Source organism: Cystobacter fuscus DSM 2262 (assembly GCF_000335475.2).
GTDB classification, from domain to species: Bacteria; Myxococcota; Myxococcia; order Myxococcales; family Myxococcaceae; genus Cystobacter; species Cystobacter fuscus.
Map to the genome: position 1 here is coordinate 172,186 of NZ_ANAH02000008.1, position 113,661 is coordinate 285,846.

A 113,661-nucleotide genomic window follows, 5' to 3' on the forward strand; every position below is an offset into this window, starting at 1 on the left:
AACTACGTCATCGAGGTCACCCCGTCCTTCCCCGGAGGGGCCTACGTGCTCACCCAGGGGACACCCGGTCAGCTGGCGGCGGACGACAAGCCCCTGTTGCCCCCCCTGCGCGTCACGGGCACCACGCCGCCCGGGTGGAACGCCACCGACTTCATGCGCCTGTTCTCCTCGCGCCAGGTCCGGCTCCAGGTCATCTTCGCGCCGCAGACGCTCTGGGGACTGGAGCGCAAGCAGGGCAGCGGCAAGCAGTACGGCGTGTCCGCCCGCGTCGAGGCGCTGCTCTTGACGAACGCGCGCACCGGCGAGCCGCTCGGCCTGTGGTTCGCCGACGAGGCGAAGGCGAAGAAGAAGTAGCCGCGGCGGCGCGCTCAGGGCTCCAGCGCGACGTACTGTTGCCGCTCGCCGCGCTGGATGCGCAGCAGCACGGCGGCGCCCGTGCCCCGCTCCAGCGCGCCCTTCACCGCCCCCACGTCCTTCACCTTGCGGCGGTTGACCTCCGTCACCACGTCCCCGGGCTGCAGGCCCGCGCGGGCCGCCGCGGAGCGCGGCACCACCCCCGACACCAGCACCCCCGCGTAGGGCTCCAGGCCCAGGGGCGCCGCCACCTCGGGGGACACGTCGCGCAGCACCAGGCCGAAGTCGCCCAGGTTGCCGGGGCCCGACAGCGCCGACAGCACCTCCTGCGCCGGGCGGGCCGTCAGCTTCACCACCACGTCCTGCGACTCGCCCTCGCGCAAGAGCGTGAGCTTCACCTGGGTCTGCGGCGCCAGCATGGTCACCTTGCGCAGGAGCTGTTGGTAGGAGTCCACGGGCTTGCCGTTCACCCCCACCAGTTGATCCCCCGCTCGGATGCCCGCCTGCGCCGCCGGGCTGTTGCGGTACACCTGCTTGACGATCGCGGCGCGGGTGCCCACCTGGGACTGCTCGTCGATCACCACCCCCAGCCAGCCGCGCTGCAGCTGGCCGTTGCGGCTCAGGTTGGGCAGCAGATCCTTCACCATGTTGATGGGCACCGCGAAGCCAATGCCCTGCCCCTCGCTGATGATGGCCGTGTTCACGCCCACCACCTCGCCGCGCATGTTGAAGAGCGGCCCGCCCGAGTTGCCCGGGTTGATGAGGGCGTCCGTCTGGATGAAGTCATCGAAGGGGCCCACGCCGATCACCCGCTCCTTGGCGGAGATCATCCCGTGCGACACCGAGTGATCCAACCCGAACGGGTTGCCGATGGCCACCACCCAGTCGCCCACCTCCAGCCGGTCCGAGTCCCCCAGGTACACCGCCGGCAGCCCCCGCACGTCCTGACCCAGCAGCCGCAGGAGCGCCACGTCCGTGGACGCATCCCGTCCCACCACCTCGGAGAGGAACTCCCGCCCGTCGGACAGGCGCACCACGATCTCACTGGCCTCCACGTCCCCGCGCGCCACCACGTGGTTGTTCGTCACCACCAGGCCCTCCGGGGTGAGGAGGAAGCCCGAGCCGGTCGCCGAGCGCGCCGCGCCCATGACGGGGTTGTCCGCCCCCGAGGCGCTGATGTTCACCACGCCCGCCTCCACGGCCCGGATGAGCGGTGCCAGGGAGCTGGGAGGCACGAAGCCCGGCAGCATCGGCTCGCGCGAGGTCCACTCGCGCCACAGGCCCGTCGCGCCCTGCGGTCCCCGGGCCGTGTCTTGCGACCAGGCGGCGTGCTCGCGCGCCCGGGCCTCGAGCCAGGGCTCCAGCGCTCCCTGCTGCGCACCGGCCACCGACGCGGCGAGCATCAGCACCAGCAGGACGGTCCACGAGGCATGCGACGAGAAGGGGCGGAGGTTCACGGCTCGGATCATGTCGGGAGGAGCGAACAACCACCCGCCCCGCGTCTTCCCGGTGCATCCGGACTCGCGCGGCGGGGGGACTCACGACCCACCCTAGCCGCCCGCCCTCTCGGGAGGAACTCCTTCGAGGAACAACTCCCGGCGAACGGCTCAGGCCTTCGCGGGAGCGACGTACTTGGCCACCTTCACCCGCGCCGGGCGGATGATGCGGTCCTTCATCCGGTAGCCCGCCCGGGCCTCCGCCACCACCCGCTGATCCTCCTCGGGATTGGGGGTGATCTCCATGTCCGTGGCCTCGGCGGTGTTGGGATCGTACGGCTGACCCACCAACTGCAGCCGCTCGACGCCCGCCTGCTGCAATTTGCCGAGCAGTCCGTCGCGGATCATCTTCACGCCCTTGGCCAGGCCGGAAGAGGCATCGGCGCCGCCCAGGGAGAGGCTGAGATCCAACTCGTCCACCGCCTCGAGGAGCATCGTGGCCACCTTGCCCCGCTCCACGTCGAGCATGCGCTCGCGCTCACGCGACAGGCGCTGCTTGAACTCCTCGCGATCCTTCTCCAGCTCCTGGTAGGCGCGCGCCAGTTGGTCCACGCGGCGCCGGGTCGAGGCCAGCTCCGCCTGGAGGCGCTCCACCTCGGCCGAGGCCTCGGAGGGCGCCTGCGGCGGGGAGTCCGTCTGCGCGGACGCGTCGGGAGCCGCCTCGGGCGAGGTCACGACGGGCTCCTGCGCCTGCGTCTCCTGGGAGCGGTCGTCTGTCCGGGAATTGCCATTCATGGGGCGAACGTAACCAGCCCCCGTCCCGAGTCAACGCCCGTTCAAGGGCTTCTAGTGTTCGGCGGGCATCGCGGGATGTTCGGCCATGAACCCGTGGTCCACCTGGCCCGTCACCTCGTCGATGATCTCCACCTGGGCGGCCCGGAGCGAGTAGTAGAGCAGCCAGCGCTCGGCCGCCGTGAGGGTCCCCGCGGGCAGGGCCTCTTCAATCTCCTGGACCGTGAGCCGCCCATCCCGAAGGCCCCGGGCGAAGAGTGCCTTACGCGCCGTATAGCTCTTGCCGATTCTGTTTTCCACGGACGCTCCCTCCTTCCCATGCAACATAATTTCGCCCCTTCAACACCGCAGGCCACGCGGCGTGAAGGGGCGAAGGCCCGCTCAGGGGGCGGGCGAGTGAGCGCCCACCGTGTCCGTCCGCGCTACACGTCGGGGAGCGTGCCCCGGGCGTGCTGGGTGCCCGAGGGCGCCGGCTCGTCGGTGCCCACGGGGTGGGCGGAGACCACCTGGTGGGCCTCGGGATGCAAGAGGCCCCGCTCGGCGACGGCCTTGGGCCCGAGGATGGTGCGCAGCTCGTCCTCGTCCACCACCTCGGTGGCCAGCAGCCGGGCCGCCAGCGCCTCCACCTTGTCGCGGTGGTGGGTGAGCACCTGACGCGCCCGGTCGAGCGCCTCGGTGACCATCTTGCGGATCTCCTCGTCCACCATGCGCGCCGTCTGCTCGGAGTAGGTGCGCGTCTCCGGCAGGCCCGCGCCGCGCAGGAAGCCCGGGCCCTGATCCGGGCCCAGTGCCACCGGGCCCAGCGAACTCATGCCGTAGTCACGCACCATGAGCTTGGCGACGTCGGTGGCCTGCTTCAGGTCGTTGGAGGCACCCGTGGACACCTCGCCGATGAAGATCTCCTCGGCGGCGCGGCCGCCCATCATCGCGGCCATCTTGTCGCGCAGCTCGTCGAAGGACATGAGGTAGCGGTCCTCCAGCGGCATCGACATGGTGTAGCCCAGCGCGGCGATGCCCCGGGGGATGATGGAGACCTTCGTCACCCGCTCGGCGTGCGGCAGCATCCAGCCCACCACCGTGTGGCCCGCCTCGTGGTGCGCGACGATGTCCTTCTCGCGCTCGTTCATCCGGCGGTTCTTCTTCTGCAGACCCGCCACCACGCGCTCGATGGCCTCCTCGAAGTCCGCGCGCGTCACCGCGTCGCGGTTCTTGCGCGCGGCGAGCAGCGCCGCCTCGTTCACCACGTTGGCCAGGTCCGCTCCCGCGAAGCCCGGGGTGCGCGAGGCGATGGACTTGAGGTCCACGTCCGGCCCCAGCTTCACGCCCTTGGAGTGGATCTCCAGCACCCGCTCGCGGCCACGCTTGTCCGGACGGTCCACCAGCACCTGCCGATCGAAGCGGCCCGGACGCATGAGCGCGCTGTCCAGGATCTCCGGACGGTTGGTCGCCGCCAGGATGATGAGGCCCGCGCGGCTGTCGAAGCCGTCCATCTCGGCGAGCAGCTGGTTGAGCGTCTGCTCGCGCTCGTCATGGCCACCCGCCACGCCCGAGTTGCGGCTCTTGCCGATGGCGTCCAGCTCGTCGATGAAGATGATGCACGGCGCCTTGGACGTGGCCTGGGCGAACAGGTCGCGCACCCGGGCGGCGCCCACGCCGACGAACATCTCCACGAACTCGGAGCCGGACAGGCTGAAGAAGGGCACCCCGGCCTCGCCCGCTACCGCGCGCGCCAGCAGCGTCTTGCCCGTGCCCGGAGGGCCCACCAGGAGCACGCCCTTGGGAATGCGCCCGCCCAGGCGGCGGAACTTCTCCGGCGTCTTGAGGAACTCGACGATCTCCCGCAGCTCGTCGACGGCCTCGTCCACGCCCGCCACGTCCTTGAAGCCCACGCCCGTGTCGGCCTCGGCCTGCACCTTGGCGCGCGTCTTCCCGAAGCTCATGACGCTCTGCGGCCCCTGGCCCATGCCCCCGGCCATGCGGCGCATCATGAAGCTCCAGAAGAAGAAGGCCAGGCCCAGCGGCACCAGCCACACCCACAGCACGTCGGAGAAATTCGACTGGGGCACCGCCTCGTACTGCACGCCCTTCTCCTCCAGGAGCGGCACGAGATCGTTGTCCCCCTGGACCCGGTAGGCCAGCCACGGCAAGGCGCCCGGCTCGCCGCGCAGCGGTCCTCCCACGCCGCCCCCCTGTCCCGAGGCGTCCGTCGCGGGCGCGGCCCCGTCCTTGAGGTAGCCCTTCACCCACTCGGGCGACAGCTGCACGCGCGAGAACTTGCCTTCCGAGAGCGACTCGCGGAACCGGCTGTACGTCACCCGCTGCACGCCCGCGTCCTGGAAGACATTGCGGAAGAGCATGAAGCCCAGAACGAGCAGAAGGATGTAACCCAGCGGGGATCCGAACCGGAACCCCTTGGGAGTAGGAGTCGGTGACTTGTCCTGCTTCTTGCCGCGTGGGGTTCCACCCGGCGGTATCGTGTTCTCGGGCTTCATCAGTGGCGCACTCCCCGTCCCCCTGCCACGCACCCCTGTGGTACGCGGTACGACTTCCGTGTGGGGCAAAGATGGCCACAGCCGCCCGGCGGTCAACCCGGCATCCCGAGTACACCCCGCCAAGAAGTCTCCCGAGGTGTCACTTCCTGTCCCTTCCGCAGGGAACACTGCCGAGTGGTGGACAGTGTTCACCCCAGGACGTCCCCTCGGGACGCTCCGCTCAGCGGCAGTCCATCCGGTACAGGCGTTGTCCGGCGAACTCGGAGCCAATCAGGTAGGAGCGGTCCGCGCCTGCGTCCCCGGGCAGCCAGGTGATGGCCTCGGACTGCGCCTGGCTCGCGCCGGGCACCTCGACGACCGGGCCCTGGAGCAGCTCCTCCATGCGCGAGGCCCCGGGGCGGCGCACCTCCCACACCCGGGTATAAGTGCGCAGCAGCAGGCGCTGCCCCGAGGGGTGGAGCGCCGCGGCGGTGGTTCGCCTGTCGACGTTGCCCGGCGAGCGCAGCGTCCCCAGGTGCGAGGCCCTGGCCACCGAGCCCGGAGCGAGCCCCTGCAGCGCGAAGACCTCGCCCAGCGAGTCACCCTCCTTGGTGATGAGCACCGGCCGGCCCGTGCCCGGCTCGATGACGAGGGCCTCGCAGTCGTGCGCCCGGTCCGGCCAGGTGAAGGGCAGCTCCTCCACGGCCAGCGTCGCATCGGCCACCTGCTCCGGCTCGGGGAAGCGCAAGAGGCGCACCTGATCTCGGCGCTCGAAGTTGTCCCCCGTGTCGGCCAGGTACACGCACGTGCGCGCGTCTCCCGGCGCACACGGCCCCAGGGCGATGTCCTCGAGGTCCATGTCCTCGGGATCGGCGCCGGTGAGCGTCAGCGTGGCGAGCGGCTTGCCCGTCTCGTCGATGGCGAAGACCTGGAACGCGTTGCCCGAGTCGTTGTGCGCCCACAACACGCCCGGATGCCGGACGCTCGCGGCGAGCCCGGACATCTCGGCGAGCACGAGCGGCACGCGGCCCACGGCCCGGGGCTCGCCATAGAGGCGGCACCCCGGCATGTCCTCGGCGGGGGCATAGCGCGAGGAGGGCGCGGAGCCGGACGCCTCCAGGTTGGAGGGCTTGGGTGCCCTGCAGGCCGCCAGCAGCCCCCCGAGCAGCACCAGGGCGAGGGCCCGGCGCACGTCAGGCTTCCAGACCCAGCAGCTTGGCCAGCGTCTTCGCGTCCGCGTCGGGGAACTGGTACTTCGACATGTCCTCGAGCTTCACCCAGCAGTGGTCATGCACGCGCAGGTGTTTGATGTCCGACTCGGGGCTGGCGAGCCGACAGCGGTACACCCGGAAGTCGATGTCATAGGAGGGGTACTCGTGGTGGGTGTGCAGGGCCTGCTCCAGCACCTCCACCTCCACGCCCATCTCCTCGCGGATCTCCCGGGCGAGCGCCTGCTCGTCGGACTCCGCCTCCTCGACGCGGCCCCCGGGGAACTCCCACAACAGCGGCAGCGTCGCCTTGGGGGGACGCTGGGTGATGAGGTAGCGCCCCTCGGCGTTCTGCAGCATCGCGCCGACGACGCGGATGTGACGGCGAGCCATCTCCCGACTCCTTCTGACACACCAGTAGATAAGAGGAAGGCGGCGGACTAGCACGGCCCGTACCCCGGGGCCAAGGGCTCAGGGACCTTTGGGCCCCCCGCCCCCCGGGCGCTCCTTCCCTCCCCCCCTCCCCCGGCGGGCCTCGTCCCCCGTGTTCTCCAGGTCTCCCGGCACCGGCCCCTCCAGGGCCGCCACCTCGGCCACCAGCTCGGGGCGCCCATAGCGCCATCCCTTGGACCACACATGATCCCTCAGGACCCGGGCCAGTTCCGCCCCCGTGGCGAAGCGTTCCTCACGCCGGGGAGCCAGCAGCCGGCGGAGCACGGCCCGGGGCAGCTCGGGCAGCCCCTGGATGGCCGCCTCCACCTGCTCGGAGCGCAGCTCGCGCATGCGCTTGAGCAGGTCCGCGGTGCGCGGCGCGCTCAGCTCCTCCAGCCCCCCCCAGCCCGACTCGCCCCGCGCGCGCAACTGGCGGCCGAGCAGCTCCGCCTCGTGGCGTTGCTCGGCGTCCAGCAGGTGCCGGCCGGTGAGCAGCTGGAGGAAGACGAGCCCCAGGGAGAAGAGATCCGAGCGCCCGTCGAGCTGATCCAGGTTGGCCCGCTCCGGCGAGCTGTAGGACACGTTGCCCAGGTCACTGTCGCCCTCGGTGGAGATGCGCCCCTCCAACCGGGACCAGGCCGCCCCGAAGTCCACCAGCTTCACCTCGCCCTCCCGGCCCAGGAGGATGCCCTGGGGCGTCACGTCCCGGTGGACGATGCCCAGGTGCCGCCCCTTGTCGTCCACCAGGGTGTGCGCGTAGTGCAGCCCCTCGGCGACCTCGGCCGTCACGTAGCAGGCGAACGCCTCGGAGAAGTCGCGGCCCGCGCGCTCGGCCCGGCGCATCACGTCCCCCAGGCGCTGGCCCTCGGTGTACTCCACGAAGAGCAGGGGCTCGGCCGCGCTGCCCCCGAGCATCTGCACCGCGAGGATGTTGGGGTGGCGCATCTGCCCCGCCAGGCGCGCCTCCTCCACCAGCCGCTGGTAGTCCTCCTGGCGCACCACGCGGTTGAGCCGCTTGACCACCGTGTAGCCCCCCAGCCCCCCCGCGTAGCGCTGACGCGTGAGCAACAGTTCCCCATGGTGGCCCTGCCCCAGCGAACGCACGAGCTCGAAGCTCGCCATTCCGGTTTCGATCACCACGGGGGGGGACGGCTTGGGGGAGGGATCCGGATTCTGCCGACTCGACATGACGACGCGCTCCTTTGGGGGTATCCGCCAGATGACTCCAAAGGTAAACATGCGGACCCCGAAGGACCAAGAACGATGATGCTTCCGGGGGAGCCGCCCCCCACCTACCGACCTCGAAAGTCGGGCCTGACTCGCGGAATGACTCTTGAAGTCACTCTTTTTCCAGCTATCTTGGAAGTCACTCCGGGCCCGGATGTACCGGGCCGGAAGACTTCCACTCGTCTCTTCAGGACCGCACGGCATGGCACTCCCACGAGGACTGGCATCGACCATCGGGACCGCGGCCCGGGCGGCTCGAGTCCGCGCCAATCTCACCCAGGAAGACGTCGCCGAGCGGGTGGGACTCGCCACCGAGGTCTACGGACGGCTGGAGCGCGGCGGGATGCTGCCGAGCGTGCCCACCTTGAAGAAACTGTGTGAAATCCTCCGCATCCCCTCGGACGTGCTGCTGGGGCTGACGCCCGCGCAGGAGAACTTCTGGACGAAGGAGACACCCGCCCGGCCCACCGAGGAGCCCGTGGAGATCCGCCGCCTGGTGCGCACGGTGAAGAAGCTGGAGCCCGCCGAGTTCCGCCTGCTCAGCCTGATCGCCACCGGCTTGTTGCGCCTGCGGATCGTGCGCCAGGGCCGCCCCGCCCCCCCCGGTCCCCCCCGCCCCTCTTAGAGGAGGAGGAGGCCCCGCCATCGGAGTTCGCGCCCGGACAGCGGCCGGACGGCCAGGGGCCATGCCCGCCCGCCGTCCCCGGTTTCACTGGGCAACACCCGGTCCGGGACGATAGGTAGGCTCGGCCCCCAGGAACCCCCATGACCGCCGCCCTCCTCTCCCTCACCCTGTTGCTCGCCTCGGGACAGTACGCGCCCCAGCAGGCTGGAAGTGAACCCCTCGCGCCGCCCCTGGAGGCCCGCGTCCAGGTGCTCGGCAAGGAGCTGCGCTGCGCGGTGTGCCAGGGCCTGTCCGTCGCCGACAGCCCCTCCTCCATGGCGCGCGCCCAGCTCGACAAGATTCGCGAGCTGGTCACCGAGGGCAAGACGGACCAGGAGGTGCGCGACTACTTCGTCGCCCGCTATGGCGAGTGGGTGCTCCTGCAGCCCAAGGCCGAGGGCGTCAACCTGCTCGTGTGGCTGGGCCCCCTCGTGCTGCTGCTCGGCGGCGGCTTCGTCATCTTCCGGCAGGTGCGGCACCCGCCCGCCCCGGCCCCCTCCCCGGCCGCGCCCACCCCCTCCAGCCCCGCCCCCTCCGACGACTCCGTGGACCCGTACCTCGCGGCCGTGCGCCGGGAGATGGATCAATGAACCCCCCCACCAACTGGACTCCTGGCCTCGCCGTGCTCGCGGTGGGTGTCATCGCCGCGGTGCTCTTCCTGCTCACCCAGCGCCGCAAGGGCGCGCCCTCCGCCTCGCGCGATGACGTGCTCGAGGACCTGGAGCGGCGCTACCAGTCGCGCATCGAGCAGCTCAAGGAGCTCGCGGCGGACAAGCACACCCTGGCGCCCGAGCGCTACGAGGCGGAGCGCTCCCGGCTGGAGCAGGAGGCCGTGGCCGCCCTGCGCGCCCGGGACGAGCACCTCAAGGCCCGCGACAAGGCGCCCGCCCCCTCCACGCCCGCCCCTGCCCCCACCGGATTGCTGTCGCCGCAGTTCAAGGGCGCGCTGTGGGGCGGTGGCATCGTGCTGTTCTTCGGAGTGCTGGGCTACACGCTCGTGTCCGAGCAGCACCCGCGGGGCGAGAACGAGGCGGCCACGGGCCGCGTGCCTCCGGGGGCCATGGGCTCGGCGGACGCGCAGCAGCAGGGCGCGCCCCAGATGGACTCGGAGCTGCAGCAGGCCTGGGAGAAGTTGCAGAAGAATCCCGCGGACCTGGAGTCCGCCTCCATCGTGAGCCACGAGCTCATCCGCAACCAGATGTACGAGGAGGCCGAGCGCGTCACCCTGCGCGCCCTGGCGGTGGATCCCTTCAACGTGGAGCTGCGCGTGCACCAGGGCGTGCTCCTGGCCGTGCGCGGTGACGAGTCCGGCGCGCGGCGCGAGTTGCTGCGGCTGGCGGACACCTACCCGGACGCGCAGGAGGGACTGCTGTTCCTGGGCGCGCTCGCCATGAAGCAGGGCGACAAGGCCGCGGCCCTGGAGTCCTTCGAGCGCTTCGCGGTCGAGGTGCCCAGCAGCATGCACCCGCCGCCCCTGCTCGCCGCCATCCAGCAGCTGCGTGCCGAGCTGGGCCGCTAAGGCCCGGCCACATCGGTCCGAGTCCCGATAGTCGGGACAAGGCCGTCAGCGGCCACTGACCCGAAAAAATGGGGGCCCGTCTCTCTCTCCTCGGTATTCCCATCCGAGGAGTGTGGACATGGCCGTATCACCCCGGACGAGCGCGTCCCGGTCAGGGTTTCAGTGTCTCGTCGCCATCGCGTTGCTGTGCCTGTTCCCCGCGCTGTCCCAGGCGGCGGATCGCGGTGCCTGGGCGCCGAACGTCAGCTACGCGGTGAGCGACATCGTGACGTATGGCGGCAAGGGCTATGACTGCCGCCAGAACCATACGTCGCTGCTTGGCTGGGAGCCGCCCAATGTCCCGGCGCTGTGGTTGGAGCGCACGGGCACCCCGCCGCCGACGGATACGCAGGCCCCCACGGCGCCCTCGGGACTGACCTCGCCGGGCAAGACGTCCAACAGCGTGTCGCTCACGTGGACGGGCTCCACGGACAACGTGGGCGTCACCGGCTACGAGGTGTCCTTCAGCGGCGGCGGCGTGTCCGGGGCCGCCACCAGCACCACGACGAGCGCGACGGTGTCCGGGCTCTCGGCCAACACCACGTACACCTTCACCGTGAAGGCCCGCGACGCCGCCGGCAACCGCTCCGCCGCCAGCTCCGCATACAGCACGACGACGTCTCCGGTGACGGATCCCCCCCCGCCGCCCACGGGTGACGTTCCCAGCAAGATCCTCGTCGGCTACTGGCACAACTTCGACAACGGCTCGGGCTTCATCCGGCTGCGCAACGTCTCCACCAAGTGGGACGTCATCAACGTCTCCTTCGCCGAGCCGACCAATGGCTCCACCGGCGGCACCATCGGCTTCACGCCCTACGGCACCTCCGAGGCGGACTTCAAGGCGGACGTCGCCTACCTCAAGAGCCTGGGCAAGAAGGTCATCATCTCCATCGGCGGCGCCAACGGCCAGGTGCGGCTGGAGACGACCGCGGCGCGCGATGCCTTCGTCAACTCCATGCGATCCATCATCGAGAAGTACGGCTTCGATGGCATGGACATCGACTTCGAGGGGCACTCGCTGTCCATCAACCCCGGGGACGCGGACTTCAAGAATCCGAAGACGCCCGTGGTGGTCAACCTCATCTCCGCCATCCGCTCTCTGCGCAACCACTTCGGCACGAAGTTCCTGCTCACCATGGCGCCCGAGACGTTCTTCGTGCAGCTCGGCTATGCGTTCTACGGCGGCACCTGCTCCGGCTGTGACACCCGTGCCGGGGCCTACCTGCCCGTGATCTACGCCGTGCGCGACATCCTGAGCTGGCTCCAGGTCCAGGACTACAACTCCGGCCCCATCACCGGGCTCGACGACCAGTACCACAACATGGGCAACGCGGACTTCCACGTGGCCATGACGGACATGCTGCTCACGGGCTTCCCCGTGGGACGCAACGCGAACAACGTCTTCCCCGCGCTCCGCCCGGATCAGGTGGTCATCGGCCTGCCCGCCAATGGCGACGCGGGTGGCGGCTACACGACGCCCGCCGAGGTCCAGCGCGCCGTGAACGCCCTCGTCAAGGGCACATCCATCGGCACGTACACCGTGCGCAGCTCGCCCGCCAACAACAAGAGCTTCCGCGGCCTCATGTCCTGGTCGGTGAACTGGGATGCCTTCGCCAACTACGAGTTCACCAACAGCCACCGTCCCTACCTGGACTCGCTGAAGTAGGCATTGAAGCCAGGGCGGGCCCAGCCCCGGGCCCGTCCTGCTTCAAAGACAGCCCAGCTCCATCCCGCGAAGAACCGCCTGGGTGCGATCCCTCACCCCCAGCTTGGAGAGGATGTTGGACGTCTGGTTCTTCACCGTGCCCTCGGCGGTGCCCAGCGCCTCGGAGATCTCCCGGTTGCTCAGGCCCCGGGCGATGAGGCGCAGCACCTCCAACTCCCGGCGGGTGAGCTCCTCCGGCTGCTCCGCGGAGGGAAAGTCCCGCGGCAGCTCCGCGACTCCACGCGACACCTGCCCGGGCAACCCAGGCGGGGGCAACGTCTCCCCACCCGCCACCCGGTGGAGCGCCTCGGCGAGCTGATCGCGCGTCACGTCCTTGAGCAGGAAGCCCTGGACCCCCACCCGCAGCGCCTCCCGCAGCACCGCGTCCTCATCGAACGTGGTGAGCAACACCACGCGCCGGTGCGGATCCGTGCGCCGCAGCGCGCGCAACGCCTCCAGTCCACTCATCCGCGGCATCCGCACGTCCATCAACACGACGTCTGGATCCAGCTCGGCCACGAGCCGCAGGGCCTCGTTCCCATCGGCCGCCTCCCCCACGATCCGCAGGTCCGGGGTGAGCTCCAACAGGCTGCGAATGCCCTCGCGCACCAGCGTATGGTCATCCGCCAGGACGATGCGGATCATCCGTGGGCACCTCGCGTGGGCAGCCACGCCACCAACTCCACGCCCCGCCGGGCCGCCAGACGCCACTCCAGGCTTCCGCCGAGCTGGGTGAAGCGCTCGCGCATGCCCGTGAGTCCCGCGCCGGGCTCGAGCGCCATCGCGCCCACGCCGTCATCCCTCGCGTGAAGCCGAAGCGCGCCCTCCCGGGTGGAGACGACGTCGATCCACAGGTGGTGCGCGGAGGCGTGGCGCAGCGTGTTGGTGATGACCTCCTGGACACAGCGCAGCAGGCAATGGGCCGCGGCGGGCTCGGTGACGGAGAGTCCCTCCGGCACCTGGAGATGCACCTCGAGCCCGGGCACCTCGCGCGTCAGATCGGCCAGCGCGGGTCCGAGCTGGAGCGGTCCCTCGCGCAAGGAGGACACCACCTCGCGCACCTCACGCAGGAGCGTCCGGGAGACATTCTGGGCCCGGCGCACGTGCTCGAGTCCCGGACCCTCCACGCAATGCGAGGCCACCTCGATGTTGAGCGAGAGGGCCGTGAGGTGGTGGCCGAGCGAGTCGTGCAGCTCCCGCGCGATGCGCAGCCGCTCCTGTTCACGCTCCCGCTCGGCGAGCTGTTGCTGGGCGGCCTCGAGCCGCGCATGCAGCCGGGCCAGTTCCCGGCGCCCGTTCAGCTCTCGCTGCTGGATGTGGGACGCGGTGGCGGTGAACACCAGCAAGCCCGCGTAGCCGACCGCCGATGCCAGCGCGTCCAGGGGCGGGTACAGCACGAGGTAGACGGCCAGGCTCGTGAGGGCCAGCCCCGAGCACCACAGGACGGTGGACCGCGAGGACAGGAACATGGGCACCTGTCCGGAGATGATGGACAGCAGCGCCCCCTCGAAGCCCGAGGCGCCGGTGGCGATCACCGCCAGCGCCGCGGCTGTCTGGGCGCCCAGAAGAAAGAGCGCATGACGGCCATCCCCTCGCACGTTGAGCCAGAAAGCCGCGCCAAAGGAGGTGAAGGCAACGAACCACACGAGCACGGAGGCGCTGGTCAGGTGCTGGAGCGTGAGGTTCATCACCACGAGTCCCTGCGCTCCCACCATGCTCCAGGCGAGGAGCGCGGCGACGAACAAGAGTGGGTGGAAGACCGTGGGCGACCGCATGGGGGGCGCCCAGTCTACGAGCCCCGCCGCCCCAGGTCATCGCGAGAAGCATCGTCCAGGCGGGGCCGTTTTTTCCAAGGCCGCCCTCGGTCAGCAGGTGACGAAGAGGGGCCGTTGCACCGTGTTGAAGATGGCACTGGCTTGTTTGACGAGGGGCAGGTCGGCGAGCGCCGATGAACCGAGCAACGCGATCATTCCAACGGCAATCGTTCCAAGCATGCGCATGCGTGCGGCCTCCTCTGGGGGAACACCGCGAACCCTACACAGCGCGAAACGTGGGGCGCATGTGCCGGAAGTCACGTGGGACAACGGCACCGGCCTCGGCTCGCTAGAAAGATGCGTTCAGGATGTCAGGAGACCACCTGGGCTCATGGACAAAGGCCAGGGTTGCTTCCAGGCGGACGTCGTGGGTATCAGGCGCACCATGTCCTCCACCCCCTGGCTCCTCCGTCTCGCCAGCCACCTCACGAGGGCCGCGGGTCGTCGCGGTAGGCAGGACTTCGCCGAGCAGGCGCGCCACACCGCGCGCGTGAACGCGGACACGCTGCGCGCCATCCTCCAGCACAACCAGGACACGGACTTCGGCCGGCGCCATGGCTTCGCCTCGCTGCACACCGTGGAGGACTTCCAGCGCGCCCTGCCCGTCAGTACCTACGAGCCCTTCCGGCCCTACATGGAGCGCATCGCCCGCGGCGAGCAGAACGTGCTCACCGCCGACCGGGTGGAGTACCTGGGCATCACCTCGGGAACCACCGGCCAGAACAAACTGCTGCCCGTGACCCGGCCCCATCTGCGCCACTTGCAGCGCGCGACCACGATCGGCCTCGACGTGGTGGCCGAGCAGTTACCCGCCATCCACCGTCCCACTCGCGGAATGATCCTCATGAACGCCGAGCTCCACGAGCGCTCCGAGGGCGGGCTGCTGATGGGCGCGCTCGCCGCCATCGCCACCCAGTCCCTGGGCCGCGCCGCTTCCTTCGCGCTCACCTCGCCGCCGGATGCCTTCTCCATGCGCTCGCACGCCGATGCGCTCTACCTCCACCTGCTCTTCGGCCTGCGCGAGCGCAAGCTCGGCTACATCATGGCCCCCTTCGCCACGGGGCTGCTGGACATGGTGCACCTGCTGGAGCAGCGCTGGCAGGATCTGATGGAAGACCTCGCCCTCGGCGTGGTGCGCCCGGCACTCGACCTGGAGCCGAAGCAGCGCCGCCGCCTCCAGTCCCGCATGCGCCCCGCCCCCGAGCGCGTCCGCGAGCTGACCCAGGCGTTCGAGCAGGGCCCCCACGGCCTCTTGCGCCGGCTGTGGCCCGGGCTCGCCTTCGCCTCCTCCATCACCGGGGCCAGCTTCTCCCTCTACACCCAGCAGCTCGCCCCCTACCTCGAGGGCGTGCCCCTGTATGCCGCCAACTACGTCAGCACCGAGTCGACCCTGGGCCTGGCACTCGAGCTCGGGCGCGCCGTCTACTGCCTCCTGGTGGGCGCGGCCTTCTTCGAGTTCATCCCCGAGCAGGAGCTGGACGCGGAGTCCCCCACCACCCTGTTGCCCGAGCAGCTCGTGGAGGGCGAGGCCTACGAGCTGGTGCTCACGACCCAGGCGGGCCTGTACCGCTACCGGCTGGGGGACGTGGTGCGCATCGTGGGGCGCTACCATGAAGCGCCGCTGATGGAGTTCCTCTACCGGCGGGGCGCGCTGCTCAACCTCATGGGCGAGAAGACCTCGGAGCACGCCGCGCGCCTCGCCCTGGAGCAGGCGCTGGCCACCGAGGGCCTCTTGCCCGCCGACTACAGCGTGGTGGAGGAGACGGAGACATTCCCCAGGCGCTATGCCTTCTTCGTCGAACTCCAGGAAGGCGCGCGGCCCCATAAGGATCCGGAGCGCTTGAACCGGGCGCTGGAAGAGGCGCTGTGCCGGACCAATCCCGCCTACGAACTGAACCGCCGCACCGAGCGACTGGGCCCCACCCTGCTGCACCGGGTGGCGCCCGGCACCTTCCAGGCCCTGCGCGACGTGCTCGTGCAACGCGGGGCCTCACCCACCCAGGTCAAGGTGCCCCGGGTGGTGCGGGACGCGGAGCTCCAGGGCCTGCTGCGCCAGCGCCGCGTCACGGGCTGAGCCCCCTCGACTCCCTGAAGCAGTTGTTCAGGCTGCCAGGAGGCCACCTGGGCTCGTGGACAAAGGCCAGGGTTGCCTCGGCTCGCGCGTCATGGGATCAGGCGCACCATGTCTTTCCTACCCTGGATTCCCCGTCTTCTCGGCCACGTCATGCAAGCTGCTGGCCGTCGCGACAAACAGCGGTTCATCGAGCAGACGCGCCACGTCGCGCGCGTGAACGTGGACACGCTGCGCGCCATCCTCCAGCACAACCGGGACACGGACTTCGGCCGGCGCCATGGCTTCGCCTCGCTGCGCACCGTGGAGGACTTCCAGCGCGCCCTGCCCGTCAGTACCTACGAGCCCTTCCGGCCCTACATGGAGCGCATCGCCCGCGGCGAGCAGAACGTGCTCACCGCCGACCGGGTGGAGTACCTGGGTATCACCTCGGGCACCACCGGCCAGCGCAAGCTGCTGCCCGTGAGCCGGCCCCATCTGGAGAACATGCGGCGCACCATGATGATTGGCCGCGCCGTGGTGACCGAGAAGGTTCCGGCCGCCCGGCGTCCCTCTCGCGGAATGATTCTCATGAACGCCGTGCTCCGCGAGCGCTCCGAGGGCGGGCTGTTGACGGGGGCGCTCACCGCCATCTCCACCCATTCGATGGGCCGCGCCGCTTCCTTCGCGTTCACCTCGCCACCGGAAGCCTTCCGCCTGCGCAAGCACGCCGATGCGCTCTACCTGCACCTGCTCTTCGGCCTGCGCGAGCGGGAACTCGGCACCCTCATGGCCCCCTTCGCCTCGGGGCTGCTGGACATGGTGCACCTGCTGGAGCGGCGCGGAGCGGATCTGGTGGACGACATCGCTCGCGGGGTGCTGCGCCCGGAACTCGATCTGGAGCCGGAGCAGCGCCGCCTCCTCCAGTCCCGCCTGCTCCCCGACCCCGAGCGCGCCCGCGAGGTCTCCCAGGCGCTCGAACAGGGCCCCCACGGCCTCTTGCGCCGGCTGTGGCCCAGGCTCGCCTATGTCTCCTCCATCACCGGGGCCAGCTTCTCCCTCTACACCCGACAGCTCACTCCCTACCTCGAGGGCGTGCCCTTGTCCGCCGCCAGCTACGTCAGCACCGAGGGAATCCTGGGCGTGCCACTCGAACTCGAGCAGGCCGTCTATTGCCTCATGGTGGGCATGGCCTTCTTCGAGTTCATCCCCGAGCGGGAACTGGACGCGGAGTCCCCCACCACCCTGTTGCCCGAACAGCTCGTGGAGGGCGAGGCCTACGAGGTGGTGCTCACGACCCAGGCGGGCCTGTACCGCTACCGGCTGGGGGACGTGGTGCGCATCGTGGGCCGCTACCATGAAGCGCCGCTGATGGAGTTCCTCTACCGGCGGGGCGCGCTGCTCAACCTCATGGGAGAGAAGACCTCGGAGCACGCCGCGCGCCTCGCCCTGGAGCAGGCGCTGGCCACCGAGGGGCTCTTGCCCGCCGACTACAGCGTGGTGGAGGAGACGGAGACGCTCCCCGGACGCTATGCCCTCTTCGTCGAGCTCCAGGAAGGCGCGCGGCCCCAGGGCGCTCCGGAGCAGTTGAGCCGGGCGCTGGAAGAGGCGCTGTGCCGGACCAATCCCTTCTACGAGGTGATCCGCCGCTCCGAGCGGCTGGGCGCCGCCCAGTTGCACCGGGTGGAGCCCGGCACCTTCCAGGCCCTGCGCGACGTGCTCGTGCAACGCGGGGCCTCACCCACCCAGGTCAAGGTGCCCCGGGTGGTGCGGGACGCGGAGCTGCAGGGCCTGCTGCGCCAGCGCCGCGTCACGGGTTGAACGCCCGGGTTGCCCGCCCCCCTCAGAAGGTGACGAGGTGGGGCGGCTTCTGCGTCGAGCCAAAGAAGTCAGGATAGATGGCAACGAAGCGGTTGCCCTGCACGATCGGGTACGGCCAGGGCATGGGCGGGGGATATTCCGTGACCGAATTCTCGCTAAAGGTGCCACTCACTTCGAGGTAGCCAGGGTGAAGGGTGAGCTCGTTCAAATAGGTGGCGCCCGGGCCCCCGGCTCCACCATCCTCCGGCACATAGCTCGCCTGCAGACCCGCCACCCTCACGGAGCCCAAGGTGCTCGGGTCCAGACGGTGGATGCCGATGCGAGCCCAGTCACCCATGAACCGGACATACTCTCCATGGAAGTAGGCGACCGCGAGCCCCTCGGCATTGGCCGCGATCGCGATCCGTGGCTCGATCTTCGAGGTCGTCAACTCGACGGTCCTGGGCGTCAGTGAGCAGGTGCCAGGCGAAACCACCTCGCTCTGGACGGAGATTCTGTAGAGGGGTCGGGGGTACGGATAATCCGGATCCACGTCCTCCCGGACCTTGATCGAATAAGCACAACCCTGCCAGGACACCCGGGCCTCTTTGACGACGGGCAGCTCGGCCCGGGCCGGTGAAGCGAGCAGTGCGACAATCCCAACGGCAATCGTTCCAACCATGCGCATGAGTGCGGCCTCCACTGGGGTAGGGCCGCGGACTCTACTCCTCCCGGCCGACTCAAGTAATTCAGTGGTGAGGTAACGCGTGGACGACCGGAGTTTCTTATGAAGTTATGGAGCGACCTACCCCGTCACGAGGTACCACATGTTGCTTCAGCCCCCTGGTGAAGACACCCCCACCGCAGCCAGGAGCCTCGCGTTCCGGTTCTGGCCCATCCCCCACGCCTTGCTGATGGTGGGACTGTTGGCCGTCCTCTCCGGCTGTGGCACGCAAGGCCCAGGTGAGGACCCTGGCACCTCTCCCGACGCGGGCACCTCTCCCGACGCGGGCACCTCTCCCGATACGGGCACCCCGGATGCGGGAGGCGTCCGCTTTCTGTCCTTCATCGAGAAGCCTGCGAATACCCATCAGGTGGAGGCTGGAGGCGAGCTCACCTTCCAGGTCTCCGCGCGGGATCTGCAGGACAGCCCTCTTCGCTTCACCTGGACCGCGTCGCTCGGCACCTTGGCCGTCACGTCGGGACCCTCCGTGAGCCGAGCCACCTGGAAGGCACCGCCGTGCCTCCCCTCGGGAATCCCGGTTGCCTTTTCTGTCCGCGTGGCGAGTCCCTCGGGGGTGGCGATTTCGACCGAGTTCTCAGCCGTGGGCCCTCCGGTCTGCCCGGGTTGGACCTATACCGGTTTCCTTGTCTCGGTCCGCGAGGAGCACACGGCCACGCTGCTGCCCTCGGGCAAGGTGCTGGTCACGGGCGGCCGCTATAAATTTTCGAATCTCGCCTCGGCGGAGCTGTACGATCCGGAGACGAACACTTGGTCGTCCACCGGCAGCCTTGCCACGGCACGGTCCGGCCACACGGCCACGCTGCTGAACTCGGGCAAGGTCCTGGTGACGGGCGGATACACGTCCGCCACGTCGGAGCTGTACGACCCGGCGACGGGCACCTGGTCCCCCACCGGCAGCCTCGCCAAGGAACGCGGCGGACACACGGCCACGCTGCTGCGCTCGGGCAAGGTCCTGGTGACGGGCGGCCACGACAATGTCGCGCCGGAGGTATACGACCCCGAGACGGGCACCTGGTCCCCCACCGGAAGCACCGGGGTGCACCGCGATGACCACACGGCCACGCTGCTGCCTTCGGGCAAGGTGCTGGTGACGGGCGGCGCCACGTCGTCCAGCACGCCGCTTGCCACGGCGGAGCTGTACGACCCGGCGACGGGCACCTGGTCCCCCACCAGCAGTCTCACCACGGGCCGCATGAACCACACGGCCACGCTGCTGCCTTCGGGCAAGGTGCTGGTGACGGGCGGCATCTTCGACATTGTGATCCTCGCCACGGCGGAGCTGTACGACCCGGCGACGGGCACCTGGTCCCCCACCGGCAGCCTCTTCGAGGGCCGCACCTACCATGTGGCCACTCTGCTGAACTCGGGCAAGGTGCTGGTGACGAGCGGCTTCAATATCGATAACGGCCACCTCAATTCGTCGGAACTGTACGACCCGGCGACGGGCACCTGGTCCCCCACCGGCAACCTGCAGTGGAGCTTCCACGAGGACATGACGATCACTCTGCTGAAATCGGGCAAGGTGCTGGTGGTGAGCTCGGACAGAGGAGAGGTGTACTCGCCATAACGCGCGGGAGCAGGCAGAGGGGGCGCTGGCCCAAGTCCCGCGCCGCCCTTGGAGAGTTGGGACGAAGGCGCGGCGCCTCCCTGGGTAGACGCCGCGGTGTACCTGGGCCACGAACAAACCTGTTCCACTCCCTCACTTCCTGAAGCCCGTTAGTAGGTGACGATCTGGGGCGGCTGCAGCGTCGCGCCAAAGAAGTCAGAATAGATGGCGGCGAAGCGATTGCCCTGCGCGAGCGGGGGCGGCCAGCTGGTCGCGGGCACATTCGACGAGATCGCATTCGTCGACCCTTCCAAGAAACCATGCACTTCGAGGGAGCCCGGGTAGAGGGTGAGCCAGCTCAGGGAGAAGGGGGTCGGGGCCCACGGTCCAGTCCCCGACAGCCAAATCCCCTCCAACTCCGCCACTTTCACGGAGCCCAAGGTGCTCGGGTTCAAATGGTGGATGCGGAGGAGATTCCGGCCCCACGAGAACCGGGCGTACTCTTCATAGGAGTAGGCAATCGCGAGCCCCTCGGCACTGGCCGCGATCGCGATCCGCGGCTCGCGCACCGAGCCCACCAGATTGACGGTCCTGGGCGTCAGCGAACAGGTGTCTGGCGAAACCACCGCGCTCTGGATCGAGACGGTGTAGGGAGTATCGGCGTACGGATCATCCCCCAGGAGTACCTTGATCGTATAATCACAGCCCTGCCAGGACACCTGCTCCGAGTTGATGACAGAATCGGCCTGGGCCGGTGAAGCGAGCAGTGCGACAATCCCAACGGCAATCGTTCCAACCATGCGCATGAGTGCGGCCTCCACTGGGGTAGAGCCGCGAACCATATACGACTCGGGGTGAGAATCGCACGCGCTGGAAGTCACGTGGGCGTCACCCCCACGTGACTTCCTTCAGAAGCCCTACCCGGATCGAGAAGAAGCCGGCCGGGAGGAGATGACGGGGAGCCTCAGGGGGCGATGTAGATCCACCCACCGAGCAGGGTGTTGTTGTCCGTGAACAGCTCGGGGCCACCCACCGGATTCACCACGGCCCCCACGTAGTAGAGCCCTGGCGTGTCCGGGTTCGCCTGCGGCGGATGGGCGTTCCCGGTGACAGACAGCGTCTGGCACCAGCCGGGCTGGAGGACTTGCGTGCTGACCTCTCCCACGAGGACATCCTCGGACGGGCCCTGGGGCGAGGGAAGATCGAGCGTGGCGTCCGTGGACAGAAGCACACGCACGCGGGTGCTCCCGGCCCGGGTGCCCTGGTTGCACACCGTCAGCTGGACACCCAGGCTCTGGCCACTTCGGGCGAACACGGGACTCTCCATCTCGGAGATGACGAAGTCCGCCTCGGGGCCCACGCCCAACCGGTCGCCCGAATGGATGTTGTTGTCCTCGATGAGTTCCGGGGTGGCGTTGTTCGGATCCACCACGGCCCCCAGATAGAAGCCAAAGTCGCCCGGCCATCTCGGGGGCTCGCCAGAGGCCTGGCCGGAAATGGTCACCGTGACGCACTGGCCAGGGAGCACCGAGGGCACCGGCTGGTCCCCCACGATGACGTCCTCGGAAGAACCAGACGAAGACGGGACACGGATGGACTCATCCTTGGACAGGAGCAGGGTCACGCGGGTGCTCTCCGCCCGGGTTCCCTGGTTGCACACCGCCACCTCGGCGGTGAGCGGCTGTCCGGGATACACGCTGGCCGGGCCCTTCACCGAGCCGATGACGAAGTCCGCGCCAGCGCCCACGCCCAGCAGGTAGCCCGAGTGCGTGTTGTTGTCCTCGATGAACTCCGGGGTGGCGTTGTCCGGATCCACCACGGCCCCCAGGTGGAAGGCCCGGACGTCCGGCCGACTCATGGGCGGGACCTGGGCAGAGCCGGAGAGGGAAACGGTGGCGCATTGGCCGGGAGCGAGTTGAGACACCGGCGCCTGGCTCACGAGGGAGTCCTCTGGAGGAGCGGACGGAGACGGGGGGCGAATGGACGCGTCCTCGGACAGCAGCAAGGCCACGCGGGTGCTCTCGGCCACGGTGCCCTGGTTGCACACCGTCACCTGGGCGGTGAGCGGCTGTCCGGGCTGCACACTGGCCGGGCCCTTCACCGAGGTGATGACGAAGTCCGCGCCAGTGCCCACGCCCAGCAGGTAACCCGAGTGCGTGTTGTTGCCCTCGATGAGTTCCTGGGTGGTGTTGTCCGGATCCACCATGGCCCCCAGGTGGAAGGCCCGTGTGTCCGGCCCGCTCACCGGCGGAGGAGAAATGCTGCCGGAGAGGGACACCGTGGCGCACCGGCCTGGGAACAAGGAGGGCACCTGCACGACTCCCACGAGGGCATCCCCGGAAGGCGCGGACGGAGACGGCGCGCGAATGGACGCGTCCTCGGACAGGAGCAGGGCCACGCGGGTGCCGCCGGCCTGGGTGCCCTGGTTGCACACCGCCACCTGGGCGGTGAGGGCCTGCCCGGGTCCCACGCTGGCCGGACCCTTCACCGAGGTGATGAAGAAGTCCGCGCCACTGCCCACGCCCAGCAGGTAGCCCGGGTGCGTGTTGTTGTCCTCGATGAGCTCCAGGGTGGCGCTGTTCCGGTACACCCCGGCGCCCAGGTGGAAGGCCCGCACGTCGGGCGAGCTCGTGGCCGGGGGCTGGGCCTGGCCAAGGACGAACACCGTGGAGCACTGGCCGGGAACGAGCAGAGGCACCGGCGCATCACCCACGAGGGAGTCCTCGGAAGGCGCGGACGGAGACGGGATTCGAATGGACGCGTCCTCGGACAGGAGCAGGGACACGCGGCTGAAGTCGGCCCGGGTGCCCTGGTTGCACACCGTCACCTCGGAGGTGAACGACTGCCCAGGCTGCACGCTGGCCGGACCCTTCACCGAGGTGATGAGGAAGTCCGCGCCACTGCCCACGCCCAGCAGGTAGCCCGGGTGCGTGTTGTTGTCCTCGAAGAACTCCGGGATGGCGTTGTTCGGATCCACCACGGCGCCCAGGTGGAAGGCCCGGATGTCCGGCCGACTCGGGGGCGGAGGCAAGGCCAGACCAGAAACGGGGACCGTCGTGCACTGGCCGGAGAAGAGCGGAGGCACCGATGCCTCACCCACCAGGATGTCCTCCGGAGGAGGACCAGCGGGAGACGGAAGACGGATGTTCGCGTCCTCCGACAAGAACAAGCTCACCCGGGTGCCGCCGGCCTGGGTGCTCAGGTTGCACACCGTCACCTGGGCGGAGAGGGATTGCCCGGGCTCCACACTGGCCGGACCCTTCACCGAGGTGATGACGAAGTCCGGTTGAAACCCGATTCCCAGCGGAGCACTGATGCGCGTGTCATTGCTCGGGTCCGCATCCTCGGGGGTCGAGATGCGAGCACCCACGTACCAGATGCCCTCGGAGGGAACCTGGGCGTACACAGTCGCCTTCTGCCGCCTGCACTCTCCGGGCGCCAGGAACGGGTCGAACTGCCCCACCCGCCTGTCCGTCTCCTCGGAGATGACGGTGTCCGAGGACAGGAACAACCCACCCCGCGCGGAGCCCGCCATGCCCCCCTGGTTGCAGATCGTGGCCGTGACCTCGAAGGAGAGTCCTGGATGGACACTGTGAGGAGCGCTCAACTCCGTCACCACGAAATCAGGTCCGGTGAGCAGTTGTTTCGCGGTCTCGTGTCCACCGCCAGGGAATGGCTCCTGCGCGTCGCATCCCCAAATAGCCATCAACGCGAGGGCACCGAGCCCCGCTTTCATCCTGCGTTCATCCATGGGTCTTCACTCGTTCGGGAGGGGTTGAAGTGCGGCGGCGAACCCTGTCGCGCCACGAAGCTCCCGGACGTGGATGACCACTGAGTATTTTATGGGAATTTTATTGGAAGCGAGACGCATGAGGCAACGCCTCAGCGCACTTCGCTCCCGCGGGCTCAGGTTACACGTTCACCTTCACGGGCACATGTGCCGGAAGTCATATGAGGAAGGGAAGGCCACGAACCCAACGCGCCTTCCCTTGCCCCTGAATCCGCTCCGGGCGCCCTACCCGCGCACCGCGGACAGCCGGCGCCGCAGCCGGCGCACGCGCTCGACGGCGTCCTGGGGCAACAGGCGCTTGGCCACTTCACGCACCTGCCGCATCCCCTGCTCACGCCGCACGAACCACTCGCCATCACCGCCGGGCGAGAGCACCCGCAGGGACACGGTGCGCCGCTGTTTCGTCGTCCAGTCGGACTTGTATGTCTCGGTGCCGCGCAGGAAGTCGTAATCGGTGAGCCCGGCCTCGAGGGCGTCGCGGAACGTCTCCCCCACGAGCACCAGCCCCACGCTGCGGTTGCGCCACGTCCCACTGATCCCTCAGCTCCCACAGGGCGGAGGCGAAGGTGCGCGCCACCTCCTCCTCCCGGCCGCGCCGCGCCACCACGTCCAGGTGGTCGCTGCCCACACGTGCGACTCGCCCAGCTCCTCCACGGCGGCCCGCCTTGGCTGAATAGTCTACAAGAAGACGGAGCCCCTGGCCGAGAAACTCCAGGACACGCAGAGGGTGCTGGAATGCTGGCCCGTGGCGACATACTGCCACGAAACGGCTTGAGCCCGCGATGAATGACGAGACGCGCCAATCCTCCACGTGGGGCGACTTGAGCGAATGAAGGCTGCGACTCACCCGGACGTGGACGTACCGCGACCATGGGAAGGGAATTGCGCGGCAGGTGGAGAAGCTCCTGGGGCCGCAGTGGCGGCCCTCGGAGTTGGGAGGAAATCGTCATGATGCCAGCCGCCAAGCACTTCGATCCGCTGCTGGGGATCGACATCCACCTCATCCAGCCGCCTGGCGGCGTGCCTCCGGTCCCCATCCCCCACCCGCATATCGGGATGGTGTTCGACCCAATGGACTACGTGCCCATCCTGGGGGCGACGGTGCTGGTCGGGGGCGTGCCCCGAGCGCAGGCGGGCACCTCGGGCATTGCGCTCCCGCCCCACATCCCCATGGGGGGTGTGTTCATCAAGCCCCCGGCCAACGAGTCCGAGGTCTTCATGGGCAGCTCCACCGTGTCGGTGGACGGGGACGCGTTCAGCCACCTGGCCCTGCCGGCGCTGAGCTGCCAGGACATCGGGATGCCGCCCATTCCGCGGCTCAAGAAGAAGAAGAGCGTCAACAGCCTGGTGCTCCCGACGACGATGGTGCTGTCCATTCCGGTGCCAGTGGTGGTGGGGGGACCGCCAACCGTCTCGCTCATGGCCCTGGGCATGCGCGCGGGCATGGCGCTGATGGGTGCGCTGGTGTCGAAGCTGAAGAAGATGCGCGCGGCGCGCAAGTCGCAGAACGGCGTGCACTGCAACGGCGGACACCCGGTGGATGTGATTACCGGGGCCAATTTCGACGAGTTCGTGGATGCGCGCTCGGCGCCCCCGGGGCTCTTCTGCTGGCGCCGCCGCTACACCACGGCGCACGCGGACCGCCAGGGAGTGCTGGGCTGGGGCTTCCGGCACGAGTACCAGCACACGCTGCACCTGTTGCGCCAGGCGTGGCGGTACGAAGACGCCCGGGGCCGCGTCATCGACTTCGAACCGCTGAAGGAGGGCGAGCGCGAGACGAAGCGGCACGGCGTGGTACTGCGCCGTCTGGACAGGGATCGCTACGAGCTTTCCGAAGGTCGGGGGCCACGCCTGGTACTCCAGGCCGCCGACGGGGAGAACATCGCCCGGCTGCGCTTCGTGCGTTCGGCGGAGGCCGAGTTGGAACTGCGCCATGAGGGCGAACGGCTGAGTAAGGTGACGGAGCGCACGCTGCGGGGGTGCTGCCTCTACCGCTTCGTCCACGACCTCGCGGGCCGACTCACGGAAGTGCTGCGCGTGCGATCCAGCGGTACGAGGCGAGTGGCCCGATACGAGTACGACCGCCATGGGCACCTCGTGGTATCCGAGGATGCAGAGGGCGGTCGGCACGAGTACCAGTATGACGAGGCACACCGCTGGACTCGGATGCGTACCCCCACGGGTTACAGTTTCTGGTGGCGCTACGACGCACAAGGCCGCTGCGCGGAAACCTCGGGCGAGGACGGATTGTGGTGGGCGCGATTTGAATACGCCCCCGAGAAGCAGGAGTCTCGCGTCACCGAGCGACGGGGCGGCATCAGCATCTTCCAATACGATAAGAACCTCACCTTGCGGAAGCGGATCGATCCGTACGGCGGGATATTGGTGCGCGAAGCCGATGCCGAAGGGCGCGTTCTACGAGAGGTGGATCCTGGCGGACGCGTGACGCAGATGGTGTACGACGCGCACGGCGCGCTCGTGGGCCGCGTTGATCCATACCAGCGGATGCTGCCTCCTCCGGAGGAGATGCCACGCCCCAGGCCACCAGACATGTTCGTCCATCCCCGGACGCCGCTGGGCCACATGATGGGCAGAGGCATGGATGAACTGCCGCGAGCAGCGCTGGGTGCATCTCGGACGCTGCTCTCTCGGTTGCCAGCCGCGCTCGCCGAATGGATCACGCTCCTCGTCCGGCTGCGTCCCGAGGACCTGCGGGAAGAGCCCCAACCGGTGCGTACTCATGACAGCCAGGGGCGTCTGGTGCGGGAAGTGGATGCCGCTGGGCGCTAACGCGAGTGGCATTACGATCCCGCGGGCAACGAAGTATGGTATCGGGACGCGGACGGCCAAGTGAGGGAGCGCCGAATCAGTCGTTGGAACCTGGTGACCGAAGAAGTGGATGGATTGGGCCACACCACGCATTACGAGTACTCGTCCACGGAGCAGGTGACGCGTACCGTCGATCCAGGGGGAAGCGTCAGTGAGTATGAATACGACGAGAAAGATCGTCTCATCCGCATCTGGCGCCATGGAGCCCTCAAGGAGGAGTACGTCTGGTACGCGGGTGATCGCCTAGTGGAGAAGCGGGACGGCCATGGCCAAATCCTGATGCGCATCGAACACGGGCCGCGGGGACACACGTCGACGCGGCACTTGGCATCGGGCGGTCGGCACCTGCTTGCCTGGGACGAGCGCGGTCGTCCCATTCGCGCCAGCACGGAGTCCCATGAGGTACGACTCCTGCGCGATGCCCAGGGCCGGATGCTGTGCGACTTGCGTGATGGCCGAGGCTCGGAGCACATCCGAAGCCCCTCGGCACGCCACACCCTGGTGCTGGGGCGCTTTACCTGGAAACAGCAAGGGAACAAGGAGGAAGGAGATCTGCTGCTGGTGGATCCGACAGGAGGCCATCACCGGCTGAGCAGGGAACCAACGGGACTGGTTCTGCGTGAGCATGCGAATGGAGCACGCGAACTACGCCAGTATGACGATGTCGGCAGGCTGCGCTCGAGCCTCATCTGGAAACCAACACATGATGGCGCGTACCATTCCCGCTGGGTGCGCTACGACTACACAGCAGAAGGAGATCTCGACGGGTTCTGGGACAGCATCCGAGGACAGACACGTTACGCCACGGACCCGGCTCATCGGTTGGTGCAGGAGGAAGGTCCACGAGGCCGCGTCCTGTACCGGTTGGATGCGGCCGGCAACCTCCAGGAACAGCCAGGCTTGAGCAACGTGGTACTCGCCGAAGGCAACCGCTTGGCCTCGGCCAATGGCGAGACCCTCACCTACGATCACCGCAACCATCTCCGGGAGCGCCGCTCCTACGAGGGCCCGTCCACCCGCTATACGTATGACAGCGCGGACATGCTGGTGTGCGTGGAAGATGGGCGGGCCGAGCCCTGGACGGCGGAGTACGACGCCATCGGCCGCCGCCTCCGCTGTGGGCGAGGCGCGAGGCAGACGCACTTCTACTGGGATGGCGAGCGCTTGGCCGCTGAGGTGTCCCCGGAGGGGCGACTGCGGCTCTATGGATATGCGGCGCATGACGCGCTGGTTCCACTCCTCTTCGTGGACTACGACAGCACGGAGGCTTCTCCCGAGAGCGGCCGCGTTTATACCCTTTACACCAATCAGGGAGGTGTTCCCGACTGCGTGGAGGATGCGAGCGGGCGAGTGGTCTGGTGGGCGGAGCGAATCAACCCGTATGGGCATGTGGAGGTCGCACCATCATCCGGGTTGGAGCTGAACCTGCGCTGGCCAGGACATTACCTGGACACGGAGACAGGTCTTTTCTACAACCGCTTTCGCTACTACGATCCGGTTCTGGGACGTTACCTGCAAAGCGACCCGCTCGGACTGGACGGAGGCATCAACCTGTATGCCTACGCCCCCAATCCTCTCGTCCAGTTCGATGTCCTCGGGCTCTCGCATCAGAGGAGTCCCAGCAGCAGCAAGACCCAACAGGATCCGGTCGAACATGTGCGAGCCAAGTATGGCGATGAGGGGGTTGGCACGTATAACTCCCTGCTCGGAGACAGGATGGCGCCGCACCTCGCCAGGCAGACCCTCGAATACGCGGACGAAATGGGCATCCTCCGAGAGGTCCGTGAACTCGTTGACAGCGGCAAGCTCGAAAACCTGCGTGGGCTGAACGGATTCCTCAAGGAAATCAGGCAGGAACTCAAGCAAGGCCAACAGGGCAAACTTCGCCAATTCCATGAGGCCCACCAACGCGCCATGAAGGGCAACGAGGTGGCTATCGAGGGCCGCCGCAAAATACCGGCCGACCCAAGGAGCGGCCAAGCAGACATCGTCGACCACACTCAGGAAGAGGCTCTCCAGATGAAGGTGGTTACAGGAGCAAAAGAAGGTACCGTGATTGGCAACCTACAGTCAGCCGTGGATCAACTGGGTGGTTCTCGTGGCGAGTTTCCGCCTGACGGATACAAACGCATCGCCGATATCCGCATTGAAGCTCCCAACAATCCCCTCAACAACGCAACAGAGCAGCAACTCCGCGATACCCTGCGTGGCAAGATAGCCAATCTCGACAATCTCGACTCTGGCGAAGTGCACATCTCCAATACGACCAGGGCAGAACCCTACGTGTTCACCCCCGATCAACTGAAGCCGGATTGACTCATGCGTAATTTGTGGATCCAGACTGAAAGGGCTTTTGCTACCTGGGTTGCCGATCTGAGCGCGCTGCGTACCCGGCCTGAATCCTTGTTGGAATTCGTGCGGCACCTGCTTGCTGCTGGCATCCAGCACCAGGTACTGGAGTACATCGACGCACCCATCATTCAGTATCAGCGCAAGAGCACGGGTGACCTGTGCTCTCTGCTGACCACGCTCTACCAAGAGCGCCGTATCGTCGAACTCTTCGGCTTCACTGGCGCAGCCATGGCACCTGGCCACCCACAGTCGTCCACATCACGTGCCACCCTGGCTTGGTACGATGCCAATGAGCGGCTGGTGGAGGGCCCCTGCGTGGATCTCGGCGCACTGCTCGCGGAACTCAAGCCGTCACCGGACTGCATTCCACCTGGGTTCATGACGCACTATCCGCCACTCCGTGTAACAGGCTCGCGACTCGAGTATGGTGACACTTCGCCCGAGCCTCAGCGCTTCTCTCCAACTCAATCTCTCGAAGTACGCCTCGCCATCCATTCGGACATCTGGTTTCCATGGATCTACGGCTCGGCCCATCCAGCATGCGACTACGAGCGAATGTTCGACAACCGGGAGTTGGCTGGCCGCCATACACCCCGGCTCAATGCATTCCTCCGCACCGTGGCGGCCAAGACAAAGGCAATTGGAGGATCATGGTCGGTCGACCCGGATGACACCGGAGCAGACGCCATCCGCTGGCTCAACGCGGACGGCATTCTCCTTGATGTCGAACCGCTCCTGAGGATGCCGCTAGATGCGCTCGACATCGAGTGGAGCTGACAAACCTTTCTCCCTCCTCCGGGCGCCCTACCCGCGCACCGCGGACAGCCGACGCCGCAGCCGGCGCACGCGCTCGACGGCGTCCTGGGGCAACAGGCGCTTGGCCACTTCACGCACCTGCCGCATCCCCTGCTCACGCCGCACGAACCACTCACCATCACCGTTGGGTGAGAGCACCCGCAGGGACACGGTGCGCCGCTGTTTCGTCGTCCAGTCGGACTTGTATGTCTCGGTGCCGCGCAGGAAGTCGTAATCGGTGAGCCCGGCCTCGAGGGCGTCGCGGAACGTCTCCCCCACGAGCACCAGCCCCACGCTGCGGTTGCGCCACGCCGGGTCATACCCCGACTGGAAGTAGATGAACGAGCTGCCGTGGACAATGCCATACACCGAGGCCACCGCCTGTCCGCCCACCTTCATCGTGTACAGGCGCAGGCGCCCGCGCTCGGCGAGCAGTTGCGTGGCATCCCGGTGGAAGGACTCGACGCCCCGGCCGCGAATACCCTGGGAACCGCCGTCCGACTCCCAGCGCATGGCGTGCAACCGGAAGAAGTCCGTCAGCGGCGCGGCGAGCGCGCCCGGCGCCTCCGTCTTCTCGATGCGGTAGCCCTCCTGCTTCTCCAGCCACTTCTTGCGCCGCAGGTAGTTGTCCCGCCGGCTCGTGCGCTTGAGGAAGTCGTCGAAGGACTCCCCCCGCCCCAGGGTCTCGTAAGGGCAGACATAGCGCTCGGTCAGCGTCGTCCCCACGCCGTGCTTCTCGAAGGTCTCGCGCAGCACGCGCACCGTCACCGAGTCCTCGCGCAGGTCCGTCAAGTCCAGCACGTCCCACTGATCCCTCAGCTCCCACAGGGCGGAGGCGAAGGTGCGCGCCACCTCCTCCTCCCGGCCGCGCCGCGCCACCACGTCCAGGTAGTCGCTGCCCACGTGCGACTCGCCCAGGAAGGCCAGCCGCCGGATGGGACGCCCCAGCACCCAGTGGTAGTCGAAGCCCAGCGGCAACAGCCCCACCAGCGCCCCACTCCGGTCCCTCGCCTGCAACACGAAGGGCTGGCGATCCGTGCCGATCCGCCGGCACCACGGGTACAGCCACTCCCACGCGTTGAAGGGCCCCGCCTGGCTGTCGTCCAGGAGCGCGTTCCACTCGGCGCGCATCCCGGCGAGTCCGGACGCGGTCCTCACGGTGGAGACCTCCAGCCACCGCGCAGGGCTGGGAGTGGGCATCAATTCCGCTTCGCGAATCACGGTGTCGACCTCATGTCTCGAGCCTGGGGCCTCAGCCCACGTTCTTTCGCTCGGGGCGCTCCGGCACCAGCGCGTCCCGCACCACGTTGGCCACCTCCGCCATGACCTCGGGCGTGAGATCCTGGTGGCAGGGCACCTCGACGATGGAGCGCCGCAGCTTCGCCACCTCGGGGAAGGCGGACGCGTCACACGCGGGGTGGAAGTGCTTCCAGAAGTCGATGGCCTCGATGCCCCGCGCGCGCAGCCGCTCGAGCACCTGCTCCTTGTTGTCCACCACCACCGGGTAGAACAGGGGGCAGACGCCCGGGGCGAGCTGGTTGAAGAGCGGCGCGGACACGTCGCGCAGCCGGCCGAGCAGGAAGAAGTAGTTGCGCCGCCGCCGCTCCACCACGGCCTCCAGGTCCTGCGCCTGGGCGATGCGGTGGGCGAAGGGGCTCATGCCCAGGTCCACGTGCCGCCGGTCGAAGTGCTGGGTGCCGGTGGCCACGCGCTCGATGTCCGCGGCCTTCACCGCGCCCTTGCCGAGCCCGCGCACCATGCCGCGCACGCTGCGTCCGAACGCCCCGCCGCGCAGCTCCAGGTTCTGCAGGAGCGAGGACACGGTGTGGCTGAAGGTGGACGAGCTGGGAGGCAGGGGCGGCTCGGGCAGGCTGTACTGCCGGGCGCCATTGACGGTGAGCGCCCCGCCGTGCGGCATGGGCAGCGTCTTGTAGAGGCAGAAGATGCCGATGTCGCCCGTGGTGCCCAGCGGCACCGAGCCGTCCGCGCTCAGGAGCGACAGGGCGCAGTCCTCGATGAGCGGCAGGCCGTGCTTGTCGGCGATGCGGCGCATCTCCTCGACGGGGCCGGGAAAGCCCGCGTAGTGGATGAGGTAGAGCGCCTTCGTCTTCGGACCGATGCGCTTCTCCACGTCCTCCAGGTCCACGTCCCAGCGGCTGCCCACCCGGTAGAAGCGCGGCGTGGCGCCGGCGTCCACCACGGCCTCCACCTCCACGCCGTGGTGGTAGGCGGGCATGAGCACCTCGCCCGCGTCCAGCCCCAGCATCTTCACCGTCGTCCAGATGGCGTTGCGGGCGAAGTAGAAGTAGCGCACGTTGCGCGCGCCAAAGGGCATGAAGTGGCTCGGGGCCCTGCGCCCCGTCAACATGCTCGGCCACAGCGTGGGCAGGGCGGGAACGAACAGCTTGTCGGTCTTCACCGCTTCCATCGCGCCATCACCTCCCGGGCCGCGGGGGCCCAGCGGAACTTGGCCGCGCACAACGCGCGGCCGAAAGCCGAGTCATTGAAAACGTAGAGCCAGGTGTGCCGGCGTACGTGCTCCGTCCAGTCGCGCTTCCACGACATGTCCGGCCCGAGGAAGTCGAACTCGCGCAGGCCGCGGCCGATGCACTCGCGCAGCACCTCCTCCATGAGGAGCTGCCCCGGGCTGCAATCCCCCAGCGTCTCGTCGTAGCCGGGCTTGAGCAGGAAGTAGCGCCCCCCGTACTCCAGCGAGTACTGGAAGGCGACCGCGCGCCCGTCCAACCGCAGGTAGTACAGCGCCAGCCGGCCGTCATACGCCGCGGTGCGCGCCAGCTCCGAGTAGAAGCCCCGCGTGCGCCCGTCCTGCGCCATGGCCGTGCCGCGCTGGCCCTTCCAGCCGCTCGCCTCCAGCGCGAAGCCCTCCTCCAGCTTCGCCTCCAGACCGAGCCCGCCTTCCACGCGCTCCACCGTGACGCGGCCCTTCTCCTCCAGCTTGCGGCGCCGGCGGCGGCAGTTGGCCTTGAACTTGGACGACAAGCTCGCCTGGTATGCCTCCCACGAGGCCGGCAGCGGGATGTAGGGCGACTGCAGGGACTCCCACGTCCCCACGGGCATCCCCGCCCCCTTGGCCGCCTCGTACAGGTGCCAGCCCGCGCCGCCCTCGGGCACGTCGGTGAGCCGCAGCACGTCCCAGCCCTTGTCCGCCCGCAGGTGCGCGAAGAAAGCGGCGGCGGCCTCGGCGGGCTCGCGCGCCACCAGGTCGAACCGGCACGAGTGCGGGTTGGCCGTGGCGGAGAGCTGCCGCGCCGGCACCCCGTACAAGGAGGCGCGCTCGGCCATCAACGGCAGCACCGCCGTGAGCCGCCCCTCCTCGTCGCGCAGCGTGAGCACACGCAGGCGCGCCTCGGGGGCGAAGTCGTCGATCCAGATGCGGAAGAACTCGTGCCGGTAGAAGGGCTCGTCGGCCGTGGCCTGCACGAGCGCGTTCCACTCCGGCTCCAGCGCCATGAAGGCGGCGCGATCCGTCACCTCGACGATGCGGGGCGAGGGAGTGAGCTGTCTGGCTTCCATGGGATTGTCCGGCTCCTGACACGGCGCGGCCCGGAGGCCTCGTGCGCCGCAAGTTGGTAATGGACGCGGCGGCCCACAAGCCACGCGCGCCTGATTCATCCAGTCCTGGCCGGGCGAACACGGAGCCGCCCGGCGGTCTCTCTCAGATTCCCGAGCGGGCCATCTTCAGCAGGCAGCGCGTCACCTTGCGGCCGTCATGCCGGATGCGCGAGCCTTCCTTGAGCAGGTCCGCCTCCACGGGAATGACACCGGCGTCAATGAGGGCGCGGCGATCCACCCGGACGGGCGTGGAGCCCTTGCGGGCGTAGCGGCGCACGGCCTCCTCACAGGGTGTGGTGCCGTTGACGAGCACCGCGTCGAGCACCGGACCCACGTGGTCGATGATGGCGCGCACGTGGTCCAGGCAGTCCATGCCGTCCGTCTCGCCCGGCTGGGTCATGAGGTTGGCCACCATGACCTTGAGCGCGCGCGTCTCGCGCAGGGCCTGGGCCACCCCGTCCACCAGCAGGTTGGGCATGACGCTGGAGTACAGCGAGCCCGGCCCGATGACGATCATGTCCGCGGTGCGGATGGACTCAAGCAGCCCGTCCACCGGCGCCGGGGCGCTGGGGCTCAGATGCACCTTGCGGATGCGACCCCGGGCGCGGCAGATGTTGCTCTCGCCCACCACCTCGGTGGAGTCCTCCATCTGGGCCACCAGGTCCACGGGGGCCAGGGTGCTCGGCAGCACGCGGCCCTTGGCGCCCAGGAGCGTGCCGGACACGCGCACCGCCTCCATGAAGTCGCCCTTGAGCTCGGCGAGCGCGGAGATGAGCAGGTTGCCCACCGCGTGGCCCGCGAGCCCCTTCTTGCCGGCGAAGCGGTATTGGAACACCTCGCTCAGCGGGCCCTTGCCCTCGGCGAGCGCCACGAGGCAGTTGCGCACGTCCCCGGGAGGCAGCGCGCCGCGCGTGCGGCGCAGGCGGCCGGAGCTGCCTCCGTCGTCGCTCATGGCCACCACCGCGGTGAGATCCAGCCCGGGCTCGCCTGGCTTCGGCGTCGCGCGCCGGGCCAGGCCCTTGAGCACCATGGGCAGTCCCGTTCCACCGCCCATGGCCACGATGCGCGTGGGCCTCAGCTCGAGCGCCTGCCGCAACTCGTTCTGCTCACCCGCCTGCTTCGCCGCGTCCTTCTGCGTGCTCCACGTCTCGTCGAGAACCAAATCCGACTCGATCATGTCCCTACCCCCTTCGACGCCCATCCAAAGAAAACGAGCCGCCGGGCCCCCCGGCGGCGCTAGCCCGTACCACCCTGCTCTACCGCGCGCCTCGCGCGAGCAGTACGTGCCTCACGGTGTGGAAGATGATGCTCATGTCCAGGAAAAGCGAGCCGTTCTTCACGTAGTACAGATCGAATTCCAACTTGTTGCGCGCGTCCTCCACCGAGGCCCCATAGGGGTAGCGGATCTGCGCCCACCCGGTGAGGCCCGGCTTGACGGCCTCGCGCAGCGCGTAGAACGGAATCTGCTGCTTGAGTTGCTCGATGAACACCGGGCGCTCGGGCCGAGGGCCCACGAAGCTCATGTCGCCGGTGAGGATGTTGAGCACCTGGGGAATCTCGTCGATGCGCGTCTTGCGGATGAAGCGGCCCACGCGGGTGACGCGGTCGTCGTTGGTGCGCGCCCACACCGCGCCGTTCTTCTCCGCGTCGGTGCGCATGCTGCGGAACTTCCACAGCCAGTAGGACTTGCCGTTGAGGCCCGTGCGCTCCTGCCGGTAGAAGAGCGGCCCCTTGGAGTCGAGCTTGATGGCGGCCATGACGATGAGCAGGAAGGGCGCCGCGCAGATGAGCAGCGTGCTGGCCACGAGGATGTCGAACACGCGCTTGGCGGCGCGTCGGGCACCCGACACCGTCAGCTCGTCGGCGAAGGCGAAGTCGCTGGTGCGCAGGTGCGTCACCGGGATGCGGCGCAGCACGCGCTCGCAGAAGCCGGCGGCCTCGTACACCCGGCGCCCGTCCAGACGGCAGCGCAAGAGCGCGTCCATCCAGTTGGCTCCGCGCATGTCGTCCGCGGCCTGCACCACGAAGTCCGCCTTGAGCCGCTCGGCCGTGACGTTGACGGGCTCGAGCGCCTGGCTGCCCACGCGCGGCCGGCGGGGATCCACCATGGCCACCACGTGGAAGCTGTCCTCGCCGCCCTGCTCGATGGCGGTGGCGAGCGCGCGCGCCTTGAGGCCGTCGCCCACGATGAGCACCCGGCTGGGCCCGCCCACCACGGCGCGCAGCGAGTAGCGCACCAGGCCCGTTCCCACCAGCGCGCCCACGGCCCCACCCAGCAGCGCCCCGGGAGGCAGTTGGATGGGCAGCACCGCCGGCGCCACCAGCATCAGCAACCCGACGACGGCCGTGGTCACCCCGGCCGCCTTGAGCAGCCGCGCGCCCCGGCCCCGGTCCTCCGCCGCCACCCTCAGGTCATACAAATCCATGAGGTAGAGCGAGAACTGGAACGTGGGGACGAACGTCACCCCCAGGAGCATCAGCCCCGTCATGGAGCGGGCCAGCGCGAGGCTACCGTCCGCCGGTGCCAGCATCCGCGCACACGCCATCGCGCCCAGAACACAGGCCAGGGCGATCGCGGCTCCCTCGATGAGGAACAGGGTCAGCTTCCTGGCCGAAAAATAGTGATGGAATACCCGAAGCACGTATCTCCTCCGTCCGCCCACGCCAACGCAGTCCACACACCTCACGCACCTCCGGCCACGGGGGACACCTGCTCCCCCCGTGGCCGGAAGTCCGTGGCGTTACTTCTTGTTGCTGGAGTACTCCTTCAGGTAGGGCGCGGCGCTCATCTCCGCGCCGTTGAGCACGCAACCCAACACTGGCGCCCCGCCCAGCTGCTCCATGGCCTGGGTGACCGTCTTGGCCTGGGAGTGGTGGGCACGCACCACCATGAGCAGGCCGTCCGTCTGGTGCCCGAGGATGGACGCGTCCGCGAAGGGCAGCGTCGGCGGCAGGTCCACGTAGATCTCATCGAAGTGGTCGCGCACCAGCTTGAGGAACTGCTTCATCCGGGCGCTGGCCAGCGCCTGGGTGGGCTCCTCGGGCGTGCCACCCGCGGTGATGACCGCCATGCGCGTGGCATGGAAGCGGCGCACCAGCTCGCGCACCTCGCACTCGCCGGAGAGCAGCTCGGAGAGCCCGGGGCGGCCCCGGATACCGAGCACCTGGGCCACCTGGCCCCGGCGCAGGTCCGCGTCGATGAGCAGGATGCGGCGCTCGGGGTTGGCCCGGGCGGCGGCCAGGGCGAGGTTCACCGTCGTCACCGTCTTGCCCTCGCCGGGCATGGCCGAGGTGATACCCACCACCTTCAGGGGGCGCAGCTCGCGCATGCGCTCGAGCCTGTAATAAAGACTGCGGTACTGCTCGGCCGCGATCGAGGCGGGCGCCGTGAGCGACACCACCCGATTGTCCACCGCGTTCGGCGAGCCCGCGGACTCATCCACTCGGGGAAGGAAGTTCCCCGCCCGTTCCATGGTCTTTTCCATCTTGTTTCCCTCGGAGCCCGTGTTGTTCATCCGAAAATCCCCTAGTTGAGAGTCGAGTCCGTCGAGTTGGGAGGCACCACGTTGCGGGCCCCGGTCGCGGGCATCAGCACCCGCTTCTCCACCTTCCCTTGCATGTTCGGGACCACCGCCAGGACAGGCAGGGGCAGACGGTCACGCAGCTCCTGGGTGTCGCGGATGCTGTCGTCGCGCATCTCGAGCACCACACCGGTGAGGAGTCCCAGGCCCAGCGCCACCAGCAGGGCGATGAGCAGGCCGCTCATCCGGTCGGGCCTGGCGGCGAGGGTCGGCACGGAGGCCGGGGAGACGACGTGGAAGAGATCCTCGGCACCGCGCAGCTCCAGCTCCTGCGCCAGCTCGGCCTCCACCCGGCGCGACACCACGCTCTGGTACTTCGTGCGGGCGATCTCGTAGTCGCGCTGCAGGACACCCAGCTCGTGGGCCCACTTCGGGGTGCGGTCCAGGCGCTCCTGGTAGGACTTCGCCTGCTGGTGCAGCTCCTCGATGTCCTTCTGGATGGCGGAGATGAGGCTCGTCACCCGGGTGCGCTCCTGGCGCTCGGCCCACTGGCGGCCCTCGGCGTCCTTGCGCTTGGCCGTCATGGTGGAGAGCTCCTGGTCCAGACGCTTCACCTCGGGGTGATCCGCCGTCCAGGACGTGCGGGCGGCCACCAGGTCACGGGTGAGGCCACTCTCGGCGGCCTCGAGCCGGCCCGCCTCGCTGTCCGCGGCATTGCGAGCCCGGGCCAGGTCGGAGCGGCGGCCCTCGGCGACACGCAGCTCCTCGGACTTGGTCTGCAACAGGGCGCCCACGCGCTCGAGGCCCCGCATGTTCATCTCCAACTGCTCGGGCAGCTCACCGATGTGGGCCACCTTGAACTGGGCGATCTTCTTCTCCCAGCCCGTCACCGTGGCCGACAGGGCGGTGATCTCGTCCTCGAAGAGCTTGGTGGCGCGCGCCGCCTGGGTCTGACGCGACTTGAGCGTCTCCTCGGCGAAGAGCTGCGGCAGGCGGTTGGCCACCTGGGCCGCCACGTTCGGGTCCGTGCTGGCATAGACCAGCTCGAAGGCGCTCTCCCCCTCCACGCGCACGGTGATGTCCTTGCGCATGCGCTCGACGGCCGCATCGATTCCCTTCTCCGACACGATCTCCGGATAGAGGTTCATCTCCTCGATGGCCTTCTGGAGCACCGGCCGCGACATCAGCTCCTGGCGCACGGTGAGCAGACGCTGCTCGACGAGCTCGCTCACGGTGCGCTGCACCATCTCCTCACCGGGGCGCTGCGGCTGCACACGCACCGTCGCCGTCGCCTCGTACACATTGGGCTGCACCAGCACGATCGCGGCGCCCACCGCGAAGACCGCCAACACAATGGCCCCGACCAACACCTTGCGGCGCCACAGTGCCTTCAGCACCTGGTCTGCCGTCATCCCACGCTCCATGTGCGCTCCTCCTGATTCCATTGGTGTCACCACGCCGTCATGTGCAGGCGAAGCGCCGCCACATTCCGGGAAAGGTTCACATCCGCCGCGGCCTCACCCATACCCACCTGTGCGATGCGATCCACGGCGGCCTGCACCGACACGTACCGATTCACCTCGAACTCGAACCCCGCGCTCAGGGCGTAGCCCTGAGACACGTTGGTGCCCACATCCCACCGGAAGGCGTCCTCTCCCGGGGCCCTGCCATTGCGGAAGAAGCTGGCGGCCGCGAACATCCGCGCCCGCTGGCTGAAATGCTTGTTGAACGTCAGTCCCGCGTAGTCCGCCCACAGCGTGTTGGAGAAACCGCTGGCGCCCACCAGGTCGTGGCCAATGTTGAGGCCCATGTCGAAGGTGCCGCGCTCGTGCAGCACCTCCAGTTTCAACCGCGGCATCCACCCCCGAGTGCCATCCTCACCGAGGAAGGACACCGGCCCGCCGCGCAGCGTGGCGGTGGTGTTGCGCGCCAGCCGATAGCGCAGGGCACCGAAGAGGCCATGCGCCTGATCCACGCTGTCGCCGTAGAGGAACGCCTGGTAGCGGTACTCCGCGCCCAGCCACAGCCGCGGCGTGGTGCGCACCCACGTCTCCAGATAGGGCGTGTGGACGAAACCCGCCACACTGCCCGGCGTGAGCACCCGCACTCCCTCGAAGGCATACCCCGCCGCCACGTCCACGCGCCGGCTCATCCGGTTGGTCACCGACAGCTTGGACGCGCCGTAGAGGACGGGCTGGTTGGTGCGCGCCACGCTCTCGCGCGGCAGGGAGCGGGGATCCGTCACCCGGAAGATGCTCCCGGAGGCCTCCACCCGCAGGCGGCGCGAGAGCAGCTTGCGCACGGACAGTCCGCCGCGGTGATCCAACGTCACCGTCCCGCTGCCGTGGCGCAGCAGCAAGTCCGCCGCGTAGAAGCTCTCGAGCTTCAGGGTGCGGTCCTTCACGTCCAGTCCCAGACGCGGGGTGACCTTCGACATCAGCTGGCCCGTGGGCGTGGTGCCCAGGGCGCCGCCGGTGGGCGCATCGGGAGCGACCACCGGGTTCAGGCGGAAGTCATCGTCGTAGCGCTCCTCCAACGACAGCCGGAGCCGAGGCTCCACCAGCGTGGCGCCGAGCGCCGCCGGGGAGCTCCCCGCCACCGCCGCCGCCGCCAGCCATTTCTTCCAACCTCCGCTCATGACACCCCTCCTTCCCCACACTCCGACCCGACCGCTTCCCACTCGCCCACCGTCCCCTCGCCTACGGCACGACGATGGTGTCGCCAGGGCGCAGATCCAGCGGCTCGTTGTTCTTCGACTCCTCCACCAACTGGCTGTAGCTCACCGGAATGGGCTCGCCCTCGGCCCCCTGGCGGCGCAGCACCACGATGGCGTCGCGATCCGCGAAGTCCGTGAAGCCGCCGGCCAGGGCAATCGCCTGGAGCACCGACACCCGGCCGCGCAGGGGATAGGCCCCCGGACGCGCCACCTCACCGGTGACGAAGACGCGGGTGCTGTTGACCTCGCGGACGATCACCGTCACGCGCGGATCCTGCACGTAGGGCTTGAGCGACTCGCGGATCTGATCCGACAGCTCGACGGGCGTGCGCCCCTCGGCCCTCACCTCGCCCACCATCGGCAGGGAGATGAAACCATCCGGCCTCACCGGCAGCGTGCGCGACAGGTCCCCATCGCGCCACACCGCCACATCCAACACGTCCTCCCGGCCGATGCGGTACGGCTGGTCCGAGTTGTCCACCGGCCGCGTGGCCTGGTGAGCACAACCCGACGACAGGAGGAGCATCCCCATCACCGCCCACGATTTCGCGCCCATCATTCCCATGCTCGCCTCTCCCCGAAGTTCTCGGCCCGTCCTGTTCAGGGGCCTTGTGTTCGGGATGGGCCATAAGCAGGGGATGTGCCAAGGTCCGTGGGGAAGGAAAGTCCCCGGATCCTCATGGGTTACGCGCTACCTCCTTGGGGAAAGGTTTGGGATGTCCGGGAAAAAATTCCGACCTCGGCCTTCAGGACGTACCTGATTCAGGGCGTGGTTGCTGCCCGGGCAGGGCAATTTCGTTCCCATTCAGTTCGGGACTTTTTCCCCTCCCCTGGGAGCGGTGCGTGGCACGCCGATTGAAATGACCTTTGGCTCGGAACACAGACCTGGAAGGGTCCAGGCTGAAGAGCACCGGCGGGGGTAACAATGAGCAAGGCGGCGGCGGGAGCGGTGATCGCGATGTTCACGGTGGGCGCGGGCGTGATGACGATGTTGGGCTCGGTGCTGGGCACGTATGCGGAGCCGGCCACGGTGGCGATGCTGGGCGCGGGCCTGTTCGCGGGCAGCTCCATCCTCAATGGCTTCAAGGACACGGCCTCGGCGGGCGTGGCGAAGGAGGCCTGAGAAGGCTGTAGGGCGGGAAAAATTTCTGCCCCCCGGGACGAGGGAAAAGCAGGAAAGAGGTCACGCGGGCCCTTCACCCGGTCCGCGGCCTCCCCGGGAGAAGACGCGCCGCGCTTCGCGGTGTGCCTCCTGGGGCGGAGAGCAGGCGAGCGGACGGCACCTCGCTCGAGGGCTCGTCACTTCTGAGGAACGAATGGCCAGTTGAGAAGAAAGCCCCGGGGATTTGGGGATTGATGTCGTGCCGGAAGCACTACATCGACGACAAGCCCACCGAGGCATCGAGCGCGGGAATCGAAACGGTCGTGAACCTCGGGGCAGGCTTGGATACTGAAGCTGGTGCCCATCGACTTCGAGCGCCAGGAATTGGAGAGCGCCTTGGCCTCCCATGGCCACGCGACCGAGCGCTCGACCTTCTTCATCTGGGAAGGCGTCACCCAGTACCTGATGGAGGCGGGCGTCCGGAAAACGTTCGAGTTCCTGGCCAGGATAAACCGACTATCCCACGTCAACGGCTCGTGCCCAGGACTCATGGACGGCTCTGCCCAGACAGAGGTGCCTCCAGGACAAGCACGTCACAGGAGCTCTCCCTGGCGATCTGCGGTGCGGTGTGCGGACGCACGATCCGGCCCAACCCCAAACGCAGGTGCCTTCCAACCGCGACCAGATCCGCCTGCTCCTGCTGGGCGATCTCCAGGATGCAGGCGGTGGCCTCACCAGAACGGACGAGTTCGTCGAAGTGCACCCCAGCGTCACGGTACGGGACCAGGAAGCGTTGCAGCTCGGTGCGCGCCCGCGCCTTGGCTTCGCGCAGGTACTCCATGATGCGGGAGGGCTGAGCCGCCGACTGGTGGAGGACGAGCACGTAGGAGGTGTCGTAGCCGTGCAGCACGGCTACGCGGCTCGCACCGGGGCACAAGCGGAGCACTGTCTCCAAGGCGCGCCGGGATGCTTCCGTGAAGTCCACGGCCACCAGGGGGCGCCGGTACGGACATACCGGGGGCGGCCCGACGACGAGGAGCGCGGTGGGGATGCGCTCGATGAGTCCTCCGGCCAGGCGCTCCCGCATTCTCTCCAGGAGCGAGCCGGGGTGGCGTGGCCTCCCCAGCACGACCAGTTCCGCACCGAAGTCCCGCGCCGTCTGGGTGAGGGCCTCCGCCGGGATGCCCCACACCAGCAGGCCGCGCACGTCGCATGCGACTTGCGCGCGAGCCTCCTGGGTGTGGTGCACCGACTCCTCGAGAGCATGCCGGGCGAGCGCTTCTTGCTCTTCGTGGCGGCCCTTCTCGCTGGCCTCGGCTGACAGCGCGTGGACGAGGAGGATTTCCGCTCCCTTCCGCAGGGGAAGCTGGAGCGCCCGCGCCAGCGCACACGACGAGTGGGGGGAGAAATCCGTGGCCACCAGGACTCGGCTCAACCCCACCGTACGTCCTGGCCCGAAGCCCGCGGACGCCATCGGCTCATGCATCGTAGGCGTCGTCATGTCAGTGCCCTCCTTCGCGTACGGGAATGTTCCTGGGAGGCCGGGGGGCCTGGCGCCGAGGTGGACGAGGCTCCTGGGGGGTGGACTCGGAAGTGACCTTGGGACGAGCGCCTGCCAGCAGCCGCTTCACGCACAGGATGAAGAAGCCCGTGAGGAACAGATTGAGGGCCAGGGACAGCAGGGCCACGGTCGTCGCCGTGCCGCCGATGCCATATCCCAGCGCCACGACGAGTACGCCGGCGCCGACCTCTCCTCGTGGAAAGAGGCCAATGGCGAGGGCGAGCCGTTCGCGCAGGCTTGCCTCCCGGCGGTAGCACAGCGCCGGGAACATCTTTCCCAGGTTGGACAGGAGGGTCACCGCCAGCACATGGAGGGCGATGAGGCCCCAGCCCGGGCTGCCTCCCGCGACGGCGCTGATGCTCTGCTCCGCTTGCCTGGCCTCCCCTGCCCCCCCCAGGGCGGGCATCGACAGCCCCACCAGGACCATGAAGCAGCCGGAGATGAGGGCGGCGACACGCTGCTCGCCCGGCGCATCGAGTCCAGGGAGCGCCCCCTCCAGCGCGTCATGCTCGTGCAGGCCGTGCTCGGGATTGGCGATCATGCAGCCCAGGATGAAGGCGGGCAGGAGGACCTCGAAGTGGACCGCCGCGTCGGGATCCAGGTACCCCGTCCCGAGGTAGATGGCCTCGGAGAAGAGCGCGAGCAGCACCGAATAGCCGAGCACCCAGGGCCAGCGATACGGGATGTGCCAGCGGTGCAGGTACTTCCACCCCGCCCAGAGCAGCAGGACGATGAGGGCGATGACGCCCCCGAGCTGCCAGCGAAAGCCGACGAGGAGCACCGTGATCGGCACCATGAGGAGGATGGTGTCCAGGTCGTCGAAGATGGCGAGGATGCGGGCCTTGTGGAACATCCACGTCGCGCCCAGGCCCGCGGCGGCGAGCATGGAGAAGAGCACTCCGGCGCTCGTCGGCGCGGCGAATCGCCCTTGCATCAGTGCTTCCTTCCACAGGTCGAACTGCCCCCAGAACTCGGGGGGAGCCAGGGCGAAGACGAAGTAGAGGGTGACGAAAATCCAGGGGAAGGTGGCCGCCGTGGCCGCCACCACGTAGTCCCAGCCGTACTGGCGCATGTTCGACTTGTCCAGGTCGAACTCCTGCCCGACGTGAATCATGATGAAGGCGAGCCCCACCATGGTGAGCAGCCGGATGACGTGCGTGAGCGGCTCATAGACGCCGGGTCCGAGCGCGGGAAGCGCCTGCGACGCCACGAGTCCTCCGAGAAGAAGGACGGAATAGATGAGGACTTTGCGCATGGCCGACCCCGATGGATGCCTTCTGACTGAAGGTAGGGACGAGTCGGCCCGTATCAGTGCTGCTGCTCCCTCCCTTGCATTCAGCGAGGCTGGGAAATCTCCATCCAGGGGCTGTGTGCCCCGTCCACTCGGGGAGTGGGCGGGCTGGGGCCCTCCTGGCGGACGAGGTGGAGGGTCTTCGTGACCGTTTGACCAAAAATCCGAATCTGGTCATATTGTCTCCATGGCCGCGTCTTCCCCTCCATCGGCACCGCCTGCCGGCCGTACATCCGCCGAGCTCCGGCGCCAGCGCATCCTCCAGGTGGCCAAGAGCCACTTCGAGCGCTTCGGCTTGCGCCGTACCCGCATCGAGGACATCGCCCGCGAGGCGGGTATCGCCAAGGGGGCCGTCTACCTGGAGTTCGAGAGCAAGGAAGTCCTGCTCCACGCGGTCATCGGCACCCTGTTCGAGGAGATAGGCCGCCGGTACGCCGCGGAGGTGATGGTGTTGGAGTCGCCTCGCGAGCGGCTGCGCGCCACGCTGCGCTTCTCCTACCGCGAGCTCGCCCGCGATACCTTGTTCGAGCGGCTCGTGCGCGAGGATCCCGAGGTGGCGGTGCTCCGCTCCCTGGCGGAGTCCGGAGACAACCCGCGCAAGGCGGATGCCCAGTTGGAGATGATTCGCGGCTGGGTGCGCGAGGGGATCGAGCGGGGCGAGTTTCGCGCCGATCTGGACATCGAAGCGGTGCCCTTCGTCCTGGGGCTGATGCGCTTCCTGCACTACCACACCGGGCTCGTCACCGCGGGAGACCGCATCTCCCGCGAGCGCCTGCTCGACGCCGTCCTCGACATCTTCATCGCGGGCCTCTCCGCGCCCACTCCCCCGTCTCCGCCCCCGCGCAAGCGCCCGGGCGGGGGTTCCAAGAGGTAAGGCCATGCATGCCATCGAACTCGAGCAACTCACCCGCCTCTACGGCTCCATCCGGGCCGTGGACGGGGTGAGCTTCCATGTGGAGCCCGGAGAGATTTTCGGCTTCATGGGCCACAACGGCGCGGGGAAGACGACCACCCTGCGAATGCTGCTCGGGCTGACGCGTCCCACCTCGGGCGGCGCCCGGGTGCTCGGCCACGACGTGGTGCACGAGAGCCTCGAGGTGCGCCGTCAATGTGGCTTCCTCCCCGCCAGCTACGCGCTCCCGGCCCACATGACGGCGCGCCAGTTCCTTCACTACATCGCCGCCATGTTCGACCTCGACGCCAGCGTGGCCGAGACGCGCATCCAATCCCTGCTGCGACTCTTCGGACTCGAGGCCGCGGCGGACCGGAAGCTCGGCGGCTTCTCCACCGGCATGACGCAGAAGGTGGGGCTCGCCCAGGCCCTCGTCAACGAACCCCGCATCCTGCTGCTGGACGAGCCCACCTCGGGGTTGGATCCGCTCGGCCGCCACGAGCTGCTCGAGCACCTGCGCCGCCTGTCCTCCGAGCGCGGCGTCACCGTGCTCTTCTCCAGCCACATCCTGTCGGACATCGAGACGCTCTGCCGGCGTGTCGCGGCGCTGCACCAGGGCAAGCTCGTCGCCTTCGGCCCTGTCGAGGCGCTCAAGAGTGAGCACCGCTCGGCGAACATGGACGAGCTCTACCTGTCACTCGCGCGGAGGGCGGCATGAAGGCGCGCTTTCTCTGGCTCGACATGCGGGCCACGCTCGGCGAGCGCAAGACCTGGCTGGCCACGGGCATGATGCTCTACGCGGCGATCTCCATGCCCTTCGTCGCGGCGAAGCCGCCCGAGCACGTGCTCTCGGCGCTCAAGGGGTGGTTCTCCACGTCGGATCCCTTCATCCTCTTCCTGTTCATCTGGACGGACCTGGCGATGAACAAGTGCATCCTCATCCTCGGGGTGGTGCTCGCGGGCAGCCTGCTCATCCGCGAGCGGGAGACGGGGCAGCTCGCGGTGCTGCTGTCCAAGCCCATCTCGCCCGCCGCGTACTTCCTGGCGCGGACGTTGTCGGCCTGTGCCGTCATGGCGGTGCTCTACGTCGGCACGCACCTGGCCGCCGCACCGCTCATCGCCCGGAGCGTGCCGGGGTTTCGCGCGGGGCTCTTCTTCGCCTCCATGGCGGTGCACCTCTTCGCCGCGTTCTTCACCGTCTGCTTCAGCGCCCTCATGTCCGTGCTCATCCAGCGGCGGGCCATGGCGGGACTCGTCAGCCTGCTGGTGCTCAGCCTGCTGGTGGGCATGGCCTTCATGGGCTTCTACAACCCCGCCTGGAGTGGCATCTCCGCCTTCAACCCCCTCACCCAGGGCATCTCCGTGCTCGGCCATGTGGACGACCTGCGCCCCGGGCACGTGCTGACGCCCATCGCCCTCCTGCTGGGGATGAACGCGGCCGTACTCGCGCTCGGCGCCCTGCGGGTGCGCCAGATGGAGGTGTGACGCCATGCGGGCCACTCTTCGCCGCTACCGCCTCATCGAGGCCCGCCATGCCCTTGGATGGCTGCCCCTCGTGTCCCTGCTCGTGGGCATCGCCATCGTCGTCTTCACGGCCGTGCTCATGCCGCTGTTTCCCCCTCCCGTCATCACCTTCATGGAGCGTGCGTTCCTCATCCGCGGAATGGGCGCCGTCATCCTGCTCAACGAATATGTCGGCATCTACCTCATGGTCTTCTTCGGCGGTGCCGCGGGACTGATGCGGGCCCTCGTCGAGCCACGGGAGAACCGGGCGCTCGACATGCTGCTCAGCAAGCCCATTTCCCGCCGCGCCTTCCTGATGGCCCGGGTGGGTCCCCTCCTGCTCGCTTCCACGGCCGTGGGCGTGGTGATGTCCCTGGTCCTGGGGCTCGTCGTGCGGCCCTTCACCGGCGAGGGCTCCACCGTGAGCGTCGCGGGAGCGGTGGGCGGCGGGCTCATCTTCACGGCCCTGGCGGTGGTGCTGCTCTGCGTGCTCGTCGTCCCACTGCTCCTGGTGCGTGATGCGTTCCAGGGACTCCTCATTGCGTTCGTGATGTGGATCCTGCCGATGTTTCCCACCGCGATGCTGCTCTACCGCCCAGACCTCTACGAGGGGCGCGACAGGCTGCGAGACCTGCTCGTCCTGGGACCGAACCTCCTCTGGTACGACGCGGCGGTGCCACTGCTCACGGCCATCGCGCTGGCCGTGGCCTCGTTGGGCGTGTGGGGGGCACTCGTGCTCGGCATCCGCGTGTTCGAGCGCGCGGAGTTGCGTTGAGCGCACAGCCCGCCCACTCCAGCACAGCCCCTCGCACGTCACCCATACGAGTTTCCGCCAAGAGGTGAAGTTCAGACTTCCTCGTCGGGCATAAGCGTGCACAGCAATTCGTCGTCGGGCCCGAGGGGGAGCCAACCGGGGGGCGGTGGCGTGGCAAGGAGCGCATCGCCAGCCCTCCTTACGTGCTCCTCATGGGTTGTTGGGGTGAAAGCAGACCACGAGCCGAGTGCCTTCGCGATCTTGAAACGGTTTGCGTCGTCCAGCACGGCAGGCCAGCCGTCGGGGAGACACTCCAACAGTTCACGTACGAATTGACCGCGCACCAAACGTGTGACCTTGCGGCTTCGCTCAGCTTCGGCGACCAACCCGCTGAACACCTGCACTGCCGCGATGTCATCAGGGCCAAGCTCGTCCGCCAGTTCCACCAGCGAAGCGGTAGGGCGCGCCTCGGCGAAGGCGGTAAGCGAGTCGTAGCCGCGCTCGCGGACCCGCTCGTACAGGCGCGCTTTCACATTGCCCTGCCAGGCACGTCCGTCGCTCATGGTCCTCTCCTCGAGGTGAAGCTCAGGCTTCCTCGTCGGGTAGAAGTGAGAGAAGCAGCTCGTCATCAGGGCCGAAAGGCCGCCACCCTGGAGGAGGAGGCATGGCAAGAAGAGCTGTCCTGACCTGCCTGGCACGCTCCTTATGAGTCTCGGGGGTGTAGGCAATCCACGAGCCAATCGCCTCGGCAACCTTGAAACGGTTCGCATCGTCCAGCACGAGTGGCCAACCGTCGGGAACGCTCTGGGACCACAGGCGCGTGAATACATCGCGCACAAACCGCGTGACCTGCTTGTGTCGCTCCGCCTCGGCAAGCAGCCCGCTCAGCACCTGTACCCCGGCGACGTCATCCTTGCCTAGTTCCTCGGCCAGCAAATGTAGCGGAACAGCAGGGCGCGCCTCGGCGAAGGCGGTGAGGGACTCGTAGCCACGTTCACGAACCCGCTCGTACAGGCGCGCCTTCACGTTGCCCTGCCAGGCACGTCCGTCGCTCATCGTCCTCTCCACGAAACAAAATCCATTGGAATGTAATAGTCCTTCATACGCTTCGCGACTGTTCCCAGGACTTCGTTCCGCGTCAACATCCGGCCGGCCGTTGTCTCGGCTTCGTACAGCGCCTCCATGATCATCCGGTTCCATTCGCCGGGCCATTGGCGGCCCAGCTTCCAGTGTCCACCGCCGTGGATGGCCTCGTGGTGAGCTCGCTCCATCTTGATGCAGAACTCGTCGATATCCATCTCGCCGGTGAAGCCGCGCTTCTCGAACCACGCGCGGAACTCTTTGGGCATGACGTGGTGCCGCGGCGGCTCGGCCATGCCAGCCCCCGTTTTGCCCGTCTCGTGCATGGCCCCCACCTCGGGCCCATCTCCCAGCGCCTCGCGCACGCCCCTCGGCAGCTCGCCGTGCGCCCGCGCCAACATCACCTGGCCCGCCTGAATCCGCACGGCGGCACTGACGACAGGCAGGGAGAGGACGCCCGCGCGCACCAGGTGCCGCATCATCTCCACCCACTCGGCGGAGACGACCATCCGCGTGCCCATCATCACGCCGTCGCCTCCTACCGTCAGGCCGATGCCGACCAGGGCGGGAGCGGACAGAGGCACCGAGGGCAGCGAGAACCTCATCGTCGAGAGCATCGTGGCGGTCTCGATGGCTTCCTTGAGCACCAGCGCTTTCTGGAGGTTCTCCGCCGCCACGCGCATTCTCTCCACGGTGGCCGCGAATTCCTCCGTGAGGTGGCCTACCAACGGGGGCACGTCTCGAGCCGCGGCCTCCACCTGCCCGTGCTCCCGGGAGGAGAGCGCCGTCATGGCGGGCTCGAGCATCTCCTGCCAGCGCCACATGTCCGCGAACATCCTCTCCACGCTGTAGAAGTGCTGGGTGAGCACGGCGTCGGCGAGGTGGAGGAAGTCGACCCAGGCGGCGAGCAGGAGCGAGCCGAGCAGGGCGGCCTCGAGCCGTGGGCCGGCGAGGCGCAGCAGGGCGAGTTGCATGTCCGGGTCCTCCACCTCCGAAGCGGCGTTGGCCAGCCGGGTGGCGTCGGCGAGCTGGGCGTCCATCCACCGCAGTTGCCCGACGCCGAAGTCCACGTAGCGGACGAAGGCGCCGTTGCCGTCGCCAATACCGCGTCCACGAGCCTTGAGCCTGGAGAACTCGCCGGAGATGCGGCGGGTGGCGCCAGACACTTCGCGAAGGGCACCGCGAAACGCCAGTTGAGCCGCGAGTGCCCTCTGACGCACCTCCCTCCCCGCGCTGTCCGGGCCCGCTGCCACCTCCTCAAGGGAGGCCCGCCGGACGGGCCCCGTGGCCTCACCCGGCGTATAGCGAAAGCTCATCCCCATACCGGACGATGCGGAGAGTGACGCGCAGCCGGTGGACAACAGGGCCAGAGCGAGCAGAAGGCCCACCCACCGTGCCCACGAAGGCGAATGCCCCCAGGTGCGGCACGCCCACGCCTTCCGCATACGGTACTGGGAGGCCACTGGATACCCCTTTGTCAACGCGTTGGATCACGACCTGATCGCGACGCAGAGGAAGTATGCACGCTCTCCACCCAAGAACTCGATCACTTCAGCCTCGGGTTCGGTCCCTCAACGAAAGAATTCCGCGGGCACGGTGTCGAATCCGCGCGGCTCCGCCCTCGAGTGCGCCTTCGCGAGTTCCGAAGCACTCTCACCCGCGCGCAGGCGGCGGAGCAGCTCGCGAGGAGCGATGTCCACACCGATCGGGTTGCTCCCGTAGACCTCCGACTTCATGAAGCGCGCCGCGTCTTCCATTCGCGCGAAGTTGTCGACCTGCAGCTCGATGTGATTGCCATCCGGATCGCTATAGTAGAGCGACGTCGTCGGTCCATGGTTGACGCTCCAGAACGGAGTGATGCCAGCGTGTTCGAGGCGCTCGTACGTGGTGAGCAGCCCGGTGAGGTCCGCGTAGGTGAACGCGACGTGCTCCAGGCCGCGCGTCTTCGGTCCGGGCTGCTCGGTGGCCCCCGTGTTCACGATGCCGATGCGGTGGTGCTCGTCGTCGTAGGAGAGGAAACACATCTCCCCGTTTTCGTAGGACACGCTCGCTTCGAGCACCGCGAGGTACCAGTCCCGCATCTGCTGGAAGCGGCCGGTCTTCAGGACGATGTGGGCGAGCTTCGTGGGTGAACTCATCGTATTCGTCTCCCGGGAAAAGCAACGTGACCGTTGCCTTTTCCGATGTAACCGGGGGCCAGGCGCATCGCAACGGTGGCGTTGCTATTTTTCCGTAGGCCGGGTACCTTCAAAGCCATGAGGAGGAGGGACAAAGAGGAGTCCAGGCCCCCAGCCCGGCCCAAACAGCTTCGCGGCGAGGACCTCGAGGAGAAGGTGCTCGAGGTCGTGTTGAGCGAGCTGGACCGGGTGGGCCACGAGAAGCTCGCCTTCGAGCAGGTCGCCGCGCGAGCGGGCGTGAACAAGGTCACGCTCTACAGGCACTGGCCCACGAAGCTGGAGCTCATCCGGGCCGCGCTGCTGCGCGTCTCGGACGAGACACCGTCCCGGCCTGATACCGGGACGCTCCGGGGTGACCTCCTCGAGCAGTTCCGCGTCCTGCGCGCACAGGCGCGTAAGCCCTCACGCCGCGCGGTCTTCCGATTGCTGTTCGATGCGAGACCGGGAGATCCCATCGGGGAACTCGTGCACGAGCTCCGCCGGGAGAAGGATGCCCAGGTGATGGGCATCTACGCTCGTGCCCTCGAGCGCGGCGAGCTGCGGCCAGACGCCGACCCCCGGCTCATCCATGGCCTGCTCTTCGGCGCCGTGATCAGCTTCGAACTGCTTCGCTGGGGTGACGAGGAGAGCACGCCCGTGGAAGCCATGATCGATCTCGTGCTCGCCGGAGTGCGGAGTCCCCCCAAGGCGGTGCGGCGCCGCCCGGCGGGCGGCAGGCAGGCTCGCTGACCCGGAGCTCGGCCAGGCAGGCCGGGGCCAAGGGTGTGCACCCCACCCGCTCGCCTGCTGGGGTGACGTAGGGGACGAGGATTCCCTCCCATCACGACGCGACCCACCCTATTGGCCGAGGGGCCAATGGTGAAGGAAGGGGTTCATGACATCCACGGAGAGCCGCCGCCCCCTGGGGGCGCAAGTCCTGGGGAAGGGCCAGACGCGGTTTCGAGTCTGGGCGCCCCGCCGCCGCCGGGTGGACGTCTGTCTGCAGGAGGACAGGGGCGCGCGCTACCTGCCCCTCGAGCCTCGCGCACAGGGGTACTTCGAGGGCATCCACCCCGTCGCCCCGGGCAGCCTCTACAAATACCGGTTGGACGGAGGCGAGTGCTTCCCCGATCCCTGCTCACACTTCCAGCCCGAGGGGCCTCATGGTCCCTCGCAGGTGGTGAACCCCACGGGCTACGCCTGGAAGGACGGGGACTGGAAGGGCATCACCCTCAAGGGTCAGGTCCTCTATGAGTTGCACCTGGGCACCTTCACGCCCGAGGGCACCTATGCCGCGGCGGCCCGCAAGCTGCCACTGCTCAAGGAGCTGGGCATCACCACGCTGGAGTTGATGCCGCTGCACACCTGTCCGGGCCGCTTCAACTGGGGCTACGACGGCGCACAGCTCTTCGCCCCCCACCCCGCCCATGGCGGCCCCGACGAGCTGCGGCGGCTGGTGGACGAGGCCCACCGGCTGGGGCTCGGCATCATCCTGGACGTCGTCTACAACCACCTCGGTCCGGACGGGAACTACCTGTCCCAGTTCTCCCAGGGCTACTTCAACCCGAAGTACCCCAACGAGTGGGGAGACCCCACCAACTTCGATGACGGAGAGGCCGCGGGGCACTCGCGCGAGTTCTTCATCCAGAATGCTTGTCATTGGGTGACCGACTATCACTTCGACGGGCTGCGCCTGGACGCCACGCAGAGCCTGTATGACGCCTCGCCCCGGCACATCGTGGCGGAGCTCGTCGAGCGGGTGCGCGAGGCGGCCGGCAAGCGACAGGTGCTCATCATCGGGGAGAACGAGCCCCAGGACGTGAAGCTGGTGACGCCTCCGGCGAGGGGCGGCTATGGGGTGGATGCGCTCTGGGTGGATGACTTCCACCACACGGCGAAGGTGGCGGCCACGGGCCGCTCCGAGGCCTACATGCAGGACTACTGTGGCAGCGCGCAGGAATTGCTGTCGTGCGCGCTGCGCAACTCCCTGTTCCAGGGCCAGTACTACCAATGGCAGAAGAAGCCACGGGGCACGCCGCTGCTGCACACGCCGGCGCCCCACTTCGTCTTCTATCTGCAGAACCATGATCAGCTCGCCAATGCGCTCAAGGGCGAGCGGATGCACCAGCAGATGGGGCTCGCGCGCGCCCGGGCGATCACCACGCTCATGCTGCTGCTGCCCCAGACGCCCATGCTCTTCATGGGCCAGGAGTTCTTCGCCTCCTCGCCCTTCCTCTACTTCGTGGACCACAAGCCCGAGCTGCAGGAGTTGGTGCGCAAGGGGCGCAACGACTTCCTCTCCCAGTTCGCCAGCGCTCGTCACGCCCTGGAGCAGGAGGGCTACCAGGTCCCCTTCGGCGAGGAGGCCTTCCTGCGCTCCAAGCTCGACTGGAGCGAGCGGGAGCGCAACGCGGAGGCGCTCGCGCTCCACCGGGACCTGCTGAAGCTGCGGCGGGAGGATCCGGTGTTCGCGGCCCAGGACACGGCGCGGCTGGCGGGCGCGGTGCTGTCGAAGGAAGCGCTGGTGTTGCGCTACTTCGGAGGCGAGCGGGAGGGCGACCGGCTGCTGGTGCTCAACCTGGGCACGGAGCTGGAAATGGCCCCGTGCCCCGAGCCGCTGTTGGTTCCGCCCCCGGGAAATAAGTGGCGCCCGCTCCTGGCTTCTGAGCACGTCCGCTACGGTGGCATGGGAAGCCCCCCGTTCGCGGAGGACGGCCGCATCCGAATTCCCGGACAGATGGCGCTCGTGCTCACGAGCGAGGAGGAGAAGAAGTGACCGCTGCGATTGAAAGCCCCACCCTGCCCCGGTTGTCCTTCTCCTGGCCCGAGGGCGCGGAGCTCGCGGACGTGCTGACGCGCGAGTGGCTCGTGACCAACGGGCGCGGCGGCTATGCCTCGGGCACGCTGCCCGGGTGCAACACGCGGCGCTACCACGGGTTGTTCATTCCTGGCCTGGAGAAGAAGGGCCGTACGGTGATGCTGGCCCGGCTCAACGAGGAAGCGCTGGTGGGGGGCCAGAAGTACCGCCTGGACGTGGAGGAATGCGCGAATGGCACCCAGGTGGGCGGGGGCGCTCGGCTGCTGCGCGGCTTCCACCTGGAGGGCCTGGTGCCGCACTGGATCTACCAGGTGGGCGAGGCACGCATTCAACGCACGCTGTCACTCGTGCACGGAGAGAACACGCTCGTCGTGGTGTGGGAACACCTGTCGGGGCCCGAGGTGGGGCTGCGGCTGAGACCCTTCCCGGCCCTGCGCATGCACGACGACAAGCTGCACTCCACCCTGCTCGAGCCCTGCGTGCTCCTGTTGGACTCGCGGGTGGAGATCCGGGCGCGCGAGGAGGCACCGCCCATGCGGATGCGCCTCTATTCGTCCGCGCCAGCGCCGTTCGTGGGGTTGCGCCAGACGAGCGCGCAGCAGCTCTACCGGGTGGAGAAGGCGCGCGGGTATGACCACGTGGAGACACTGGTGAGCCCGGGCTACTTCGACTGCACGCTGCGCCCGGGCGAGTTCCTGGCGATGTGTGTCACCACGGAAGTTCCCGATGTCCTGGAGCGCAATCCCCAGGAGACGCTGTCGCTGGAGTACGAGCGCGAGCGGCGACTGCTGGTGAAGGTGCCCCCGGCCGCGCGCACGGGGGTGTCGGCGCGGCTGGTGCTCGCGGCGGATCAATTCATCATCGCGCCCACGCGGTCCACGGACGAGGCGTGGGCGCGCGCGGTGGGTCAGGACGTGCGCTCGGTGATCGCCGGCTACCACTGGTTCACCGACTGGGGCCGCGACACGATGATCTCCCTGGAGGGGCTGACGTTGAGCACGGGCCGCCACGCCACGGCGGCGGCCATCCTGCGCACCTTCCATCACCACGTGCGCGACGGCCTGTTGCCCAACCTCTTCCCCGAGGGCGAATCCGAGGGCCTGTACCACACCGCGGACGCGACGCTGTGGTTCTTCCACGCCGTGGACCGCTACCTCCAGCACACGAAGGACGAGCAGTTGCTGCGCGACTTCTATCCGACGCTGGCGGGCATCATCGCGCACCACCAGAAGGGCACGCGCCACAACATCCGCGTGGACCCGAAGGATGGGCTGTTGAGCCAGGGCGAGGAGGGCTACCAGCTCACGTGGATGGACGCGAAGGTGGACGGCTGGGTGGTGACGCCCCGGCGAGGCAAGGCGGTGGAGCTCAACGCGCTGTGGTTCAACGCCTTGCGGCTGATGGTGGAGTGGTCCGAGCGGCTGGGCGAGGACGCGCGGCCCTACGCCGCGGCGGCGGAGCAGGCCCACGGGAGCTTCAACCGGCGCTTCTGGAACCCGGCCACCGGGTGCCTGTTCGACGTGGTGGATGGCGAGAACGGCAAGGAGGATCCCGCGGTGAGACCGAACCAGGTGTTCGCGATCTCGCTGAAGAACCCGGTGCTGCGGCGGGACAAGTGGGAGCCGGTGATGGCCAAGGTGCGCGAGCACCTGCTGACACCGGTGGGCCTGCGCAGCCTCGCGCCCGGACACCCGGACTACAAGCCGAACTACGACGGCGACCTGAGGGCGCGCGACGCGGCGTACCACCAGGGCACCGTGTGGGGGTGGCTCATCGGCCACTACGTGGACGCGACGCTGAAGCTGACCGAGGACAAGCGCGACGCGCGAGCCGTGCTCGAGGGCATGAAACAGCACCTGGAGCACTCGGGCGTGGGGCAGATCAGCGAGATCTTCGATGCCACGGAGCCCTTCCGTCCCCGCGGGTGCATCGCGCAGGCCTGGAGCGTGGCGGAGACCCTGCGCGTGTTCCTGAAGACGGACATGCCCTGAGCCACACCCCCGCCCTCCGGCTCCTCGGGCGGTTGCCACGGGCGCGAGAGCGGACCGTGCTAGAAGGTGGGGCCGCCGGAGACCCGGATCCCGTTCTCGGGCCGGTGTCTCCTCGGCCCTCGGAGGAACACATCATGTATGGTCTGATCGGAAGGATGATCGCCGCGCCGGGCAAGCGGGACGAGCTGCTCTCCGCGCTGAACGGCAGCATCGGCCACATGCCCGGATGCCTCAGTTATGTCATCGCGCTCGATCGCGAGCACCCGGATGCCCTCTGGGTCACGGAAGTCTGGGACAGCGCGGAGAGCCACAAGGCGTCCCTGTCGCTGCCAGAGGTGCGCGCGGCGATCACCAAGGCCCGGCCGATCATCGCCGGATTCGACAACCGGGTGGAGACGATCCCCGTCGGTGGGGTGGGCCTGGCGGGGGCGAAGTAACGGCGCGAGGACGCCCGCTCCCGCGAGCCCAGGCCGTTCGCTAGTGGGTAATCGCCCGAAACACGGGCGAGGGCGCCAAGATGCCGCGCTACCCTCCCGCGCATGGCACGGACCGAGAAAGAGAAGATGCTCGCCGGTGAGCTGTATGTCGCGGCGGACCCGGAGCTGGCGGCGGAGCGCGCGCGGGCGCGCAAGCTGCTGCGCGCCTACAACCAGTCCACCGAGGACGAGCTGGCGCAGCGCGAGAGTCTGCTCTCCCAGCTCCTGGGCTCGGCGGGCCCGGGGGTGTGGATCGAGCCGCCGTTCTTCTGTGACTACGGCGAGCACATCCGGCTGGGCGCGCGTGTGTACATGAACTTCCAGTGCGTCATCCTCGACTGCAATCTGGTGACGCTGGGAGATGACGTGTTCCTGGGCCCCGGTGTGCACATCTACGCGGCCACCCATCCGTTGGATCCGGACGAGCGAATCAAGGGCCCCGAGTTGGGGCGTCCCGTCACCATTGGCGCCAAGGTGTGGATTGGCGGCGGGTCCATCATCTGCCCGGGAGTGACGATCGGCGAGGGCTCCACCATTGGCGCGGGCAGCGTAGTGGTGAAGGACATCCCCCCCTACGTCTTCGCCGGGGGCAATCCCTGCCGTGTCATCCGAAACCTGCGCTGAGCACCTCGTATGACAGGAATTGATTCGGAGGTTCCTCCACTGGCGCGTGAGTGGGCGGCGCGCTTCGCCCACTTCGAGCAGGTGCGGGCGGTGGCGCTCGGTGGTTCCTGGGTGACGGGGTCCGCCGATCCGCTCTCGGACCTGGACGTGATCGTCTATGCGAGCCCTCCGCCTCCCGCCGAGGCGCGGCGCGCCCTCATCCTGCCCACCGCGCGGCGGGCAGAGATCGACAACACGTTCTTCGGCACCGGCGACGAGTGGATCGACCAGGGCGGCCAGGGCGTGGACGCGGCCTACTGGAGCCCGGAGTGGATGGAGGACCAGTTGGAGCGTGTCCTCGTGCGCTTCGAGGCGTCGCTCGGCTACACCACCAGCTTCTGGCACACGCTGAGGAACTCACGCGTGCTCTTCGATCGGACGGGCTGGCTCACGCGGCTCCAGGAGCAGGCACGGATGCCCTATCCGGAGCCCCTGCGCCGGGCCATCGTGGAGAAGAACCACCCGGTGCTGCGGCGGAAGCTCGCGTCGTACCTGGAGCAGATTGAACTCGCGCTGAGCCGGGCGGACCTGGTGAGCGTGCAACACCGGGTGACGGCGGTGTTGGCGAGCTACTTCGACATCCTGTTCGCGGTGAACCTCGTCCCGCACCCGGGCGAGAAGCGGCTGCTGGCGCACGCGAAGCGGATATGCCCGAAGCGTCCACCCGAGTTGGAGGCCCAGCTGGAGGCGGTGATTCGCTCGGTGGGTCTTCCCGCGCAGGACCTGCTGCCCAACCTCCATGCACTGCTGGATGGGCTGGACGCACTGCTGGAGTCCGAGGGGTTGCTCCCACGCTGGGGAGACACGCCCTGATGGGTGCCGGGGTCATGGTCCTCGTGACCCCATCACCCTCCTCCGAAACGAGGCTCAGTGGTGGACGGACGGCTGTTGGTCCGAGGTGGCCTTGGGTGCCAGCGGCGACTCGAGGCGCGCGGCGATGCCCTGGCTCACCTGACGCAGCAGCGCGGCGCAGAACGCCTTCAGGTCATCCGGCTTGCGCGACGTGATGAGGCCACCGTCCTCCACCACCTCGCGGTCCACCCAACGCGCCCCCGCGTTGATGAGGTCCGTCTTGATAGAGGGAAAGGACGTCACCGTGCGGCCGTCCGCGATGTCCGCCTCCACCAGCATCCATGGCCCGTGGCAGATGGAGGCGATGGGCTTGTCCGCCTTGAAGAAGTCACGCACGAATCCCACCATGGGGATCTCCATGCGCAGGTGGTCCGGCGAGTAGCCTCCCGGAATCACCAGGGCCGCGAAGTCCTCCTCCCGGACGTCCTTCACCGACTTCTCGGCCGTGATGACCTCCTTGCCCTTCTTTCCCTTCAACTGCCTGCCCGCCTCCACGCCGATGATGACCGCCTCGTGGCCGGCCTTCTTCACCTCGTCGTAGGGAACGCGGAACTCCGCGTCCTCGAAATCATTGGCCACGATGAATGCGATGCGTGCCATGTCCCGCCTCCTTGGAATGGGGTGTGTCCTGAGCAAGACAAGGTGCACACGCCCTTCCCGGAGGTAAACGCGGTCCCCGCCCGGCAGCGCAGCGGACGGGCAGGGAGTCAGCCGCTCAGGGCTCGAGCTGCACGGCGTAGACGGTCCACCGGGCGCTCTCCAAGGGCGCGTCCCGGGCGACCTCCAGCCGAGTGGGCGAGGTCAGCCAGAACCGTGCGGCCCCCGCCCCCGGGACGTCATTCCAGCGGTACGACGTCTCCCCAGCCCCCTGTCCGCCATGCACCTGGCTGCTGGAGAGCAGCAGGGTCCGGGTTGGATCCACGTCGGACAGGGTCTCCGTGGCGGTGAGGGCGTGGTCGTCGATCGACACGTTCCTCGCCTGGACGGAGGAGCCCTCGGGGAACGTGAGGCGCTCGTAGGCGATCTCGGAGATCTCGGCCCCATTGCAGGACGAGGAACCGGCCCCACGCGAGAAGCGCAACACGTCCGGCCCCAGCATCTCTCCCCGCACCATGCGGTTGCAGATGGCGGAGTCGTTGCCCGTCGCCTGGAAGGTGGACGTCAACACCGAGCGGCTCGTCTCCGCCGGGGAGACGCTGACGTCCACTGGCGCGGTGGTCATCTTCCCCGCCAGCCCCCGGGTCACCGAAAGGCCATCGAGTTCCACGACCTGCACGGAGTACTTCGCACCTCCATCGCAGTCCGCCTTCAGATCGATCTTCACCTGCGTACTGCTCGTCAGCCGCACCATCGCGAAGTCGTTGGCGTCCGTTGCCGACCCGAATTGCGAGGAGCTGAAGAGCACGAAGCTCTTCTCCATCCGCACGCTCGGGGAAAGATTCGCGGTCAGGGAGCTCCGGTTGCTGCTGGGGCACGACAGCTCCAGGTGCTGGACACGCAGGCCGCGCGAGAGTTCCACCACCTGCCACTGGATGTTGGCGGTGCCCTCCGATTTGGCCCTGCTGCACGTGAGGCTGGAGGTGCTGGTCAGGTGGCAGCGAACGAAGGAGTGCTCCGTCTTCTCGTTGTTCGTGGTGGCCTGGAAGACGAGGAAGGACCGTTCCCGACTGCCCAGGGAGGGATCGATGGGACACGTCACGCTCGTCTCCCTATCGGGCAGCGTGCACGTGCCTCGCCGCACCACCGGCGCCACGCGCTGGGCCTGCGTCACGGAAGTCATTCCCGCGGAGGCCGCCGTCACGTTGACCGGGCCGCCCGTCCTGCCCTTGAAGTAGAAGCTCCCCGAGGGGACGCTCGGAGACAGGGTGAGCGTCGAGAGACCATTCGTGCATCCGGCATCCGCGTAGAAGCTCATCCCCATGCCCACGGTGGCGGACAGATCGACCGGGATCTCGGAGGAAGGGAGCGTGGGGTTGTCGAAGGCATCCAGGGTGCGGACCGTGGCCTGTGGCGAGCAACTCCCGGCCAGCACCGCCTGCCCGGGAAGGCTCAGGGACAGCTTCGAGGCGGGCCCCGCGTTGATCCCGCGCGTGTACCGAGCGTCGGCGCTCCCCGCCATGGAGGCCACGATCGAGGCCTCGCCGGCTCGGGTCCCCCGGAAATAGAGCGTCAGCGAGACGGCGCCCTCCGGGAAGGTGGCCGAGGACAGCCGCGTGCCACAAGACGCGTCCGAGTAGAGCGCCAGCTGCGCCGAGGGCGCGGGCGAGAACGAGACCGTCTGCCGGGGACCCGGGGCGGCGTTGTCGTACGCGTCGCGCCGCTCGAGCGTCAGGGGGACGCATTCCCCGGCGAGGAGGCTGTCCGAGGCGGCGGAGAAGGCGAGCTTCGCTGGGGCCCCCGGAAGGAGGGTGTGGGCCAGCGAGGCCTCCCCCAACGCCGAGGAGGCGGTCAGCAGTCCACTCGTCGCGCGAGTGCCTCGGACGTAGAAGGACAGGGAGCGGGCCCGGGCGGGAATGGCGGGAACCAGGAGCGAGCGACAAGCCGCATCCGCGTAGAGCGTGGCCTCGAGGGACGACGAGGCGGACAGCCGAAGGGCGGTGGCGTGATTCGGCACCGCGGGCTGGCCCAGCACGTCCCGGCGCTCCACGACCACGGGCTGGGGCGAGCACTCGCCCGCGATTGCCTGGCGCTCGGGACTGGTGAAGACGATCGCGCTGGCGGTCCGGGAGCACGCCCGCTGTGAACACGTGCTGTCATCACAACCCCACAGGCCATCGCAGTTGAGATCCGCGCTCGCGTCGCAGAGTTCCTGGACGCCGGGCCGGCTCTGGGGGAGTGCGTCATCACAATCCGGACCGCCCTCGGCCTGGGAGACGAACCCGTCGCGATCCGCGTCCAGGGACGGCGGAGGCAGTTCCAGGCGAAGCGACACGGCGCCCACCGTCCGCTCGAAGCGCGCGGTGACGGGCGCGCTCCACCCGTTGGCCAGCAGGGGCTCTTCACACGCGGCGCCCCACAGCGCCCGCGCCTGGAGCTGGATGTCCTGGGGCAGCGCGCCCTGGAAGATGGCCACGCGCAACTGCTGACGATCCGGGGGGCGGGCCAGCTTCTGGCTCTGGAGGACCGAGCCATCCGCCCGGGTCACGTCCAGGGCGATGCAGCTCGCGGGCAGTTGGGGGTCGACCTGGATGAGGGCCTGGAGGGCGACGCGATCCCCACCGCAACCCCAGAGCACGAGGAGGAGCGCCGGAACGACTCGGTTCATGGAATCCTTCCTGAGAAGCGACGACGGGGTGGGAGTGTCCGAAGGAGGAATACTCCCACCCACCCCCGCGCCGTCCAGTCCCAAGCCAGGATTCCGGCCGGGCTCAGCCCGCGTGCTTGGCGATGAGGGCGCCCAGGCGGGGCACCGCGGACTCGACGTTCTTCACCGCCGTGCCGCGCAGCTTCTCGTAGGTGCCCTTGATGAGGCCGCTCTTCGAGTGGCTGACCTTCGTGTCGGTGATGGTCAGCAGCGCCGCGGCCACGCGCGAGGCGTTCGACGTGAAGTGCGCCGCGACCGGCTTCCCGCCCGTCTTGGCCTCCTGGTAGAGCGGATCCAACGCCTTGGAGAACTCGGGCAGCAGATCCTCGACGGCATGCTTGATGAACCCGGGCTTGATGCCCTTCACGGCCGCGTAGCCCGCCTTGATGGCCATCCCCGAGATGCCACCCTTGTCGGCGACCTCGGCATCGATGAGCGTGCAGCAGTCGTTGATGACCGCCGCCTTCTTGGTGTCGTTGGTCAGTGTCTCGGTCAGTGACGCCATGAATCCGTGCCTTTCCCTTTCCGTCTCACCGGGCCCCACCGCCTCCGCGCGACGTGGAGGCGCGCCCGGCCCGAGCGGGCGCATAGCACACAAACTTCCGCCCCTTACGCGAACTGTTGGAGCGAGGCCACGTGGGGAGGCTTCTCCAGGGGCCCCGTGTCCACCACGGGAAGGAAGACCCGGAAGATGCTGCCCTGCCCCACCACGCTGTCCACGGACATCGAGCCCCCGAGGCCGCGGATGATGTCATGGCTGATGGACAGGCCCAGTCCCGTGCCCTCGCCCACCGGCTTGGTGGTGAAGAACGGCTCGAAGACGCGCTCGAGGTTCTCCTGGGCGATGCCACAGCCGTTGTCCCGCACCTCCACCACCACCTGGGAGCTGCCGTGCATGTGCGTCACCAGGCGGATCTCCCCTCCCTGCTTGGGCAGGGCCTGGGCGGCGTTGATGAGCAGGTTGGTGAAGACCTGCGCGAGCTGCACGGAGTTGCCCAGCACCTGGGGCAGCTCGCCGTAGTCGCGCACCAGCCGCCCCCGGCTGCGCAGCCGGCTCCAGGCCAGATGGACCGAGTTCTCCAACACCTCGTGCAAATCCAAGGGGTGGGTGTTCACCGGATCGCCCCGGGACAGCGCCCGCAGGCTCTGGACGATGAGCCGCATGCGCTCGGCGCCCTCGCGCGCCTCGTGGAGGGCGTCCATCAGCTCGCGCGCGTCGTCCCGGGACAGGTCCATCCGGCGCAGCTCGCCCCCAATGAAGCTCAGGTTGCTGGAGACGAAGGCCAGCGGGTTGTTGATTTCGTGCGCCACGCCCGCGGCGAGCATCCCGATGGAGGCCATGCGCTCGTTGAGCCGCAGGCGCATCTGGTTCTCGCGCTGCTCGGTGATGTCGCGCACCGTGACGGCCATGCAGTCCCCCACGGCGCTCAACTGACGGCGGAACCAGCGGCGCCCCCGGCCGGGCAGCGCCTGCTCCACCTCGTCATCGTGCGGCACGCCCGTGCGCCACACCTCGTCACAGAGCGCGCGCGGCGCGATGAAGGCCACGTGGGGCACGTCCGAGAGCAGCTGGCCCTCCAGGTCCGCCGCCGCCCCGCCCAGCAGCCGCTCGGCGTGGGCATTGAGCCGCAGCAGCCGCAGCTGCTCCGGCTCGGCCCGCAGGAGGAAGAACGCGTCGAAGCTGCTGCTGGCCGCGGCGCGGAAGAGCGCCTCGCTGCGGCGCCGGGCCTCCTCGTTGCGCCGGTCGTGCGACAGGTCGCGCGCGATGCCGAACAGCCCCACCACCTGGCCATCCTCCCGGCGGATGACGCCCTTGGTGGAGAGCCATTCGCGCGAAATGCCCGCCATCACCTCGTGCATCTCCGCGTGAAGGCTGCGTCCCGCCAGCAGGGTCTGGCGATCGAACTCGAGGGTGTTCTGCGCCTCCTCCCGCGACATCAGATCGGCGTCCTTGCGGCCGAGGATCTCTTCCACCGGCTTGCCCAGGTAGCGCGCGCCCGCCTCATTGATGAAGAGGTAGCGCCCCTGCAGATCCTTGATGAAGATCGCGTCGGGCAGCTCCTCGACGAGGGAGTGGAAGAGGTCGCGGTAGGGGAAATCGGCTGGGATCAGGGTCGACTGGGGCGCGAGACCTCCCCCGGACCCGGAGTCGCTCCCGGTCCCCGGTTCGCTTCCGTTGCTCATGCCACAATCAATACCCACAACCCCGCGCATCGAGCAGTCGTCCCTCGGCGGCTTCCGGGGGGCTTCCGTCCAGCACCCCACGCTTTCGTTTCCTCGTCTCGAGGGAGCGTCCATTGACGGACAGTGAACTCGTCACGCGGGAAGATGGTTTGAAGACCACCGGAACGCCCCCGCGGGCGGCGAGGCATGCCGGAGTCCGTCCACCGACACGGTTTGTTCCCGACCACCCTAAAAACTGCAAACCCCCGCCTGTAAGAATGACGGTTTCCGAGGCTTAAGCATGGCGGGCCCTGGATGCAAGTGCCCGAAGTCCTTGCGAAATGCCATCCGCCCGACCATTGGCACCCGCGTTGCTAAAGGGAAGTGGCACGACGCACCGACGTGAAGCGCAACGTCTTCCACCCCCGAGAGACACCATGCAAGCTTCCTCCTCCCTCTCTTCCGCCGACACCCTCTCCACCTACCTGGCGGACATCAACCAGTACCCGCTGCTGTCCGTGCAGGAGGAGCAGGCGCTCGCGCGGCGCTTCAAGCAGGGCGACATGGCCGCGGGCCACAAGCTGGTGACGAGCAACCTGCGCTTCGTGGTGAAGGTCTCCTACGAGTACCGCTCCTACGGCATCAAGATGTCCGACCTCATCCAGGAGGCGAACATCGGCCTGATGAAGGCGGTGCAGAAGTTCGACGCGGACAAGGGCATCCGCCTCATCTCCTACGCGGTGTGGTGGATCCGCGCCTACATCCAGAACTACATCCTCAAGAACTGGAGCCTGGTGAAGCTGGGCACCACGCAGGCCCAGCGCCGGCTGTTCTTCTCGCTGGCGCGCACGCGCCGCGAGCTGGAGAAGATGGGCCCCGGCGAGGGCAACATCGTCGACGCGGAGGAGATCGCCCGCAAGCTCAACGTGAAGGCCACCGAGGTGCGCGAGATGGAGCAGCGCATGGGCGGGCGGGACTTGTCGCTGGACGCGCCGGTGGGCGAGGAAGGCGACGCCACGCACATGGACTTCGTGGAGTCCGAGAGCGCCTCCCAGGTGGACGAGGTGGCCGATCGCCAGGAGGCCGATCTGACGCGCGCCCGCATCCGCCAGGCGCTCACCCGGCTGGATCCGCGCGAGCGCTTCATCATCGAGCACCGGGTGATGGGCGACTCGGAGATGACGCTGAGCGAGCTGGGCGAGCACTTCGGCTTCTCGCGCGAGCGCGCGCGCCAGCTGGAGATCCGCGCCAAGGACAAGCTCAAGGCGGAGCTGGCCTCGCTCATGGCCGAGGTGGGCCTGGACGAGGCGGCGGCCAGCCGCTAACACCCCGCCCCGAGAACGAGTCCCTTCCGGCCCCGCGGGGCGGGAGGGACAGGGACGGGGACGATGAAGCCGTGGAAGGTGATTGACCGGGCGAGCGCACCGGATGGCGGGGAGCTGGTGCTGCACCAGCGCGGCGAGGAATTCGCCATCCGCGTGAACGGGCGCGAGCTCATGTCCAGCCGCCAGCATGGCTCCGAGGAGCGGATGGCGGAGGTGGCCTGCGCGGGACTCACGGGCGCGCGCGTACGGGTGCTCGTGGGTGGGCTGGGCCTGGGCTACACGGTGCGCGCCACGCTGGATCGGCTGTCCTCCACGGCCGAGGTGGTGGTGGCGGAGCTCGTGCCCGCGGTCGTCGCGTGGAACCAGGGCGTGCTCGCGCCGCTGGCCGGACGACCGCTGGAGGATCCCCGGGTGAAGGTGGAGACGCGGGACGTGGGCGCGCTCTTGCGCGAGGCCGAGGGCCACTACGACGCGGTGCTCCTGGACGTGGACAACGGCCCCGAGGCGCTCACCCAGGAGGACAACCGTTGGCTCTACGGCGAGCGCGGACTGACCCGGCTGCGGCGCGCGCTCAAGCCGCGCGGCGTGGTGGTGGTGTGGTCGGCCTCGCCGGATCGCGCCTTCGCCCGGCGGCTCGAGCGGATGGGCTTCGACACCGAGGTGGTGGAGACGCCCGCGCGAGGCAAGGCGGGCGGACCCCTTCACACCCTCTTCATCGGCCGCGCCCGGCCCTCAGGCGCGTGACTTCACGAGCGGCTGGCGATCCTTCCAGGGCCGGGCCTGCTCGAGCTGAGAGGCCAGGCGGATGAGCGTGGCCTCGTCGCCGAAGCGGGCGGCGAACTGCACGCCGATGGGCAGCCCGGCGGCGTTCCAGTAGAGCGGCACCGACATGGCGGGCTGTCCCGTCATGTTGAAGAGCTGGGTGTTGGGCGTGCGCTCCAGGGCGTTGGCCCCCAGCTCGTCGATGAGCTTCGTGAAGAGCGGCTTGAGCGGCAGCTTGCGCAGGGCCGTGAGCGCGGCGAGCTCCAGGGGCTTGAGCGCGAGCTCGCCCACGCGCGAGGGCGGATAGGCGAGCGTCGCGTCCAGGAAGAGATCGTAGCGTGAGTGGAAGGCCGCGGTGATGCGGCCCGCCGCGTGGATGGCTTCCCGGGACGCCTGGAACTCGGCCGCGGTGAGGATGTTGCCGAGCTGCCCGAGCGCCCAGGTGGCGGGCTCCACGTCCCCCGGCTCCAGCGGCCGGCCCCGGTACTCGCCGATGACCTTGAGGAAGTAGGCCACGCTGGCCGAGACGACGACGAAGTAGGAGCGCACCAGCTCGTCCCGGGGGAACACGGGCGCGTCCTCGACCAGCTCGTGCCCCAGCTCCTCGCACAGCTTCGCCGCGTCCCGCACGGCGGCCACGCAGTCCGGGTGGACGTCGCGGCCCAGGAGCGAGCCGGTGGAGAAGGCGATGCGCAACCGGCCCGGAGGCGCGCCCACCTCCTCGAGGAAGGGCCGGGCCACCGGAGGCGCCACATAGGGCGCGCCCGGCTCCGAGCCATGGGTGACGTCGAGCATCGCGGCGCTGTCGCGCACGCTGCGCGTGAGCACGTGTTGCTGCACGAAGCCGTTCCACCCCTCGCCGGAGTCCGGACCCACGGGGTTGCGCGCCCGCGTCAGCTTCAGCCCGAAGAGGCCACAGGCCGACGCGGGAATGCGGATGGAGCCGCCGCCGTCACCGCCATGGGCCATGGGCACCACGCGCGCCGCCACGCACACCGCCGAGCCCCCGCTGGAGCCCCCGGGCGTGTGCTCCGGATTCCAGGGGTTGCGCGTCGGTCCCCGCAGCGCCGACTCGGTGACGCCGAGGATGCCCAGCTCGGGGGTGCTCGTCTTGGCCACGAAGTTGAGCCCGGCGCGGCGGTAGCGCGCGATGAGCTCCGCGTCGTGGTCCGGCACGAAGCCCACCAGCGCGCGGCAGCCCGCCGTGAAGGGCTCGCCCTTCACATACCCATCCAGGTCCTTCACGAGGAAGGGCACGCCGGCGAAGGGCCCCTCCGGCAGAGGACCCGCGGCGGCCTTGCGCGCCTGCTCGTACATCGTGTGGACCACGGCGTTGAGGCGTGGGTTGATGGATTCGATTCGGGTGATGACCTCCTCCACCAGCTCGGCGGGGTGGACCTGCTTCGTGCGGACCAGTCCGGCGAGGTCCGTTGCGTCGAATGCGTCGTATCCCTGGATGGCCATGGGCGGGCTATCTAGCATGGGCCGTCATGGCGAAACCCCAGTACTGGCTGATCAAGAGTGAGCCATCCGTCTACCCCTACGCCCAACTGGAGCGCGAGGGGCGGACGGAGTGGTCGGGAGTGCGCAACTTCGAGGCCCGCAACAACCTCCGGGCGATGAAGCCCGGGGATTTGTGTCTCTACTATCACTCCAACGAGGACAAGGCCGTGGTGGGCGTGGCCCGGGTGCTCACCTCCCCCACCGAGGATCCCACGGCGCCCGGGGAGGACTGGGCCTCGGTGCAGATGGGCCCTTTCGTCGCGCTCCAGAAGCCGGTGACGCTGGCCACCGTCAAGGCCACCCCGGCGCTCGGGGACTTTCCGCTCATCACCCGGAGCCGGCTGAGCGTGGCCCCCGTCACCGCCGAGCACTTCCAGGACGTGCTGGAGCTGGGCGGCACGAAGCTGCCGAGAAAGCCGCCCAAGGCACCCTGAGGGCTCAGGCGTTGGCCGGGTGCAGCTTCTGTTGCAGGAGGTTGGCCCGGTTGAGCGCCGCCAGGAGCTGCTGGCGCAGCGACTCGGCGTCGCGGGAGATGTCCACGAAGTCCTGATCCCGCGCGTCGTTGGCCAGCGCCTGGGCGTTCTCGGCCACCCGCGCCATGCGCTCGTTCACTCCCTGCAACGAGCTGATGAGCTCCTCGGGCTTCACCGGCTCGCCCTGCGTCCTGCCCGCCAGCCCCTGCATGGTCGCGCTGAGCGAGCCGGCTTCCTGGCCCAGGCCGGCGAAGCGCTCCATGAGCGACTGGTACACCCGCGTGCGCTCCTGCAGTTCCTGCGCGCGGCTGTTCACCTCGGAGGCCAGGGCCTGCTGGCGATCCCTCCAGCCATTGAGCACGCCCAGCAGCGAGCGCATGTGCGCCACCAGCCGCTCGTCGCAGTCCGCCACGGAGTTGAGCAGGTGGCCCATCTTCTCCAGGTGCTTCTGCGCGCGCAGGGGCCCGGTGCGGACCTCCTGGGCGAGGGACTCGAACTTGCGCAGCTCCTCCTCGATGGCCGCCGCGGCGGCCACCAGCTCGGAGGATTCGGACTGCTGCCGCTTGCTCATGGGGACGGCTCCAGACATGGGCGGGGAGGATTCCCCTCTACCTAGCTAGCACCAGACGCGGCCGGTCTCACGTCCCAGGTTGGGCCGGAGCCACCGGTGCCGGGGAGGACGCCGGGTGAATCAGCGTCACCTTGGGTCCCACGAAGGTATGGCGCTGGAAGGCCATCCAGTAGAGGACGAGCAGGGCCAGACAGCCGGCGAACGTGTAGCCCGCCAGCTCGTTGGGCGGCAGGACGAAGAGCACCATGATGGCCGCGCACCAGGCGAGCGCCACCCCGTTGATGAGGGACGAGAAGCGCCCCAGGTCCCACGGGCCCCGGTGGGACCAGGTGCCATTGCGCCGGGCCCGCCAGCCCACCCAGATGGGCACGGCATACGAGGCGTAGAGCGCCAGCGTGCTGAGCGCCACCATGGCCGCGTAGGCCCCGCTCCAGATGGCCACCACGAAGGCCGCCACCACGGACACCCAGACGGCCACATGCGGGCTGCGGAAGCGCGGCGACACACGCGCCAGCAGCGGCGAGGCCGGCAGCCCCCCGTCGCGCGCGAAGGCGAAGAGCATGCGCGAGTTGGACGTCACCGAGGACAGCCCGCAGAACCACATGGCCCCGATGGCGACCCACACCAGCGCCCCGCCGAGCGCGGGCCCGAGCGAATCGCGCAGCACGTACAGGAAGGGGTTGGGCGCGTCGGCCGCGACCGGCAAGTCCCGGATGGCCAGCGTCACCCCCACCAGCAGCACGTAGCCCACCACCGCGCTCACCGCCACGGACAGGAAGATGCCCCAGGGGGCGTTGCGCGTCGGATCCTTCGTCTCCTCGGACACGTGGGCGCTCGCGTCGTAGCCGGTGAACGTCCACTGCGCCTGCAACAGGCCGATGAGGAAGCCGTAGGAGTAGACGTGATCCTCGGCGGTGAAGCGCGTGAAGAGGAAGCCCAGGTCGCGCCGGGGCGCGAAGGCCACCAGCGCGCCGATGAGCAGCGCCACCCCGGCCACGTGGTACCAGGCCGACAGGTTGTTGAGCAGCGCCACCGCGCGCACGCCCACGTGGTTGAGCACCGCGTGGGAGGCGAGGATGGCCGCGTAGAGCGGCAGCACGTAGCCGCGCTCGCGGGGCCAGCCGAGCATGTCCGCGACGAACTCCGCGAGGCCGTAGTCGATGCCCGCGGTGATGGCGAACTGGCCGATGGTGTTCAGCCACGCCGTGAAGAAGCCCACCCGGGGCCCGCCCAGCATGGCGGACCAGTGGTAGAGCGCTCCCGCCGTGGGGAACGAGGAGGCGAGCTGGGCGAGGCTCGCCGCCACCATCAGCGTCATCACCGCCACCAGGGGCCAGCCCACCGTCATGACGAAGGGCCCGCCAAAGCGCAAACCATGGCCGTAGAGCGTCACGGCTCCGGTGAGGATGGAGATGATGGAGAAGGAGACGGCGAAGTTGGAGAAACCGCCCATCTCCCGGAGGAGTTGCTGCGCATAGCCCAGGCGCTGCAACTGAGCCGCATCCGCGTCGAGCGAGGCACCCTTCGGGTCGTTGTCCATGGACCAGCACTATGTCCACTGGCGCCAGCGGACGAAAAGGGCCGGTCTCGCGGAATGTGGGCTCGTCACCGCTCCGGGGCGCAACGCCCGTCCCCCGGGCTCACGGGCCCGGGTTCGGCGCGGGGGCGGCCGGGGGCGCCCGGGGCGCGGGGGCGGCCGGAAACGCCGGGGGAAACGGCGGCACCGGGGGCATCGGGAAGGAATGGGTGTTCATCTCCGCCTCCAGCTTCCGCCAGGTGTCGGGGCCGAGGATCTTCTTGATGGTCACCATCAACGCCACCCGATTCTGCCGCACGGCCGTCTCGGCGCGGCCCACCTTCTCCACCAGATCCTTCACGGTGGACTCATTGGGGGCGTCCTGACGCAGCTCCCGCTCCAGCGCCAGTTGCGTGCGCTTGTGCTCCGCCTCCAGGGAGATGATTTCCTGGTTGGAGTCGAAGATGAGATCCTGGACCTTGCGCACCGTGGCCTTGGGCAGCTCCAGCTTCTCCACCAGCTCCGGGGGAATCCCCGAGGACGCCGGCCCCAGGGGACCGCCCCGGGTGCGAACGATGTGCACGGAGCGCTCGCTCCCGGAGCCCTTCTCCGCGTTGACCGTCACCACCGTCTGCTTGTCCTGCGCGAAGGCGGGCACGGCGCCGAGGATTCCGAGGACACACCACAGGTTCTTCATCATGGTTCCACTCTCCTTGAGACAGACTGTTGAGACAGACTGCGTTTCACTGCGACCGCGACGGATGGATGACCCGGAGGGCCGTCCGGAAGGGCTCGGCGTCGAGCGCCGTGGAGTCCGGCGGACGCACCCAGGTGGCGAGCAGGCCGAAGGCGGCGTACGTCCTGTCCTCGACGGCCGGACGGGTGCGCGTGTAGCCGTCCACCTCTCGCACCAGGGACTCCAGCTCGAAGTCCCCCTGGGCCCCCGGGGGGCCTTCCCCGGTGCTCGCGATGGGCTCGACGCCCAGGACGCCCTCGAGCGGCGCGCCTGGCGGCGGCACGTGCTCCGGAGCCTCGTCTCGCACCGAGAGGGCGAAGGCCAGGAGCGCCACGGCGCAAGTGGAACCCGCGCCGGCCACCCACCGGCGGCGGTACTGGCGGCGGCGCACCTCCCCGTGGATGGCCTCGGGCGCGAAGGCGGGAGGAAGGGGCGGCTCGGCAAGCCGCAGCCGCCTCGCGGAGGAATGGAAGCGGGCGAGCGCGCGGCAGTCCTCGCAGTGCTCCAGGTGGGCCTGGAACCCCGGAGGCCGGGGCAGTTGCTCGTCCACGAGGGCCGCGGCGAAGTCCTGGCAGCTCATGGGGTGTCTCCTCGCAGCGCGTCCGCGGCCTTGAGCTTCTGGAGCGCCCGGTAGAGGTGGATGCGGACCGTGCCGCGGGTGATGTTCATGGCGTCGGCGATGGCATCGAGGTCGAGCCCCTCGAGGTAGCGCAGGGAGAAGGCCGTGGCCTGCTGGGCCGGCAGCGTGCGCAAGGCCCGGCCGAACGCGTGCCATCGCTCGGCGCCCGTGAAGGACTCCTCGGGGGAAGGCGGGGCGGAGGGACCCAGGTCCAACGCCTCGCGCAGCACGTGCCAGACCCGCCGCCGGCGCAGGAGGCCCATCGCGCGCGAGACGAGGATGCGCCGCAGCCAGGCCGGGCCCGCCCGGGGATCCCTCAAGGTGTGACGTTTCTCGTAGGCGTCGGCCAGGGCGGACTGCACCAGGTCCCTCGCCTCCTCGCCTTCCCAGACGAGCCGGCGGGCCAGCCTCAGGAGCGCGGCCTGTTCACCCAGGACGAGCGCGTCGAAGTCGAGGGCGAGTCCCCTCTCTCCTCCCGGCGTCTCCTGGATGATGGCTGTGTCCTTCACGGTGGGACCTCGCGACTCGGTATCCACATGAGAGGACGCGGGAGCCGCCCGGGCGGCATACCGCTGATTTTCTCCCCGATTTTTTTCTCCGCCGGGGACCCCCGTCCCGGAGCGTTGGACGGGGGGCGAGCCCTCAGCTCGCGACGGGGCGCATCAACCGGACCGCGAGCTGGTTGTAGTGGTCACGCTTCTCGGTGTCTCCGAGGTGCGCCCAGACCTCGGCCAGCGCGCGCGCCGCGTCCGTCCCGCCCGGGTTCAGCTCCAGCGCCACTTCCAGCACATGGCGCGCGTGCCGGTAGCGCGCCTTGCCCGTCAGACCGATTCCCCGGGTGCGCTGCTTGCCCGACTCCTTCAGCAGCGCCTCGCCCAGCTGGGTGATTTCCACCGCCGTCCCCGCGCGCCACCCCTCCTCGGGGTTGAGCAGCTGGGCCTGCTCCAGCAGGGACCGGGCCGCTTCGGGCTCGTCCAGCTCGAGCTGGCAGAGCGCCGCGTTGCGGTAGTGCTCGGCCGTCTCGGGATCCAGATCGATGGCGCGCTCGAAGCATTTGAGCGCCTCGCGCGGCCGGCCCAGGCTGGTGAGCACGGAGCCCTTGGCGCTGAGCGCCAGCACATGGTGGGGATCCTGGGCCAATACCCGATTGAATACCTGGAGAGCGGCCTCGTGGCGGCCGGCGATCGAATGACTGACACCCTCGTTGAACGCCGCTAGCAAAGTGGACATATGGCCCCTTCCCGCCGGCTTCGCGTTCCCCCGCCCGCGCAGCCGGCAACGGTCTGAAACAAACGAAACCCGTAGCCTGACAGCATCGAGCCCCGGAAGAGAACCCGGTCCATACGCGTCGTAACGTTTCGGTGAAACCAGACCCCGTCATCCTGGATCTGACCTTCACCCAGCGGAAAGCCCACCTTCTGTGCTGAACGGCTGAACGGCTGAACGCGCAAAGAAGTCGATGGACTTCAGCCGGCGCGGTCCGCCAGCAGCACCGAGAAGCCCGCGACGAAGTCCGGGTAGCGTGGCCGCCAGCCGAGGGCCTTGAGGCGGGCATTGGAGATGGCCCGATCTCCTCGGAGCGAGGGGTGCAGCGAGGCCAAGGGCACCGTGGGGGGTGGAGGCACGCCCAGCCGCGCGCACAGCCAGCCCAGGGTTTCCGCCTGGGTGGCGGGCCGGTCATCCGCCACGCAATACGTCGCACCGGGAGTGCCCCGCTCCAACACCACGCGCAGGGCCTCCACCAGGTCGTCCACGTGCACCCGCGAGATGCGGCCTCCCCCACTCTCGGGGATGCGGGCCGTCCCGGCGAGCACGCGCTCGTGCATGCCCCGGCCGGGACCATAGATGCCCGCGATGCGCAGGGCGATGCCCCCGAGCGGCCGGTAGCCGGCCTCCGCGTCGAGCCGTCCCCGGGCGTTGGGCGCCTCGGGCTGCACCGGGGTGTCCTCGTCCACGTGTCCCCGCGCGCTCCCGTAGACGCCCGTGGAGGAGAGATAGACGAGGCGCGAGGGGCGCGCCCGCGTGAGCGCCTCGGCCAGGGACGCGTCGAGGCCCGCGTCGGGAGGAATGGAGATGACCACCTCGGCCCCCGCCGCCGAGGCCACGGCCTCCTCCAGGGACACGAGCGCGACGCCCGCGCGCGCCAGGCGCTCCCGGCGGCCGGGGTCGCGCGTCACCGCCCGCACGGGGCGCCCGCGCGGCGCCTCCACGAGCGCCAGCCGCGTCAACGTGTCACCACATCCGAGCAGGACGAGAGGGTTCATGAGGGCCGAGTCCACGCGCCCCCCTTCGAGCGGCACTTCGCGGCCGGCAAGCGGAGTTTGCGCCAATGTCCGAAAACAGATGTTTTCTCCGGGCGCCCCCACCGGCCTGCTCCGTATGAAGCCTGCCCATGGCAACCTGGACTCCCCCCGTGAATCCCCCATGAAGACCACGCTCGCCGCCCGCCGGGTCAAAAGCCGGGTCTTCTTCGTCTCCGCCGCGATCATCCTCGTGACCTCACTGGCCCAGTGCGCGCTCCGCGGCTTCGGCTCGGCGGAGGTGAGGCAGATGGTGCTCGTCCATCTCTCCTGGGTCGCCAGCTTCGTCCTGCTGGGCGTGGGGGTGCGCTCGGGGCACATGACGCCGGGGACGCCCGGACCCATGTCCGGGCTGGCGTGCCTGGTGTCCCTGACCCAGCTCACCCTGCTGACCGGAGGGGTCGAGAGCCCCTACCTCGTGACGCTCGTGTCCGTGCCGCTCCTGGTGTCGATGTTCACGCCGGACCTCTGGCTGCCGACGCTGGTGTCGCTCGTGGCGATGTTGGGGGCGCTCCTGGTGATCAACCTCCTCGAGGGCCTCCCACCGCGCACCTTCCTGCCCCAGATGCTCGCCTATGGAGGCATCGGCGGCATCGGGTTCTACGCGGGGAGGAGCTACCGGAAGCTGCGCCGGGCGGAGCAACTGGCGCAGGAGGAGCGGCTCCAGGCCCTGGAGCGACTGGCCGAGAGCGAACGGTTGCGGCGCCACGCCGAGAACGAACGCGCGGACATGGAGCGGCTGATGATGGTGGGGCAGCTCGCGGCCGGCGTGGCGCACGAGGTGAACAACCCCCTGGCCTTCGTGAAGTCCAACCTGCACTACCTGCAGCGCGCGCTGACGAGCACGGACAGGCCCGCCGACGTGGCGGAGCTGCACGAGCTGCTGGACGAGACGCACCAGGGCGTGCTGCGCATCCAGCGGATCATCACGGACTTGAGGCAGTACTCGCACCCCATGGGCACCCCCGAGCAGGAGGGCTCTCCCCGCGCGGCCATGGAGGAGGCCCGGCGGCTGGCCCTGTCGCGGCTGCACTCGCACAGCGAGGTGGTGTTGGACGTTCCCGAGGTGCTGCCCAACGTCCGGCTGGGGCAACGCTACCTGATGCAGGTGCTGCTCAACCTGCTGCTCCACGCGGCACGGGCGCTGGAGGAGACCGATCCCGAGCGCCCCGCCCGCATCCTCTTGAAGGCCTGGCGGACCGCCCACGACGTCCAGGTGGTGGTGGAGGACAACGGGCCGGGGATACCCCAGGACATGCTGCCCCGGCTCTTCGACCCCTTCTTCACCCCCCCGTGTTCCACGAAGGGTGCGGGCCTGGGGCTCGCCCTTTGCCGGGAGTACGTGCTCCGGGTGGGCGGAACGCTCACCGCGGAAAACCGCCCCGAGGGCGGCGCCCGGTTCATTCTCACCTTGAACCAGTCCTCCGCGTCCTGCTCTCCGAGCCGAGAGACCTGAGCCGGAGGCGGTGCTACAAGCAGCCGCAACGTGAACACCCCTTCCGATACCATCCCCACTTTCGAACAACTGGGCCTGGATGCCCCACTCGTGGAGGCGCTCAGCGCACTCGGCTACGAGGAGCCCACGCCCATCCAGCGCGCCGCCCTGCCCCCGTTGATCGCCGGCAAGGATCTGCTGGGCATCGCCGCCACGGGAACGGGAAAGACCGCCGCCTTCTCCCTGCCGCTCTTGCAGCGGCTCACCCCGGGCCAGCGCGCGCCCTTCTCCACCTCCGCGCTCGTGCTCGTGCCCACGCGCGAGCTGGCCATGCAGGTGGCCGAGGCCATCCACCGCTATGGCCAGAAGATGGGCGTGAGCGTGCTGCCGCTCTACGGCGGCCAGCCCATCGGCCAGCAGCTGCGCGTGCTCAAGCGCGGCGTGGACGTGGTCGTCGCCACGCCCGGTCGCGCGTTGGATCACCTCAAGCGCCAGTCGCTCCTGCTCGACTCGCTGCGCACCGTGGTGCTCGACGAGGCCGACGAGATGCTCGACATGGGCTTCGCCGAGGACCTGGAAGCCATCCTCGAGGCCACCCCCCAGGAGCGGCAGACGGCGCTCTTCTCCGCCACCCTGCCCCCGCGCATCGCCTCCATCGCCGAGCGGCACCTGCACGCGCCCGTGCACGTGAAGATCGCCAAGGAGAAGCTGCCCGCCGGCACCGGGCCCCGCGTGCGCCAGGTGGCCTACATCGTCCCGCGCCCCTTCAAGGCCGCCACGCTCGGGCGCGTGCTGGACGTGGAGGCGCCCACCGCCGCCATCGTCTTCTGCCGCACGCGCACCGAGGTGGATGAGCTCACCGTGTCGCTCAACGGCCGGGGCTGGCGCGCCCAGGCGCTCCACGGCGGCATGGACCAGACCCAGCGCGACCGCGTGCTCAAGCAGTTCAAGAGCCACGCGGTGGAGCTGCTCATCGCCACGGACGTGGCCGCGCGCGGACTGGACATCGAGAAGCTGTCCCACGTCGTCAACTACGACGTGCCCAACGCCCCCGAGGCGTACGTGCACCGCATCGGCCGCACGGGCCGCGCCGGACGCGAGGGCGTGGCCATCACCCTCGCCGAGCCCCGCGAGCACCGCCTGCTGCGCAACATCGAGAAGCTCACCGGCCAGAAGATAGAGCTGGCCACCGTGCCCACCGTGGCCGACCTGCGCGCGCGCCGGCTGGAGCTCGTGCGCGCCTCCCTGCGCGAGGCGCTCGTCGCGGGCGAACTCGACTCCTACCGCTCCGTCGTGGAGAGCCTCGCCTCCGAGTTCGACCTGGTGGACGTGGCGGCCGCCGCGGTGAAGCTGCTCCACGACGCGCAGGTGGATGGCCAGAGCGAAGAGGAGGAGGAGATCCCCCTGATGGCCCCGCCGTCGGACAAGGGCCCGCGCGCGCCCCGAGGCCCCCGCTCCGGCGAGCGCCCCGAGCCTGGCTCCCGGCCGGACGCGCCCCGCAGCGCCAAGCGCCGCGCGCCGCCCGACGCATCCTTCGACATGGCGCGGCTGTTCATCGGCGTGGGCCGACAGGCCGGCGTGCGGCCCTCGGATCTCGTGGGCGCCATCGCGGGCGAGGCGGGCGTGGAAGGCAAGCGCATCGGCGCCATCCAGATTGGTGACAACTACTCGCTCGTCGAGGTCCCCGAATCCCTCGCGGATCAAGTCGTCGCCGCGTTGCGTCAGACCACGCTGCGCGGCCGCAAGGCGCAGGTGCGCCGCGATCGGGGCTGAACGCTCATCCGCTGAACTCTCGTCACCTGAGAGAAGCGAGCTCGAGGTGAATCCTCTTGGATCAGGCTGCGAGGATTTGATGGACTGAGGGTGTCGAAGTCCGACACCTCGCCTCACAGTTCCCCCGACCGCCCCGACATGCGCTCCGCGTGTGTCGTGGCGCCTGTTCCCGGAGTCGCCACATGAAAATATCATTCGCTGCCCGCACCGCTTTCGCGGGGCTCGGAGTGTTGCTGGGTTCTGGCACTGCCCTGGCCGCCACCACGCTGACGATTGGCACCGTCAACAACGGTGACATGGTCCGCATGCAGGCACTGTCGAAGACCTATACGGAGCAGCATCCCGACGTGGAGCTGCGCTGGGTGGTGCTCGAGGAGAACACGCTGCGCCAGCGGCTCACCACGGACATCACCACCGGGGGCGGACAGTTCGACGTCATCACCATCGGGGCGTACGAGGCGCCCATGTGGGGGCGCAAGGACTGGCTCACGCCGCTGGAGAAGTTCTCGCCCACGTATGACGTGGACGACCTCATGCCCAACGTGCGCAAGCAGTTGAGCGTGGACGGCAAGCTGCGCGCGCTGCCCTTCTACTCCGAGGGCTCCATCACCTACTACCGCACGGACTTGTTCGCGGCCAAGGGCCTGAAGATGCCCGAGGAGCCCACCTGGACGGAGATCCGCGGCTTCGCGGAGAAGCTGCACGATCCCTCCAAGAACGTGTACGGCATCTGTCTGCGCGGCAAGGCGGGCTGGGGCGAGAACATGGCGCTCGTCACCACCATCGTGAACGCCTACGGCGGCCGCTGGTTCGACGAGAAGTGGCAGCCCCAGCTCGACTCGCCCGAGTGGAGCCAGGCGGTGAACTTCTACGTGGACCTGCTGAGCAAGTTCGGCCCGCCGGGACCGAGCAGCAACGGGTTCAACGAGAACCTCACGCTGTTCAACGCGGGCAAGTGCGCCATGTGGGTGGACGCGAGCGTGGCGGGGGCCTTCGTCACCGACAAGACGCAGAGCCAGGTGCCGGACAAGGTGGGCTTCGTCAAGGCGCCGCGCCAGGTGACCCCCAAGGGCAGCTCCTGGCTGTGGACGTGGGCGCTGGCGGTCCCCAAGAGCTCCAAGCAGCAGCAGGCCGCGTTCGACTTCATCCAGTGGGCCACGTCCAAGGAGTACGCCAACCTCGTGGCCAAGCGCTATGGCATCTCCGCGATGCCGCCGGGCACGCGACTGTCCACCTACGCCAACGCCGAGTACATGAAGGCCACGCCCTTCGCGCGCGTCACCCAGGAGGCCATCCAGACGGCCAACCCCGACTCGCCCACGCTCAAGCCCGTGCCGTACACCGGCGTCCAGTTCGCCACCATCCCCGAGTTCCAGGCCATCGGGACGCAGGTGGGCAAGAGCATCTCCGGCGCCCTCGCGGGCAGCTCCAAGGTCGACGCGGAGCTGAAGAAACTGAACGAGTCCGTGCAGCGCACGATCAAGCGCGCGGGCTACATCAAGTAGTCACACGCGCGCCGCGCCGCCCCCACCCCCACCGCTGACCCCCTTGGAGTACCTCGATGAGCGAAGCCGCTCGTGAATCCCGACGTGCCGGACGCCTCACGGCGTCACCCGCGATCCTCCTGCTGTTCATCTGGATGATCGTCCCGCTGGCCTTCACGGTGTATTTCTCGACGCAGAACTACCTCCTGCTCGACCCCGAGAACCGGGGTTTCGCGGGCCTGGAGAACTTCTCCTACTTCCTTTCCTCGTCGAGCTTCCTGAACAGCCTGCTCATCACGCTCAAGCTGGTGGGCAGCGTGCTGGTCATCACGGTGGTGCTGGGCGTGCTCATCAGCGTGCTGGTGGACGCGAAGTTCCCGGGTCAGGGCGTGGTGCGCATGCTGCTCATCTCGCCCTTCTTCATCATGCCCACGGTGAGCGCGCTCATCTGGAAGAACCTGCTGATGAACCCGGTGTCGGGGCTGTTCGCGTGGCTGTTCCAGTTGGTGGGCCTCACCCCCATCAACTGGTTCTCCGACTGGCCCCTGTTGTCCATCATCATCATCGTCTCGTGGGAGTGGCTGCCCTTCGCCATCCTCATCTTCGTGACGTCCTTGCAGTCGATGGATCAGGAGCAGAAGGAAGCGGCGCAGATGGACGGCGCGACGCCGGTGTCCATCTTCCGCTACCTCACCCTGCCCCACCTGGCGCGGCCCATCGCCGTGGTCGTCATGGTGGAGGCCATCTTCCTGCTCAACATCTTCGCCGAGATCTTCACCACCACCTCCGGCGGACCGGGGGATGCGACCACCAACGTGCCCTACCTCGTCTTCACCCAGGCCCTGCTCGAGTTCGACGTGGGCACGGCGTCCGCGGGCGGCCTCGTGGCCGTGGTGCTCGCCAATCTGGTCGCCGCCGCGCTCTTGCGCGTGTTCGGCAAATCCCTCACCCAGGCCTAGGACTCCCCCACCATGCCCGCCCTGAAACAACGCCGACAGATCGCCGACACGGTGCGCGCCATCTGCTCCTGGCTCATCGCCCTGATCATCTTCTTCCCCATCTTCTGGATGGTCATCACCAGCTTCAAGACGGAGCTGGGCGCCTTCTCCATGCCCCCCGAGTTCTTCTTCAAGCCCACGCTGGAGAACTACCGGGAGATCATGGAGGCCAACGACTACCTGCACTTCGCCTGGAACTCGCTCGTCACCAGCGGTGGCGCCACCCTCGTGGGCATGCTGCTGGCGGTGCCCGCGGCGTACTCCTTCGCCTTCCACCCCACCAGGCGCACCCAGGGCATCCTGACGTGGATGCTGTCCACCAAGATGCTGCCCGCGGTGGGCGTGCTCGTGCCCATCTACCTGATGGCGCGCGACCTGGGCCTGCTCGACACGCGCCTGGTGCTCGTCATCATCTTCGCGCTCGTCAACCTGCCCATCATGGTGTGGATGATCTACACCTACTTCCGCGACGTGCCCCGGGACATCCTCGAGGCGGCGCGCATGGACGGCGCCACGCTCTTCCAGGAGATGTTCCGCGTGCTGCTGCCGGTGAGCCGCGGGGGCCTGGCGTCCACGGCGCTCCTGTCGCTCATCCTCAACTGGAACGAGGCCTTCTGGTCCATCAACCTCACCACCACCCAGGCCTCGCCGCTCAGCGCCCTGGTGGCCTCGTTCTCCAGTCCGCAGGGCCTGTTCTGGGCCAAGCTGTCCGCCATCTCCACGCTCGCGTGCGCTCCCATCGTGTTGCTCGGCTGGGGCTCGCAGAAACAACTCGTCCGCGGCCTGACCTTCGGCGCCGTCAAGTAACGGAATACGTCCATGGCACAACTCGAAATCAAATCCCTCACCAAGTCCTTCGGTGACACCCGCGTCATCAAGGGCGTGGACCTGCGCGTCGAGGACCGCGACTTCTGCGTCTTCCTGGGCCCCTCCGGCTGCGGCAAGTCCACGCTCCTGCGCCTCATCGCCGGCCTGGAGTCCGTCACCTCGGGACAGATTCTCCTCGACGGGCAGGACATCACCGAGGCGCCCTCCGCCAAGCGCAACCTCGCGATGGTGTTCCAGTCCTACGCGCTCTACCCCCACATGAGCATCCGCCAGAACATGTCCTTCGCCCTGGACCTGGCCAAGGTGGACAAGAAGGTCATCAACGAGAAGGTGACGCGCGCCGCGCGCATCCTGGAGCTCGAGCCGCTGTTGGATCGCAAGCCGGCGGCGCTCTCGGGTGGACAGCGCCAGCGCGTGGCCATCGGCCGCGCCATCGTGCGCGAGCCGCGCATCTTCCTGTTCGACGAGCCCCTGTCCAACCTGGACGCGGCGCTGCGCATGCAGATGCGCCTGGAGCTCGCCCGGCTGCACCAGGATCTCAAGGCGACGATGATCTACGTCACCCACGATCAGGTGGAGGCGATGACGCTCGCCAACAAGGTCGTCATCTTCAACGGCGGCCACATCGAGCAGAGCGGCCCGCCGCAGGAGCTCTATCGCCGCCCGGTGAACAAGTTCGTCGCCAGCTTCCTCGGCATGCCGCAGATGGTCTTCCTGGACGCCACGCTCGAGGGCGGCGTGCTCAAGCTGGTGAACGGGGGCGAGATTCCCGTGCCCACGGGCCTGCCGGCGCTCGCCGCGGGCACCCGGGTCACGGTGGGCGTGCGGCCCGAGCAGATGTCACTCGCCGAGCCCGGACGCGGCCAGTTGCAGGGGCGCGTGCAGATGATCGAGCGGCTGGGCAGCGACGCCTATGCGTACCTCGCCCTGCCCTCCGGCGGCCGGCTCACGGTGCGCTGCGAGGGCGACGTGGGCGCCATCGAGGGCACGGACGTCTCGGCCCAGCTCAACCCCGAGCGCGTCCACGTCTTCGACGCCAACGGCGTCGCCATCCACCATCCCACCTTCCGCTGAAGCACCCCCTCGACCATGCATACCCTCGATCAGGCTCATCTCTCCTCCCTGCCCGCCTCCATCGTCCGCCCCGGCCATGACCGCACGAAGGTGCGCGCCGGCATCGCCCACATCGGCGTGGGCGGGTTCCACCGCGCGCACCAGGCCATCTACACCGACCGCGCGCTGGCGCGGCCCGGCCAGGAGGGCTGGGGCATCTGCGGCATCAACCTGCTGCCCCAGGACGCCGCCATGGCCGCGGCGATGAAGAAGCAGAACGGGCTGTACACCGTGAGCGAGATGGCGCCGGACGGCTCGCACGTCTCGCGCGTCGTGGAGTGCATGGTCGAGTACCTCTACGCCCCGGACAGCCCCGAGGCGGTGCTGGCGAAGCTGAGCCACCCGGACATCCGCATCGTCTCGCTGACCATCACCGAGGGCGGCTACCTCATCGACGAGCACGGCCGCTTCAACCTGGAGCACCCCACGGTGGCGCATGACCTGGCGCACCCGGAAGCACCCCAGGGCGCGTTCGGCTACATCGTCGGAGCGCTGGAGCGTCGGCGCAAGGCGGGCGTGAAGCCCTTCACCGTCATGTCCTGCGACAACCTGCGCCACAACGGCGCCCAGGCCCGGCGTGCCGTGGCGGCCTTCGCCCGGGCGAGGTCGCCGGAGCTCGCGGAGTGGATCGAGCGCGAGGTGGGCTTCCCCAACGGCATGGTGGACCGCATCACCCCGGCCACGGACGCCGCCGCCAAACAGAAGCTGCGCGAGCTGACCCAGGTGGACGACGCCGCGCCCGTCATCTGCGAGGACTTCATCCAGTGGGTGCTGGAGGATGACTTCCGCGACGGCCGCCCCGACTGGCACGAAGTGGGCGTGATGTTCACGAAGGACGTGTCCCCGTACGAGGAGGCGAAGATCCGCCTGCTCAACGCGTCCCACACGATGCTCTCCTACCCGGCCTACCTGTCGGGCCTGCGCAAGGTGGACGACGCCCTGCACGACAAGCTCTTCTTCAGCTACCTGCGCGGCTTCCTGGATCACGACGCGGGCGTGTGGCTCAAGTCGCTGCCCGGGCTCGACATCGAGTCCTACAAGGACACGCTCCTGCGCCGCTTCGGCAACCGGGCCGTGGGAGATCAGCTCGCGCGCCTGTGCATGGATGGCGGCTCGAAGATCTCCGGCTTCCTGCTGCCCACCGTGCACGCGATCCTCGAGAACGGGCGGCCCTACCACCGCATCGCCTTCTTCCTCGCCGCCTATGATCGCTACCTCGAGGGCAAGGACGAGAAGGGCGAGGCCTATCCCATCAACGAGCCCAACGCGCGCCCCTTGCTCGAGAAGGTGATGGCGAGCGACTCGCCGATGACGCTCATCGGGCTCAAGGAGGTCGTGGGCACGCAGATTCCGGCGCACCAGGGATTCGTCGAGCTGTACCTGAAGCTGCGCGCGCAGATCGACGCCCAGGGCATCGTGGCGACGCTCCAGTCGCTCGATCCCGCGAGCAAGACCCCGCCCGCGGCGTAGAGGAGGGAGCCACCCATGACGCGCCTCATCGCCTTCGGAGAAGCCCTGGTGGACATGCTGTCCAGCCGCCTGGGCGCCTCCACCGAGAAGGAGACCTTCACGCCGTACGCCGGAGGAGCCCCCGCCAACGTGGCCGTGGCCTGCGCGCGGCTGGGCGTGCCGAGCCTCTTCGTCGGCATGCTGGGCCAGGATCAGTTCGGCGACTTCATCCTCGCGGAGCTGGCCTCGCACGGCGTGGACGTGCGCCACGTCGAGCGCACCCGCGCGGCCAAGACGGCCCTGGCCTTCGTGTCCCGGGATGCCTCGGGGGACCGCCGCTTCGACTTCTACCGACCTCCCTCGGCGGACCTGCTGTACCGGCCCGAGCACCTGCCCGCGAACCTGTTCGACGCCTCGTCCATCCTGCACCTGTGCTCGAACACGCTGACGGAAGAGGCCATCACCGCCACGACCTTCGCGGTGGCGGATGAGGCCGCGAAGGCGGGAGCGCTGATCAGCGTGGACGCCAACATCCGCGCCAACCTGTGGCCGGAGCACCGCGTGGACACCGCCCGGGTCACCGCGCTGCTCGACCGGGCGCAGCTGATCAAACTGGCACGCGAGGAGCTGGAGTTGCTGCGGGGGGACGAGCCCGAGGAGCGCTGGCTCCAGGCCCGTCTGGCCGCCGGGGCCGCGCTGGTCATCATCACCGATGGAGGCGAGCCGGTGACGGCGGTGACGGCGCGCACGCGCCTCCAGGTGACGCCGCCCAAGGTCCAGGTCGTCGACACCACGGCGGCCGGGGATGCCTTCATCGGCGGGTTTCTCTCGACGGTGGTGGATGCGCGGCTCAACCGGAAGACCCTGGCGGCCTGGGCTTCCGATACGGCGCTCGTGCGGCAGGCGCTGGAGTTCGCGAGCCGGTGCGGTTCGTTCACCGTCACCCGGCCGGGCTCCTACGCCGCGCTGCCCAGGCGTGAGGACCTGGCGGCCCTGCGCTCCTGAGCGGGAGTGATCCCTCGCCCTCTCGAGAGGAGGGCGAGGGGACGCCTAGCGTTGAGGCAGGCTCTCACCGGAGTCGACCGCGCCGTCCGGATTGGGCGCGTTGGTGGGAGCGGCCGGGGTGCCCGGGTTGCTGAGCGGATCTCCGTCGATGCCATTGGGCGCGTTGGGGATGTTGTGGTCCGGGTTCGGATCCAACCCCGCGCCGCCGATACCTGGAGTCGTGGCGGGCGTCGGGGGAGAGGTATCCCGAGTGGCCGTGGTCGCGCAGCCCGTGCCGAGCGCCACCGCGCCCGTGAGCAGACCCGTCAGCAGCAGTTTCATCTTCGTCATGGCCTTCCCTCTCAGGGTGGGAAGGTAAAGGTGGGGCGTTCCCGAGCCATAGGCAGCGGGCGATTGCTCGGTAGGTCGCTGCTGACTGGCGCCTCCTCTATCATCGAGACCCCATGAGCCTTCGCTCCCCACTCGTCCAGTTCGTGGTCGTGGCACTCGTGTTCCCATTGGTGGGCGCCGAGCCCCCACGGGGGGACCTGGAGGAGGCTCTCCGCCAAGCCACCGTCGTTGTGCTCGGCCAGGTCGAGAGCATGGACTTCCGCGGCGAGCGTCAATTCCTCACCCTCCAGGTGGAGCATGTCGCGCGGGGTGAACTGCCCGACGTCATCACCTTCGACGCCGAGCCCCCCAAAGGGCAACGCTCGTCCATCGGGCTCGGGGAGCGGATGATCGCGTTTCTCGAACCAACCTCCCAGGTACAACCTCGCTTCCGGCTCGCCCTCGGTGGCGCCGCGGCGCTGAAGGTCATCAGGGACAAAGCCCATGCCACGTTCTCCGTGGAGGAAGGCACGTGGTTTCACCTGTGCGACGCCTCGCCCCCAGGCGAGCACAGGGTATGCAAGGTACCGCTCAAACGGTTCCTGAGCGACGCGGGGCTTCGCCCCTTCACCCCTTCCAGAGAAGCAACCTTCTGCGTCATCCCACGCCCACAATGCGAGCCCTGTGACCTGGAGGAACAGTTGCGCAAGAGCGGTGCGGCGGATTTGAAGGATTGTGGGACCGCACCGGAGCAGGACACCGTCCCCCCTATCCTTCAGTGCGTGCGCGAGTCCCTGAAGGCACGTACCCCCTTCCTGGTACGTATGCCGCGCCAGGGGGTGGATTCATACCTCGTGGACGCCTTCGTGTCGGACGGGACCCATTTCCGTAAAATGTCTTTTGATAGCAGCACGACAGGGGGACCTCGGTGCTCGGCCCTGGTGTTCCAGCGGCGCTGCGAATCACTCGTGCTACGCGAATCGGACGCGCCCTGGCTCCAATGCGAGACTCCAGGTAGGTACGAAGAACTCTGCGCCCAGAGCCGACGTGTCTACGCGCTCGGGCCCGCCGAGAAGGTGTCCCGGTTGAGCTGCGACCCCGAAGGCCGGCGAGGCATGTGGCTCTGTGACGTACTCCCAGCCGGAGCCAGGTCGGGCAAGCACACGCCTCGTCCTGAAGGCCCGGACTTCATCTGCTCCACCCGGTCCGAGCGGCTCTTCTGTCGCGAGGAATGAAGCGGAAGCCCTACGTCATCAAATCAATCCAGGAAGCGCCGTGACCACCTCCGGACCTCCTCCTGGGTAAAACCCATGGCGTCATGGAGGTTCCCCTGCTCCCCAGTCGCATCAGTCAAGGGGAGTGGTTCCAACCAGGGTTCGAGCACCCGTGCGAATTCTCGGTACGTTGGCAGATCGTGTCCCGAGGCAAGGTCTCCAGCCTCGGGCCCTTGTCCCAGAGAGACCATGACGCGATTCTCGTCCAATTCGTGCACCGTCGCATCAGCGGATTGCAAGCGCGAACGTAACAGCTCAGCCCCACCGGCTTCGCCGAGTACAGGCTGGCCGAGAAAGTTGAGCCAATGGACGCCATCGACTCGTTCCCCCAGGTGCTGCTCCTCGAACCAGGCGGGCCGTAAGTCAATGCCCGGATGACGGGCGAGTTCAGCACGGATGGACTCATCCGCACGGCGCAAGGGCCAATACAAGCGGAGCGCGAATCCAACATGACCCGAGGCGAATCGAAGCTGGGAAGCCATCTCCAGGGCAAGCTCTCGCACCTTCGTTGGCCCATGCTCATGCAGGTATTCGGTGGGGAGCGTCGCGAACAGGAGGCTCACTGTATCCAACGAAGGCGTGCGCCAGGGAATTCGAGCCTGATAATGGAATTCATAGCCGTTGCGGCTGCGAAGACCTCCATCCAGGAGCACTCGCGTCGCATAACCCCGCTTCTCCATCCGATCGGCGATGTCTTCGGGAAGTTCTTCAATGAACCGGAACGGACGGTCGGGCGAGAGAAGCCGACGAACATAGTTCCATCGCGCCTCGGTCAAGGCATCGCCTTCGTCGTCATTGGTGAAGGCATGGCAGATGGTCTTGGGACCCTGTCCCACCCCGCGCATGTAGGCTTCGACAGCGTGGCTCACCCCTTCCGCGATCTCGGGGTGATCATGCGGAAGATAGAAGGCGAAGCGGACCACGTCCCGCGCGAGCAACTCCCTCCGCAGCCGGGGTAACTCCCCACTCCACAAGCGATGACGCACGGGAGGCAGTCCTCGATGACGGATACGCGGAGGGCGAATCATATGCGGAGTTCGAAAAGCCCCTCGGGAGAGACGATGGCGGCCGGGCAACGGTTTGTGAGCTTCTGGTAGGCTCTCAACTGCGCCTCCGCGCCCGCTACCGTGAATGGGTCCAGCTTGTTGCTGGACAGGCAGGGAAACTTCAATTCGTAGACGCATTGAACATCGGTGGCATTCCGGGTGCCGTGCACAACAAAATCCGGATGAAGCGTCTTGGGGCCCTTGTTCGTCAGCACCACTCCATTCGTCTCGGGATCTGGCTTGTAGCGAGGCTCTACTGCGAAGTTGTCTCGAATGATTGGAGGGAGGCGAGCCTTGACACATGCGAAGGCCGCGGCGTGTTTGAGCCGTCCGAGTTCTTGCGCGAGGGTGACGTTTTCGCCCGCGGCATCAACTCCGACGATCTTCTTGCACTCCACATCATCAGGGAACTTCCCATTCTTGAACTTGAAGCCACCCGGCTGCTGGTAGGACACGTTGACATCAGCATGCGCCTGAGCAACGCACTCCTTCAAAACCTTCTCCACGTGATCCAGTTCCGCACCGGTCAGGGCCCGCTCGAATTTGACAAGGCCCTGTACGGCATCTGATGCCTTGACCATCTTGTCCAAGACCTGACCGGTTCGGGATACCGCTGGCGCAAGGAGTTCGCCAGTGCTGGGATTGACCGTGGTAGCACAGGCCGCACCGCAAGACTGACACAGCGCGGTTCGAGGGCCAGGAGACCCCACACCCCCTGATTGAAAGAGCACGGGAATCCGAGACGCGGGAGCGGAACAAGAAAAACCAAGCAACGCGACGATGAAAACAGCTCCCACAAGCCTCATCCGGGATGGCCACGACCATGCGCCAGCCCAGAGAACCGCTCTCGAACTCCTCACGGGTTTCGAATTCACCATCTACCCCTCCCTCTCATCACGCCTGACAAAGCGCGGGATACAGGCGGCGCCAGTGGGTGTATCTCAGGGCGCACCCGAGTTGGCGAATGCCATTTCGCTGAGCGCGATCCGTAGAGACTGGAAGCTCCGAGACAGATTCCGAGAAGGAACCATGTGCTCGCCGACCGCTCGGGCCACCTCTATCTTCCGCAGCCCGGTCTTGAAATAGCCCGCGTTCTTGAGCACATGCTCAAAGGCCTCCCAAGTACCGCCCGCGATGCCATCGGGATCGCGGTATCTGGCTTGGGATGGAATGGTTGGCTTTACCCGAGGATAGGCGGCTCGAACCGCATCCCAGTCGCCGAAGTACCAGGCCTCGAGTTCCTCGATCGCCACTCGATTGACAACAGCGTAGCCCTTTTGTTTGGGTGCTGACCTCGTGGGGAGGCCAGCTTCCAAGGCAAGACGATCAAGCTTACGCTTGAGCGCAACGCAGTCGTCATCATCGCGGTCCACCACCACCACGATACGCCACGTCTCCGGAAGCCAGCTCGCGTAACCCCGCAGGCGCTCCGGGAGTCGCATCAGCAATTCATCCTTGCACTGGTGAGGATAGACCTCGAATGAGGTGTCGCCGAGCATTCGCGGCAAGACAAGCCGGAGTAATGCCTCCATGGAGGGCTCCTCAACAAACACCTCTACATGTTCGACGTTCATCCCCGTCCCCCCTTTTTCCGCGGGGCTCCCGCGTTTACCAGGGGATCGCCGACACCAAACCTGCCCTCGAGCCATAGATGACCCATGGACGCACCAGCCTCGACAAACTGGGGCACCCCTTGGATGTCTGACGCCCGAATGGCCTGGGAATAACCCTGCTCATTGCGGTAGAGGACACGGACCTCCTCCGGCTTCAAGGCGTTGAGGAAGAACGGCGAATGAGTGGTCACCAGGAGTTGCGAACGCTCGGTCGCGGCTCTGCACTCCTCCGCGAGTTCGGGCAGAAGGCGCGGATGCAGGAAGTTCTCGGGCTCCTCGATGCCCACGAACTGGGGAGGCGCGGGATCATGCAATACCGTGAGGTAGGCGAGTAGCTTGAGCGTTCCATCCGAAGCGAAGCGCGACAACACCGGGCGCTCGAACGGCGCATCTTTTATTTGCAGAAGCAGGCGACCATCCGGCATGGGTTCCGCCAATACCTTTTCGAGGCGTGGCACCCGGCGTTGGAGAATCGCGAAGATCTGATCCAACTGACGCGGATGTTGCTCCTTGAGGTACTGGATGACGTTCGGAAGGTTATCGCCAGTCTTGCTGAGGCGCTCCTGGGGCCCAGCTTCGGGTTGTCCACGAGTATCGTCGATCGACAGGTAGGAGACGTACCAATCGGTGATGAACTCGCGGAGCGCGGCGACCCGTGGATGCGCGGCGAACTGACCCAGCGTGTTGACGGCGATCAGGTCGGGCGACCGTAGCGGTGTCTCCTTGCGTTGCTCCTTCTCATCAGGAAGCTCGCCGCTGATGGCGTAACCCTGCCCATTCTTGTAATCGAGAAAACGAAAGGGAGCACCATAGGACCCTCGTTTCCATTGCAGCCACTCCTCGACAACGAACGGACCCTTGGATCCTTCATCAAGCGCCAGGTGGTAGGTGATGATGGGGAGCCCAGGACGCTCCCTGTACTTGATTTCGATGACCACCGGGCCGTCCTGCCCGCGCGTCTTCAACTCCCTGGCACGTCCACGGCGATCCCATGCGTGGCGCAACCCGAATTGGAAACACTCGGAGAGGAAATTGAAGACATCAAAGACGGTCGACTTGCCGCTGCCGTTTGGCCCAAGGAGGGCGGTGAGTGGAGTGACATCCTTGAACTCAACAGCCTTGAGGGCGCGGTAGTTCTCGACCCGCAGGTACTCGATGCGAGGCGGCCCACTAGACCGGGGCTGCATTTCGGGTTTGGTCTTGCCAGCCATCAGGCAGCTTCCTCCGGAACAAGGGATGCCTCTTCAAGAGCTTGGGATCCATCGTTTTTCTTCGGTCTTCCCATTTAACGATCCTGCCGAAGCGCAGGATAGAGGCGGCGCCAGCGCGCGTACTCCTCGGCATAGCGGGGAACGAGCGCGGCGTCGGGTTCCACCACCCGGGCCACCGGCGGCGGCACGGCGAGCACGAACGGATCCTCCCCCGTCGCCGCGAGCCGTCCCAGCCGCGCCGCGCCGAACGCGCCTCCGAAGTCCCCCTCGGCATGCACATCCAGCGGCCGGTCGAGCACACTCGCGAGGATCTTCAACCAGAGCGGTGAGCGCGAGCCCCCACCCACCGCCGATGCCCGCTCCACCCGCGTCCCCGCGTCGGCCAGCACCCGCATGCAGTCCGCGACGGCATACGCCACGCCCTCCATCACCGCTTGTGTCAGCGCCTCGCGTCCGTCCCCGTGCGCCAGTCCCACGAAGGCCCCGCGCGCTCCGGCGTCATTGTGCGGCGTGCGCTCCCCCGACAGATAGGGAAGGAACTTCACCGGCGACGGCGCCCGCACGCGCTCGCCCACCGCGGCGATGAGCGCGGGGGCCGGCTCGCCCAGCAGCGCCGACAACCACTCCAGGCTCGCCGCGGCGGACAGGATGACGCCCATCTGGTGCCACGTGCGGGGCACCGCGTGGCAGAACGCATGCACCGCGCCCTCGGTGTTCGGAGAGAAGCGCGCGTTGGAGACGAACAGCACCCCCGAGGTGCCCAGCGACACGAACGCCGTCCCGGGCTTCACCGCTCCAATCCCCACCGCGCTCGCCGCGTTGTCCCCTCCCCCTCCCGCCACCACCGGCGCGCGGTTCATCCCCCAGCGCCGCGCGAGCTCGGGCCGCAGCCGGCCTGAGGACTCCGAGCCCTCCACCAGGCGCGGCATGTGCTCGCGCGTGAGCCCCGTGGCCGAGAGCAGCGCGTCGGACCAGTCCCGCTTCGCCACGTCGAGCCACAGCGTTCCCGCCGCATCCGACATCTCGGAGACGTGGTCGCCGATGAGGAACAACCGCAGGTAGTCCTTGGGCAGCAGCACCTTGCGCGTCCTCGCGAACACGTCCGGCTCGTGCTCGGCGACCCAGAGCAGCTTCGGCGCGGTGAAGCCCGGCATGGCGAGGTTGCCGGACAGCTCGCGCGAGCGCGGACAGCGCTCCTCCAGCAGGCGGCACTCGGCCTCCGAGCGCCCGTCGTTCCAGAGGATGGCCGGACGCAGCGGCTTGTCATCCGCTGCGAGCAGCACCGCGCCGTGCATCTGTCCTGACAGCCCCATCCCCTCGACGGCCGCCAGGGCTTCCCGGTGCGTGGCGGACAGCTCGTCCAGCACGTGCTCCAGGGCACGAATCCACGCGTCCGGCTCCTGCTCGGACCAGCCGGGATGCGGCCGGGTGACCTCCAGGGCCGCGCTGGCGCTGGCGACGATGCGCTCGTGTCCGTCCACGAGCACGGCCTTCACGGATGACGTCCCCACGTCGATGCCCAGGTACATGTGTCCAGCCCTCCTCCGGTGACGTTCTACCCGAGACGCGGCTCGGCCAGGGACCGCTCTGCTTGCTACTCGTCACGCCCCGCCCCGAGGGTCTCCCACCTCACGAGCGGTGCGTTAGAACCCCGGCCATGAACGCCTACGAGATTCGCGGTGGATTCGGATTGGACAAGCTGGTGCGCTGTGAGCGGCCGGACCCACAGCCTGGCCCCTTCCAGGTGCGCGTGCGGGTGAAGGCCACGAGCCTCAACTACCGCGACCTGATGATGGTGCGGGGTCAGTACAACCCGAAGCAGAAGCTGCCCCTGGTGCCCAACTCGGACGGAGCCGGCGTGGTGGACGCCGTAGGTCCGGGCGTCACCCGCGTGAAGGTGGGCGATCGGGTGATGGGCCTCTTCGCGCAGAACTGGCTCGGCGGCGAGCCCACGCGCGCCTCACAGGCCCAGACACTCGGGGGGCCCGTGGATGGGGCGCTCTCCGACACGATGCTGCTCCATGAGGAGGGCGCGGTGCCCACGCCCGCGTACCTGTCTGACGAGGAAGCCGCCACGCTGCCGTGCGCGGCCGTCACCGCCTGGAGCGCGCTCGTCACCCAGGGAGCACTGAAGGCCGGAGACACCGTGCTGCTCCAGGGAACCGGAGGCGTCTCGCTCTTCGCGTTGCAGATCGCCCGGATGATGGGCGCGCGGGTGCTGCTCACCTCCAGCCGGGACGACAAGCTGGAGCGCGCCCGGGCCCTGGGTGCCCACGAGGGCATCAACTACGTGAACACGCCCGACTGGGACAAGGCGGCCCGGAGCCTCACCGGAGGCGTGGGCGTGGACCATGTGGTGGAGGTGGGCGGCGCGGGCACGCTGGAGCGCTCGCTGCGCGCCGTGCGCACCGGTGGCACCGTGTCCGTCATCGGCGTGCTCAGCGGCGGCGCGGGCGCGGTGCCCGTCACGCCCATTCTCATGAACAACCTGCGCGTGCAGGGCACCTTCGTCGGCCACCGCCAGTCCTTCGAGGCGCTCAACCGGGCCTTCACCCTGCACGGCATCCGCCCCGTGGTGGACCGCGTCTTCCCCTTCGCCGAGGCCCGCGCCGCCTTCGAGTACCTCCAGAGCGGCGCGCACTTCGGCAAGGTCGTCATCCGCGTGGACTGACGACCCGAGAGGGCGCCCGCGAAGGCGCCCGGAGGCGGCCTAGAACTCGGCCGCGGCGCGAGGATCGATGATGCCGCACTCCTTGATCTTGTAGAGCAGCGCCTTGTAGCTGATGCGCAGCTTGCCCGCCGCGCGGCGCTTGTTCCACGCCGTGCGCTGGAGCATCGCGAGGATGGCCTCGCGCTCGGCGAGCATCGCCGCGCGCTTGCCAATCTCCTTCAGCGACATCTCCGCCTCGGGCACGCTCGGCGGCGGAGGAGGCGGCTGGGGCGCGTCGAACGGGTTGGCGTAGCGCACCGGCGCGGGCGTCACCGCGTATCCCGGGGACAGCTCCACCGGGGGCGTGTTGCCCCGGGCCGGCATCTCCAGCACCTGCACCGACGAAGCCACGCCCGGCAGCGGGGCCGGCGTCACGGCGCGCGGCGTGGGCGCGGGGGCGTCGACCTCGCCGTCGCCCGCGTAGGACGTGGGCAGCGACGGGGCGCTCGCGGGCGTCCGGCCTCCCGCGCGCAGCTCGTCCAGCACGAGCGTGGAGTCCTTGAGCACGCACAGCCGGCGCACCATGTTCTCCAGCTCGCGCACGTTGCCGGGCCACTCGTACTCGGTGAAGGCGCGCAGCACCTCGGGCGGCAGCTCCGCCACGCCGCTCATGAACCCGCGCCCGTACTTCTTGAGGAAGTGGTCCGTCAGCGGCACCACGTCCTCGGGGCGCTCGCGCAGCGCGGGCAGGCGGATGGCCACCACGTTCAGGCGGTAGAAGAGATCCTCGCGGAAGTTGCCCAGCTCGATCTCCCGCTCCAGGTCGCGGTTGGTCGCCACCACCACGCGGCTGTCCACGCGGACGCTCTTCTTGCCGCCCACCCGGAAGAACTCCTCGTCCTGCAACACCTGCAGCAGCTTGGCCTGGAGGCGGATGGCCATCTCGCCGATCTCGTCCAGGAAGATGGTGCCCTGGTCGGCCAGCTCGAACTTGCCCGGCTTCTCCGCCGTGGCGCCAGTGAAGGCGCCGCGCTCGTGGCCGAACAGCTCGCTCTCCAGCAGCTCGCCGGGCAGCGCCGCGCAGTTCACCTTGATGAAGGGACGGTTGCGGCGGTTGCTGCGCGCGTGGACCTCGCGGGCGATGACCTCCTTGCCCGTTCCGGACTCGCCCAGCAGCAGCACCGGCACGTCCGTGTCCGCGATGCGCTCCACCAGCGCGCGCACCCGGCGCATGGCGGGCGAGTGCGAGATGAGGATGCGCTCGCCGCCGCCATCGTCCTTCGTCGCCGGGTGGATCACCGGAGCGCTCGTGGCGGCCTGCTTCGCGGGCAGGCGGTTGCCGAGCGCGCGCGCCAGGGCATCCTCCAGCTCGTCCCCGCCAAAGGGCTTGGACAGGTAGTCACTGGCGCCCAGCTTCATGGCGCGCATGGCGTCATCCGCGCCCGAGAGCGCCGACAGGACGATGACGGGCGCGCTGCCGCCCGAGGCCCGGTAGCGCCGCAGGACGTCCAGGCCGCTCATCTCCGGCATCATCACGTCCAGCAGCACCACGTCGAACGAGCCCCCGGAGAGCATCTCCAGGGCCTGCGCGCCACTGGACGCGCAACGCACCTGATAGCCCGAGCTGCCCAGCAGCTCGGCGAGGAAGGTACGCACCTGCTCTTCGTCGTCCACCACCAACACCGCGATCCGATCCATCCCCACGCCTCCCCTCGCCCAATCCATCTCGATTCCACTCCGTGAGACGTCCATCGTGGATGCGTCCCCGTGTCAGACCATCATTTCCAGCTCGGCGCTCCGGCGCGTGTCGCGAGCCCTGCGCAGGGCCTGCAACGCCCCGTTGAGCAGCTGCACGGGAGAGCCCACCATGTCCGGGTAGCTCACCGCGCCCAACGTCAGCGAGGGACGCAGCACCCGTCCCTCCACCTGCAAACGCGCCAGGGCGAAGCGCTCGCGCACGCGCGTCATCACGTCCGGCACGCCCTCGGCGGGCGTGGCGGGCAGGAGCACCATGAACTCCTCCTCGCCCACGCGCGCCACCACATCCGCCTCGCGCACCGTCTGGCCGAACACCACCGAGCTGTAGACGAGCAGGCGCTCGGCGATGCCGCGGCCGGACTCCTTGCGCAGCGCGCGGAAGTCATCGAGCGAGCCGGCCACCAGCGAGAAGGTTCCGCCAAAGCGCTCAGTGCGTCGGATCTCCAGGGAGATGAGCTCGAGCAGGAAGGAGCGGTTGTACAGGCCGGTGAGCGGATCGCTCAGGGCCTCGGAGGAGTGGGCCTCGGTGGGCAGCATCGCCTGGCGCACCGCCGAGCGCAGCCGGAGCTGGGCGCGCAGCCGCAACACCAGCGCCTCGCCCTGGCTCGAGCGCGTCACCACGTCCATCCCCTGCCCCTGGTCCAGACAGTGGCGTACGGCGGCCACGTCCAGCGAGTCCACCAGGTAGAGGATGGGCACCGTGCCGCGGCACATCCGCGACAGCCGGCGCGCCACCTGCACCGCCGCGAAGTCCGGCCCCTGGGCCGCGAGCACCACCGCGTCCGGGCGGATGGCCTCGAACAGGGGACTGGCCGCGTCGAAGCGCGTCACCGGAACCACCCGGAAGCCCGCCTCGCCGAGCGTCATCCGGGTCTGCTCCAGGTCCGTCGCCCGCGGCTCCACCACCAGCACCGTGAGCGCCTGCTCGGCCTTCTTCGTGTGCCTCCACACCACCGCGACCTCCTCGACCTGAACCTTTTTCAATGGATCCCCGGGACTAGTTCCCAGGTTTACAGCCCTACCCACCCCTGCCCGTCCGCCGCTCCGTCCATCCCCCTGTTTTTCCTAGAGATGGGAAGGGAGTTACTTTCCCTGGCCCTTGGATTCAGCAACGTGCGTGCCACTCGCGCCTCGCCGGAGACATTCCTCGACCTCCTCTTCCCTCAGGCGGTGCTTGAAGGTGGCGATTCCCTCGAAAATGACCACCGGGATGTCATAGCGGTAGGCAGCGAGGAGTGTGGGACTGGCACGGATGTCCTCTTCCACCAGCTCGAAGGGGATGCGGGCGCGGACGCGTTCGAGCACCTCCCTCGCCTGGTCACAGAGGTGGCAGTGGGGTTTCGAGTAGATTCGGACCATCATTCGTTCGTGAGGATGTGACGCGATGCGCGGTCTGTCAGGTGACTTCTCGACGATGCCCTTGAAGGACCTCGTCGCCTACCTCGGCAGCCGGCGGGTCTCGGGAACGCTGCGCGTCACGCGCGCGGGAGTGCGCAAGTTGATCCTCCTGCGCGAGGGGCAGGTGCTCAGCGCGAGTTCCAACCAGACGCGGGAATATCTGGGCCAGTTCCTCATCCACATGGGGCACCTGAACGCGGAGCAGTTCGCCCAGGCCCACGCCCAGCAGAGCGAGGCGAACGTGCCGCTGGGGCAGATCCTCGTGCTGCTCGGGTGGGTGTCGGAGGTGACGGTGCGCAGCACGCTCCAGCTCAAGTTCCGCGAGACGCTGCTGGACATGTTCCGCTGGGAGGAGGGGGAGTTCTCCTTCGACGCGGGGGCGGTGCCGCAGTTCGAGGGCGTGGAGGCGGGGGTGGAGCTGATGGACATCCACCGCGAGGGGGAGTTCCGCGAGACGGCGTGGCAGTCCCTCCGGGCGGCGTTTCCCTCGGGGAGCGCCTACCTCGAGGTGGACGAGTCGCGGCTGCCGGAGCTGCCCCGGGCCGGCAGTCTGGACGCGACGCTGGTGGAGCGCGTGCGCGAGGGGCTGAGCATCGACGAGCTGGTGAAGACGCTGCACACCTCGGACTTCCTCGTGTACCAGCGGCTGTACGCGCTCTACCGGCGGGAGGCGATCCGGGTGGTGAACGCGCCCCCTCCGGGACGGGTGCGCCCGGTGGCCTCGCCCGAGCTCGAGGAGAAGGTGAAGGACCTGGAGGTGGGCGTGGTGGGGGACGAGTCCCAAACACTCGAGCTCATCCAGGCGGCCCAGTCCCACCTGGAGAACGGCAACTTCTGGGACGGAGAGGCGCTGGCGCGCCGGGCCCATGAGCAGGCCCCCACGCCGGAGACCGAGGCGCTGCTCAACTCGGCGTCGGCGGCGCTGCTGGGGCTGTTGCGGCGGCGGATGCTGGACACGCCCCAGGTGCCCTCGCTGCGCGTGACGGCGGCGCAACTGAAGACCACCCGGCTCACCACCCCCGAGCGCTACCTGCTCTCGCGCATCGACGGCAAGCGCGACGTGGGCACCATCCTCGGCATGTCGCCGCTGGGCGAGCTGGACGCGCTCAAGTACTTCCAGTCCTTCGTGGACACGGGGCTGGTGCAGCTCAAGCCCCGGTGAGCGCGCGCCTCACGGCTGGGACATGGCCGACGCGGCGGGCGTCTCCTCCTGTGTCGCGGGAGGCGTCGCGGCGGGCGTCGTGGCCACCGCGGGGGCGGGCGTGTCGCCCTCCTGGGCCTCGTCTTCCTCGGAGTCCTCCTCCACGGGCACGTCGGGCGCGTCATCCTTCTGGGGCGCGAGGGCGCCCGGAGGCAGGCGGGCCATGCCCAGGCGCAACCCCTCGCGGCCGAGCCACGCGGCGCGGATGCGCCAGAGCGGCTCGTTGACGATGACCGCCGCCACGGCGAGCTTGGGGTTGTCCTTGGGGGCGAAGCCCACGAACCACGAGTAGTCCCGGAAGGGCTTGTTGTCCGCCAGCGTCCCCGTCTTGCCCACCGCGCCCGGCACGCGCATGCCCCGCTCGCGGAAGACGCGGCGCGCGGTGCCCTGGGTGACCGTCGCCTCCAGCATCGTCGTCAGGCCCCGTGCCACCTCGGGCGAGAGCACCTGCTCCCCGGGGGTGGAGGGCGCGTCCGCGCCGGGCTCGAAGAGGACGGGGTCCTTCCACACGCCGCCGTTGGCCGCCACGGCCGCCAGCAGCGCGCCATGCAGCGGTGAGAGGTACACGTCGCCGAAGCCCGCGCCCGTCTGCGCGAAGCGGAACCCGTCCTCCTCCGGCACGGCCGCGAGCGACACGTCCGTGGGCACGGGGAAGGGAATGTCCCGGTTGAAGTGGAAGCGCGCCGCGGCGTGCCGCAACGACTCGGGCGACAGGTGGCGCTGGGTGAGCTTGGCGAAGATGACGTTGGCGCTCTTGCCCATGGCGGCGGCGAGCGAATGGCACTTGCCGTCGCTCGCGCTGTCCTCCAGGAGCTTCGCGGAGATGCGCCGCTTGCCACCGTGGAAGCACGTCTCCGCCTCGGGCGTCAGGCCCGCCTCGAGCAGCGCGGCGCCGGTGACGATCTTGAAGATGCTGGCCGCGGGAAACACCGCGCGCGTGGCCAGGCCGCGCAGGTCCGGCCGCGACTGCGAGTGCTCGGCCATGGCGAGCACCCGGCCCGTGGAGGGCTCGAGCACCACCACCGCGCCAAAGGGCACCTGGTACAGCTCGAGCGTGCGCTTGAGTTGCTCCTGGAGCACGGGATCGATGGTCAGCGGCACGGCCCCGTTGGGGCCCGGCACCACCAGCCGGCCCTTGGCGTCCTTCTTCGCCCGGGCGAGCACGTCCTGCTTCGCGGGAAGCGGGCGCAGGTGGGCGATGGGAGGATCCGCCTCGCGCGAGGGCACCGGCCGGGGGGGCACCAGGCCCAGCATCACCCCGGCATCACTCCCCTCCCCCGCCTCGGCCAGACCGCCGTCCGGGGTTCCGGCATCGCCCGCGCCGACCTCCGCGAGCGCGGCGGCCTCGGCCTCCGGCTCGGAGCTACCAGGCAGGGCACCGCTTTCGTCCGCGCCAATGAGCAGGAAGAACAGGGGCAGCAGCAGCGTGGCGGGGGCGACTCGGGAGAGCGTCATGCGGGGGCGTCTCGCGGGGCGAGGTGGGGGAGCGGACATGCTACCCGCCCCATTCCCGGCGTCCATTCCCTTCCCGGTGCTTCCCTGGGGGGCGAGAATCCTGGCGAGCGCTTCCCGGGACCGCTAGGGTCGGGCGGCCTTGAACGGACTGAAAGAAACCGCGGTCATCTGGAGCGCCGAGTGCCAGCGCACCCTGCGCAGCACGCGCGTGCTGGCGCTGCTCGGGCTCTACAGCCTCTTCTCCCTGCTGGTCTTCGTGGTGGCGGCGTTCCTGCGCTCGTTCGTCCAGCAGATGACGCAGTCGGGGATGATGACCGTGCCGAGCGAGGGCATCCCCCTGGCGGTCGTGGTGGTCTTCTTCTTCAGCCTCTTCTTCCTGCCGCTCTACGTGGCGTTGATGGGGTTCGATCAGGTGAGCGGCGAGGTGGGCCCGCGCTCCATCCGCTACCTCACGGTGCGCGCGCGCCGCTCGTCGGTGCTCTGGGGCAAGCTGCTGGCGCAGGCCACGGTGCTGCTGAGTCTCGTGTTCGCGCTCGACCTGGGGCTGTGCGTGTACGCCTGGGTCAGCACGCCGGGCTTCGGCCTGGCGGACTTCGGCGAGAACCTCTTGCGCTTCTGGCTGGCCTCCGCGGTCTTCTCCTTCGCCTTCCTGTCGCTCACCTCGCTCTGCTCCTGTGTCACGACGAGCCCCCCCGTGAGCCTCATCCTCAACCTCGCCGTCCTCATGTTCTCGGCGGTGCTGTGGATGACGGCCCTGGCCGACGAGGGCAATCCCATGCGCTACCTGCGCTTCCTCTCGCCGTTGAAGTACTCGTTGGATCTGCTGGATCCGGCGTTGCGCACGGCGGCGGTCAGCGTGGCGGCCTATGCCGTCTTCACGCTGCTGTTTCTCGGTTCCGCCCTCACGGCGCTGCGCACGAGGGACCTGTGAGCGAGCCCGCCATCGAACTCGTGGACGTGTCGCGGCGCTTCGGCCCCAAGCTCGCGGTGGAGCGGGTGAGCCTGCGCATCGAGAGCGGCCAGGTGTACGGCCTCATCGGACCCAACGGCGCCGGCAAGACGACCACCTTCTCCATGATGTGCGGCTACCTGCGGCCCACCCAGGGCCAGGTGCGGGTGATGGGTGTCATCCCCAGCGCCGAGGGCGCTCTCAAGGGCAAGCTCGGCGTGCTGCCGCAGGACGCGGTGCTGCCCGGGGGATGGAAGGTGGGGCCGCTGCTCATGTACTGGGCCCGGCTGAGCGGCCTGGAGGCGCCCGAGCGCGAGGCGCGTGAGTCCCTGGAGAAGGTCGGCCTGATGGAGGCATGGGGCGTGGAGACGAGCGCCTTGTCCCACGGCATGGGCAAGCGCGTGGCCCTGGCCCAGGCGCTCATGGGACGTCCGCCGCTCGTGCTGCTCGACGAGCCCACCGCCGGAATGGACCCGCGCATCGCCCATCAGGTGCGGCAGGTCATCCTCGACATGCGCGGCCAGCGCACGGTGGTGGTCTCCAGCCACAACCTCCAGGAGTTGGAGCAGTTGTGTGACGCGGCGGCCATCCTCGATCGGGGCCGGCTGGTGCAGGCCGGCTCGATCGCCGACCTGACGAGCCAGGGAGCCGAGTTCCGCGTCCAGGTGGCCCGGGGCACCGTCCTCCTGCCCGAGGTGGAGGCGCTCCCCGGCGTCACCGCCGCGCGCCTGGAGGGCGAGCGGGTGCTGCACGTGCGCTTCGATGGCCAGGCGCATCAACCGGAGGAGGTCATCAGCCGCGTCGTGGGCCACCTGCTCCAGAGCGGCGTGCTCATCCTGGGCGTGTCGCGGGGCCAGCGGCTCGAGGAGCGCGTCCTCCAGCTCACCTGAGTCCCGGGCGGGAAAGAATCCCCCGGAAAATCCCGGTTGAAACTCCAGGGCGGTTCCAGTCACTCACCGGGAGATGCCGCCCCACCCCTCACCCACCCGCCGTGTGCACGTCTGGCCGCAGGGCCTCGGTGTAGGCCCCTCGGCGGGGGGGCACCGGGGGAATTTCCCACGAAAACCTTTGTGTTTCCGGGGACCTGAAGGCGTCATCAACCCGGGCCGGAAGGGCCCGCCTCGCCTTGCGTGCCCGCAACGGGCTCTGTTATCACCCCGCGCCCTGCTGATGGACCGCATGTGCCCGGGACCGCAGTTGGACCGACGACGTACCTAGGAGCAGAACAGACTTATGAAACCCAATGTGATCGTTGCCCTCCTCGTGGGCCTGTTGCTGGGCTTCGTGGGCGGCCGGGCCTTCACCGGCTCCTCGAAGGATTCCGCGGGAAGCAACAAGCCCACGGTGGCCGCCAACGCGGCCGCGCCCAGTGGCAAGCCCGCCGATGCCACCATCTTCAAGGTGCCCATCGACGACTCGCCCACCAAGGGCGGCGCGGACGCGCTCGTCACGCTCGTCGAGTTCTCCGACTACCAGTGCCCGTTCTGCTCGCGCGCCAACGCCACGGTGGAGCAGCTGCAGAAGGACTACGGCAGCAAGCTGCGCGTGGTGATGAAGCAGAACCCGCTGTCCTTCCACCCGCGCGCCAAGCCGGCCGCCGTGGCCGCGCTCGCCGCCGGTGAGCAGGGCAAGTACTGGGAGTACCACGAGAAGCTCTTCGCCAACGCCAAGGCGCTCGAGGACAAGGACCTGGAGGGCTACGCCGAGGACGTGGGCCTGGACCTCAACCGCTGGAAGGCGGACCTGAGCAACCCCAAGTTCTCCGCCATCATCGACCGCGACCAGGCCCTGGCCGGCAAGCTCGGCGCCAATGGCACCCCGGCCTTCTTCATCAACGGCCGCTTCCTCTCGGGCGCCCAGCCGATCGGCAACTTCAAGACCATCATCGACGAGGAGCTGGGCAAGGCCGAGGCCCTGGTGCGCTCGGGCACCCCGGCGAACAAGGTGTATGCCGCCATCCTCGAGAAGGGCGTGGAGTCGGCGCCGCGCAACAACCCCTCGCAGCCCGAGGCTCCCGCGCAGGCCTACCGCAAGGTGGACGTGCCCGATGACGCCCCGTCCTTCGGCCCCAAGGACGCCAAGGTGACGATCGTCGAGTGGTCGGACTTCGAGTGCCCCTTCTGCGGCCGCGTGGGCCCCACGCTCAAGCAGATCAAGGAGACGTACTCCAAGGACGTGCGCGTGGTGTTCCGTCACCAGCCGCTGCCCTTCCACCCCAACGCCAAGCCGGCCGCCGAGGCCGCCATGGCCGCGCACGAGCAGGGCAAGTTCTGGGAGTACCACGACAAGCTCTTCGCCAATCAGCGCGCGCTGGATCGCGCCTCGCTCGAGAAGTACGCCCAGGAAGTGGGGCTCGACGTGAACAAGTTCAAGGCCGCGCTCGACTCGGGCAAGTTCACCGCCCAGGTCACCGCCGACATGGCCGAGGCGGGCCGCGTGGGCGTCACCGGCACCCCGAGCTTCTTCATCAACGGCCGCTCGCTCGTGGGCGCCCAGCCCATCGATGCCTTCAAGCGCGTCATCGACGAGGAGCTGAAGAAGAAGGGCACGGTCGCCGCGGACCAGAAGTAGTCCGCTTCCGTGCGCTGAAGTCAGAAGGCCGCTGGCCCCCCTGCTTTCTCGGGGGCCGGCGGCCTTCGTGCTTGCGGGGAGCGCCGGAGGGGAGGCTTCAGGACACGGCGATGGCGTCGATCTCCACCTTGGAGCCGCGGGGCAGCGCGGACACCTGCACGGTGACGCGGGCCGGAGGCGCGCCGGGGAAGGAGCGGCCATACACCTCGTTCACCCGGGCGAAGTCCCCCAGGTCGGTGAGGAAGATGGTGCAGCGCACCACGTGGGAGAAGTCCAGACCGGCGGCCTGGAGCACCGCGCCCAGGTTCTTCATCACCTGCTCGGCCTGCGCGACCACGTCGCCCGGCACCAGCTCCATCGTCTTCGGGTCCAGGGGAATCTGTCCGGACAGGAAGGTCATCTTCCCGGCGTCCACCTGCACCGCCTGGGAGTAGGGGCCAATCGCCTTGGGCGCGTTGTCGGAGTGCACCGTCTTGCGAGCCATGTCGTCACCTCGGGAGCGAGAGGCGGCCAGGAGTGGCCGCGCGCGTCCGGGGCGGGCTCTACCACCCGCCCGCCGGCCGGCCAATCCCCTGGATGGCGCGGCGACGGGGCGGATGCGGAGAAGACGTCAGATGCGCTCGACGGAGTAGACGCCCGGCAGGCGCTCGATGGTGCGCATGAGGTCGGTGAGCTGCTTGAGGTCGGTGATGGTGACCTCGAAGGTGTTCACCGCGCGCTCATCCCCGGTGGCACGGCAGTTGGCCTGGGAGATGTTGACGCCCTTCTTGGAGAAGGTGTTGGAGATGTCCGCCAGCATGCCCGTGCGCTCGGTGGTGAGCACTCGCAGGGTGACCGGACGCTTGAAGTCGCCGCGTACATCCCAGGACACGTCGACGCGCCGCTCGGGATCCGTGGCCAGGGCCTTGTCGCAGCCCACCGTGTGCACCGTGACGCCCCGGCCCCGGGTGATGAACCCCGCGATGGGGTCTCCCGGAACCGGGTTGCAACAGCGCCCGAAGCGCACCAGCACGTCGTCCACGCCGCCAATCTGCACGCCGCTGCTGTTCTGCTTGCCCACCAGCTTCTTGGCGAAGTCGGTGACCCGGTTGGACAGGCCCAGCATGCCGCCGCTGGAGGCGTGGCTCGAGGAGGACTCCGCGGGGGGAGAGCTCTTGCCGTCCGCCGTGGAGGCGGCCAGCTTCTCCGGCGGCACCACGCGCGAGAGCACCTGGTTGGGCACCACCTTGCCGTAGCCGATGGCCACCAGCAGATCATCCTCCACGCGGAAGCCCAGCTCCTCGCACACCTTCTTGAGCTCGCCGTTCTTGAGCAGGCGGTTGAAGTTGAGCTGGAAGCGCTTGAGCTCACGCTCGAGCAGCTCGCGGCCCAGCTGCAGGCTCTTGTCGCGCTGCTGCTGCTTGATGAAGGCGCGGATGCGCTGCTGGGCACGGCTCGTCTTGACGAAGGTGAGCCAGTCCTTGGACGGGTGCGCCTGGGGGCTGGTGAGCACCTCCACCGTGTCCCCGTTCTTGAGCTTGTAGCGCAGGGGGACGATCTTCCCGTTCACCTTGGAGCCCACGCACCGGCCGCCCACGTCCGAGTGGATGGCGTAGGCGAAGTCCACGGGCGTGGCGCCGCGCGGCAGGCTCTTCACGTCTCCGCGCGGCGTGAAGACGAAGACCTCGTCGGTGAAGAGGTCCACCTTCACCGTCTCGAGGAACTCCTTCGGGTCCTTGAGATCCTGCTGCCACTCCATGAGCTGGCGCAGCCAGGCGAACTTCTCGTCGTCCTTGCTGACGGAGAGCGCCTTGCCCTCCTTGTACGCCCAGTGCGCCGCGATGCCTTCCTCGGCCACCTTGTGCATGTCCGGGGTGCGGATCTGCACCTCGATGCGCTCGCCCAGCGGCCCCACGACCGTCGTGTGCAGCGACTGGTACATGTTGGGCTTGGGGATGGCGATGAAGTCCTTGAAGCGCCCCGGCACGGGCTTCCACAGCTGGTGCACCAGGCCCAGCGCCTCGTAGCAGGCGGGCATGGAGTTGGTGATGATGCGGAAGGCGATGACGTCGTGGATCTGCTCGAACTCGATCCCCTGCGACTTCATCTTCTTGTAGATGCTGTAGACGTGCTTGAAGCGGCCACTCACCTCGCCCTTGAGCCCGCGCTCGGTGAGCTTGGTGGTGATGAGCGTGCTCACGTCGTCGATGTACTTCTCGCGCTCCTTCTTGCGCCGGCCGATCTTGTCCTGGAGCGCCAGGTACTCCTGGGGCTTGAGGTAGCGGAAGGACAGGTCCTCCAGCTCCGTCTTCACCCAGCTGATGCCCAGGCGGTTGGCCAGCGGGGCGTAGATGTCCAGGGTCTCCTGGGCGATCCTCCGCTGCTTCTCCTCGGACATGTGGTCCAGGGTCCGCATGTTGTGGGTGCGGTCGGCCAGCTTCACCAGGATGACGCGGATGTCCTGCGCCATCGCGATGATCATCTTGCGGAAGTTCTCCGCCTGCTTCTCCTCCTGGGAGAGCGTGGCGGAGGCGGAGAACTTGGACAGCTTCGTCACACCGTCGACGAGCTGGGCGACCTCGGGGCCGAACAGCTCGGTGAGCTCCTCGGCGGTGGCGAGCGTGTCCTCGATGGTGTCGTGGAGCAGTCCGGTGACGATGGAGGCCTCGTCGAGTTTCAGCTCGGCGAGCAGCCCGGCGACCTCCAGAGGATGTATCAGGTAGGGCTCACCTGATTTGCGCAACTGACCCTGGTGCACCTTGGCCGAATAGACGTAAGCCTTCTTGATGATGTCCAGGTCGGGGTCCGGGTGATAGGAGGCCACCCGTTGGAGAATGTCGTTCAGGCGAATCATCGAGGCGTCAGCAATGCTAACTGCCGCACCCAGGAGGGGCAACGTCGGGCTCTCGGGATTCGCCCGACGCTCGCTTTCGTTGACCCGGCGTTGCACCCACTTCTAGAGTCGATCCGATCATGTCACAGCTGCTGCTGTCCGTTCTCGCCGTGGTCTGCCCCAACTGTGACGGCCACAACCCCCCTCGGACCGAGGTGTGCGCCAGCTGTGGCGCCCCGCTCGCGGCCCCGGCGTCGAAGTCCCCCGCCCGCCCCACGGGCAGGCCGGGTTCCGACTCCCCCCCGGGTCTGCGGCCCTCCATCCGCACGCCGCCCCCCCATGCCGGGGCCGGAGGTGTCCCCGTCGCCGCCCGGCCCCCGCCCGGCGCCCTTCCCCGGGCGCCCGTGAGCGCGCCGGCCCGTCCCGCCGTGGGAGGCGCCCCGGCCGCCCGGCCCGTCAGCGCCGCCCGGCCCGTGCCCACCGCCTCGCGCTTCGGACTCACGGTCGTCGCCGGCTCGTCCCGGGGCCAGCGCTTCAAGCTGCCCATCACGGGTTGTACGGTGGGTCGCACTCGGGGTGCCATCCTCTTCGCGGATGACGTCTTCGTCTCCGCCCAGCACGCCACCTTCCTCATCAAGGACAACGTGCTGCACGTGCGCGACGAGGCCAGTGCCTCGGGCCTCTACGTCACCATCCCCGGCACCGAGACGCTCACCCCCTACGCCTTCTTCAGCGTGGGCCAGCGGCTCTTCCGCTTCATCGGCAAGCTCGACGCGCCGCCCCCCGTCGCCGGACGGCCCATCGTCTATGGCGCCCCGGTGCCTCCCGGGCAAGGCGTCTATGGGGTGGAAGAGGTGCTCGTCGGCGGCCGGGGAGGCCGCACGGTCGTCACCTCCGCCCCGCTGCTCACCATCGGCCAGGCCAACTGCGACTTCTGCTACGCCCAGGAGGAAGGGCTCGCCGGACGGCACTGCGAGCTGAGCTTCACCCCCTCCGGCGCCCAGCTGCGCGACTTGTCCGGCGGCCTCGGCACCTACGTGCGCATCCCCTCCGGCGTGGACCGGCCCCTGCGCTCGGGAGACCGGGTGCGCATGGGCCAGCACGTCGTCCAGGTGGATTTGATGACCTGACGCGCCGCTCGCGGGCGCCGGGACGCTACGGGGTCGCGGGCTCGGCGAGGCCCGGATCCTTGAGCAGCAACGTGGCGCGCGCCTTGGAGTCCGGCGCGTCGCGCAGGTGCCTGCGCCACCACCCCCGCGCCTCGTCGGTGATACCCCGCGCCCAGTACACCTCGCCGAGCATCAACGACAGCTCCGGCGTCGGATCCAACCCGAAGGCGTTGCGGTACTCGGTGGCCGCCAGATCCAGGTTGCCGTTCTTGTAGGCCTCGTACCCCGCCTGCTTGCGCCGCAGCGCCTCGCGCTCGTCGCGCCGGCGGGGCGGGATGACCTGCTCGTACAGCGGCACACCGGGCTTGGGCTCGTAGGCCCCGGTGTCCTGCCCCGGAATGGGCGCGTTGGTCGGCAGTTTGAAGGGCTTGGCGCGCGCCTGCTCGCTCCAGCTCGTGTACAGCCAGTAGCCCACCAGGGCGAGCGTGCCCAGCGCCAGGGTGAGCACGAACGCCTTGATCACCCCGAAGCCACCTCCCGGCTCGGACTCGGGCTCGGGCGACGGCAGGGTGAGGAGGATCGCCTCGGTCTTGTCGTTGAGCGGGGCGTTGAAGACCGGGGGAGGAGTGCGCTCGGGCACGCGCATCACGGAGACGGACGCGGTGGAGGAGCGATCGCGCTCGGGCCGGGGCGCGGGGGCGATCTGCGTGCGCTCGGGCGGCGCCCGGGGCACGGGAGCGGTCGCCTGCGTGCGCTCGAGCGGGGCCTTCACGGTGGGCTCGGGCGAACCGTTCCAGTTCGTGTCGGTGATCTCCGTGCTCAGGGTATTGGGCGGGGGCGTGCCCCGGCGCGGCAGCGGCGCGAGCCCCTGCGCCGGGCGCCGGCCCGTGGAGCCCGAGGGCGCGTGGCGGCGCTCACGCTCCTGGGCCACCGCGAGCAGCTCCGCCCGGAAGGCCTCCGCGTCCTGGGGCCGGTCGTCCGGGCTCTTGGAGAGCGCCCGCATGATGAGCCGCTCCATGCCCGGCGACACGCGCACCTCCGGACGGCGGCGCGAGGGAGGAACCGGCTCCTCGGTGAGGTGCTTGGTGGCGAAGCCCACCGCGGTGTCGGACTCGAAGGGCAGCCGCCCGGTGACGAGCTGGTAGAGGATGACGCCCACCGCGTACAGGTCCGAGCGGTGATCCAACGAGCCGCCCCTGGCCTGCTCGGGCGACATGTACTCGGGGGTGCCGCACACGAAGCCGGTGCGCGTGAGCGCCGGTCCGTCGTCGTTGCCGCCGTCCTGGATCTTCGCGATGCCGAAGTCGAGCACCTTGACGCAGTCCGGCTCGTTGCGGCGCTGCTCCACCATGATGTTCTCGGGCTTCAAGTCCCGGTGGATGACGCCGGCGCCGTGCGCGTCGTTGAGGGCGGAGAGCACCTGGCTGACGATGCGCGCGATGCGCGGCTCGCTCAGCGGCCCCTCCTTGCTGAGCACGGTGTGCAGATCCTGCCCCGGCACGAACTCCATCGCGATGAAGAGCGCCCCGTCCTCGGCCTGGCCGAAGTCGAGGATGCTGATGGAGTTGGGGTGGTTGAGGCGGCTGGCGGCCTTGGCCTCGCGCTTGAAGCGCGCCACGGTGCGCTCGTCGTTGAGCAGCGAGCGGCGCAGCACCTTGAGCACCACCAGCTTGTCCAGCGCCTCCTGACGGGCACGGTACACCTTGCCCATGCCCCCCTCGCCAATGAGGGCCTCGACCTTGTACTTCCGGGCGAGCGTGCGGCCGATGTACTCGTCCTGATCTCCACGCGCGAGCGTGGCGCCGCAGGAAGGACAGTAGTTGGAGGCGTCACCGGTCTCGGTGCCGCAGCTGGGGCAAGGCAAGGAGGACTTCCCGGATGCAGGAGGATCGGGTGTTGTCCCCCGAACTTCCCATGAGCGTCGGGTGTCCCGCAAGATGGAGGACCCCTGATCTCGTTCCGAGCAACCCCCCGCGCGGCTTGATATGTACACCCGCCCGCCATGCCACACTGTCCCCGCTGCGACGCCGAGAATCCCGATTCCGCCACCACCTGCCATGCCTGTAGCGCGCCCCTGCGCTCGGGAACCATGGTGATGGCCGCCACCAAGCCCGTGCTCCGTCCCCAGGTCTCCCTGCGGGTGGTGCGGGCCGACGGGGGCCCGGAATCCGTGGTGAAGATGACCCGGGACACCCTCACCTGTGGCCCCCAGGGGGATCTGCCGCTCGTGGACGATCCCTTCATCATGCCCGTGCAGGCGCGCTTCTTCTTCTCCGGAGGCCGGCTCGCCATGGAGGACGTGGGAGGAGCCAACGGCGTGTTCGCCCGCCTGCGCCAGGAGCGGGAGCTGCCCGTGGGCGGCGAGCTGCGGCTGGGCCGGCAGCGCCTGGTGCTCGAGCCCATTCCGGCGGCGGCCGTGGGGCCCGGCGGCGCCCACATCTGGGGCTCGGCGGATCCCGGCTACCGGCTGCGGTTGGTGCAGATCCTCGAGGGGGGCATCCGCGGGGCGGCCTTCCCGCTCAAGGAAGGGGACAACCACCTGGGACGCGAGCACGGGGAGATCACCTTCCCCACGGACGGCTTCGTCTCCGGACGCCACGCGCTCCTGCACGTGAAGCAGGACCGGCTGCGCGTCAAGGACGTGGGCTCGTCCAACGGCACCTTCCTGCGGCTGACCGGACCCGTCTTCGTGGAGAACGGGGACCACTTCCTCATCGGCCGACAGCTGCTCCGGGTGGAGATCCAACTGGCGGCGTGACACCCGGAGCAGGGGGATTCCGGCGGGCCCAGCCAGAAAGGGCCCCCCGCTCCGTCACGGCATCAGCCGTAGGACTTCTCTTTCTTCTCCTGCTCCTCCTTGCAGCGGATGCACAGCGTCGTCACCGGCCGCGCCTCCAACCGCTTGGGGGAGATCTCCTCGTCGCACCGCTCGCAGACGCCGAAGGTGCCATCCTCGATACGACCGAGTGCCCGGTCGATCTTCTGCAGCAAGAACTTTTCCCGATCACGCAACCGGAACACCATCGATTGCGTGTACTCGGAAGAGGCCTGATCGATCTCATCGGGGAGATCGTCGGTGTCGAAGCTGGCCTCCTCCACCAGCGTCTTCTTGGCGCTCTCCAGCAGGCTCGTCTTGCTGTCCTCGAGCATCTTCTTGTAACGCTTGAGATCTTTCTGGTTCACAGCCTTAGGCTCCCGTGCGGCGGGGACATGGGCCCAACATCCCCGAAAAAAAGGCCGGAAAGCTTTATTCAGACGCGGACTGGTGTCAAGGAGGCCCCGTCCTCCCCCAACAAGCGGCGCGGTTGCATCTTATGAGCGAAACCTCGAAATTCGACCGGGAGTTCCTGCGAGCCGCCCTCTCGCTCGCTGGGAAGGGTGACGTCGACCACTTCCTCTACATCAGCGACGTGCTCATCGCGCCCGAGGATCTGCGGCGGCAGCTGGCCAAGCGCAAGCTCGTCTACGCCGTCACCACCCCGCGACTCGCCCAGGAGCTGCTCGCCAACAAGCAGCGCGCGCTCGTCATCCCCGCCTACGACTACTCGCGCACCGAGCGGGTGAAGGTGGCGCTCGTGTCCGCGCTGTCCCAGGGAGCGTTCTCCGAGGGCAACCTGGTGCTGTGCATGACGGGCAAGCTCGGCCGCCCCCCGGACACGCTGATGCAGATGCGCATCGGCGGCTCGCTGGACGATCGGCTGGCCATCGAGGGAGTGAAGCTCGGGGACGAATTCAACTCCCAGGTGGTGGACGCCCTCATCCAGCTCGCGCTGCAGATCGGCCAGGAGGGCTTCGAGGGCCACCCCATCGGCACCATCATCACCATCGGCGACCACACGAGCGTGATGGAGAAGAGCCGGCAGATGACGATCAACCCCTTCCAGGGCATCTCCGAGGCCGAGCGCAACGTGCTGGATCCGAAGATCCGCGAGGCCATCAAGAACTTCTCGGTGCTCGACGGCGCGTTCGTCATCCGCGAGGACGGCGTGGTGCTGGCCGCGGGCCGCTACCTGTCGGCGTCGGACGAGGCGGTGAAGATTCCCCTCGGCCTGGGCGCGCGGCACGCCGCGGCGGCGAGCATCACCTCGACGACGAAGAGCATCGCGCTGGTGGTGAGCCAGACCTCCGGCGCGGTGCGGCTCTTCAAGAACGGCAACATCGTGCTGGAGCTGCACCAGACCGCGCGCCGCACCTGAGAGCCCCGGTCCGCAGTCCACATGGCGGGACCCTCGCACGAGGGCTCCGCCGCCCCCGGCACGAGAAGTACTCCCTGGCGTCGTCCGCTCCGCGCCCTACCTCATACCTCCCAACGCTTCCCTCACCTCCCTGGTAGCCTGCCCGCTACTCAGAGGAGAGTGGGATGAGAATCGCGAGGGATGATGTGCCGGACGAGCCGCTCGGGTTGGACCTGTTGCCCGGGGCGGAGGTGGCCGGCTTCATCATCGAGGAGCGGCTGGCGGCCGGCAGCTTCGGTGCGCTGTACCGGGCCCGAAGGGGCGGCAAGCGCTTCGCCATCAAGCTGGTGCCCCGGGACGCGCGGGGCGAGCGCGAGGTGGACGCGCTGCGGCGGGTACAGGAGCTGCCCGTGGTGGGCTTCCTCGGCTATGGCCTGTGGCCCGAGGAGAAGCCGCGCTTCATCGTCCTGGCCCTGGAGTTGGTGGAGGGCGTCGCGTTGGACACCTGGGCGCGGGAGTTCAACCCGAGCACGTCCGAGCTGCTCACCCAGGTGATGCTGCCGCTGGTGTCCACGCTCGGCCTGCTGCATGCCGCGGGCGTGGTGCACCGGGACGTGAAGGAAGCCAACATCGTGATGCGCCAGAAGGACGGCCATCCGGTGCTGGTGGACTTCGGCGCGGCGGGGTTCGAGGGCGCGCAGCGGCTCACCCTGCGGCTGCCGCCGGGCACCCCCGAGTACCGCAGCCCCGAGGTGGTGCGCTTCGCCCGCGAGTGGGAGGGAGAGCCACCGCCGGGGCGGCCGGGGGACGACTTGTGGGCGCTGGGCGTCACCCTCTACGCGCTGCTCACGCGCACCCTGCCCTTCGGCGATCGCCACGGCTCCCTGGCACAAGCCATCCTCGAGGACGCACCCGAGCCTCCCCACGTGCGCAATCCGCGCGTGCCCGCGACGGTGGGCGAGCTGTGCCTGCGCCTGCTGGCGAAGGAGCCCGCGGAGCGCCCCGCCGATGCGTCCGCGCTCGAGCTCGACTTGAAGACCGCCCTCGCCGGAGCCGATGCCGCGTGGGACGAGCCCCTATTCGACGGAGGCCGCAAGCCGCTGCCTCCAGCGGAGCCCTGTCTTCCCCTCATGCCGGAGCCCGAGTCCCCCCTGGCGCCCGAGCCGCGGCGGTGGCCCGTGGCCCTCGCGTTGAGCGCGCTGGCGGCCCTGTTCCTCGCTCCCGCGACCCCACTTCAAGAGTCCACCGTGCTGTTCCCAACATCCCTGGTTGTTTCTCGCCATGAAATGGCGAAGGTCGACATGACGGGAGAAGTTGTGTCCAGCGCGGGACTTCAGAAGTCACCACCCCCCGCGCTCGTCGCCCACGCGACGAACCCTGCGGAAATACCCATGCGTCCCTCTCCGAAGAACCGTCGTCTGATGGCCACCGCCGCGGCCACTGCCGCCATCTGCACGGCTCCCGCGTGCGTGAGCACGCCGAAGCCTGCCCCTCCGCTGCCCGCCGAACCCTGCCCCGCTGGCAGCGAGAAGACCCGTGAGCGCCTGGGCCTCGGTCCGACCGAGGATGTCAAGGTGTGGTTGATGACCTACTTGAGAGGGAAAGACTTCACTTCATTCATTTCCGTGAAGTCCGGTCCGGTCGTCGCCGAACCCAAAATCCTTCCCCTCCCAATCAGCAACGTGCCCTGGAATACGCAGGAGTTGATCCCCAAGCGCACGATCTTCAAGGGGCAAATCTATACCCGGGAGAACCGTGTCTATGGTCGATTCACCGAGGTCACTCTCCCGGGCGAAAAACCCATGCCGATTTGCATGGAGATGGACGATGGCGGCCTGGATGAACCCGGTGTGGAGATATACGGAGGGACGCGCGGCAACCCCAAGATCTCTCCCTCCGCGCTGCTCAGGACCATGCCTGAATTCCGTCCGATTCCCAGCCGGTGATGGGAGAGCCTGACCCGTGCTCGCGACCGCCCTGCCGCTCATGCTGACCCTCTCCTTGACACAGAACCCCGCCCCTCCTGGGCACATGGACTGTGAAGAGATTCAGCGTATCGAACGAACGAGAACAGCCCTTGCTCCCCACGAGATCTGCGTCAGCCCTGGACACATGACAGGAGTTGTCTTCGATGTACCCGTCTCGGTGGAGCTGCAAGAAGAGTTCCGCTTCGAAGAGGTCTCTCGCGGTCGCACGAGCATCCATGTCATGCCCCCCAAGGACATGGCTCCTGGCGAACGGCTTCGCTTGTCGGCTCGCTACGTGGATGGAAACCACCAGGAGGACGCCCTCACGCTGTTCCTGGTGGCGTCTCCTGACCAGTCCACCCGACAAGTCGAGGTGTTCCGCGATACGCGAACTCGCGAATCCTTCGAACGCGAATTGGAGCAGGAACGTGTGGAGAGGCAACGCAGCCAGCAAGAGCTGGCCCGATTGCGGCTCGAACTCGAGCAACTTCGTCAGAAGTACGCGGATCCCCGCCAGTTGCATTGGCTGATCTACAGCCACTCCATGACTCGAGAGGGCGTCCGTGCCCGGACTTTCAAGAAGTCACTGATTGGACAAGAGGGCAACGAACTCCGCGTCGACAGGGGGGTCAGCTATCGCTCCAAGTACCGTATAGCCATTGAACTCTGGCTGGTGAACTCGGGTTCGATCCCCTGGACCAAGATTGGTATAGAAGCACGGCTCCTCCCCCACGGGGATTGGCCGATTGTCTATTCCTGGCAGCAAGCGATGCCCGAGGTGAACGTGGCGTTCATGATGATCATCGAGATGGAAGCTCCATCCGCCTGGACATCTTTAGAATGCGATCTGCTCCTACGGGATGCCTCGGGGAAGAAACTCAGCATCAGGGGAATCGAGATTCCCTAGTCCGACCCCACCATCGAGAAGGGGGCCTCCTCGTCACCGAGCGAGGAGGTCCTCTTCGTTTCAAACCACCCGGCAACCGAGCGCGTGTTGCTGGGCCGCCGCTTCTATTTAGCCTCTTGGCGATAGACAAGGGGAAGATGGCGCGGTGATTGATGTTTCGATAGTACACCGCCAGATAGTGCTCGCCCCCGATCTGAATGACGGTCTGCGCTGACGGCTCGGACTGACCTGCAAACCAAGCGTCTGCCTCCTCACGGGTGTTGAATGTGGCCACTACCGGAGGGAGGCCGTCTTTCGTCATCTCCTCAAGATAAAACTCAAGGGTTGGATGCGGGAGGAAGGTGCGCCAATCGTTCTCGCGACGATACGCCACCACATGATATTCGCCCGAGATCAGGACATAAGCCATGGCCGGCGGCTTGGGATTGCTGGCCAGCCAGGAATCCGCATCCTCCCGCGTCTTGAAAGCGGCAACCACCGGGGGCGGCGACTCGAACTCGAGGCTCTCCCGATAGTCCATGAATTCATATGACAGGCCATTCGCCCAGATGAATCTAAGCGCGTCGGCTGCGGCACGAAGCAACAAGTGAGGAACCCGCGCAGGGCTCATGATACTGCCAACAGACCGATACGAGCACCCCCAGGAGGACCATTGTCCCGAGGACCAAGTCGTAATTCGTACTTTTCATCTGACCGAAGCTAGACCGGCGAGGTGGGCATCGCAAGAGACGTATACACGCCGCACGGTCCCGTCAGTAGACGATGAAGTCGAACTGCTCAATGACCGCTCTGAATGCTTCCTCGGTCGTCTCGCGGCGCTTGGCGAGGAACGGAGCGTAGAGCGTTACGGCCCTTGTGCAGGGAGGATCCCTGTACTGCCCCTCCACGATGATGGGGCGAAAACCCCCCGGCCACTGGACGCTGTCGAGTTCGCGGGCTCGCCTGATGGGGTCCAGGATGGTGAAGCAGGGCCACTTGGGAAAACGAAGGGCGGCAGGATCCGAGCCCATGATGCGGCAGCCATCCAGGCGGGCCTCGGTGAAGTCGCAGTCCTCGATGGCCCCGTGCTGATACCACGGCAGGTCCATGTATTCAGGCCAGTACCCAAAGTCGCACCCCGACAGCCGCCCCTTGAAGCGGCAGCCCTTCAGGGATGCTGCCACCCAGCTCTGGTAGTTCTTCAACTCCTGCTTCACCTCGAAGGTGCAGTCGATGAAACGGGGCAGCTTGAGGCTCAGGCGCTGGGCGGACACCTTCAGCACGAGGGTACAGTTCCTCATCGTCAGGCTAGGGCCGAGGATGTAGTTGGCTTTCGTATCCGTCAGCTCCAACCGCTCGTTTTCAATTTCCCGATCCTTGAAGACGATGTTCCCGAGCGAATCCATCCCCGCCCCTTTCAGAAGGTGAGCATCCGGAAGAACTCGCCCGCCATGCGCCGACCATGCCGCGCCAGGTTCGACTCCGTTCCGGAGAGCATCTCGTACTTGTAGCCTCCAGGAACTACCACGTCGACGCCCTTGCCGCCCCGGGGTGACCTTGCCTGGGCGATGAAAACGAGGGTAGAAGCACGGGGCATGACGTTTCAAGTAGGAGTTTTCGGAATGACCTTCCGTGTGATGGGGCTCGGCGTGCTGGTCGCCACGGCGGTTCACGCCCAGGCAGTGGCGCCAGCTCCACCTCCAGCTCCGTCCATCCCAGTGCCTGTTCCCCGGTACGTCCCCGCGGGAGCGGGGGCACCCATGATGGGCCAGCCGGGCGAGCAAATCGCGCCCATCGACCGCTCGCCGAACACGCGGGTGCTTCCTCCGACAAGGGAGCCTGGAATCTGGGCCGCGGATGAGACGAAAGCGGTCAAGAAGCCTGCGCCGGCGTCCCCGCCAGACATTGACGAGCTACTGGCTGCTCGACCGAGTCCTGGCGCCCCTGAACTGCTGAGCTGTCGTCAGCGAGTCTTGCGCGCCTCCAAGAGTTCTGGCCAGGAGGAAACTCGACGTAACCTCCCACGAACCCCCAGGGAATGTCTCACGGCGCGACTCCTCCTCCACTGTGCGAACCATGAATTGAGAGACCTTGAGGAGCAAGAGCTGTTCACGCCTGACCTTGGAGGCGCTGACCCACTAGCGGACAGGCGCCGCGAGGCTCATGCGACTTTTTATTGGCAGATGCGACGTTGCGAATCTTTTCGCAGTCTGCCGCAGATTGAAGCCCTTTTCAGCGACATCCTTTCCGCGCTTGAGAGACAATTCAAGAGGAGTGCCAGATGAAGACGCGAGCCAGCTCAAGGTGGTTTTTCGCGAAGATTGACGCAATTCGCGCCGAAGCGGGACATGACGCCAAGAAGCTTGAAGCGCTCTCCCAGGACCCAACAGTGGAGCGCGAGGCACGGGAACTGTTTCCCGAGGACCCAGATCTGTTCGCACAACTCAAAACGGCCATCGAGCTGGAGCTTCCACTCGCAAGGCGAGGAATCTTCCTGGTTGACGGACCGCCAACTGATGAGCAGGTCGCCGAGTTGAAGCGAATCAACCGAGAAGCCCTCCGGTTCCTGAAGAAGTCTTGAGCACCGCCTGGAGCTCGGTCAGTGAAGTGGGCAACGCAAGAGACGCATACACGCTACCGCCCCGTGGTCATCTTCCGTTCTCTACATACAGACCCGCGTCGCGGCGCCTTCGAGACCGAGGGGCTCGGAGCCAATCTGTTCACCATTCGAGACCCTGACGCAGTTGTGTTAGTCCAGCCCTACGTTCGATGGGAGCCTCCTCGTCGTCGGCTGAGGAGGCTCTCTTCGTTGAAGTCAAGGGATGTTCTCTGGTTCGTTCGTGAAGAGCGCGTGAAACAACGTGGTTTCTGGAGGCTCCTTCCATTGTACGAACAGCGGAACGGGCATTTGTGCCATCTCGCGCGGAAGCCGGGTGAATCCAAACTTAGCTTCGACTCTCCTTGCAATAACTTCAGCAGGCGCATTTATCTCGGGTCGCTGAAGCTCAAAGTCCATCGCCCTGAAAACCCGCGTCTTCTCCTGGTCTTCGAACTGCACACCATAGACGGCATAAACCGGGGCAATTTATCTCAAACCTCGTCGAATCGCCCGCCCACCATGCCGGTTCGCTTCAGGGCCTCTTTGATCTCCTCATCGACAATGATGGGTGGGGGCCACCCCCAAGGCCGAAATACGCGAGCATCTCCGACCTTCGACTTGTCAATGCGCAAGCCGATAACCGAGCGGTACTCTCCGATTCGCTCTGGCCGCCCATCTTCCGCACTGTAGAACTGGACTTCACCGCTCGCCTTGTCGTCAATGCACCGGACTGTCCGCGCCACATTCACAAGATAGTAAGTCTCTCCCTGTCCTTGCACCTCGACCGGGAAGAGTTGAACATCG

Annotated in this window: 103 protein-coding genes and 2 pseudogenes (2 of these 105 cut by a window edge); 45 read left to right on the forward strand and 60 right to left on the reverse strand. The window is 68.2% G+C overall.

Features of this window, described 5'->3' with window-relative positions; translation table 11 throughout:
• Window positions 1–354 carry the 3' portion of a DUF6066 family protein gene (locus D187_RS15550; RefSeq protein WP_002626314.1) on the forward strand. 285 nt of this gene lie to the left of the window's left edge, so the window shows 354 of its 639 coding nt (coding positions 286–639); its start codon lies off the left edge, out of view; its stop codon occupies window positions 352–354.
• Between the two features lie 14 nt (window positions 355–368).
• Here D187_RS15550 and D187_RS15555 read toward each other — a convergent pair whose 3' ends face one another.
• From D187_RS15555 to D187_RS15585, 7 genes are all read right to left on the reverse strand, one after another.
• Complete coding sequence (locus D187_RS15555) at window positions 369–1,823, reverse strand: trypsin-like peptidase domain-containing protein (protein WP_051256378.1); 1,455 nt, start codon at window positions 1,821–1,823, stop codon at window positions 369–371.
• 138 nt (window positions 1,824–1,961) lie between these two features.
• On the reverse strand, window positions 1,962–2,585 hold the full coding sequence (locus tag D187_RS15560) for a nucleotide exchange factor GrpE (RefSeq protein ID WP_002626316.1): 624 nt from the start codon (window positions 2,583–2,585) through the stop codon (window positions 1,962–1,964).
• 51 nt (window positions 2,586–2,636) lie between these two features.
• A complete protein-coding gene (locus D187_RS15565; RefSeq protein ID WP_002626317.1) occupies window positions 2,637–2,882 on the reverse strand; it encodes a hypothetical protein in 246 nt (81 codons plus the stop codon).
• A gap of 122 nt (window positions 2,883–3,004) precedes the next feature.
• A complete protein-coding gene (ftsH, locus tag D187_RS15570) occupies window positions 3,005–5,074 on the reverse strand; it encodes an ATP-dependent zinc metalloprotease FtsH (protein WP_002626318.1) in 2,070 nt (689 codons plus the stop codon).
• 220 nt (window positions 5,075–5,294) lie between these two features.
• Entirely contained in the window at window positions 5,295–6,245 is a 951-nt protein-coding gene (locus tag D187_RS15575; protein ID WP_002626320.1) for a hypothetical protein, read from the reverse strand.
• Window position 6,246: 1 nt separating this feature from the next.
• On the reverse strand, window positions 6,247–6,654 hold the full coding sequence (locus D187_RS15580; protein WP_002626322.1) for a (deoxy)nucleoside triphosphate pyrophosphohydrolase: 408 nt from the start codon (window positions 6,652–6,654) through the stop codon (window positions 6,247–6,249).
• Window positions 6,655–6,732: 78 nt separating this feature from the next.
• On the reverse strand, window positions 6,733–7,881 hold the full coding sequence (locus D187_RS15585; RefSeq protein ID WP_002626323.1) for a serine/threonine-protein kinase: 1,149 nt from the start codon (window positions 7,879–7,881) through the stop codon (window positions 6,733–6,735).
• 241 nt (window positions 7,882–8,122) lie between these two features.
• Between D187_RS15585 and D187_RS15590 the strand changes: the two genes are divergently transcribed.
• The 4 genes from D187_RS15590 to D187_RS15605 all read left to right on the forward strand — a co-directional run bounded on the left by D187_RS15590 (window position 8,123) and on the right by D187_RS15605 (window position 11,808).
• The gene (locus D187_RS15590) at window positions 8,123–8,545 is read left to right on the forward strand and encodes a helix-turn-helix transcriptional regulator (RefSeq protein WP_051256379.1); all 423 of its coding nucleotides are present in this window, start codon (window positions 8,123–8,125) and stop codon (window positions 8,543–8,545) included.
• Window positions 8,546–8,685: 140 nt separating this feature from the next.
• The gene (locus D187_RS15595) at window positions 8,686–9,174 is read left to right on the forward strand and encodes a cytochrome c-type biogenesis protein (RefSeq protein ID WP_002626329.1); all 489 of its coding nucleotides are present in this window, start codon (window positions 8,686–8,688) and stop codon (window positions 9,172–9,174) included.
• Window positions 9,171–10,103, forward strand: coding sequence for a tetratricopeptide repeat protein (locus D187_RS15600; protein ID WP_002626330.1), 933 nt, complete (start codon window positions 9,171–9,173; stop codon window positions 10,101–10,103). The genes D187_RS15595 and D187_RS15600 overlap by 4 nt, the downstream gene beginning before the upstream one ends.
• A 118-nt stretch (window positions 10,104–10,221) precedes the next feature.
• Window positions 10,222–11,808 (forward strand): chitinase, encoded by a 1,587-nt coding sequence (locus D187_RS15605; protein WP_002626331.1) that lies wholly within the window; start codon window positions 10,222–10,224, stop codon window positions 11,806–11,808.
• Window positions 11,809–11,850: 42 nt separating this feature from the next.
• On the opposite strand, the gene D187_RS15610 is transcribed toward D187_RS15605, so the two are convergent.
• From D187_RS15610 to D187_RS58755, 3 genes are all read right to left on the reverse strand, one after another.
• Complete coding sequence (locus D187_RS15610; RefSeq protein ID WP_043430000.1) at window positions 11,851–12,492, reverse strand: response regulator; 642 nt, start codon at window positions 12,490–12,492, stop codon at window positions 11,851–11,853.
• The gene (locus D187_RS15615) at window positions 12,489–13,622 is read right to left on the reverse strand and encodes a sensor histidine kinase (RefSeq protein ID WP_002626333.1); all 1,134 of its coding nucleotides are present in this window, start codon (window positions 13,620–13,622) and stop codon (window positions 12,489–12,491) included. The genes D187_RS15610 and D187_RS15615 overlap by 4 nt, the downstream gene beginning before the upstream one ends.
• Before the next feature lie 90 nt (window positions 13,623–13,712).
• Complete coding sequence (locus tag D187_RS58755) at window positions 13,713–13,847, reverse strand: hypothetical protein (protein WP_002626334.1); 135 nt, start codon at window positions 13,845–13,847, stop codon at window positions 13,713–13,715.
• Between the two features lie 145 nt (window positions 13,848–13,992).
• Between D187_RS58755 and D187_RS15620 the strand changes: the two genes are divergently transcribed.
• The gene (locus D187_RS15620; protein WP_002626335.1) at window positions 13,993–15,735 is read left to right on the forward strand and encodes a GH3 auxin-responsive promoter family protein; all 1,743 of its coding nucleotides are present in this window, start codon (window positions 13,993–13,995) and stop codon (window positions 15,733–15,735) included.
• A 108-nt stretch (window positions 15,736–15,843) separates the two neighbouring features.
• On the forward strand, window positions 15,844–17,532 hold the full coding sequence (locus tag D187_RS15625; RefSeq protein ID WP_155893372.1) for a GH3 auxin-responsive promoter family protein: 1,689 nt from the start codon (window positions 15,844–15,846) through the stop codon (window positions 17,530–17,532).
• A gap of 22 nt (window positions 17,533–17,554) precedes the next feature.
• Here D187_RS15625 and D187_RS49945 read toward each other — a convergent pair whose 3' ends face one another.
• Window positions 17,555–18,199: a hypothetical protein gene (locus D187_RS49945; protein ID WP_051256380.1), complete on the reverse strand. Its 645-nt coding sequence runs from the start codon at window positions 18,197–18,199 to the stop codon at window positions 17,555–17,557.
• A 139-nt stretch (window positions 18,200–18,338) separates the two neighbouring features.
• Here D187_RS49945 and D187_RS15635 point away from each other — a divergent pair, with 139 nt between their 5' ends.
• Window positions 18,339–19,823 carry a Kelch repeat-containing protein gene (locus D187_RS15635; RefSeq protein ID WP_002626339.1) on the forward strand — a complete coding sequence of 495 codons (1,485 nt, stop codon included), beginning with the start codon at window positions 18,339–18,341 and terminating at the stop codon, window positions 19,821–19,823.
• Window positions 19,824–19,972: 149 nt separating this feature from the next.
• Here the strand turns inward: D187_RS15635 and D187_RS15640 are convergent, their stop codons facing one another.
• From D187_RS15640 to D187_RS15650, 3 genes and pseudogenes are all read right to left on the reverse strand, one after another.
• Entirely contained in the window at window positions 19,973–20,608 is a 636-nt protein-coding gene (locus D187_RS15640; RefSeq protein WP_002626340.1) for a hypothetical protein, read from the reverse strand.
• 158 nt (window positions 20,609–20,766) lie between these two features.
• Window positions 20,767–23,553: a CARDB domain-containing protein gene (locus D187_RS49950; RefSeq protein ID WP_081713709.1), complete on the reverse strand. Its 2,787-nt coding sequence runs from the start codon at window positions 23,551–23,553 to the stop codon at window positions 20,767–20,769.
• A 264-nt stretch (window positions 23,554–23,817) separates the two neighbouring features.
• A pseudogene (locus D187_RS15650) lies at window positions 23,818–24,132 on the reverse strand (GNAT family N-acetyltransferase); the annotation flags it as partial.
• Between the two features lie 408 nt (window positions 24,133–24,540).
• On the opposite strand from D187_RS15650, the gene D187_RS15655 reads away from it, so the two are divergent.
• The 3 genes from D187_RS15655 (at window position 24,541) to D187_RS15665 (ending at window position 29,550) form a co-directional block, all read left to right on the forward strand.
• Window positions 24,541–26,382, forward strand: a complete 1,842-nt coding sequence (locus tag D187_RS15655; protein ID WP_043430002.1) for a DUF6531 domain-containing protein — start codon at window positions 24,541–24,543, stop codon at window positions 26,380–26,382.
• Window positions 26,383–26,475: 93 nt separating this feature from the next.
• Window positions 26,476–28,737 (forward strand): RHS repeat domain-containing protein, encoded by a 2,262-nt coding sequence (locus D187_RS15660; RefSeq protein WP_043430003.1) that lies wholly within the window; start codon window positions 26,476–26,478, stop codon window positions 28,735–28,737.
• A 3-nt stretch (window positions 28,738–28,740) separates the two neighbouring features.
• The gene (locus tag D187_RS15665) at window positions 28,741–29,550 is read left to right on the forward strand and encodes a hypothetical protein (RefSeq protein WP_043430005.1); all 810 of its coding nucleotides are present in this window, start codon (window positions 28,741–28,743) and stop codon (window positions 29,548–29,550) included.
• A gap of 27 nt (window positions 29,551–29,577) precedes the next feature.
• On the opposite strand, the gene D187_RS15670 is transcribed toward D187_RS15665, so the two are convergent.
• From D187_RS15670 to D187_RS15710, 9 genes are all read right to left on the reverse strand, one after another.
• Entirely contained in the window at window positions 29,578–30,789 is a 1,212-nt protein-coding gene (locus D187_RS15670; protein ID WP_002626348.1) for a GNAT family N-acetyltransferase, read from the reverse strand.
• A 31-nt stretch (window positions 30,790–30,820) separates the two neighbouring features.
• Window positions 30,821–31,996, reverse strand: a complete 1,176-nt coding sequence (locus D187_RS15675) for a DegT/DnrJ/EryC1/StrS family aminotransferase (protein WP_002626349.1) — start codon at window positions 31,994–31,996, stop codon at window positions 30,821–30,823.
• Entirely contained in the window at window positions 31,984–33,102 is a 1,119-nt protein-coding gene (locus D187_RS15680) for a GNAT family N-acetyltransferase (protein ID WP_002626350.1), read from the reverse strand. Before D187_RS15680 ends, D187_RS15675 begins: the two co-directional genes overlap by 13 nt.
• Window positions 33,103–33,244: 142 nt before the next feature.
• Entirely contained in the window at window positions 33,245–34,318 is a 1,074-nt protein-coding gene (locus tag D187_RS15685) for a gluconeogenesis factor YvcK family protein (RefSeq protein WP_002626351.1), read from the reverse strand.
• A gap of 79 nt (window positions 34,319–34,397) precedes the next feature.
• Entirely contained in the window at window positions 34,398–35,783 is a 1,386-nt protein-coding gene (locus D187_RS15690) for a sugar transferase (protein ID WP_002626352.1), read from the reverse strand.
• Window positions 35,784–35,882: 99 nt separating this feature from the next.
• Window positions 35,883–36,626, reverse strand: coding sequence for a CpsD/CapB family tyrosine-protein kinase (locus tag D187_RS15695; protein WP_043430098.1), 744 nt, complete (start codon window positions 36,624–36,626; stop codon window positions 35,883–35,885).
• A 41-nt stretch (window positions 36,627–36,667) separates the two neighbouring features.
• Window positions 36,668–38,086, reverse strand: coding sequence for a GumC family protein (locus D187_RS15700; protein WP_002626354.1), 1,419 nt, complete (start codon window positions 38,084–38,086; stop codon window positions 36,668–36,670).
• A gap of 26 nt (window positions 38,087–38,112) precedes the next feature.
• On the reverse strand, window positions 38,113–39,300 hold the full coding sequence (locus D187_RS15705; RefSeq protein ID WP_002626355.1) for a hypothetical protein: 1,188 nt from the start codon (window positions 39,298–39,300) through the stop codon (window positions 38,113–38,115).
• 61 nt (window positions 39,301–39,361) lie between these two features.
• Complete coding sequence (locus D187_RS15710) at window positions 39,362–39,943, reverse strand: polysaccharide biosynthesis/export family protein (protein ID WP_002626356.1); 582 nt, start codon at window positions 39,941–39,943, stop codon at window positions 39,362–39,364.
• Between the two features lie 360 nt (window positions 39,944–40,303).
• On the opposite strand from D187_RS15710, the gene D187_RS15715 reads away from it, so the two are divergent.
• Both D187_RS15715 and D187_RS59215 read left to right on the forward strand, forming a co-directional pair.
• A complete protein-coding gene (locus tag D187_RS15715) occupies window positions 40,304–40,501 on the forward strand; it encodes a hypothetical protein (RefSeq protein WP_002626357.1) in 198 nt (65 codons plus the stop codon).
• A gap of 122 nt (window positions 40,502–40,623) precedes the next feature.
• A pseudogene (locus tag D187_RS59215) lies at window positions 40,624–40,969 on the forward strand (class I SAM-dependent methyltransferase); the annotation flags it as partial.
• Window positions 40,970–41,027: 58 nt separating this feature from the next.
• On the opposite strand, the gene D187_RS15720 reads toward D187_RS59215, so the two are convergent.
• Together D187_RS15720 and D187_RS15725 are read right to left on the reverse strand one after the other, a co-directional pair.
• On the reverse strand, window positions 41,028–41,981 hold the full coding sequence (locus D187_RS15720; RefSeq protein ID WP_051256383.1) for a universal stress protein: 954 nt from the start codon (window positions 41,979–41,981) through the stop codon (window positions 41,028–41,030).
• Window position 41,982: 1 nt separating this feature from the next.
• The gene (locus D187_RS15725) at window positions 41,983–43,296 is read right to left on the reverse strand and encodes a cation:proton antiporter (RefSeq protein WP_002626359.1); all 1,314 of its coding nucleotides are present in this window, start codon (window positions 43,294–43,296) and stop codon (window positions 41,983–41,985) included.
• Window positions 43,297–43,519: 223 nt separating this feature from the next.
• Here D187_RS15725 and D187_RS49960 point away from each other — a divergent pair, with 223 nt between their 5' ends.
• From D187_RS49960 to D187_RS15745, 4 genes are read left to right on the forward strand one after another with little or no spacing between them, the layout of a single operon-like run.
• Entirely contained in the window at window positions 43,520–44,206 is a 687-nt protein-coding gene (locus D187_RS49960; protein WP_002626360.1) for a TetR/AcrR family transcriptional regulator, read from the forward strand.
• Between the two features lie 4 nt (window positions 44,207–44,210).
• Window positions 44,211–44,942, forward strand: a complete 732-nt coding sequence (locus tag D187_RS15735) for an ABC transporter ATP-binding protein (protein ID WP_002626361.1) — start codon at window positions 44,211–44,213, stop codon at window positions 44,940–44,942.
• The gene (locus D187_RS15740; RefSeq protein ID WP_002626362.1) at window positions 44,939–45,709 is read left to right on the forward strand and encodes an ABC transporter permease subunit; all 771 of its coding nucleotides are present in this window, start codon (window positions 44,939–44,941) and stop codon (window positions 45,707–45,709) included. The genes D187_RS15735 and D187_RS15740 overlap by 4 nt, the downstream gene beginning before the upstream one ends.
• Window positions 45,710–45,713: 4 nt before the next feature.
• Window positions 45,714–46,502 carry an ABC transporter permease gene (locus D187_RS15745; protein WP_002626363.1) on the forward strand — a complete coding sequence of 263 codons (789 nt, stop codon included), beginning with the start codon at window positions 45,714–45,716 and terminating at the stop codon, window positions 46,500–46,502.
• 71 nt (window positions 46,503–46,573) lie between these two features.
• Here the strand turns inward: D187_RS15745 and D187_RS15750 are convergent, their stop codons facing one another.
• From D187_RS15750 to D187_RS15765, 4 genes are all read right to left on the reverse strand, one after another.
• Window positions 46,574–47,044: a hypothetical protein gene (locus tag D187_RS15750; protein ID WP_043430009.1), complete on the reverse strand. Its 471-nt coding sequence runs from the start codon at window positions 47,042–47,044 to the stop codon at window positions 46,574–46,576.
• 22 nt (window positions 47,045–47,066) lie between these two features.
• On the reverse strand, window positions 47,067–47,537 hold the full coding sequence (locus D187_RS15755; protein WP_002626364.1) for a hypothetical protein: 471 nt from the start codon (window positions 47,535–47,537) through the stop codon (window positions 47,067–47,069).
• Window positions 47,534–48,781 carry a DUF2380 domain-containing protein gene (locus tag D187_RS15760; protein WP_002626365.1) on the reverse strand — a complete coding sequence of 416 codons (1,248 nt, stop codon included), beginning with the start codon at window positions 48,779–48,781 and terminating at the stop codon, window positions 47,534–47,536. The genes D187_RS15755 and D187_RS15760 overlap by 4 nt, the downstream gene beginning before the upstream one ends.
• A 351-nt stretch (window positions 48,782–49,132) precedes the next feature.
• Window positions 49,133–49,699, reverse strand: a complete 567-nt coding sequence (locus D187_RS15765) for a VOC family protein (RefSeq protein WP_002626366.1) — start codon at window positions 49,697–49,699, stop codon at window positions 49,133–49,135.
• Window positions 49,700–49,894: 195 nt separating this feature from the next.
• Here D187_RS15765 and D187_RS15770 point away from each other — a divergent pair, with 195 nt between their 5' ends.
• The 6 genes from D187_RS15770 (at window position 49,895) to D187_RS15795 (ending at window position 56,478) form a co-directional block, all read left to right on the forward strand.
• Window positions 49,895–50,467, forward strand: coding sequence for a TetR/AcrR family transcriptional regulator (locus tag D187_RS15770; RefSeq protein ID WP_002626367.1), 573 nt, complete (start codon window positions 49,895–49,897; stop codon window positions 50,465–50,467).
• A gap of 145 nt (window positions 50,468–50,612) precedes the next feature.
• Window positions 50,613–52,493: a malto-oligosyltrehalose trehalohydrolase gene (gene treZ / locus D187_RS15775; protein ID WP_002626368.1), complete on the forward strand. Its 1,881-nt coding sequence runs from the start codon at window positions 50,613–50,615 to the stop codon at window positions 52,491–52,493.
• Window positions 52,490–54,526: an amylo-alpha-1,6-glucosidase gene (locus D187_RS15780; RefSeq protein ID WP_002626369.1), complete on the forward strand. Its 2,037-nt coding sequence runs from the start codon at window positions 52,490–52,492 to the stop codon at window positions 54,524–54,526. The genes treZ and D187_RS15780 overlap by 4 nt, the downstream gene beginning before the upstream one ends.
• Before the next feature lie 134 nt (window positions 54,527–54,660).
• Entirely contained in the window at window positions 54,661–54,963 is a 303-nt protein-coding gene (locus D187_RS15785; protein ID WP_002626370.1) for a putative quinol monooxygenase, read from the forward strand.
• Between the two features lie 126 nt (window positions 54,964–55,089).
• Window positions 55,090–55,626, forward strand: a complete 537-nt coding sequence (locus D187_RS15790) for a sugar O-acetyltransferase (RefSeq protein ID WP_281171782.1) — start codon at window positions 55,090–55,092, stop codon at window positions 55,624–55,626.
• 9 nt (window positions 55,627–55,635) lie between these two features.
• Window positions 55,636–56,478 (forward strand): nucleotidyltransferase domain-containing protein, encoded by an 843-nt coding sequence (locus D187_RS15795; RefSeq protein WP_002626372.1) that lies wholly within the window; start codon window positions 55,636–55,638, stop codon window positions 56,476–56,478.
• A gap of 54 nt (window positions 56,479–56,532) precedes the next feature.
• Here D187_RS15795 and D187_RS15800 read toward each other — a convergent pair whose 3' ends face one another.
• The 4 genes from D187_RS15800 to D187_RS15815 form a co-directional block, all read right to left on the reverse strand.
• Window positions 56,533–57,117 carry a type 1 glutamine amidotransferase domain-containing protein gene (locus D187_RS15800; RefSeq protein ID WP_002626373.1) on the reverse strand — a complete coding sequence of 195 codons (585 nt, stop codon included), beginning with the start codon at window positions 57,115–57,117 and terminating at the stop codon, window positions 56,533–56,535.
• A 115-nt stretch (window positions 57,118–57,232) separates the two neighbouring features.
• On the reverse strand, window positions 57,233–59,782 hold the full coding sequence (locus tag D187_RS15805; RefSeq protein ID WP_002626374.1) for a putative metal-binding motif-containing protein: 2,550 nt from the start codon (window positions 59,780–59,782) through the stop codon (window positions 57,233–57,235).
• Window positions 59,783–59,885: 103 nt separating this feature from the next.
• Window positions 59,886–60,326 (reverse strand): DUF6918 family protein, encoded by a 441-nt coding sequence (locus D187_RS15810; protein WP_002626375.1) that lies wholly within the window; start codon window positions 60,324–60,326, stop codon window positions 59,886–59,888.
• Between the two features lie 104 nt (window positions 60,327–60,430).
• Complete coding sequence (locus D187_RS15815) at window positions 60,431–62,005, reverse strand: ATP-binding protein (RefSeq protein ID WP_155893374.1); 1,575 nt, start codon at window positions 62,003–62,005, stop codon at window positions 60,431–60,433.
• Window positions 62,006–62,421: 416 nt separating this feature from the next.
• On the opposite strand from D187_RS15815, the gene D187_RS15820 reads away from it, so the two are divergent.
• Together D187_RS15820 and D187_RS15825 are read left to right on the forward strand one after the other, a co-directional pair.
• Complete coding sequence (locus tag D187_RS15820) at window positions 62,422–63,309, forward strand: RNA polymerase factor sigma-32 (protein ID WP_020918064.1); 888 nt, start codon at window positions 62,422–62,424, stop codon at window positions 63,307–63,309.
• 63 nt (window positions 63,310–63,372) lie between these two features.
• Window positions 63,373–64,053: a spermine/spermidine synthase domain-containing protein gene (locus D187_RS15825; RefSeq protein WP_002632639.1), complete on the forward strand. Its 681-nt coding sequence runs from the start codon at window positions 63,373–63,375 to the stop codon at window positions 64,051–64,053.
• Here the strand turns inward: D187_RS15825 and D187_RS15830 are convergent.
• Window positions 64,042–65,535: an amidase gene (locus D187_RS15830; RefSeq protein WP_002632638.1), complete on the reverse strand. Its 1,494-nt coding sequence runs from the start codon at window positions 65,533–65,535 to the stop codon at window positions 64,042–64,044. The two genes, D187_RS15825 and D187_RS15830, sit on opposite strands and share 12 nt — an antisense overlap.
• A 26-nt stretch (window positions 65,536–65,561) precedes the next feature.
• On the opposite strand from D187_RS15830, the gene D187_RS15835 reads away from it, so the two are divergent.
• Complete coding sequence (locus D187_RS15835; protein WP_002632637.1) at window positions 65,562–66,008, forward strand: EVE domain-containing protein; 447 nt, start codon at window positions 65,562–65,564, stop codon at window positions 66,006–66,008.
• Between the two features lie 4 nt (window positions 66,009–66,012).
• Here the strand turns inward: D187_RS15835 and D187_RS15840 are convergent, their stop codons facing one another.
• The 7 genes from D187_RS15840 to D187_RS15870 all read right to left on the reverse strand — a co-directional run bounded on the left by D187_RS15840 (window position 66,013) and on the right by D187_RS15870 (window position 71,753).
• Window positions 66,013–66,618, reverse strand: coding sequence for a hypothetical protein (locus D187_RS15840; protein ID WP_002632636.1), 606 nt, complete (start codon window positions 66,616–66,618; stop codon window positions 66,013–66,015).
• A gap of 67 nt (window positions 66,619–66,685) precedes the next feature.
• Entirely contained in the window at window positions 66,686–68,158 is a 1,473-nt protein-coding gene (locus tag D187_RS15845) for an amino acid permease (protein ID WP_002632635.1), read from the reverse strand.
• 100 nt (window positions 68,159–68,258) lie between these two features.
• Complete coding sequence (locus D187_RS57070; protein ID WP_002632634.1) at window positions 68,259–68,834, reverse strand: periplasmic heavy metal sensor; 576 nt, start codon at window positions 68,832–68,834, stop codon at window positions 68,259–68,261.
• A 43-nt stretch (window positions 68,835–68,877) separates the two neighbouring features.
• A complete protein-coding gene (locus D187_RS15855) occupies window positions 68,878–69,450 on the reverse strand; it encodes a hypothetical protein (RefSeq protein WP_002632633.1) in 573 nt (190 codons plus the stop codon).
• The gene (locus D187_RS15860; RefSeq protein WP_002632632.1) at window positions 69,447–69,998 is read right to left on the reverse strand and encodes an RNA polymerase sigma factor; all 552 of its coding nucleotides are present in this window, start codon (window positions 69,996–69,998) and stop codon (window positions 69,447–69,449) included. Before D187_RS15860 ends, D187_RS15855 begins: the two co-directional genes overlap by 4 nt.
• A gap of 133 nt (window positions 69,999–70,131) precedes the next feature.
• Complete coding sequence (locus D187_RS15865; protein WP_043430011.1) at window positions 70,132–70,719, reverse strand: tetratricopeptide repeat protein; 588 nt, start codon at window positions 70,717–70,719, stop codon at window positions 70,132–70,134.
• A gap of 236 nt (window positions 70,720–70,955) precedes the next feature.
• Window positions 70,956–71,753, reverse strand: coding sequence for an NAD-dependent epimerase/dehydratase family protein (locus D187_RS15870; RefSeq protein WP_043430108.1), 798 nt, complete (start codon window positions 71,751–71,753; stop codon window positions 70,956–70,958).
• 160 nt (window positions 71,754–71,913) lie between these two features.
• On the opposite strand from D187_RS15870, the gene D187_RS15875 reads away from it, so the two are divergent.
• The 8 genes from D187_RS15875 to D187_RS15910 all read left to right on the forward strand — a co-directional run bounded on the left by D187_RS15875 (window position 71,914) and on the right by D187_RS15910 (window position 81,874).
• Window positions 71,914–73,245 (forward strand): sensor histidine kinase, encoded by a 1,332-nt coding sequence (locus D187_RS15875; RefSeq protein WP_002632629.1) that lies wholly within the window; start codon window positions 71,914–71,916, stop codon window positions 73,243–73,245.
• 30 nt (window positions 73,246–73,275) lie between these two features.
• On the forward strand, window positions 73,276–74,997 hold the full coding sequence (locus D187_RS15880; protein WP_043430013.1) for a DEAD/DEAH box helicase: 1,722 nt from the start codon (window positions 73,276–73,278) through the stop codon (window positions 74,995–74,997).
• A gap of 182 nt (window positions 74,998–75,179) precedes the next feature.
• On the forward strand, window positions 75,180–76,502 hold the full coding sequence (locus D187_RS15885; protein ID WP_002632627.1) for an ABC transporter substrate-binding protein: 1,323 nt from the start codon (window positions 75,180–75,182) through the stop codon (window positions 76,500–76,502).
• 56 nt (window positions 76,503–76,558) lie between these two features.
• A complete protein-coding gene (locus tag D187_RS15890) occupies window positions 76,559–77,440 on the forward strand; it encodes a carbohydrate ABC transporter permease (protein WP_002632626.1) in 882 nt (293 codons plus the stop codon).
• A 12-nt stretch (window positions 77,441–77,452) separates the two neighbouring features.
• Window positions 77,453–78,286: a carbohydrate ABC transporter permease gene (locus D187_RS15895; protein WP_002632625.1), complete on the forward strand. Its 834-nt coding sequence runs from the start codon at window positions 77,453–77,455 to the stop codon at window positions 78,284–78,286.
• A gap of 12 nt (window positions 78,287–78,298) precedes the next feature.
• On the forward strand, window positions 78,299–79,381 hold the full coding sequence (locus D187_RS15900; protein WP_002632624.1) for an ABC transporter ATP-binding protein: 1,083 nt from the start codon (window positions 78,299–78,301) through the stop codon (window positions 79,379–79,381).
• Window positions 79,382–79,396: 15 nt separating this feature from the next.
• The gene (locus D187_RS15905) at window positions 79,397–80,890 is read left to right on the forward strand and encodes a mannitol dehydrogenase family protein (RefSeq protein WP_002632623.1); all 1,494 of its coding nucleotides are present in this window, start codon (window positions 79,397–79,399) and stop codon (window positions 80,888–80,890) included.
• Between the two features lie 15 nt (window positions 80,891–80,905).
• Complete coding sequence (locus D187_RS15910) at window positions 80,906–81,874, forward strand: carbohydrate kinase family protein (RefSeq protein ID WP_002632622.1); 969 nt, start codon at window positions 80,906–80,908, stop codon at window positions 81,872–81,874.
• 45 nt (window positions 81,875–81,919) lie between these two features.
• Here the strand turns inward: D187_RS15910 and D187_RS15915 are convergent, their stop codons facing one another.
• The 7 genes from D187_RS15915 to xylB all read right to left on the reverse strand — a co-directional run bounded on the left by D187_RS15915 (window position 81,920) and on the right by xylB (window position 88,856).
• Window positions 81,920–82,204, reverse strand: coding sequence for a hypothetical protein (locus D187_RS15915; protein WP_002632621.1), 285 nt, complete (start codon window positions 82,202–82,204; stop codon window positions 81,920–81,922).
• A gap of 11 nt (window positions 82,205–82,215) precedes the next feature.
• Window positions 82,216–82,689, reverse strand: coding sequence for a hypothetical protein (locus D187_RS55160; RefSeq protein WP_020918065.1), 474 nt, complete (start codon window positions 82,687–82,689; stop codon window positions 82,216–82,218).
• A 752-nt stretch (window positions 82,690–83,441) separates the two neighbouring features.
• The gene (locus D187_RS52360; RefSeq protein ID WP_245591730.1) at window positions 83,442–84,380 is read right to left on the reverse strand and encodes a type VI immunity family protein; all 939 of its coding nucleotides are present in this window, start codon (window positions 84,378–84,380) and stop codon (window positions 83,442–83,444) included.
• A 101-nt stretch (window positions 84,381–84,481) separates the two neighbouring features.
• Entirely contained in the window at window positions 84,482–85,093 is a 612-nt protein-coding gene (locus D187_RS55165; protein WP_155893375.1) for a hypothetical protein, read from the reverse strand.
• Window positions 85,094–85,444: 351 nt separating this feature from the next.
• Window positions 85,445–86,077, reverse strand: a complete 633-nt coding sequence (locus D187_RS15945; protein ID WP_043430021.1) for a DUF4276 family protein — start codon at window positions 86,075–86,077, stop codon at window positions 85,445–85,447.
• A complete protein-coding gene (locus D187_RS15950; RefSeq protein ID WP_002632616.1) occupies window positions 86,074–87,327 on the reverse strand; it encodes an AAA family ATPase in 1,254 nt (417 codons plus the stop codon). Before D187_RS15950 ends, D187_RS15945 begins: the two co-directional genes overlap by 4 nt.
• A gap of 74 nt (window positions 87,328–87,401) precedes the next feature.
• Complete coding sequence (gene xylB, locus D187_RS15955; RefSeq protein ID WP_002632615.1) at window positions 87,402–88,856, reverse strand: xylulokinase; 1,455 nt, start codon at window positions 88,854–88,856, stop codon at window positions 87,402–87,404.
• Between the two features lie 128 nt (window positions 88,857–88,984).
• Between xylB and D187_RS15960 the strand changes: the two genes are divergently transcribed.
• The gene (locus D187_RS15960) at window positions 88,985–89,998 is read left to right on the forward strand and encodes a zinc-dependent alcohol dehydrogenase family protein (RefSeq protein WP_002632614.1); all 1,014 of its coding nucleotides are present in this window, start codon (window positions 88,985–88,987) and stop codon (window positions 89,996–89,998) included.
• 39 nt (window positions 89,999–90,037) lie between these two features.
• Here D187_RS15960 and D187_RS15965 read toward each other — a convergent pair whose 3' ends face one another.
• From D187_RS15965 to D187_RS15975, 3 genes are all read right to left on the reverse strand, one after another.
• Window positions 90,038–91,675, reverse strand: a complete 1,638-nt coding sequence (locus D187_RS15965; protein WP_043430113.1) for a sigma-54-dependent transcriptional regulator — start codon at window positions 91,673–91,675, stop codon at window positions 90,038–90,040.
• 72 nt (window positions 91,676–91,747) lie between these two features.
• Window positions 91,748–92,719 (reverse strand): GGDEF domain-containing protein, encoded by a 972-nt coding sequence (locus tag D187_RS15970; RefSeq protein WP_245591731.1) that lies wholly within the window; start codon window positions 92,717–92,719, stop codon window positions 91,748–91,750.
• Window positions 92,720–92,818: 99 nt separating this feature from the next.
• On the reverse strand, window positions 92,819–93,097 hold the full coding sequence (locus D187_RS15975; RefSeq protein WP_002632611.1) for a glutaredoxin family protein: 279 nt from the start codon (window positions 93,095–93,097) through the stop codon (window positions 92,819–92,821).
• 22 nt (window positions 93,098–93,119) lie between these two features.
• On the opposite strand from D187_RS15975, the gene D187_RS15980 reads away from it, so the two are divergent.
• Entirely contained in the window at window positions 93,120–94,295 is a 1,176-nt protein-coding gene (locus D187_RS15980) for a DUF4388 domain-containing protein (RefSeq protein WP_002632610.1), read from the forward strand.
• Between the two features lie 9 nt (window positions 94,296–94,304).
• Here D187_RS15980 and D187_RS15985 read toward each other — a convergent pair whose 3' ends face one another.
• Window positions 94,305–95,789 (reverse strand): penicillin-binding transpeptidase domain-containing protein, encoded by a 1,485-nt coding sequence (locus tag D187_RS15985; RefSeq protein WP_002632609.1) that lies wholly within the window; start codon window positions 95,787–95,789, stop codon window positions 94,305–94,307.
• A 139-nt stretch (window positions 95,790–95,928) separates the two neighbouring features.
• Between D187_RS15985 and D187_RS15990 the strand changes: the two genes are divergently transcribed.
• The 3 genes from D187_RS15990 (at window position 95,929) to D187_RS16000 (ending at window position 99,309) form a co-directional block, all read left to right on the forward strand.
• Complete coding sequence (locus D187_RS15990; protein ID WP_002632608.1) at window positions 95,929–96,720, forward strand: ABC transporter permease; 792 nt, start codon at window positions 95,929–95,931, stop codon at window positions 96,718–96,720.
• The gene (locus D187_RS15995; protein ID WP_002632607.1) at window positions 96,717–97,628 is read left to right on the forward strand and encodes an ABC transporter ATP-binding protein; all 912 of its coding nucleotides are present in this window, start codon (window positions 96,717–96,719) and stop codon (window positions 97,626–97,628) included. The genes D187_RS15990 and D187_RS15995 overlap by 4 nt, the downstream gene beginning before the upstream one ends.
• A 343-nt stretch (window positions 97,629–97,971) precedes the next feature.
• Window positions 97,972–99,309: a DsbA family protein gene (locus D187_RS16000; RefSeq protein WP_020918068.1), complete on the forward strand. Its 1,338-nt coding sequence runs from the start codon at window positions 97,972–97,974 to the stop codon at window positions 99,307–99,309.
• 97 nt (window positions 99,310–99,406) lie between these two features.
• Here D187_RS16000 and D187_RS16005 read toward each other — a convergent pair whose 3' ends face one another.
• Entirely contained in the window at window positions 99,407–99,793 is a 387-nt protein-coding gene (locus tag D187_RS16005; RefSeq protein WP_002632605.1) for a RidA family protein, read from the reverse strand.
• 126 nt (window positions 99,794–99,919) lie between these two features.
• Complete coding sequence (locus D187_RS16010) at window positions 99,920–102,142, reverse strand: RelA/SpoT family protein (RefSeq protein WP_002632604.1); 2,223 nt, start codon at window positions 102,140–102,142, stop codon at window positions 99,920–99,922.
• Window positions 102,143–102,261: 119 nt separating this feature from the next.
• Between D187_RS16010 and D187_RS16015 the strand changes: the two genes are divergently transcribed.
• A complete protein-coding gene (locus D187_RS16015) occupies window positions 102,262–103,251 on the forward strand; it encodes an FHA domain-containing protein (protein ID WP_043430023.1) in 990 nt (329 codons plus the stop codon).
• 25 nt (window positions 103,252–103,276) lie between these two features.
• Here D187_RS16015 and D187_RS16020 read toward each other — a convergent pair whose 3' ends face one another.
• Complete coding sequence (locus tag D187_RS16020) at window positions 103,277–105,094, reverse strand: serine/threonine-protein kinase (RefSeq protein WP_002629268.1); 1,818 nt, start codon at window positions 105,092–105,094, stop codon at window positions 103,277–103,279.
• Between the two features lie 138 nt (window positions 105,095–105,232).
• Here D187_RS16020 and D187_RS16025 point away from each other — a divergent pair, with 138 nt between their 5' ends.
• Window positions 105,233–105,988, forward strand: coding sequence for an FHA domain-containing protein (locus D187_RS16025; RefSeq protein ID WP_043430024.1), 756 nt, complete (start codon window positions 105,233–105,235; stop codon window positions 105,986–105,988).
• A 62-nt stretch (window positions 105,989–106,050) separates the two neighbouring features.
• On the opposite strand, the gene D187_RS16030 is transcribed toward D187_RS16025, so the two are convergent.
• On the reverse strand, window positions 106,051–106,413 hold the full coding sequence (locus D187_RS16030; protein WP_002629270.1) for a TraR/DksA family transcriptional regulator: 363 nt from the start codon (window positions 106,411–106,413) through the stop codon (window positions 106,051–106,053).
• A gap of 131 nt (window positions 106,414–106,544) precedes the next feature.
• Here D187_RS16030 and D187_RS16035 point away from each other — a divergent pair, with 131 nt between their 5' ends.
• The 3 genes from D187_RS16035 (at window position 106,545) to D187_RS16045 (ending at window position 110,279) form a co-directional block, all read left to right on the forward strand.
• On the forward strand, window positions 106,545–107,426 hold the full coding sequence (locus D187_RS16035; protein ID WP_002629271.1) for a DNA integrity scanning protein DisA nucleotide-binding domain protein: 882 nt from the start codon (window positions 106,545–106,547) through the stop codon (window positions 107,424–107,426).
• 164 nt (window positions 107,427–107,590) lie between these two features.
• The gene (locus D187_RS16040; RefSeq protein WP_002629272.1) at window positions 107,591–109,351 is read left to right on the forward strand and encodes a serine/threonine protein kinase; all 1,761 of its coding nucleotides are present in this window, start codon (window positions 107,591–107,593) and stop codon (window positions 109,349–109,351) included.
• Between the two features lie 16 nt (window positions 109,352–109,367).
• Entirely contained in the window at window positions 109,368–110,279 is a 912-nt protein-coding gene (locus tag D187_RS16045) for a DUF2381 family protein (protein ID WP_043430026.1), read from the forward strand.
• Here D187_RS16045 and D187_RS53910 read toward each other — a convergent pair.
• From D187_RS53910 to D187_RS52365, 3 genes are all read right to left on the reverse strand, one after another.
• Window positions 110,257–110,889: a head protein gene (locus D187_RS53910; protein WP_211241530.1), complete on the reverse strand. Its 633-nt coding sequence runs from the start codon at window positions 110,887–110,889 to the stop codon at window positions 110,257–110,259. The two genes, D187_RS16045 and D187_RS53910, sit on opposite strands and share 23 nt — an antisense overlap.
• Before the next feature lie 142 nt (window positions 110,890–111,031).
• Window positions 111,032–111,664, reverse strand: a complete 633-nt coding sequence (locus D187_RS49965; protein ID WP_002629274.1) for a pentapeptide repeat-containing protein — start codon at window positions 111,662–111,664, stop codon at window positions 111,032–111,034.
• A gap of 11 nt (window positions 111,665–111,675) precedes the next feature.
• Window positions 111,676–111,855: a hypothetical protein gene (locus D187_RS52365; protein ID WP_002629275.1), complete on the reverse strand. Its 180-nt coding sequence runs from the start codon at window positions 111,853–111,855 to the stop codon at window positions 111,676–111,678.
• A 684-nt stretch (window positions 111,856–112,539) separates the two neighbouring features.
• On the opposite strand from D187_RS52365, the gene D187_RS16055 reads away from it, so the two are divergent.
• Complete coding sequence (locus D187_RS16055; RefSeq protein WP_043430027.1) at window positions 112,540–112,839, forward strand: hypothetical protein; 300 nt, start codon at window positions 112,540–112,542, stop codon at window positions 112,837–112,839.
• Window positions 112,840–113,348: 509 nt separating this feature from the next.
• Here D187_RS16055 and D187_RS16060 read toward each other — a convergent pair.
• Window positions 113,349–113,661, reverse strand: the 3' portion of a protein-coding gene (locus D187_RS16060) for an imm11 family protein (protein WP_043430029.1). It continues 260 nt past the right edge of the window; the window shows 313 of its 573 coding nt (coding positions 261–573); its start codon lies off the right edge, out of view; its stop codon occupies window positions 113,349–113,351.

Coding starts and splice junctions, on each gene's coding strand:
- D187_RS15555 (WP_051256378.1), bottom strand. CDS start 1,823: ATGATCCGAGCCGTGAACCTCCGCCCCTTCTCGTCGCATGCCTCGTGG.
- D187_RS15560 (WP_002626316.1), bottom strand. CDS start 2,585: ATGAATGGCAATTCCCGGACAGACGACCGCTCCCAGGAGACGCAGGCG.
- ftsH (WP_002626318.1), bottom strand. CDS start 5,074: ATGAAGCCCGAGAACACGATACCGCCGGGTGGAACCCCACGCGGCAAG.
- D187_RS15580 (WP_002626322.1), bottom strand. CDS start 6,654: ATGGCTCGCCGTCACATCCGCGTCGTCGGCGCGATGCTGCAGAACGCC.
- D187_RS15585 (WP_002626323.1), bottom strand. CDS start 7,881: ATGTCGAGTCGGCAGAATCCGGATCCCTCCCCCAAGCCGTCCCCCCCC.
- D187_RS15590 (WP_051256379.1), top strand. CDS start 8,123: ATGGCACTCCCACGAGGACTGGCATCGACCATCGGGACCGCGGCCCGG.
- D187_RS15595 (WP_002626329.1), top strand. CDS start 8,686: ATGACCGCCGCCCTCCTCTCCCTCACCCTGTTGCTCGCCTCGGGACAG.
- D187_RS15600 (WP_002626330.1), top strand. CDS start 9,171: ATGAACCCCCCCACCAACTGGACTCCTGGCCTCGCCGTGCTCGCGGTG.
- D187_RS15605 (WP_002626331.1), top strand. CDS start 10,222: ATGGCCGTATCACCCCGGACGAGCGCGTCCCGGTCAGGGTTTCAGTGT.
- D187_RS15610 (WP_043430000.1), bottom strand. CDS start 12,492: ATGATCCGCATCGTCCTGGCGGATGACCATACGCTGGTGCGCGAGGGC.
- D187_RS15615 (WP_002626333.1), bottom strand. CDS start 13,622: ATGCGGTCGCCCACGGTCTTCCACCCACTCTTGTTCGTCGCCGCGCTC.
- D187_RS58755 (WP_002626334.1), bottom strand. CDS start 13,847: ATGCGCATGCTTGGAACGATTGCCGTTGGAATGATCGCGTTGCTCGGT.
- D187_RS15620 (WP_002626335.1), top strand. CDS start 13,993: ATGGACAAAGGCCAGGGTTGCTTCCAGGCGGACGTCGTGGGTATCAGG.
- D187_RS15625 (WP_155893372.1), top strand. CDS start 15,844: ATGTCTTTCCTACCCTGGATTCCCCGTCTTCTCGGCCACGTCATGCAA.
- D187_RS49945 (WP_051256380.1), bottom strand. CDS start 18,199: ATGCGCATGGTTGGAACGATTGCCGTTGGGATTGTCGCACTGCTCGCT.
- D187_RS15635 (WP_002626339.1), top strand. CDS start 18,339: ATGTTGCTTCAGCCCCCTGGTGAAGACACCCCCACCGCAGCCAGGAGC.
- D187_RS15640 (WP_002626340.1), bottom strand. CDS start 20,608: ATGCGCATGGTTGGAACGATTGCCGTTGGGATTGTCGCACTGCTCGCT.
- D187_RS49950 (WP_081713709.1), bottom strand. CDS start 23,553: ATGGATGAACGCAGGATGAAAGCGGGGCTCGGTGCCCTCGCGTTGATG.
- D187_RS15655 (WP_043430002.1), top strand. CDS start 24,541: ATGATGCCAGCCGCCAAGCACTTCGATCCGCTGCTGGGGATCGACATC.
- D187_RS15665 (WP_043430005.1), top strand. CDS start 28,741: ATGCGTAATTTGTGGATCCAGACTGAAAGGGCTTTTGCTACCTGGGTT.
- D187_RS15675 (WP_002626349.1), bottom strand. CDS start 31,996: ATGGAAGCGGTGAAGACCGACAAGCTGTTCGTTCCCGCCCTGCCCACG.
- D187_RS15680 (WP_002626350.1), bottom strand. CDS start 33,102: ATGGAAGCCAGACAGCTCACTCCCTCGCCCCGCATCGTCGAGGTGACG.
- D187_RS15685 (WP_002626351.1), bottom strand. CDS start 34,318: ATGATCGAGTCGGATTTGGTTCTCGACGAGACGTGGAGCACGCAGAAG.
- D187_RS15695 (WP_043430098.1), bottom strand. CDS start 36,626: ATGGAAAAGACCATGGAACGGGCGGGGAACTTCCTTCCCCGAGTGGAT.
- D187_RS15700 (WP_002626354.1), bottom strand. CDS start 38,086: ATGGAGCGTGGGATGACGGCAGACCAGGTGCTGAAGGCACTGTGGCGC.
- D187_RS15705 (WP_002626355.1), bottom strand. CDS start 39,300: ATGAGCGGAGGTTGGAAGAAATGGCTGGCGGCGGCGGCGGTGGCGGGG.
- D187_RS15710 (WP_002626356.1), bottom strand. CDS start 39,943: ATGGGAATGATGGGCGCGAAATCGTGGGCGGTGATGGGGATGCTCCTC.
- D187_RS15715 (WP_002626357.1), top strand. CDS start 40,304: ATGAGCAAGGCGGCGGCGGGAGCGGTGATCGCGATGTTCACGGTGGGC.
- D187_RS15720 (WP_051256383.1), bottom strand. CDS start 41,981: ATGACGACGCCTACGATGCATGAGCCGATGGCGTCCGCGGGCTTCGGG.
- D187_RS15725 (WP_002626359.1), bottom strand. CDS start 43,296: ATGCGCAAAGTCCTCATCTATTCCGTCCTTCTTCTCGGAGGACTCGTG.
- D187_RS49960 (WP_002626360.1), top strand. CDS start 43,520: ATGGCCGCGTCTTCCCCTCCATCGGCACCGCCTGCCGGCCGTACATCC.
- D187_RS15735 (WP_002626361.1), top strand. CDS start 44,211: ATGCATGCCATCGAACTCGAGCAACTCACCCGCCTCTACGGCTCCATC.
- D187_RS15740 (WP_002626362.1), top strand. CDS start 44,939: ATGAAGGCGCGCTTTCTCTGGCTCGACATGCGGGCCACGCTCGGCGAG.
- D187_RS15745 (WP_002626363.1), top strand. CDS start 45,714: ATGCGGGCCACTCTTCGCCGCTACCGCCTCATCGAGGCCCGCCATGCC.
- D187_RS15750 (WP_043430009.1), bottom strand. CDS start 47,044: ATGAGCGACGGACGTGCCTGGCAGGGCAATGTGAAAGCGCGCCTGTAC.
- D187_RS15755 (WP_002626364.1), bottom strand. CDS start 47,537: ATGAGCGACGGACGTGCCTGGCAGGGCAACGTGAAGGCGCGCCTGTAC.
- D187_RS15765 (WP_002626366.1), bottom strand. CDS start 49,699: ATGAGTTCACCCACGAAGCTCGCCCACATCGTCCTGAAGACCGGCCGC.
- treZ (WP_002626368.1), top strand. CDS start 50,613: ATGACATCCACGGAGAGCCGCCGCCCCCTGGGGGCGCAAGTCCTGGGG.
- D187_RS15785 (WP_002626370.1), top strand. CDS start 54,661: ATGTATGGTCTGATCGGAAGGATGATCGCCGCGCCGGGCAAGCGGGAC.
- D187_RS15790 (WP_281171782.1), top strand. CDS start 55,090: ATGCTCGCCGGTGAGCTGTATGTCGCGGCGGACCCGGAGCTGGCGGCG.
- D187_RS15795 (WP_002626372.1), top strand. CDS start 55,636: ATGACAGGAATTGATTCGGAGGTTCCTCCACTGGCGCGTGAGTGGGCG.
- D187_RS15800 (WP_002626373.1), bottom strand. CDS start 57,117: ATGGCACGCATCGCATTCATCGTGGCCAATGATTTCGAGGACGCGGAG.
- D187_RS15805 (WP_002626374.1), bottom strand. CDS start 59,782: ATGAACCGAGTCGTTCCGGCGCTCCTCCTCGTGCTCTGGGGTTGCGGT.
- D187_RS15810 (WP_002626375.1), bottom strand. CDS start 60,326: ATGGCGTCACTGACCGAGACACTGACCAACGACACCAAGAAGGCGGCG.
- D187_RS15815 (WP_155893374.1), bottom strand. CDS start 62,005: ATGAGCAACGGAAGCGAACCGGGGACCGGGAGCGACTCCGGGTCCGGG.
- D187_RS15820 (WP_020918064.1), top strand. CDS start 62,422: ATGCAAGCTTCCTCCTCCCTCTCTTCCGCCGACACCCTCTCCACCTAC.
- D187_RS15825 (WP_002632639.1), top strand. CDS start 63,373: ATGAAGCCGTGGAAGGTGATTGACCGGGCGAGCGCACCGGATGGCGGG.
- D187_RS15830 (WP_002632638.1), bottom strand. CDS start 65,535: ATGGCCATCCAGGGATACGACGCATTCGACGCAACGGACCTCGCCGGA.
- D187_RS15835 (WP_002632637.1), top strand. CDS start 65,562: ATGGCGAAACCCCAGTACTGGCTGATCAAGAGTGAGCCATCCGTCTAC.
- D187_RS15840 (WP_002632636.1), bottom strand. CDS start 66,618: ATGAGCAAGCGGCAGCAGTCCGAATCCTCCGAGCTGGTGGCCGCCGCG.
- D187_RS15845 (WP_002632635.1), bottom strand. CDS start 68,158: ATGGACAACGACCCGAAGGGTGCCTCGCTCGACGCGGATGCGGCTCAG.
- D187_RS57070 (WP_002632634.1), bottom strand. CDS start 68,834: ATGATGAAGAACCTGTGGTGTGTCCTCGGAATCCTCGGCGCCGTGCCC.
- D187_RS15855 (WP_002632633.1), bottom strand. CDS start 69,450: ATGAGCTGCCAGGACTTCGCCGCGGCCCTCGTGGACGAGCAACTGCCC.
- D187_RS15865 (WP_043430011.1), bottom strand. CDS start 70,719: ATGTCCACTTTGCTAGCGGCGTTCAACGAGGGTGTCAGTCATTCGATC.
- D187_RS15870 (WP_043430108.1), bottom strand. CDS start 71,753: ATGAACCCTCTCGTCCTGCTCGGATGTGGTGACACGTTGACGCGGCTG.
- D187_RS15875 (WP_002632629.1), top strand. CDS start 71,914: ATGAAGACCACGCTCGCCGCCCGCCGGGTCAAAAGCCGGGTCTTCTTC.
- D187_RS15885 (WP_002632627.1), top strand. CDS start 75,180: ATGAAAATATCATTCGCTGCCCGCACCGCTTTCGCGGGGCTCGGAGTG.
- D187_RS15890 (WP_002632626.1), top strand. CDS start 76,559: ATGAGCGAAGCCGCTCGTGAATCCCGACGTGCCGGACGCCTCACGGCG.
- D187_RS15895 (WP_002632625.1), top strand. CDS start 77,453: ATGCCCGCCCTGAAACAACGCCGACAGATCGCCGACACGGTGCGCGCC.
- D187_RS15900 (WP_002632624.1), top strand. CDS start 78,299: ATGGCACAACTCGAAATCAAATCCCTCACCAAGTCCTTCGGTGACACC.
- D187_RS15905 (WP_002632623.1), top strand. CDS start 79,397: ATGCATACCCTCGATCAGGCTCATCTCTCCTCCCTGCCCGCCTCCATC.
- D187_RS15910 (WP_002632622.1), top strand. CDS start 80,906: ATGACGCGCCTCATCGCCTTCGGAGAAGCCCTGGTGGACATGCTGTCC.
- D187_RS15915 (WP_002632621.1), bottom strand. CDS start 82,204: ATGACGAAGATGAAACTGCTGCTGACGGGTCTGCTCACGGGCGCGGTG.
- D187_RS55160 (WP_020918065.1), bottom strand. CDS start 82,689: ATGGGCTTTGTCCCTGATGACCTTCAGCGCCGCGGCGCCACCGAGGGC.
- D187_RS15945 (WP_043430021.1), bottom strand. CDS start 86,077: ATGAACGTCGAACATGTAGAGGTGTTTGTTGAGGAGCCCTCCATGGAG.
- D187_RS15950 (WP_002632616.1), bottom strand. CDS start 87,327: ATGGCTGGCAAGACCAAACCCGAAATGCAGCCCCGGTCTAGTGGGCCG.
- xylB (WP_002632615.1), bottom strand. CDS start 88,856: ATGTACCTGGGCATCGACGTGGGGACGTCATCCGTGAAGGCCGTGCTC.
- D187_RS15960 (WP_002632614.1), top strand. CDS start 88,985: ATGAACGCCTACGAGATTCGCGGTGGATTCGGATTGGACAAGCTGGTG.
- D187_RS15965 (WP_043430113.1), bottom strand. CDS start 91,675: ATGGATCGGATCGCGGTGTTGGTGGTGGACGACGAAGAGCAGGTGCGT.
- D187_RS15975 (WP_002632611.1), bottom strand. CDS start 93,097: ATGATGGTCCGAATCTACTCGAAACCCCACTGCCACCTCTGTGACCAG.
- D187_RS15980 (WP_002632610.1), top strand. CDS start 93,120: ATGCGCGGTCTGTCAGGTGACTTCTCGACGATGCCCTTGAAGGACCTC.
- D187_RS15985 (WP_002632609.1), bottom strand. CDS start 95,789: ATGACGCTCTCCCGAGTCGCCCCCGCCACGCTGCTGCTGCCCCTGTTC.
- D187_RS16000 (WP_020918068.1), top strand. CDS start 97,972: ATGAAACCCAATGTGATCGTTGCCCTCCTCGTGGGCCTGTTGCTGGGC.
- D187_RS16005 (WP_002632605.1), bottom strand. CDS start 99,793: ATGGCTCGCAAGACGGTGCACTCCGACAACGCGCCCAAGGCGATTGGC.
- D187_RS16010 (WP_002632604.1), bottom strand. CDS start 102,142: ATGATTCGCCTGAACGACATTCTCCAACGGGTGGCCTCCTATCACCCG.
- D187_RS16015 (WP_043430023.1), top strand. CDS start 102,262: ATGTCACAGCTGCTGCTGTCCGTTCTCGCCGTGGTCTGCCCCAACTGT.
- D187_RS16025 (WP_043430024.1), top strand. CDS start 105,233: ATGCCACACTGTCCCCGCTGCGACGCCGAGAATCCCGATTCCGCCACC.
- D187_RS16035 (WP_002629271.1), top strand. CDS start 106,545: ATGAGCGAAACCTCGAAATTCGACCGGGAGTTCCTGCGAGCCGCCCTC.
- D187_RS16040 (WP_002629272.1), top strand. CDS start 107,591: ATGAGAATCGCGAGGGATGATGTGCCGGACGAGCCGCTCGGGTTGGAC.
- D187_RS53910 (WP_211241530.1), bottom strand. CDS start 110,889: ATGAGCCCTGCGCGGGTTCCTCACTTGTTGCTTCGTGCCGCAGCCGAC.
- D187_RS49965 (WP_002629274.1), bottom strand. CDS start 111,664: ATGGATTCGCTCGGGAACATCGTCTTCAAGGATCGGGAAATTGAAAAC.
- D187_RS52365 (WP_002629275.1), bottom strand. CDS start 111,855: ATGCCCCGTGCTTCTACCCTCGTTTTCATCGCCCAGGCAAGGTCACCC.
- D187_RS16055 (WP_043430027.1), top strand. CDS start 112,540: ATGAAGACGCGAGCCAGCTCAAGGTGGTTTTTCGCGAAGATTGACGCA.